At 57.1% G+C, this 84,408-nt stretch carries 69 protein-coding genes and 8 pseudogenes; 25 read left to right on the forward strand and 52 right to left on the reverse strand.

Annotation, left to right across the window (positions count from 1 at the left end):
- The 8 genes and pseudogenes from JJB74_RS34030 to JJB74_RS27985 form a co-directional block, all read right to left on the reverse strand.
- A pseudogene (locus JJB74_RS34030) lies at nt 1-127 on the reverse strand (transposase); the annotation flags it as partial.
- 73 nt (nt 128-200) lie between these two features.
- Entirely contained in the window at nt 201-1,679 is a 1,479-nt protein-coding gene (gene ltrA, locus JJB74_RS27950) for a group II intron reverse transcriptase/maturase (protein ID WP_200597736.1), read from the reverse strand.
- Between the two features lie 356 nt (nt 1,680-2,035).
- A pseudogene (locus JJB74_RS33520) lies at nt 2,036-2,308 on the reverse strand (transposase); the annotation flags it as partial.
- Between the two features lie 704 nt (nt 2,309-3,012).
- Nucleotides 3,013-4,163: pseudogene (locus JJB74_RS27960) on the reverse strand (ABC transporter substrate-binding protein).
- A 72-nt stretch (nt 4,164-4,235) separates the two neighbouring features.
- Complete coding sequence (locus JJB74_RS27965) at nt 4,236-5,897, reverse strand: FAD-dependent oxidoreductase (protein ID WP_234484931.1); 1,662 nt, start codon at nt 5,895-5,897, stop codon at nt 4,236-4,238.
- 188 nt (nt 5,898-6,085) lie between these two features.
- On the reverse strand, nt 6,086-7,096 hold the full coding sequence (locus tag JJB74_RS34035) for a Dabb family protein (RefSeq protein ID WP_325170191.1): 1,011 nt from the start codon (nt 7,094-7,096) through the stop codon (nt 6,086-6,088).
- On the reverse strand, nt 7,093-8,166 hold the full coding sequence (locus tag JJB74_RS27980; protein ID WP_200597740.1) for a maleylacetate reductase: 1,074 nt from the start codon (nt 8,164-8,166) through the stop codon (nt 7,093-7,095). The genes JJB74_RS34035 and JJB74_RS27980 overlap by 4 nt, the downstream gene beginning before the upstream one ends.
- Before the next feature lie 2 nt (nt 8,167-8,168).
- Nucleotides 8,169-9,035: an intradiol ring-cleavage dioxygenase gene (locus tag JJB74_RS27985; RefSeq protein WP_200597742.1), complete on the reverse strand. Its 867-nt coding sequence runs from the start codon at nt 9,033-9,035 to the stop codon at nt 8,169-8,171.
- A gap of 126 nt (nt 9,036-9,161) precedes the next feature.
- Here JJB74_RS27985 and JJB74_RS27990 point away from each other — a divergent pair, with 126 nt between their 5' ends.
- Nucleotides 9,162-10,076, forward strand: coding sequence for a LysR family transcriptional regulator (locus JJB74_RS27990; protein WP_200597744.1), 915 nt, complete (start codon nt 9,162-9,164; stop codon nt 10,074-10,076).
- A 464-nt stretch (nt 10,077-10,540) separates the two neighbouring features.
- Nucleotides 10,541-11,682, forward strand: a protein-coding gene (locus tag JJB74_RS27995) for an IS3 family transposase (protein WP_200597746.1) whose coding sequence is annotated in 2 segments (ribosomal slippage) — nt 10,541-10,793 and nt 10,793-11,682 — 1,143 coding nt in all. Because the reading frame shifts where the segments join, the coding sequence is not laid out codon by codon here.
- A gap of 27 nt (nt 11,683-11,709) precedes the next feature.
- Here the strand turns inward: JJB74_RS27995 and JJB74_RS34235 are convergent.
- The 5 genes and pseudogenes from JJB74_RS34235 to JJB74_RS28020 all read right to left on the reverse strand — a co-directional run.
- A pseudogene (locus JJB74_RS34235) lies at nt 11,710-11,880 on the reverse strand (hypothetical protein); the annotation flags it as partial.
- A gap of 146 nt (nt 11,881-12,026) precedes the next feature.
- Complete coding sequence (locus JJB74_RS34240; protein ID WP_200597748.1) at nt 12,027-12,137, reverse strand: SDR family NAD(P)-dependent oxidoreductase; 111 nt, start codon at nt 12,135-12,137, stop codon at nt 12,027-12,029.
- A gap of 21 nt (nt 12,138-12,158) precedes the next feature.
- The gene (locus JJB74_RS28010) at nt 12,159-12,617 is read right to left on the reverse strand and encodes a MarR family winged helix-turn-helix transcriptional regulator (protein WP_200597750.1); all 459 of its coding nucleotides are present in this window, start codon (nt 12,615-12,617) and stop codon (nt 12,159-12,161) included.
- A gap of 37 nt (nt 12,618-12,654) precedes the next feature.
- On the reverse strand, nt 12,655-13,824 hold the full coding sequence (locus JJB74_RS28015; RefSeq protein WP_200597752.1) for an ABC transporter substrate-binding protein: 1,170 nt from the start codon (nt 13,822-13,824) through the stop codon (nt 12,655-12,657).
- 70 nt (nt 13,825-13,894) lie between these two features.
- A complete protein-coding gene (locus tag JJB74_RS28020) occupies nt 13,895-15,511 on the reverse strand; it encodes a flavin-containing monooxygenase (RefSeq protein WP_200597753.1) in 1,617 nt (538 codons plus the stop codon).
- Between the two features lie 741 nt (nt 15,512-16,252).
- Between JJB74_RS28020 and JJB74_RS28025 the strand changes: the two are divergent.
- Nucleotides 16,253-16,471 (forward strand): annotated as a pseudogene (locus JJB74_RS28025) (transposase); the annotation flags it as partial.
- On the opposite strand, the gene JJB74_RS28030 reads toward JJB74_RS28025, so the two are convergent.
- From JJB74_RS28030 to JJB74_RS28040, 3 genes are all read right to left on the reverse strand, one after another.
- Nucleotides 16,457-16,594: a hypothetical protein gene (locus JJB74_RS28030; RefSeq protein ID WP_200597869.1), complete on the reverse strand. Its 138-nt coding sequence runs from the start codon at nt 16,592-16,594 to the stop codon at nt 16,457-16,459. The pseudogene JJB74_RS28025 and the gene JJB74_RS28030 overlap by 15 nt on opposite strands.
- A 169-nt stretch (nt 16,595-16,763) precedes the next feature.
- Nucleotides 16,764-18,143, reverse strand: coding sequence for a hypothetical protein (locus tag JJB74_RS28035; protein WP_200597755.1), 1,380 nt, complete (start codon nt 18,141-18,143; stop codon nt 16,764-16,766).
- A gap of 513 nt (nt 18,144-18,656) precedes the next feature.
- On the reverse strand, nt 18,657-19,205 hold the full coding sequence (locus tag JJB74_RS28040; RefSeq protein ID WP_200597757.1) for an H-NS histone family protein: 549 nt from the start codon (nt 19,203-19,205) through the stop codon (nt 18,657-18,659).
- 687 nt (nt 19,206-19,892) lie between these two features.
- Here JJB74_RS28040 and JJB74_RS28045 point away from each other — a divergent pair.
- Nucleotides 19,893-20,411, forward strand: a pseudogene (locus JJB74_RS28045) (integrase core domain-containing protein); the annotation flags it as partial.
- 71 nt (nt 20,412-20,482) lie between these two features.
- Here JJB74_RS28045 and JJB74_RS28050 read toward each other — a convergent pair.
- From JJB74_RS28050 to JJB74_RS28095, 10 genes are all read right to left on the reverse strand, one after another.
- Nucleotides 20,483-20,989: an acyl-CoA thioesterase gene (locus JJB74_RS28050; protein ID WP_200597759.1), complete on the reverse strand. Its 507-nt coding sequence runs from the start codon at nt 20,987-20,989 to the stop codon at nt 20,483-20,485.
- 578 nt (nt 20,990-21,567) lie between these two features.
- Entirely contained in the window at nt 21,568-22,386 is an 819-nt protein-coding gene (locus tag JJB74_RS28055) for an alpha/beta fold hydrolase (protein ID WP_200597761.1), read from the reverse strand.
- 87 nt (nt 22,387-22,473) lie between these two features.
- Nucleotides 22,474-24,024, reverse strand: a complete 1,551-nt coding sequence (locus JJB74_RS28060; protein ID WP_325170192.1) for a 3-hydroxyacyl-CoA dehydrogenase — start codon at nt 24,022-24,024, stop codon at nt 22,474-22,476.
- Entirely contained in the window at nt 24,015-24,821 is an 807-nt protein-coding gene (locus tag JJB74_RS28065) for an enoyl-CoA hydratase-related protein (RefSeq protein ID WP_200597855.1), read from the reverse strand. Before JJB74_RS28065 ends, JJB74_RS28060 begins: the two co-directional genes overlap by 10 nt.
- A 126-nt stretch (nt 24,822-24,947) precedes the next feature.
- The gene (locus JJB74_RS28070) at nt 24,948-25,388 is read right to left on the reverse strand and encodes a MaoC family dehydratase (RefSeq protein WP_200597763.1); all 441 of its coding nucleotides are present in this window, start codon (nt 25,386-25,388) and stop codon (nt 24,948-24,950) included.
- Nucleotides 25,385-26,188 (reverse strand): enoyl-CoA hydratase/isomerase family protein, encoded by an 804-nt coding sequence (locus JJB74_RS28075; RefSeq protein ID WP_200597765.1) that lies wholly within the window; start codon nt 26,186-26,188, stop codon nt 25,385-25,387. Before JJB74_RS28075 ends, JJB74_RS28070 begins: the two co-directional genes overlap by 4 nt.
- A 177-nt stretch (nt 26,189-26,365) precedes the next feature.
- Nucleotides 26,366-27,610 (reverse strand): benzoyl-CoA 2,3-epoxidase subunit BoxA, encoded by a 1,245-nt coding sequence (gene boxA, locus JJB74_RS28080; protein ID WP_200597767.1) that lies wholly within the window; start codon nt 27,608-27,610, stop codon nt 26,366-26,368.
- A gap of 69 nt (nt 27,611-27,679) precedes the next feature.
- Complete coding sequence (gene boxB / locus JJB74_RS28085) at nt 27,680-29,107, reverse strand: benzoyl-CoA 2,3-epoxidase subunit BoxB (protein WP_200597769.1); 1,428 nt, start codon at nt 29,105-29,107, stop codon at nt 27,680-27,682.
- A gap of 45 nt (nt 29,108-29,152) precedes the next feature.
- Nucleotides 29,153-30,808, reverse strand: a complete 1,656-nt coding sequence (gene boxC / locus JJB74_RS28090) for a 2,3-epoxybenzoyl-CoA dihydrolase (RefSeq protein WP_200597771.1) — start codon at nt 30,806-30,808, stop codon at nt 29,153-29,155.
- 187 nt (nt 30,809-30,995) lie between these two features.
- Nucleotides 30,996-31,877, reverse strand: coding sequence for a helix-turn-helix transcriptional regulator (locus JJB74_RS28095; protein ID WP_200597857.1), 882 nt, complete (start codon nt 31,875-31,877; stop codon nt 30,996-30,998).
- 175 nt (nt 31,878-32,052) lie between these two features.
- Between JJB74_RS28095 and JJB74_RS28100 the strand changes: the two genes are divergently transcribed.
- Genes JJB74_RS28100 through JJB74_RS28110 form a run of 3 tightly spaced genes read left to right on the forward strand, consistent with a single transcriptional unit; the run spans nt 32,053 to nt 35,713 of the window.
- Entirely contained in the window at nt 32,053-32,523 is a 471-nt protein-coding gene (locus JJB74_RS28100) for a DUF4863 family protein (RefSeq protein WP_200597772.1), read from the forward strand.
- 32 nt (nt 32,524-32,555) lie between these two features.
- On the forward strand, nt 32,556-34,118 hold the full coding sequence (locus tag JJB74_RS28105; RefSeq protein WP_200597774.1) for a 3,4-dehydroadipyl-CoA semialdehyde dehydrogenase: 1,563 nt from the start codon (nt 32,556-32,558) through the stop codon (nt 34,116-34,118).
- Nucleotides 34,119-34,147: 29 nt separating this feature from the next.
- Nucleotides 34,148-35,713 carry a benzoate-CoA ligase family protein gene (locus JJB74_RS28110; protein ID WP_200597776.1) on the forward strand — a complete coding sequence of 522 codons (1,566 nt, stop codon included), beginning with the start codon at nt 34,148-34,150 and terminating at the stop codon, nt 35,711-35,713.
- Between the two features lie 47 nt (nt 35,714-35,760).
- Here the strand turns inward: JJB74_RS28110 and JJB74_RS28115 are convergent, their stop codons facing one another.
- The 10 genes from JJB74_RS28115 to JJB74_RS28160 form a co-directional block, all read right to left on the reverse strand.
- Nucleotides 35,761-36,675, reverse strand: coding sequence for a LysR family transcriptional regulator (locus JJB74_RS28115; protein ID WP_200597778.1), 915 nt, complete (start codon nt 36,673-36,675; stop codon nt 35,761-35,763).
- A 282-nt stretch (nt 36,676-36,957) separates the two neighbouring features.
- Entirely contained in the window at nt 36,958-38,061 is a 1,104-nt protein-coding gene (locus JJB74_RS28120) for a porin (RefSeq protein WP_200597780.1), read from the reverse strand.
- A 259-nt stretch (nt 38,062-38,320) separates the two neighbouring features.
- Nucleotides 38,321-39,991, reverse strand: coding sequence for an electron transfer flavoprotein-ubiquinone oxidoreductase (locus JJB74_RS28125; protein WP_200597782.1), 1,671 nt, complete (start codon nt 39,989-39,991; stop codon nt 38,321-38,323).
- Nucleotides 39,992-40,114: 123 nt separating this feature from the next.
- Nucleotides 40,115-41,371 carry an MFS transporter gene (locus tag JJB74_RS28130; protein ID WP_200597784.1) on the reverse strand — a complete coding sequence of 419 codons (1,257 nt, stop codon included), beginning with the start codon at nt 41,369-41,371 and terminating at the stop codon, nt 40,115-40,117.
- 104 nt (nt 41,372-41,475) lie between these two features.
- Nucleotides 41,476-41,946: an acyl-CoA thioesterase gene (locus JJB74_RS33785; RefSeq protein WP_200597786.1), complete on the reverse strand. Its 471-nt coding sequence runs from the start codon at nt 41,944-41,946 to the stop codon at nt 41,476-41,478.
- A gap of 12 nt (nt 41,947-41,958) precedes the next feature.
- On the reverse strand, nt 41,959-42,900 hold the full coding sequence (locus tag JJB74_RS28140) for an electron transfer flavoprotein subunit alpha/FixB family protein (RefSeq protein WP_200597787.1): 942 nt from the start codon (nt 42,898-42,900) through the stop codon (nt 41,959-41,961).
- Nucleotides 42,901-43,143: 243 nt separating this feature from the next.
- Complete coding sequence (locus JJB74_RS28145; RefSeq protein WP_200597789.1) at nt 43,144-43,893, reverse strand: electron transfer flavoprotein subunit beta/FixA family protein; 750 nt, start codon at nt 43,891-43,893, stop codon at nt 43,144-43,146.
- A gap of 51 nt (nt 43,894-43,944) precedes the next feature.
- The gene (locus JJB74_RS28150; protein WP_200597791.1) at nt 43,945-45,594 is read right to left on the reverse strand and encodes a long-chain fatty acid--CoA ligase; all 1,650 of its coding nucleotides are present in this window, start codon (nt 45,592-45,594) and stop codon (nt 43,945-43,947) included.
- A 78-nt stretch (nt 45,595-45,672) separates the two neighbouring features.
- Nucleotides 45,673-46,818 (reverse strand): acyl-CoA dehydrogenase family protein, encoded by a 1,146-nt coding sequence (locus JJB74_RS28155; protein ID WP_200597793.1) that lies wholly within the window; start codon nt 46,816-46,818, stop codon nt 45,673-45,675.
- Between the two features lie 37 nt (nt 46,819-46,855).
- Nucleotides 46,856-47,935 carry an acyl-CoA dehydrogenase family protein gene (locus tag JJB74_RS28160; RefSeq protein ID WP_200597795.1) on the reverse strand — a complete coding sequence of 360 codons (1,080 nt, stop codon included), beginning with the start codon at nt 47,933-47,935 and terminating at the stop codon, nt 46,856-46,858.
- A 302-nt stretch (nt 47,936-48,237) separates the two neighbouring features.
- On the opposite strand from JJB74_RS28160, the gene JJB74_RS28165 reads away from it, so the two are divergent.
- Nucleotides 48,238-48,921, forward strand: a complete 684-nt coding sequence (locus JJB74_RS28165) for a TetR/AcrR family transcriptional regulator (protein ID WP_200597797.1) — start codon at nt 48,238-48,240, stop codon at nt 48,919-48,921.
- A gap of 74 nt (nt 48,922-48,995) precedes the next feature.
- On the opposite strand, the pseudogene JJB74_RS33530 reads toward JJB74_RS28165, so the two are convergent.
- The 3 genes and pseudogenes from JJB74_RS33530 to JJB74_RS34245 all read right to left on the reverse strand — a co-directional run.
- Nucleotides 48,996-49,157, reverse strand: a pseudogene (locus JJB74_RS33530) (IS5/IS1182 family transposase); the annotation flags it as partial.
- Nucleotides 49,158-49,610: 453 nt separating this feature from the next.
- Entirely contained in the window at nt 49,611-50,867 is a 1,257-nt protein-coding gene (locus JJB74_RS28170; protein ID WP_200597799.1) for an MFS transporter, read from the reverse strand.
- A gap of 557 nt (nt 50,868-51,424) precedes the next feature.
- A complete protein-coding gene (locus tag JJB74_RS34245) occupies nt 51,425-51,706 on the reverse strand; it encodes a hypothetical protein (RefSeq protein WP_407672437.1) in 282 nt (93 codons plus the stop codon).
- 525 nt (nt 51,707-52,231) lie between these two features.
- On the opposite strand from JJB74_RS34245, the gene JJB74_RS28175 reads away from it, so the two are divergent.
- The gene (locus JJB74_RS28175; protein WP_200597801.1) at nt 52,232-52,591 is read left to right on the forward strand and encodes a helix-turn-helix domain-containing protein; all 360 of its coding nucleotides are present in this window, start codon (nt 52,232-52,234) and stop codon (nt 52,589-52,591) included.
- A gap of 157 nt (nt 52,592-52,748) precedes the next feature.
- Here the strand turns inward: JJB74_RS28175 and JJB74_RS28180 are convergent, their stop codons facing one another.
- A complete protein-coding gene (locus tag JJB74_RS28180) occupies nt 52,749-53,534 on the reverse strand; it encodes an AraC family transcriptional regulator (RefSeq protein WP_200597803.1) in 786 nt (261 codons plus the stop codon).
- A gap of 134 nt (nt 53,535-53,668) precedes the next feature.
- Between JJB74_RS28180 and JJB74_RS28185 the strand changes: the two genes are divergently transcribed.
- On the forward strand, nt 53,669-54,832 hold the full coding sequence (locus tag JJB74_RS28185; RefSeq protein ID WP_234484935.1) for an MFS transporter: 1,164 nt from the start codon (nt 53,669-53,671) through the stop codon (nt 54,830-54,832).
- A 237-nt stretch (nt 54,833-55,069) separates the two neighbouring features.
- Here the strand turns inward: JJB74_RS28185 and JJB74_RS28190 are convergent, their stop codons facing one another.
- Nucleotides 55,070-56,035, reverse strand: a complete 966-nt coding sequence (locus JJB74_RS28190; protein ID WP_200597807.1) for a sensor domain-containing diguanylate cyclase — start codon at nt 56,033-56,035, stop codon at nt 55,070-55,072.
- A gap of 413 nt (nt 56,036-56,448) precedes the next feature.
- Nucleotides 56,449-57,063, reverse strand: coding sequence for a TMEM175 family protein (locus JJB74_RS28195; protein ID WP_200597809.1), 615 nt, complete (start codon nt 57,061-57,063; stop codon nt 56,449-56,451).
- 245 nt (nt 57,064-57,308) lie between these two features.
- Here JJB74_RS28195 and JJB74_RS28200 point away from each other — a divergent pair, with 245 nt between their 5' ends.
- The 10 genes from JJB74_RS28200 (at nt 57,309) to JJB74_RS28245 (ending at nt 64,959) form a co-directional block, all read left to right on the forward strand.
- A complete protein-coding gene (locus tag JJB74_RS28200; protein WP_200597811.1) occupies nt 57,309-58,196 on the forward strand; it encodes a LysR family transcriptional regulator in 888 nt (295 codons plus the stop codon).
- 116 nt (nt 58,197-58,312) lie between these two features.
- Nucleotides 58,313-59,515, forward strand: a complete 1,203-nt coding sequence (locus tag JJB74_RS28205; RefSeq protein WP_200597813.1) for an arabinose transporter — start codon at nt 58,313-58,315, stop codon at nt 59,513-59,515.
- 18 nt (nt 59,516-59,533) lie between these two features.
- Nucleotides 59,534-59,764 (forward strand): tautomerase family protein, encoded by a 231-nt coding sequence (locus JJB74_RS28210; RefSeq protein ID WP_200597815.1) that lies wholly within the window; start codon nt 59,534-59,536, stop codon nt 59,762-59,764.
- A gap of 29 nt (nt 59,765-59,793) precedes the next feature.
- Nucleotides 59,794-60,432 carry an NADPH-dependent F420 reductase gene (locus JJB74_RS28215; protein WP_200597817.1) on the forward strand — a complete coding sequence of 213 codons (639 nt, stop codon included), beginning with the start codon at nt 59,794-59,796 and terminating at the stop codon, nt 60,430-60,432.
- A gap of 67 nt (nt 60,433-60,499) precedes the next feature.
- Complete coding sequence (locus JJB74_RS28220) at nt 60,500-61,261, forward strand: glucose 1-dehydrogenase (RefSeq protein WP_200597859.1); 762 nt, start codon at nt 60,500-60,502, stop codon at nt 61,259-61,261.
- Nucleotides 61,262-61,349: 88 nt separating this feature from the next.
- Complete coding sequence (locus JJB74_RS28225; RefSeq protein ID WP_200597819.1) at nt 61,350-62,414, forward strand: NAD(P)-dependent alcohol dehydrogenase; 1,065 nt, start codon at nt 61,350-61,352, stop codon at nt 62,412-62,414.
- Nucleotides 62,415-62,453: 39 nt separating this feature from the next.
- A complete protein-coding gene (locus tag JJB74_RS28230) occupies nt 62,454-62,972 on the forward strand; it encodes a (R)-mandelonitrile lyase (protein ID WP_234484936.1) in 519 nt (172 codons plus the stop codon).
- Nucleotides 62,953-63,789 carry a carboxymuconolactone decarboxylase family protein gene (locus tag JJB74_RS28235; protein ID WP_407672435.1) on the forward strand — a complete coding sequence of 279 codons (837 nt, stop codon included), beginning with the start codon at nt 62,953-62,955 and terminating at the stop codon, nt 63,787-63,789. The genes JJB74_RS28230 and JJB74_RS28235 overlap by 20 nt, the downstream gene beginning before the upstream one ends.
- A gap of 56 nt (nt 63,790-63,845) precedes the next feature.
- Nucleotides 63,846-64,271 carry a (R)-mandelonitrile lyase gene (locus tag JJB74_RS28240; RefSeq protein WP_200597821.1) on the forward strand — a complete coding sequence of 142 codons (426 nt, stop codon included), beginning with the start codon at nt 63,846-63,848 and terminating at the stop codon, nt 64,269-64,271.
- A 334-nt stretch (nt 64,272-64,605) separates the two neighbouring features.
- Nucleotides 64,606-64,959, forward strand: coding sequence for a cyclophilin-like fold protein (locus tag JJB74_RS28245; protein WP_234484937.1), 354 nt, complete (start codon nt 64,606-64,608; stop codon nt 64,957-64,959).
- A gap of 268 nt (nt 64,960-65,227) precedes the next feature.
- Here the strand turns inward: JJB74_RS28245 and JJB74_RS28250 are convergent, their stop codons facing one another.
- From JJB74_RS28250 to JJB74_RS28270, 5 genes are all read right to left on the reverse strand, one after another.
- Nucleotides 65,228-65,497, reverse strand: a complete 270-nt coding sequence (locus JJB74_RS28250) for an FAD-binding oxidoreductase (RefSeq protein ID WP_200597823.1) — start codon at nt 65,495-65,497, stop codon at nt 65,228-65,230.
- 280 nt (nt 65,498-65,777) lie between these two features.
- Complete coding sequence (locus tag JJB74_RS28255; protein ID WP_200597825.1) at nt 65,778-67,463, reverse strand: long-chain-fatty-acid--CoA ligase; 1,686 nt, start codon at nt 67,461-67,463, stop codon at nt 65,778-65,780.
- Nucleotides 67,464-67,507: 44 nt separating this feature from the next.
- The gene (locus tag JJB74_RS28260) at nt 67,508-68,506 is read right to left on the reverse strand and encodes a Bug family tripartite tricarboxylate transporter substrate binding protein (protein WP_200597827.1); all 999 of its coding nucleotides are present in this window, start codon (nt 68,504-68,506) and stop codon (nt 67,508-67,510) included.
- 107 nt (nt 68,507-68,613) lie between these two features.
- Nucleotides 68,614-69,039 (reverse strand): Zn-ribbon domain-containing OB-fold protein, encoded by a 426-nt coding sequence (locus JJB74_RS28265; protein WP_200597829.1) that lies wholly within the window; start codon nt 69,037-69,039, stop codon nt 68,614-68,616.
- Entirely contained in the window at nt 69,036-70,208 is a 1,173-nt protein-coding gene (locus tag JJB74_RS28270; protein ID WP_200597831.1) for a thiolase family protein, read from the reverse strand. The genes JJB74_RS28265 and JJB74_RS28270 overlap by 4 nt, the downstream gene beginning before the upstream one ends.
- Between JJB74_RS28270 and JJB74_RS28275 the strand changes: the two genes are divergently transcribed.
- The 4 genes and pseudogenes from JJB74_RS28275 to JJB74_RS28290 all read left to right on the forward strand — a co-directional run.
- Nucleotides 70,197-71,282, forward strand: coding sequence for a LysR family transcriptional regulator (locus tag JJB74_RS28275; RefSeq protein ID WP_200597833.1), 1,086 nt, complete (start codon nt 70,197-70,199; stop codon nt 71,280-71,282). The two genes, JJB74_RS28270 and JJB74_RS28275, sit on opposite strands and share 12 nt — an antisense overlap.
- A gap of 115 nt (nt 71,283-71,397) precedes the next feature.
- Nucleotides 71,398-72,387 carry a ketopantoate reductase family protein gene (locus JJB74_RS28280; RefSeq protein ID WP_200597835.1) on the forward strand — a complete coding sequence of 330 codons (990 nt, stop codon included), beginning with the start codon at nt 71,398-71,400 and terminating at the stop codon, nt 72,385-72,387.
- A gap of 11 nt (nt 72,388-72,398) precedes the next feature.
- The gene (locus tag JJB74_RS28285; protein WP_200597837.1) at nt 72,399-73,232 is read left to right on the forward strand and encodes a class II aldolase/adducin family protein; all 834 of its coding nucleotides are present in this window, start codon (nt 72,399-72,401) and stop codon (nt 73,230-73,232) included.
- Nucleotides 73,233-73,296: 64 nt separating this feature from the next.
- Nucleotides 73,297-74,676: pseudogene (locus tag JJB74_RS28290) on the forward strand (IS1182 family transposase); the annotation flags it as partial.
- Between the two features lie 323 nt (nt 74,677-74,999).
- On the opposite strand, the gene JJB74_RS28295 reads toward JJB74_RS28290, so the two are convergent.
- The 5 genes from JJB74_RS28295 to JJB74_RS28315 form a co-directional block, all read right to left on the reverse strand.
- Nucleotides 75,000-76,637, reverse strand: coding sequence for an acyl-CoA synthetase (locus JJB74_RS28295; protein WP_200597839.1), 1,638 nt, complete (start codon nt 76,635-76,637; stop codon nt 75,000-75,002).
- Between the two features lie 374 nt (nt 76,638-77,011).
- The gene (locus JJB74_RS28300) at nt 77,012-78,472 is read right to left on the reverse strand and encodes an aldehyde dehydrogenase family protein (RefSeq protein WP_200597841.1); all 1,461 of its coding nucleotides are present in this window, start codon (nt 78,470-78,472) and stop codon (nt 77,012-77,014) included.
- A gap of 244 nt (nt 78,473-78,716) precedes the next feature.
- Nucleotides 78,717-79,838, reverse strand: coding sequence for an ABC transporter substrate-binding protein (locus JJB74_RS28305; RefSeq protein ID WP_234484941.1), 1,122 nt, complete (start codon nt 79,836-79,838; stop codon nt 78,717-78,719).
- A gap of 253 nt (nt 79,839-80,091) precedes the next feature.
- On the reverse strand, nt 80,092-80,850 hold the full coding sequence (locus JJB74_RS28310; RefSeq protein WP_200597843.1) for an SDR family NAD(P)-dependent oxidoreductase: 759 nt from the start codon (nt 80,848-80,850) through the stop codon (nt 80,092-80,094).
- A gap of 694 nt (nt 80,851-81,544) precedes the next feature.
- Nucleotides 81,545-82,495: a LysR family transcriptional regulator gene (locus JJB74_RS28315; protein ID WP_200597845.1), complete on the reverse strand. Its 951-nt coding sequence runs from the start codon at nt 82,493-82,495 to the stop codon at nt 81,545-81,547.
- 69 nt (nt 82,496-82,564) lie between these two features.
- Between JJB74_RS28315 and JJB74_RS28320 the strand changes: the two genes are divergently transcribed.
- Nucleotides 82,565-84,109, forward strand: a complete 1,545-nt coding sequence (locus JJB74_RS28320; RefSeq protein ID WP_200597847.1) for an acetolactate synthase large subunit — start codon at nt 82,565-82,567, stop codon at nt 84,107-84,109.
- The last annotated feature ends 299 nt before the right edge of the window (nt 84,110-84,408 follow it).

Genomic DNA, 84,408 nt, shown 5'->3' on the forward strand with positions numbered 1-84,408 from the left:
CCGCTTCGATACTTTGCGCCAGCAATTCTTCCACCCCGGCTTCGCCAATGCGCTTGCGCCAGCGCGACAGGCTGGACGGATCAATCGGCGGCTCGGTCTGCAGATAGGTTTCTCCCGTGAAGACCTGATCGCGGTAGGAACGCCGGTTACCCGGCACCCCCCGCACAGATCCCGGCGTGCGCAATTCACGCACCGGGCTCTTACCTTGGGTGTTTGACGGCAAAGCGACGCTCCGGCCAAGGATGAAGGATTTCCGCTCGCGGCAGCCACTCAGTGCCAAGTCGCTCCATGCGTTCCCACGTCATGCCGTCTTTCTGGCTTCGTCGCTGTAGCGTGCGTCGCCAGAGCTTCATAACGTTGTGACGGAAGGACTGTAGTGCATGGATATTCATCGGCACTGCATGGTAGGCAAAGTACCCTCGCACCACCTGAGCGAGCCATGTCCCTTGAACCGGGATGGGCTCGTGCATCCGCTTGCGCAGTTGCTCCTTGATGTCCCTGAGTTTCGCCCGCATACGATCTGCACGGCTTTTACGGCGCAACATGAACGTGCCGCGCCGTGACTTGCTGCAGACGTGGGTAAACCCCAGAAACGTAAAGGTCTCCGGTTTGCCAAGACCACGCTCTTGCCGCCGTTCAGCCGCATAGCGGCCAAACTCCAGCAATCGGGTCTTGTCCGGATGAAGTGTGAGTGCGAATTGCGCTAACCGCTCGCGCATCGCGTCCCAGAACCGCCGACCGTCCGCTTCGTACTGAAAGCCTACGACAACATCATCGGCGTACCGCACTATGATGACCTTGCCTTTGGCTTCCCGCCGACGCCAACGGTTTGCCCAGAGATCGAAGACGTAGTGCAGGTACACATTCGCGAGTAGTGGTGAAGCCACTGCCCCCTGGGGTGTACCCAGCTCACTGACGCTCAGTTCTCCGTCGTTCAGAACGCCCGCCTTGAGCCACTTCTGCACAAGGCGGATGATGCGTGTATCGCCGATCCGGTGCTCCATGAAGCGGACCAGCCATTCCTGGTTCACCGCGTCGAAAAAGCCCTGGATATCAGCGTCGAGAATCCAGTTCACAGGCGTAGTCGTGATCCCTGTTGCCAGAGCGTCGAGCGCATCGTGCTGACTGCGTCCAGGTCGAAATCCATACGAGAATCCGAGGAAGTCTGTCTCGTAGACTGCGTTGAGGATTTCCACGACAGCGCGCTGGACGATCTTATCTTCCAGCGCGGTTACGCCCAGCGGGCGCTGCTTGCCGTCAGCCTTCAGGATGAACCGTCGTCTGACCGGCAGCGCCCGGTATGCGCCACTGTGTATCCGAGTATGCAGGTCCCGGAGATGCCCTTCCAGGTTGCCTTCATAATCCGTCCACGTCTGTCCATCGACGCCTGGGGCTGCCTTACGCCGGAGCGCATAGAATGCCTGTTCCAGGAACTCGACAGTGACGTGGTGCAGCAGTGCGGTGAACCGTTCCTTCCTCCGTTGCTTTGCTGCTTGCCGTACGCGTTCCAGCTTCTGGGACACGCTTTCCCGGTTCTGCGCCCGGCGCGTGCGTTGCTGGTTCGCGTTTCCCTCGGTCCCCGCCCTTGGCTCTGCCCACTCCGCAGCCGGCATGCCGACCTTGTTCGCAGGCTTCTTCGCTACTATGGCGGAGTCTGACTTCTCTCGTCCGTACATCATCGGCTTCGGCTCCTCGCCTTCCCGATGCGGACCTGCCCATTACGGCGGCAGGCCAGCCGAGAGATCTCCCGGTTTCCGCGCAAGGCGCTTACATGCATGCCAGGGTCTTCGACCACGCCGGACCGCCGGGCGCTAGCGATAGCGCGCCCGTACGTATTGCCTTCCGCATACTGGAGTACGTCGGCATCCGGGAAATAAACCATTTCGTGGCTCCATGGCTGGCCTACATGCACCCCTACCGACGCTTCGCAGCCGCCCTCACGGACGACCACGCACGGCTCGGGGCCGATGTGGTTCGCTACACCTTCATCGCAGTGGACTTTCACCACCTGCACCTTGCCGGTCTCCCGGCGCACCCAATACGGGTTTTCGACCCAGCCCCACACCACTTCTTCATCAGACAGATCGAAGGTGTGCTGTAGATAAAGCAGGCCTGCAATCAGTCGGGGGCGCAACGGTGGACGACGATGTCTGGGCCCCATGGCCTCATGGGCAACACGCTCGATGGCATTCCAATCAATCAGCTTGGCCAGCACGATCAGAGGATGGCGCGCATTCAGGTGTTCCAGCAGGGGGAAGTCTTGCCGCTGTGATGCGCCTGGCGTTCCGGAATGATGACGCGGAGCCATGATGACCTCATCAGAATTTGCAGGAAACCGCGTATGACAAGCGTCGTTCCCTGCAAATTCCGCACGCCGATTTCATGTCTCAGCACGCATGGCCATTGGGTGAAAACAGTTTTTCAGCGCCGACTATCTAATGCGATACGAGCTAACCGGTACTTGAATTGAGCTTCTAGAGGCGCGTGCCTGAAAAACGGACAGCTGCAGCAGGCATTAAGGAGACGAAGAATCTTCTGGTATCACTGCATTTCGGACAACCGGACACCTACATCGTGCTTACAGTTTGGGTCGAGGGTGTGTAAAAACGCTCAGTCCCGCTGACGCCGATACGAGATATCAGGCAAGGGCGAAGACGGGACACTACATGTTGGGGCCTGCCGTCGTTATTTTTGTGTTTTGACACAGCCCCGGTCGAATGCGGTCTTTATACTTCGTCAGCAATCGGCTAGGAACAGTCATAGAGTGAATAAAAGTAAAGGGCCCTGTGAAAACGACAGCGCGCACATCTCTATGACGGAGTATCGTGTCCGCCTACATGAAGGCCTTTCTACTTCGGTGTGTCCCGCTTCATTTTTGCTGCGGTGAAAGGAGCAATTAAGAAAAGCAAAGCTTAGTTAATGGCGCGCAGTTTCGGGATGAAAGAGTCACCCAGACCGGCCCTGCCCCGGTCTTCATGAAGCAGCAAATAAGGCAGCCATGAAGTGCCCGCGTTACTTTCCGGGATCCTTTACGTCAGGAAACCTATCGAACTCAACGTTATATAGCTCATTGCCGACCTTTTCTACTTTGCGGATATAAACTGTTTGGATCACGTCACGGGTTGCCGGATCAATGCTGATCGGGCCGCGTGGGCTACTGATCTTCATGCCTTTAAGTATCGCCATCGCCTTGTCGCCGTCGATCTGACCATTCGTCTTTTTCACCACTTCATAAATGGCTTGCATGCCATCATAGGCGCCGACAGCCATGAAATTCGGGCGTCCCGCGTTCGGATTTGCCTGTGCAAAGGATGTAAGGAAGGCTTTGTTCTCCGGCGAGCCATGGGCGGCTGAATAATGAAAACTAGTAATGACTCCCAACGTAACGTCTCCCATCGCATCGAGGACGTGGTCATCCGTGAGATCGCCGGTGGCAATCACCTTGATGCCGCCGGCGGCAAGGCCGCGCTCATGATAGGCTTTCATAACGGCGACGCTCTGTTCCCCCGCCGGGATGAAGATAAAGATTGCGTCTGGCTTTGCATTTTTCACCCGCAACATGAACGGTGCGAAGTCAGGACTTTTCAGGGGCACCCTGATGGATTCCAGTACCTTCCCGCCACCAGCAGTGAAAGTGCTCTTGAACGCGGACTCGGAGTCGATGCCGGGACCAAAGTCGGAAACCAGCGTTACCACGCGCTTGATGCCGTTCTTCAGCGCCCAGGTCGCCATCGGCGCGGATACCTGCGGCAGCGTCATCGATACGCGCACGATGTAATTCGATTTCGTGGTGATAACCGAGGCTGCAGCGTTCATGATGATCATCGTGCAACGGCCAGAGCCTCCGGCGTCAGTCCGAAACCGGCGAGAAAATCCACTTTGTTGCGCACGACTAGTTCTTGCGCAAGACGCTTGGCGATTTCAGGCATGGGTCCGGTGGTGTCGCGGGTAATCACCTCGACCTTCTTGCCGGCAACCTTGTCGCTATGTTGTTTCATGTAAGCCTTGATGCCGCCTTCCATCTGCTTGCCATAGTCGGCGAAGGGACCGGAGAAGGGGGCGATCAGGCCTATCTTGATCGTTTCCTCTGCGAACGATGGAACCGCTGCGATGCCGAGGGCACCGAACAAGGCAACAGCACGGAAAATGCTCTTGAGCTTCATGGTTTTTTGTCTCCTTTTTTTGGGCTAACGTGTTTTTGCGACATTGCCGCATCTGCGGTTCAATGTGCTTTGTTATGCATCCCATCCGGTAAGCCTACGAAGGATGCCATCGGCGGCGTCTGCCGAACTGCCACGCCAGCCAACGATCTGATCCGGCCTGATTAGCGCCAGATCTGCCTCGTACAGATCGCGCGCCGCCTGCTGCGGTAGGTCGACGACCTTTAAGGACAGTCCCAGACGCTGTGCCGCTGCGCTGAAGGCGTCGGAAGAAGGGGGATGCGCCCCGAGGCACAGCAGCGTCCATTCGAACCCGAAGACGTCGTACAGCGAGCGCCCGTCTCCGATCCAAAGATGTGGTGGGCGGCCGCCGGGGCAGGCGGTTGGGATGTAGTTGTTGGCGGTGTCCGGCGGCGGCGCCGTGCCATCACCAACAATCGCGGGGGAGCCGTCGTAGCGGCCACCGAAGGTAATGCCCGGAATATTGAATTCCTTGCGCCCGTGGCTGGCGAGATACTCGCCCGCCTGCGCACGGGCGGTTTCGCCGGCAGGTGAATCGTCCTCGATCTCCGCTGCCGGCGCATAGTGCCCCAGTGAATCGGCGAAGCCACGCGCATAGCTGGTGTTGCGCACGGCAAGCGGTCGGCGTTCCAATTCGTAGCTGTCAAGCAGTTGAGGCGAAGCCTGCCCCTTGAGCACTGCGGCGAGCTTCCATGCCAGATTGACGGCATCCTCTACCGCCGTGTTGTAACCTAGGCCGCCGGTCGGCGTGAACAGATGCGCGGCATCTCCGCCAATGAAAATGCGCCCCTTGCGGAAGTGGTCCGCCACCAGGCAATGTCCGGCAGTCCAGCCGCCACGCGACAGAACATCGGCCGGGATCGGGGCACCGCATGCAGCCTGGAACATCGCACGGGCGTCATCTTCAGTGATGCGCTCTTCGTCTTCGTGAGCGCGAAGCTGTGTATGGAAGGCGAATTCTCCTCTGCCGTCGACGGCGGCCATGAACGCGCGCCGTTCTTGATTGAAGCTGACGTTCATCCACGCGGGCGCATGCGGCACCATCTCATAGAAAGCTGGCGCCCGCAGGTAGATGGCGTACATGCGCCCACCCATAAAATCGCGCCTGATTCCAGTTTCACCGGTATAGCGAAAGCCCAGATGTTGGCGTATCGCACTGCGCGCGCCATCGGCTCCGAGCAAGTACGCGCCGCGGAGGGTTTCGCACGGGCCGCCGTTAGACGGCTCGACGTCGATTTCGACATGGTCGTCCATGTCACGGCAGGCCACCATGCGCCAACCGTAGTTGACCGAGACGCCGGGGAGCTTTTCCGCTTGCCGTCGCAGCTCTGCCTCGACGAATTTCTGCGAAACGCGATGTGGCAGTTCTGCTGCGCTCCAGGCACCCGACAGTCCAGTCACTGCCTTCGTCGCCTCGCGCGCGGACGGAAGCTTGAAGCGGCCGAGTTCATGCCGTGCGAACCGCGTAAAGTAAGCGATATCGGTGGGAAAGTCAGGAGGCAGGCCCGCTTTGCGGATCTCCAAGGCGAAGCCGAGGCGCCGGAAGTGTTCCATCGTACGGGCCTGGGTGGCATTGGCCTGCGGATTAAAGGCCGTGCCGGGCTTTTCATCCACTATCGTAACGCTCACGCCACGCCGCCCCAGCTCGTTCGCCAGCATCAGGCCACAGGGCCCGCCGCCGACGACAAGAACATCGCTTTCACGCGGTAACATCATGTCCCCTCATTTGATCATCGAATTTGGCCGTGACGATGTCCGCTTCCGTCATGAAACCCGGTTTGCATGACACATGCCATGCCGGTGCCGGAGCGAAGTAGACTCATCAACTGTCCTCTTCTTTAGTTTTAGCTTTTATGCGGAACCGCCCGTGTGGCACCAAGGAGGCAAGTCGCCACTGCAAAGTTTTACAGCCCGCTTTCAACCGGTGTCTCATCGAATGCCGAGGCATCACCACTGAGCCATTTTTCTCCGCGACGGTACAGCGCCTGCACAACCGCTCCCGCCAACTCAGGCATGTCTCGTTTGATCTTGAATCCGAGGCGCGATTGTAAATAGGCGAGATGCCGGTAGCCGTTCGGGAACTGCTTCAATAGCTCCTGATCGAGCTGCAATTGCACGTCTGGATCAAGCGGGTCCATGCGGTCCTTTTCATAAATGGGTTGCCGACGGACGATGCGCCATTCCTCATTCCCATCGATATTGCGCAATTCGAAGAAGTCGTAGAAGCTGCCGGTGCACAAGACGTCGACCTGTACGCCGTCAACCTCAGCGCGCTGGCTGATGGTCATCTTTGTCTGAGCGATTGCGCGTTTTCCGCGCACGTCTACGCTGGTACCGCCCAAGAAATGGAGAATCGAAACGCCGTTTTCGAATCCCCTGCGGCTAACTTCGATGAATTTTGATGCAGGGCCTTGGAACCATGTGGCCGACATCCAGCCATCTTCATGCCAGACGGTGTGGAACCGCTCCCAAAATCCCGCATCGCGCCATACAGCCCAGTTCTGTACCACTTCCGCGATGCGCAGCTTGTGTTCGAATTCATTCATGGAGTTTTCCTTTTCGTCAAAAACCATCCCTTTGCGAGGTTCTTCGCAAATTGGCTCGCTGCCATCAAATGTGGGGTAATCGACTTGGTGACGTGCCGTGCGCAACCCTTCCAGCCTGCGCCTTATTGCGACGTGCTCGGGGTGGCTCGCGTAGGCGTCGAGCGACGCCTGGGAGGAAAATTCGCTATACAGTACGACATCGCAGGCATACTCAACACCACTGGCGTCGACTCCTACCTCGACATGGAGCAGTCCAGGGATCTTGCCGCGCAACCCTTCAAACAAAGCTTTGACCAGAGTCGCCACTTCCCGCTTCTTCTCAGCGGTCTCGCCCTGGAGATCCCACATCACAATGTGCCGTACTTTCATGGCGCTTCCGACGCAGCCGGCCGCCGTCCGTGGAACGCGTCGTCGAGCAGCCGTCGCAAGGCTGCCTTTTCCAAGGGCCGTGGATTTGCGTAAGCGTTTTGCATGGCGATTTCAACACAGCGGTCAATTTCACCTTCCGGCATGCCGATTTCTTTCAGCGACAGCGGGGCATTTAGAGCTTTAGCCAAGTCGTACACGGCCTGAGAGGCATTGGCGCCGCCCAGGGCCTTGGCAATGCGTTTCATCGCGTCCGGCGCTGCGGCGGCGTTGTAGGCCAGCGCATGCGGCAGCACCACCGTGTGCGTTTCTGCATGCGGCAGGTTGTAGGTTCCGCCGAGCGTATGGCAGAGCTTGTGGTGCAGGGCCATGCCAACGCTGCCAAGCACCGTACCGCAGAGCCACGCGCCGTACAGGCACTGGCTGCGCGCCTCCATATCCGATGGATTAGCGAGGACTGCTGGCAAGCCTTGTGCCAGTGCACGGATGCCTTCTTCCGCGAAGAGCGAGATGATGGGGTTGGCGTCCTGCGCATACAGGCCTTCGGCCGCATGGGCGATCGCATTGATGCCGCTGGTTGCCGATAGGGACGTCGGCAATCCCACGGTCAGCTCGGGATCGTAGATGACCGTCTTCGGCAATACACGCATGTCGCGCCCGGTCTTCTTCAGGCCGGCCTCGGTGATGCCGTAAATTGGCGTCATTTCGCTGCCAGCGTAGGTAGTCGGAATGGCCAGGATGGGCAGCGGCGATTCCAGGGCGATTGCCTTGCCGAGACCGGTGGTCGAGCCGCCGCCGATGGCGATGGCGCAATCGGCATTAACTTGGCGCGCGAGTTCGCGTGCTTGCCTTGCGGTTTCAATCGGGACGTGCATGACAGCACGATCGAAAATGCCGGCACAACGTTCGCCGATCATGGCCGCGACGTGATCGGCATCGGCCCGCTGTTCCGGCGTGGAGAGCACTATTGCACGGCCCGCGCCAAGTAGGTCGATCTCGCGGATCACATGACGCAGGCTTCCAGCGCCGAAGATGACCCGGCTAGCCGGGCTGCTGTAGATGAAGTCCTGCATGTTTAGCCTTGTACCGGGTTGAGAACGAAATCGAAATCGAGCGTGTAGAACGGTGTTTCCATGCGGGTGTCGTCGGGCGCTGCGCCCGGCTCATGCAGTACCCAGTCGGCAATGAGGGTAGAGCGCACGCCAAACACGGCATCGGAATCGAGATACTTGTCGCCGTTGCGGAATACATGGGTAATCAGGGTTGCGTAGCCATCCGCTTGGATCCTGAAGTGCAGGTGCGCCGGCCGCCAGGGATGGCGTCCCAGTGCCTGCAGCATGCGGCCCACAGGCCCGTCGTGCGGAATGGGATACGGATTGGCGACAATGGTGCGGAAGTAATATTCGCCGTTGGGTCCGCTATACAGGGTACCCCTCGCACGGTGCTCGTCAGACTCCGCATACTGGACATCGTAGAAACCGTCTTCGTCGGCTTGCCAAACTTCCAGCTTCGCATTCGGTACCGGCCTGCCGTCGATGCCACGAACAAAGCCGTGCACGAAGCAAGGCTCCCCCTTCGCACCATTGGATATGTCCGCACCAAGCGGGTATTCGGGCGAGCTCTCGACATGGAAGGGTCCAAACACGGTCGACTCAGTGCAGCCGGGCGGTTTCCGGTTTTGCTGTGCCGTTACCAGCATCGACAGGCCGAGAGTATCAGACAGCAGGATGAACTCCTGACGTATGTCGGTCGTGACGTGGCCGGTGTCAGTGAGAAATCTGATGCCGGCGAACCATTCCTCCTCAGTCAGCTTCACTTCGCGCGCAAATGCGTGCAGGTGCTGCACTAGGCTGGTGATGATTTCCCTTAGTCGCTCGTCGGACATGCCCGCATGGCGCGCGAGCACGGCTTGGGTAATGGTGTCTTCGTCCAAGTTACGCATGTCTCTTCCACGGTGGATCTAATCGGATTTTTTCTCTTTGGAAGACTATAAGTCGCGCATTTGTGGAAAGATATGTCAAAACTGAAAAAGTGTTTTCCGCTAAGTGGAAAAGAGGAGAGGTAAAGGGTGGATCGCTGGAGCCAATTCGAGCTTTTTGTACAAGTGGCAGAGCTGAGCAGCCTCTCAAAGGCGGCCGAAGCGCTTGACATATCGAACGCGGCGGCGAGCCGTGCCCTTGCCTCACTGGAGGAACGCCTCAATGCCCGCCTAGTGGAGCGGAATACGCGGCGCGTTTCACTGAGCGAGGCAGGGCAAGATTTCTACCGGCACTGCAAGGCAGTGTTAAACCAAATGAAGGAAGCGGAGGCGGCCATCAATGCCGTAACGCTCGCACCGACGGGAACCTTGCGGGTGACGTCTTCGCTGTCGTTTTGCATGAGACACATCGCGCCGCTCTTGCCTGAATTCAACAGGCGCTATCCCGATCTCACGTTAGAGATAGTTGCCGCCAACAGGTATTTCGACTTGCTCGACAGCGGTATCGATCTAGCGATCCGCACGCGGGAATACGAGTCGGACTCGGACATTACGGTACGTAAGCTGGCTTCCACCAGAAGAATTTTGGCTGCTTCGCCAGCCTACTTTGCGACGCATGGCAGACCTGAAACGCTGGAAGATTTGGTGCAGCATAAACTGCTGATCTATAGCTACGCAAATAATCCGTATGAATTGCGTTTCACCAAGGATGGCGATACACAGGTCGTTGTGGTGAAGAGTGTAATGCAATCCAATGACGGACAGATCATTCGTGCCGCCGCATTGGAAGGGTTGGGCATCTTGGTCCAACCGAACTACATCATTTATGACGACATCGTCGCTGGCCGTTTGGTGCCAGTTCTGAATGACTGGGACCTTCCAAGGCTGACGATCAATCTTGCCTATCAGAGCCGTAAACATTTGCCGGCCAAGGTGCGCGTCTTCATTGATTTTCTCGTTCAGCACTTCAACGAGATGGATTTCGAGCGAAGGTGGACGAAGTAAGGGAGTCTATTCAGCGTCGAGCTATTGTGCATATTTCGACGACTCTGCTAGGGACTTATCGTTACTTTGTTGACTCTTTAGAGTTTCGGGAACATATGGGCAAGAAGTACGACCGCCGCGTCAAGCTCTTGCCTGTGTCCCCTGCACCTGGCCAACTGATAGTGAGCTCAACAGGGTTTAGTACACATAGAAGATCTTATGAAACTGCAGCTTTGAAGCCGCAATACCATCGTTGCGGGGTGAGAATCCTAGTGCCATATAGCACCAAATCTCTTATGCCAAATTCTTCGGCATGCAGTAAATGTTTTGGGGGTTGAAATTCGAAAAGGAGCTAGCCCAAAGTTGGCCCTGGTTATATTCTGAAAATATAGTGGTTGGAGCGGCTGATCCTGTCCTAAGAAATCGTACCGATCCAAAGTAGAATTTTCCGGCGTGTTTTTCCCTGATGAGGCAGGAGGCATGCCATGAAGAAGAGCAAGTTTACGGAGCAGCAAATCGCGTTTGCGCTTAAGCAGGCGGAACTGGGTACCCCGGTCGAAGAAGTGTGCCGCAAGGTCGGCATCAGTGATGCCACGTTTTACAACTGGAAGAAGAAATACGGTGGTCCGACGCCATCCGGGATGCGTCGCTTGCGCCAGTTGGAAGAAGAGAACACCAAGCTCAAGAAGCTGGTAGCGGATCCGTCGTTGGATAAGGCGATGCTGCAGGACGTGCTGTCAAAAAAGCTTTGAAGCCTTCCCGCATGCGCAGCCTGATCGACGAACTGCGGGACCGTCATCGGGCCAGCCTGACACAAACCTGTGCGCTGTTTTGCGTGTCGCGCTCGGTGTATGGCTATCGGCTCGTGGCGCGGGATGCCTCGGCGCTGACGCTGCGCATTAGGGAGATTGCAGCCGCACGCGTGCATTACGGCTACAACCGCGTGCACATGATGCTGCGGCGGGAAGGCTGGCGAGATAACGTGAAGCGCGTCTATCGGCTCTACAAGCACGAAGGCTTGTCACTGCGTTTCAAGCGGCCCAAGCGCAATAAGGCGGCGCGATTGCGCCAGCCAAAGCAAACGGTGACGGCGATGAACCAGATCTGGAGCATGGACTTCGTGGCGGACGCATTGTTCGATGGGCGTCGCCTGCGGGCACTGACGGTGGTCGACAACTACACGCGCGAGAGCCTGGCCATTGGATTGGGCCAGAGCTTGAAAGGAGAAGACATGGTGCCCACGCTACGACGCATTAGCGCCCTGCGTGGGCTACCGGGCACGATCAAGGTCGATAACGGTTCCGAATTCGTTTCTAAGGCCATGGACAAATGGGCTTATGAGCATCACGTCGAACTCGACTTCAGCCGGCCCGGCAAGCTGACGGACAACGCCAAGGTGGAAAGCTTCAATGGGCGCTTCCGGCAGGAATGCCTGAATGCCCATTGGTTCATGTCGCTGGACGACGCCAGGCAGAAGATCGAGCAGTGGCGGCAGCACTATAATGAGACGCGTCCCCACTCCGCGCTGCAGTGGGCCACGCCCGCAGAATTCGCCCATCAGGCAAGGATGAAATCCTTGCCTGATGGGTCCATGGAGTCGGGAATTTCTATTGATGCCCGGTACTGATTCCGGGGGACGGTCAATTGAAGCGGTATTGGCAATTGATCCGCCCTGAGAGGCAATGACGGCCGGAATCTGGGCTCTCAGGCCGTAAAACACACCAGAGAGATTGATCGCCAACATCTGATCCCAGTCTTCAAGGGTGAACCCCGCAACGGGACGATAAATTTTGTCTGGCCCACTCTGATACCCGCGTTGTTGCAAGCGATATGAAGGCCGCCAAACGATTTTTGTGCTTGCGCCACAGCACGGTAATGATCTTCAGCAATTGCGGTGTCTAGTTTGTAAAGATCCGCGACTCCGCCTGCTATACGGATTAGCTCAACTGTCTCCTCGCCGCCGGGAACAAATCAGTCGGTGACCAGCACTTTAGATCCTTCACGAGCAAGCATTAATGCAATGGCCCTTCCTATGCCCAATGCCGCGCCTGTGACCAAAGCAACCTTGTTTGCCAATAGCATATCGTTTCCAGATTAGCTATTTCAGTCGTTTTTGTTTGGTGAGCTACCCACAGCGTCAACGGCTGGAAGATTGTTTAGGAGCCGATGCAGGAACTTGATCAATAACTCTCGTTCGGCTTGCGAGAACCCGCTGAGTAGTGCTTCTTCCCGAGCGAGCGCCGTTTCCAGAACAGCGGAATACATTTTTTTTCCTGCATCAGATGTCGCGTACTGTATTTTGCGTAACCCAAAAGGCCGCGATGTTACCAATCCCATGTTGTCGAGGTTAGTAAGGCTTCTGCTCACTGCGCCCTTATCTAGGCCGATCAACTGGCAGACTTCGGAAGCAGTCGACCAAGGATAAAGCTCTATGTAAGCGAGCACCCGCCAGTCAGTTACGCCAAGTTCGAACTTCTCGCGGTAGCGATGAGAGGCGCTGCTAGATAGCTTGTTGGAAACCCATACCAGGAGTGCTGGAACATAGCGATTTAGGTCAAGCATTGGTTCCGGAAGTCTGAAATTGATGAAGGGTCACATTCTATTGCCCTTCCTTGACATTGGTGAATGTATCAATGACGACGGGAACGTACTGGTTGCCCCTCTTCTCGATTTTGGCGACATACATATTCGCCACGGCATCCCTTGTTTCAGGGTCGATCGTCAAGTCACCACGCGGACTCTTGATCTTAATCCCTTTCATAGTTGCCATGACTTTTTCGGGATCGAGCTTACCGTCGAGCTTGCGAGCGACCTCGTAAATAACTGCCATACCATCGTACCCGCCGAGAGCAATAGCCCCTGGATTTTTCCCTGCGATTTTCAGGTATGCCGCTTTGTATTTCGCGTTTTCCTCATTATCCAGCGTATCGTAATACTGAATAGCATTCGTAATATGCACAGCGGTGTCGCCCATCGGTTTGATGTACTCTTCCGCAAGATCTGTCGTTGTCAGCAGTTTCATGCCAGTTTGCGGAAGGCCACGCTCGACAAAGTTCTTCATGAACGAAACCATGGGGTCGCCGGATGGCACAAACAAGAAGGCCGCATCGGCACCCGATTCTTTTAGGCGTTGAACATAAGGCGCGTAGTCTAGGTTTGCCAACGGCATCCGGGAGTTGCCAATAATTTTGCCGCCTAGGGATGTGAACGCTTTTTGAAAGGCGACTTCGCAATCAATCCCTGGAGCATAGTCTGAGACAACGGTATATACCTTACGCAGGCCGTTTTTGTACGCCCATTTCGCCATCGTAACGGAGGTTTGTGTATTGCTATACGAAACCCGTGTTAGGTAGGGTGACTTTGCAGTTAAGCCAGATGCTGCGGCAAGCATAACAATGGTCGGACGCTTTGCTTGGGTCGAAAGTGAAGCAACTGACAGGGCGTCTGGCGATAAGGCAAAACCGGCAAGAAAATCTACCCGTTCCCTGGTAACAAGTTCTTGCGCAAGCCGCTTCGCATTCTCGGGGGTGTTTGTAGTGTTATCACGGACAATGATTTCCACCTTTTTCCCTGCCACAGTGTCACCATAATTTGCCATGTATGCCTGCATCGAATGGTAAAACCCTTGACCATATAATGCGAACGTTCCTGACATAGGCGCAACGAGACCAATCTTTATGGCCTCCTGGGCAACTGCCGGCAGGCAGAAGAATGTAGCAAAGACGGACGTTGCCAAGATAAGTTTTAGTGTTTTTAATAGGTGTTTCATGATGTCTCCTTATATTTGTATGTTGGAATTTAGGGTGCATTAGTGAATCGATTAATTCCCTTTTCAACATTCAGGAAAAGACGAATCCGTCATAGTCTTTCTGCGCGACTTCTTCGATTATTTTGCGGTACGCCGGCACTCCTGCAACATAGGGCATGAAAATTCTCGGTTTGCCGGGGATATTTGCACCGACATACCAGGAATTTCCAACAGGATAAAGTGTACGGTTTGCAACCTCGTTGACATGATCCACCCACTTATCTTCAGCATTTCCGTCGGCTTCAACCCTGGCATAGCCACGTTCCCTGATTCGACTGATGCAGGCAGTTATCCAGTCTGCATGGGTTTCAATAGAGTGCACCATGTTACTTAGCACCGATGGGCTACCTGGTCCCGTGATGACGAACATGTTGGGGAAGCCGGATATCGCAAGCCCGAGATAAGTGCGCGGACCCTCCGCCCATTTGTCCTTTAATCGCTTGTCACCGATGCCACGTATATCAATCCGCATCAATGCCCCAGTCATTGCATCGAAGCCGGTCGCCAGAACAATCATGTCGAGCTCAAATTCACGTTCCTGCGTGCACAGACCGTGAGGCGTAATCTCCTTAATTGGGGATGCCTTGATATCAACCAACTCGACATTGGGTCGATTGAATGTCTCGTAATAATTCGTGTCGACACATAAGCGCTTGGTACCAAAGGGAAGATCAGGCTTCGGTATCAAGACCTCTGCTACTGCAGGATCTTGAACGATGTTTGTGATCTTCGAAGCAATGAACTCCGCTGCGTATTTATTTGCTGTTTTATCCCTAAGCAAATCTGAAAAGGCACGCAGCATGCGGAAACCGCCGCCTGCGCCACGCCAGCGAAACTCAAATTCGGCCTGACGTTCTTCACTGGAGACCTCAAGTGCCGAGACCTCGTTCGCACTCAGGTATTGGCCTGTAATGGCTTCTCGTCCCCTGGCTCTTCGCTCTTCATAGTGAGCCTTGACTTCCCTCGCGAGCTCTTTCGATACCGGCTCGTTTTGCGCGGGAACACTGTAATTGGCGGTGCGCTGAAATACTGTCAGGTGTGCTGCCTGTTCGGCAATGATGGGTACCATCTGTACTCCACTCGAGCCCGTGCCGATCACTCCAACTCTTTTCCCGGCAAAATGCACCGTTTCCTTTGGCCAAGCGTTACTGAAGTAAAGCTCGCCTTTGAAACTGTCGAGTCCATTAATGCTTGGTTTCTGTGGAATCGACAGACAACCGGTTGCCATAATGCAGAACGTAGATTCGAAAACTTCACCGCTCTCTGTCATCACGGTCCAGCAGTTAGTTGTTTCATTGAAGATGGCTTGCTGAACTCTAGTATTTAGCTGGATATCCTTGCGCAGATCAAAACGGTCCGCAACGTGGTTGATATAGCGAAGGATTTCTCCTTGTGGGGCATAGCGCTCCGACCACTCCCATTCCTGCTCAAGTTCCTTACTGAACGAATAAGAATAGTCAAAACTTTCGACATCGCATCGGGCACCGGGATAACAGTTCCAGAACCATGTTCCTCCGATGCCCTCACCCGCTTCTAGTACGCGAGCCGTAAGACCAATTTTTCGTAAGCAATATAACTGGTATAAGCCGGCGAATCCGGCCCCGACGATTACTGCATCGAACTTCTGTTTCGAATTGCTAGTAGCCATAGTCATCCTCGATCTCATATATTTTCTATTAGACAAGTCTAAAGCTCATCTTGCGCACTTACGAAGCCATGAAGTAGGTTGACTGCTCAACCTAATAACTCTCAGACTAATCACGCTTGGTTGATATGTCAACCTAAAAATCTATCTTTTATTGTGCTTCTGCGGGTTCGAAAAATTGATACCGTTGCTGTGAAGCACGCATAGCATCTGGGTATATAGATGGTAACGGTGCATTTCCTTGCGGCCAGTATGGTAGAAGCCCATATTCTTTACGCCTACTTGTATGCAAAGGGAGCAGTCAGCCGAAGCAGTTAAACCTTTACTTCTTCGTCGCGCAAAATCTTAAAGGGCCGGTCGTTTCAGGTTGCAAGAAGTCGGCTGTGCTGCAGCGTACGGATCGATTCGTTGAATGACTTTCCATCCATAGCCAATCTTTTTCTGGTCATAGCGAACGATTTGAGTGGAAGCGGCATGCCTTACGGCACCAAGAAGAATGAGTGGGGTTTGTAGATTCGGTTTTACAGAAGGAGTCGATGGCCTGCCCATTTTTCGGGTAGGGTAGATTGAGTTAGCTCGTGAGTGTCGGTTTGCACGCTCGGGCTGATAGCAGAGAATAGCGGGTTTCGGCGCTACCCAGTCACCTAGCGACAGTCCGCTATAAGCCATTTAGCTCTCGTCGCGGCTTTGTTGCGAGAATCAGGCAGCAAAGCACATCGGCCGCAGCTCGGGTAGGCTGGGCGCATGAAACCCGCCCCTAGCAAGTATCAAACCACGAACTGGAAGGTGTAGAAAGCGGCATTAAAGACGCGCGGCTCGCTGCTGATCTAGCTCGATTCGGCCATGAACTGGCACGGTCAGGCCAGCGGTAAGCGTGGACGAAATCCGACTTTCAGCGACGAAGCCATTAAATTCTGCCTGAGCATCAAGTGCCTGTTCAGCTTGCCGCTACGGCAGGCCATGTGCATGACCATTCTTCCGCATTAATCCTTTTTCCCATCCAACCTTTTGCAGCGTCGCGCTGACTTGCAACAGCAAGTCCCCGATATTAATGCGCTGCTGGCTTGCAGCAAGATCATGTTCCATAGCGGAGTCATTCCTTCGTACGCTATATGATATCTTTCACAAGAAGCTTACTGTCCCGTTGCTACCCGGGAACGAAGTCCATGGCGGCAAAGCCCATGGACGTCACGCCACATGGGCATGTTAACGATCCTCTCGCGAGTTTGGACAGCAGTTTGAACGGCATTCGCGTCTATGCCACACGCGGTGGCCATTTCGCTCGCTTCTTGCCATTGCCTTGCCGAGATATCTTGTCACCGCGCGGTCCGGCGGACCGTGGCCCAGTCTGCATGGAACTTGGATTGGCAAGCCAGGCATCGAGCTGCTCCCTGACGCGATCGACGCCGCCACGCAGCCAAACATAACGATACCCTAATGCCCGCTTGAGCAGCTCTTCAGTCACACGCGGCACTTCCTCCTTCAACCCAATGACGCGCTGGCAATTCTGGAATACCTCTGGACCATGAATGTCTTCCGCAGGCACGATAGAAAATCGGAGCTGCGGATACAGGAGTTGCAGATCTTCGTACTCGTGGTCGCGCGTCGCTACCAGGCCGATCATCGGCTTGAAGTCGCTGTTGGCTGAAGGCGGCAGCTTCGGATCGAACAGCGGCTGTACTTCCGCGGGAAAACTGTCCTCGTGATCCTCCGTCTCTATCGCATCGATCCGCCCTACTCTTGGATCATCGTTTGTCCTTCGGGACTGGCTATCGTTGCTTGGCCGCTGAGCGTTCCGCTGGGAGCGCACCTGCCCAAAGTGACGCGGCGCTCCTCTCTCTGCAGGTTGCAGCCGTGAAGTCAAATTGGAGAACACCTCTTGTCCCGAGAATGTCTGTACCAATGCTCGGGCGAATTCTTCACAAACCATTGCCACAAAAGGCCTAGCCAGCTCCGCCAGACTTGAGCCGGACTGTGACGCTCGCCTGGTCGACTGGTTGCCATGATCGTCTACGGAAGTGTAAGAATTGACATTCTCTCGAACGCGAGCTGACGTGTTGAGGGCATTGCTGCCGGACCGTGGCGCATCTTCTGCTCGTTGTCCCATCGCCTTCCACGATCGGGAAGCTTTGGCTTCCTGAATTCGGCGCACATCAGGTGCCCTGTTCTCCTCAGGCGTGTAGGCGTTCCCTACTTCATCGCTAACTTCTTTCGAAGCTGCCTGCCCTTCGGCAAACAGATCGCGGTTGGCAGTGTGGAACGAATGCGATTCCTCCACAGGCACATCGGACAAAGCTTGGCCCACGGCAGGCGTCGTGCCTCTGCCAGAGGCTTCTGTTGGCATGGGTGCGGCAGCAGGAAACAGATTCTCCTGTTGTCCCCTTTCGAACAATCCACGCAGTCGCGTACGAATCTGCTGAAATCCTTGGGCAATCGAGATTTGTTTTCGGCGCCGCTCTGCTGGCAAGATGTTCTGCGCTTCAAAGACGTCCTTCGCCTTGATGTCATTTACGCCCTCGGACGCCAGCGCGTGGGCCCCTTTCAACTGGTATAACTGGACAGCGATTTTGTTCCATTCGTCATCCGTCCACTTTATTGGGCTAGCATGGACTGATGTCGTAATATCCGTTGGCATGGCAAAGATTAAACCTATCTAAATGCTGATGAGCGTTGCGCTCAGAGCTTGGAATACAGCAGAGTGCATCCGCGCATTATAATTCCGCCATGGGATTTAATCTTCATCACCTCCTGTGCCAACCAATCGAATCACTGAAGTGCCTGCTTTTGACGCGGTCTTTGGTCCAAGAGCAAAAAGTTCTGCTGCGCCGCCTGCATGGACAACCAATTCGTGCCGATGACCTGCCGAAGGTCGACGCTAAACGGCATTCTGCAGTGCCGAAGCTTCGAAAAGACAAATAAAGCACTGGAGGGCCGTACTGTCCGGGGATGCCGTGCTTTGGTTGAATATACCCGTGTGTTCCGTATTCAATACGGCGATACGCTTGCCAGTCCTGAACTCTCATCATGGGCCGGGGTAGACAGCCTGGGTTTTCAAACCACATCAGCGATCGTTTTGTCGCTCCAGCGATCACCCGCTAGCCGTAGAAAGAAACATGGCGCCCTACCAGGATGGCAGCGCCATGACGGTTTAATGTACAGTGGACGATGTATTGCCTGCCTCGTGCTGAGTGGAGCTGGAGGAAATCAAATACTGTTCCGGCGCACCGGTAAACCATGCTGGGCGGCGTCCGCGGCCAGACCAGGTCTTATCGGAAAGCGGGTCTTTGTATTTCGCAGCAACCCTGCTCGTTTTCCTGCTTCTGGACATACCGGTGTTGGCCTTCTTTCCCTTCCCCGCCTTTGCTTCTTGTACCGATTCTGAACCAGCGTCGGATGTCTTATCCTCATGCACTCTGGCAGTCCGCTTCTTACCTGTGCTCGCCGTGACTGAACCCTCCTTGCGCTTGCGGCCCTTTTTCGCTATGCCGGTCGCTTCAGCAGCCATAAGCCTCGGCGCACCATTGCGACCGCCCTTGTACTCTTCGCTTAATGCCTTGCGCGAATTACCAACTGTATCGATTTGTTCGAGCGCTTTTTCCAAAACGTGCACTTGGTGTGCCCATAAATCAAGGACCTTCCGTGCATGATTTAGGTCAGCAAGTATCAAAGCGCGTGCCGACTGAAGATTACTAATCATCTTTGCTCCTTCCTTTAAAAGGCTATGTTCTCTACCATTCGTGCAGTTGTGACCACGATCGCATCAGTCGGGGACTAAAAAAGAAAGCGCTGCGAAACAGAGACCCACCTGAAACATTAGACCTATACTTCTTCCAACACGATAAAAATACTTCCATTTCTATGCGCGACGTCAATGCGCGTCGCCAAAACAAAAACACCTTACCGGTTACCCGGACGCAGCGAAGAGGTGTGACCGGCAAAGTTCCGCTACCCAACTGAATGGGCCTACACGACTTCTATCCGCTTCAGTCTGCAGTTAAAGTATTCAAAGCCGGCCTTCAAGTTGTCTTAACTCGCAAAGCCCTATCTCAGACGCCCGACCCCCTAGCCCCTCCATCACAACGATCTGAGTAATATTTTCCCTGCAAAGTATTGGCATGTTGATCAAGTCGCGAAAGTGATTCAGCCCAGAGTCCGGTATGTATCGCACTCGAACCAAAGGAACTGGAGCAGCACCCGTTGCGCACCGGTCTGTCGACCGTGGTGACGATTGACCTCATCAGACCGACGGACCCATGCTAGGAGCGCCGATGCCGGCAGCCGCGCTGTACAGCACCGCGGTGCTGGCACAGCCGCTCGAGGACGCGGCAGCTGCCGTGGACGCCATCATCTCTGCGAAAAGCATCAAAACTTGATTTGCCATAGAAGTGCGCCTAATGAAGCTTGGTCTATGGATCTCGTTATGGATGCCCTGTCAAATGGGCGGCGACTGAAATGTCTGACCATTGTTGACGACTTCACCAAGGAAGTCGTCGATATTGTGGTTGACTACGGCATCTCAGGGCTGAACGTGGTTCGTGCGCTGGAACAGGCAGCGCGTTTCCGGGGTAAAGCCAGGGCAGTACGCACTGAACAGGGGCCGGAATTCATCAGTCGTGCACTTGACCAGTGGGCGCATGCGCGTGGCGTTTGCTTGAAGCTGATTCAGGCCGGCAAGCCGACGCAAAATGCCTATATCGAGTCCTTTAATGGCAAGTTCCGTGATGAATGCCTCAATGAACACTGGCTCACTTCACTGGCTCAGGCGCGCGCCGTTATCGGGGCTTGGCGACACGACTGCAATCAGGCTCGGCCGCACAGTGCATTGAACTACCTCGCACCTGCGGAATTCGCCGCCATGTATCGAGCAATATCGGCCGCTCCTGCCACTCAGCAACTTGTTTGACGGACTTCGCTAGAACCGGATTGGCCCTGTAGAAGGAGGCAGGTCACGGCGTGGACATGATCAATTTCGATTCATTGCTCCACTGATGCTGCTATAAGCATCTCTTCATCCTGTTCCTTGCGTACCTTGGCCATCTGCTTTGCATGCTGTTCGAGGCGCTTGTCTTCCTCTGTTTCCGGCAGCCAGGACGGCACCGGCACGGTATCGCCACCGCCGTCGACTGCGACGAACACGATCAGGCAGCTGGTGGTGGTCTTGCGCCCACCGGTACGCGGATCGGTCGCGGACACATCGATGGTGATATGCATGCTCGAGGTACCGGTGTGGATGACCTTCGCATTCACCTCGACGATCTGCCCGATGAAGATTGGTTTGTGAAAGCGGATGCCACCGACGTAGACCGTAACGCAGTAATAGCCGCTCCAGCCAACCGCGCAGGCATAGCCGGCCTGGTCGATCCATTTCATTACTGCGCCGCCGTGAACCTTGCCTCCAAAGTTCACATCGGTGGGTTCGGCGAGAAAGCGCAGCGTGACTTCGCGCGGGCGTTGGCGGGATGGTTGTGCGTGACTGTTCATTAGGGTTTCCTGGAAGTGGTGAAGCGCTTTGATGGGAGAATGCTCAACATTTCCAATCTGCTAAGTATGGTCTAAATCGTGCGGGACCCGCATGCTCTGCAGGCCCGGATGGTTTAGAGGACGTTGCATATGGCTCGGCGTCTTCATTTTTCAAAGTCGCTGGGCTACTTTCGCCCTTCGTAGATTTTTCCTCGCACGTTACTCGAACGCCAATCTACGCTAGCTGACGCTCAATTTAGTCCACCCTCAAAGAGGGGCTGAGCCCAGTGGGTACGCGGGTAGAGGCAAGAACTCAGCCTGCCAAATTTTCAGGGTCCGGCGCTTGGCATACGCGGTTTCTTGCAGATGTTGATAAGGCCTTTCAGGGCTAGCAGGATAAATATTTTCATGAACAGGCCGTATATAAGCCTGCGAACCTCAGTTGACAATTCATACTGCCAAAGCTTGCATTTCTAGAGACGTCCATATAAGTGTCGAACTATAAGAGCAAGCACAAACAGATTGATCAGTGAAAGCGGGGAGACGGGACGCAGCGTGGGCTCTTGAGTATGATCCGGCAGGTATATGGGGTGACCCTTTTAATGCGCTGATTTGAGGAACCGAGACACCAGTGCCAGGACGTCTGCGTCGCGCTCACGATGAGGCACATGGTACGTGTCGTTCATCATTTCCATCTTGGATGGGCCACTGCACAGCTGCGTAATCATCTCGGGATGGACTGCCGAGCCGTATTCGTCATGCTCCCCGTGGATCGCCAGCACCGGACAGGTTACTCTAGGCAACACCGCCGCGAGAGTCCAGGAGGCAAACTGGGGATCAAGCCACGAATCCGTCCAGGCACGGAGTACCCATTCGGCCTTCTCCCCGTGGTATTTTCTCAGCCGCTCAAGCTGCCTGTCGTCTTTGAACTGCTCCTTCGCCTGCGCGATGCTTGTCAACGTCCGATCTTCCGCAAAGACCTGCGCCGACTCAGTGATTAATGCCTCGCAAGCTCCCGGATAGTCGGCGGCACAGTTGACCGCCATGCCTCCTCCAACGCTGTGGCCGAAAGCAACGAAACGCTGCAGCATGAATCGCTTCACAATGGCGGGAAAGTAGCTGCGCGACTCTTCGGCGACGAAGTCGACCGGCGGCATGTCTGCTCTTGGGTCGGATCTGCCGAATCCCAACCGGTCGTAGGCGATGACCTCCCGCCCTAGGAACCCGCTCAGCTTGGAGGGAAAGTCGCGCCACAAGTCGACGCAACCGAGCGAGTCATGAAACAGCACGATTGGCGCCCGAGCCTGCGACCGATCTACCTTCATCGCAGGAGTCCAGATGCGGGCAAAGATTTTTCCAAGCGGATGCTCGACCCAGACGTCGCTGCTGTCAACGTCCTCGGCATGGCGGTCTTTCATTCAGTGTTCCCTTTGCGTTACCTGTGTGGGCGATAAGACGCAACTGGCATTGCGGCCTTCGCGCCCCGTGGATTGATTGTGTCCGCGCTACACTTCGCGCGAAACCCAGTAGCGCTTCTGCAGCAATGGCGAAACCCTGTACCGCTCGCTTCTGTAAGCGTGATACAAGTTCTCCAGCATGGTCACGGTGTAGCCAATGCCGAAAGTCGAGAGCCATTCGAACGGCCCGGCCGGATAGTTCGTCCCTAGTTTCATCGCCGTGTCCGCATCACCTTCTTCGCAGACTCCCTGCTGGACGGCGTCGGCAGCTTCGTTGATAAGCATGGCGACTGTCCGGCCGACAATGAGGCCCGGCGCGTCATCGACCTCGACTGCCTGAAGGCCGCTGGCATCCAGCACATGCTTGACCATCGAGCGTTCCTTGTTGCCCACGCGAGAAGAAAACGCGACGGCGATGGCGGCGCCTTTCTTTAGCTGAAGTGGCCAGTCGATCACGCCGATGTTGCCGAAGCTCAGCGCCGCCGACAAGTGATCCGCCGTCCGGCCGTCGGTGACACGCAGGTGGACGGCGCCGATGCGCAACGCCGGCCAATCCTCGCCCTCAACTCGCTGATGCGGAATGCCGGCACCCGTGAACCAGTCAGCCAGCGCTTGTGCCGCCTTGCCCTTTCCAACAATGGACACGCCATCAGCACTATCTCTCAGTTCGCCTGCCGACGAAGAAGGTACGGTCTCAAACGACGGCACACCTTCATAGAAGCCCTTGCCGACCTTGCGGCCGAGGCGTCCGCCGTCCACCAGCGCTTTCTGCACAAGCGAAGGCACGTAGCGGCGATCGCCATAGTTCGCCTCGAACACCGACGTAGTGACGGAATAGTTGACATCGTGGCCGATTAGGTCCATCAGCTCACAAGGCCCCATGCGGAATCCCGCCCCGCGGAGCACTTGGTCAATCTGATATGGTGTCGCGGCGCGGTCCTGCAGTAAGGCCAACGCTTCCGCATAGTAAGGCCGCGCAATGCGGTTGACGATAAAGCCGGGCGTCGACTTCGCGTGCACCGGCGTCTTACCCCACAGCGCCGCCTTCTCGAAGATCAGGCGTGCCACGCCCGGAGCCGTCTCTGCACCTGAGACGACCTCCACCAGTTTCATCAGTGGCACTGGATTGAAGAAGTGCATGCCCACTACGCGCTCGGGATGGCGCATTCCATTGGCCAGCGCCGTGATGGAGATCGACGACGTGTTCGACGCCAGGATGGTGCCGTGTCCAACGATGTCCTCCAGCTCCCGCAGCAACTTCTGCTTGGGGTCGAGCTGCTCCAGGATGACCTCGACCACCAGCACCGCTTCCCGCATGTCGGTCAGCGCTTCGGCCGGCGCTATCCGAGATGCCAACGCGTCTCGCTCAGCCGCGTCCATGCGGCCCTTCTTCACAAGCGCCTCCAGCGCCTCCTCGATACGGCCTTTCGCCTGCTCAGCGGCACCCGGGCGGACATCGAGCAACAGCACCCGATGTCCGGCTGCGGCCGCCACTTGGGCAATGCCCGCCCCCATTGTGCCTGCGCCGATAACGCCAACGATTTGCTGTTCGAGTGGCAGGCTCTCAAGCAACCACTGCTTTTCTTGGTTCATTTCCATGACGGTTCCTTGATCCATGCTGCTGGGCGCTTTGCGAAGAACGCGGCGAACCCTTCTTTGGCTTCCGCCGTCGAACGCACCCGGGCGATCGTGTTGGCGGTCAGCTCGCGTGTCTCTCCGTCGATCTCCCCGACAGGGAGCTTGGCGAATAGCCTCTTGATTTCGGCGAGCGCCGTCGGGCCGTTCATTAAGAGCAGCTTGACGACGCTCTCCACGGCTCCATCGAGCTGCTCCATCGGCACCAGATCATGGACCAGCCCGATGTACTGGGCGCGGGCGGCATCGATGACTTCTGCCGTGAGCGCCAGGCGCAATGCGTAACGTTTGCCGACGGCATTGTTCAGGTAGGGGCCGATGACGGAGGGAAGGATGCCGAACTTCGCTTCGCTGACGGCGAACTTAGCCTCGGGCGACGCGACGACGATGTCACATGCGCAGCACAGGCCGACGCCGCCTCCATAGGCCGGCCCCTGGATCCTTCCTATAACCGGCTTCGGACATTCGTAGATCTCCTGCATCATCGCCGCGAAACGCCTGGCGTCTGCAAGATTTTCCTCGTTGGAATTGTTGCTTGCACGCTGCATCCAGTGCAGGTCCGCGCCGGCGCTGAATGCCCGGCCATCGGCCTTCAGGATGACGACACGCATTTGATTTTCCTGAGAAATCCGTTGGAACGCCGTGGTGAGCTCCTCGATCATGACCTCATCGAAGGCGTTCAGCTTCTCCTGGCGCGCTAGGCACACTGTTGCGACACCTCGTGCATCGACATTGATGTTGAGGGTTTTATAAGTCGTGATTTGCATTGCACGCATATTTCGATGAAGTGAAGATGATTCGTGGGAGTTGAGGACATTGCAAGCGCCCATCCATGCGATGACAAATGTCGTTTGCCTTACTGTAGATAAATCGTCCTACGGCGTTGTTCAAGCCGTGGTAACACGGAACATACTGGTCGCCTCCAGGTCCAGCACCTCGTCTCCATCCTGGTTACGCATCAGCCATTGCCAGCGCACCACGCCGAGCGTCGGCCGCGACACGGAGCTGCGGGAATCATTCACCACTATTTCCAGCGTCAATTCATCATCCGGGCGCACCGGGTGCGGCCAGCGCACGTAGGAAAGACCTGGCGACGCGAAGGACTCCGACCCTCTAAGAATTTCGCGCGACACCAGGCGCATGGCCAGCGCGCAGGTATGCCAGCCGCTGGCAATCAGGCCCTGGAACGGCCCTCGCTCGGCGGCCGCCGGGTCGGTGTGGAACCACTGGTCGTCATAACGCCTGGCGAAATCGATCACCTCTTGCTGTTCGACGCGCACCGGACCGAGCAGGAAACGCCTGCCCGGCTCGATGTCGGCGAACTTCAAGCGGCGCTCCCGAAGCGCGGCGCGCGCTTTTCGCGGATGGCGGCAAGGCCTTCGCGTGCATCGGCTTCGCCGAAGCCAATCATCTCGGCGGCCAGCGACGCTTCAAACGCCGGCCAGGCCGCATGCAGCCAGCCATTGAGCGCGCGCTTGGTGCCAGCGATTGCCGTAGCGCTGCCGGCGGCGAGGCGCTGCGCAATCTGCAGCGCGTCTTGCTGCAGCGTTTCAGCGTCGACCACGCGGCTCACCAAGCCGATGCGCTCGGCTTCTTCGCCGCTGACGGCATCGCACAACAGCAGGTAATACTTGGCCTTGGCCATGCCGCACAGCAGCGGCCAGATCAGCGCCGCATGGTCGCCGGCCGCCACGCCAAGCTTGGTGTGGCCGTCGATCAGCTTGGCATTGCGCGCGGCGACCGAGATGTCGGCCAAGAGCGCCACGGCAAGCCCTGCGCCCACCGCGGCGCCATGGATCGCCGACACGATCGGCTTGCCGCAGGCCAGCATGCCGGCGACGATGTCGCGGGCTTCGCGCATCACGCGCTGGCGTGCGCCTTCCGAATCGAGCATTTCCACGACCATGTCCATTGCGCCGCCCGCGCAGAACGCCTTGCCCTCGCTGCGCACCAACACCGCGCGCACATTGGCATCCTCGTCCAACCTGCGCCAGATGGTCGCCAATGCTCCATGGCCCCGTGCGTCCGTGACAGGCATGCCGCCTGCCGGGCCGAACACCACGTGCGCGATGCCTATTTCGTCAATGTCGACGCGAAAGTTGTCAGTGTCAACCGGAATGTTATTCATATCATGCTCCATTCGGACTCAGGCTGTTGGCCGGTCAAGAAGGCGCGCGGCCGCTTCGGTTCGTCGCCCTGCCTTCGCTTTCGAAGCTTGTGCAGCAGGGCAAAGCGAAAAGTTGCCATCGCCCTTCTCCTCATCGGAATCCCTACGCGAGCCAAACCAAAGAAATTTGACCAGGCCTTAATATGTCTCCACCTGGAAGCGGCCTTCGTTGACCATCTTCGGCCGTAGGGTCGCCCAGTCGATGCCGTGTGCATTGCAAATGTCCTGCATCGCATCGAGCACGCCCTCTTCCATGCCCTTCAGCCCGCAAATGTAGACATAGGTATCGCCCTTCAGCAGCTCGGCCACGGCCGCAGCGGCTTGGCGCATCTTGTCCTGCACATACGCGCGCGGTTCCTTCGGCATGCGCGAAAATGCCAGGTGCGTCTCCATCAGCTCGGCCGGCAGCTTGCGCAACGGGCCGAAGTACGGGAGCTCTTCCGGCGTTCTCGCGCCGAAAAACAGCATCAGCTTGCCCGGCACCGCTTGCCCTTTAACGAAGTGGCGGCGACGGAATTCCGTCATTGCACGCATTGGCGCCGAGCCGGTGCCAGTGCAGATCATCAGGATGTTGGAGCCCGGGTGATTCGGCATCAGGTAGTTCGCGCCGAAGGGGCCGGTCACCTGCACCGCGTCGCCCTTCTGCAGATCACACAGGTAGTTCGAGCCAACGCCCTTCACCGGATTGCCCTCATGGTCGGACACCACCCGCTTCACTGTCAGCGAGAGGTTGTTGTAGCCTTCGCGCTCGCCGTTGCGCGGGCTGGCGATCGAATACATGCGCAGGTAATGCGGCTTGCCATTCGCATCCACGCCGGGCGGGATGATGCCGATCGACTGGCCCTCCAGCACCGGGAACAGTTGCGTGCCGAAGTCGAGCACGATGTGGTGGATGTCGCTTGCGGTGTCGCTCGATGTGACGCGATAGTTGCCGGCCACGGTCGCCGTGATCGGCTCCTTCAGCGTGTACAAGTTCACGTAGGGATGCGCAGCTGACCACGGCGGGCACGCGGAAGAGCGCGATGCGCCGGCGTTTTCCTGCACCGCCTCGCGCTGAGCTTCTGCCGCGTTGCTGGCACCGACTGCATCTAGCACGCTTTGCTCGAATGCCTTCTCGGCTGGCAACTCGTCCCAGCTGTACTGCTCTTCGAGGCTGTAGGCTTCGACCTTCGGCATCGTGCGCCAGTGGTCGATGGCACCCGTCGGGCATGGCGAGATGCAGGCGCCGCAGGCATTGCAGACATCCGCCTTCACCACGTAGTTGCGGTCGTCATGCGTGATCGCATCGATCGGGCAAGTCTCTTCGCAGGTGTTGCAGCGAATGCAGATCTCGGGATCGATCAGATGCTGACGGATCAGGGTAATCGTTTCAGGAGCGTTCATGGCGGGGCCTGCTCTATTTTGCAAAAAAACGAGGTCACCGGCGTTTTGCGCCGGCGACCGTTGACTGACTTAGTTGAAACGCACGTATTCGAAGTCGATCGGTTGGCGGTTGATGCCCACCGGCGGCGGTGCGATCCAGTTCGCCATCTTGCCCGGCTCGACCACGCGGCCCATCAGCGAAGCCACGTAAGCGCGGTCTTCTTCGGACGGCAACCAGTTGCGCACATTGGCCTGCCATTCGGCTTCGGAAATCACGCGGCCGTCCGGAGAGATGCGCTGCCCGGCGAAGGTGCCGATGTGGCGGTTGAAGGCCTTGTGCGGCGTGGTCAGGCGGAAATTCACGCCAGCCTTCTCCAGCACTTTATTCCAGCGGCCGACGCCAGCGATCGAGTCGCGGATATAGTCGTCGCGTAGCACCTCGTTCAGCGCATTGAGCATGGGCACTTCGCGCTCGGTGAGCTTGCCATCGGCGATGTCGAGGATCTTGTACTGGTTGTTCTTCAGCAGATGATCGTCATCGCGCTTGGTCTCTTCATAGCGGCCTTTCAGGCCCGAGCTATAAAAAGCCGCGGCATTCGACGACTGGTCGGCGCCGAAAAGGTCGATGGTCACGGAAAAGTGGAAGTTCAGATAGCGCTGCACCGTCGGCAGATCGATCACGCCATGGCGGCGCACTTCTTCCGGATCCTCGATGCCGTGCTGCTTCATGATCTGCGCGGTGCGCTGCAGGACGCGCGAGATGCCCGATTCGCCGACGAACATGTGATGCGCTTCCTCGGTCAGCATGAAGCGGCAGGTGCGCGACAGCGGATCGAAGCCCGATTCGGCCAGCGCATTGAGCTGGAACTTGCCGTCGCGGTCGGTGAAGTAGGTAAACATGTAGAACGCCAGCCAGTCCGGGGTCGGTTCATTGAAGGCCTCCAGGATGCGTGGCTTATCTTGGTCGCCCGAATTTCGCTGCAACAGTGCCTCAGCTTCCTCGCGGCCGTCGCGACCGAAATGCTTGTGCAGCAGGTACACCATGGCCCACAGGTGGCGGCCCTCTTCCACATTGATCTGAAACAGATTGCGCAGGTCGTAGTTCGACGGCGCGGTCAGTCCCAGATGGCGTTGCTGCTCGACCGAGGCCGGCTCGGTGTCGCCTTGCGTGACGATCATGCGGCGCAGGTTGGCGCGGTGCTCGCCCGGTACTTCCTGCCAGGCAGCCTCACCCTTGTGCTCGCCGAAATTCACCTTGCGGCCGTTTTCCTGCTGCGCCAGGAAAATGCCCCAGCGATAGTCCGGCATTTTCACATGGCCGAAGTGAGCCCAGCCTTCCGGCGTGACATTGATGGCGGTACGTAGATAGACATCGAAATCGACCGAGCCCTCCGGGCCCATGTCGCGCCACCACTGCAGATAGTTCGGCTGCCAGTGCTCCAGCGCGCGCTGCAGCGTGCGGTCTTCCGAAAGGTTGACGTTGTTCGGTATCTTTTCGCTGTAATTGATTGTGCTCACAATAGTCCTCTGTGTGTTGACTGCTGTTGATGTCAGTGTTGTTCGTTACACGCGGTTCATGTCGAACTGTGCCTTGTCGCCGCTGCCGTAGACCTTGAGCGCGCCTTTTTCGCCGACAGCGTTCGGGCGGATGAAGATCCAGTTCTGCCAAGCCGAGAGGCGGCCGAAGATGCGGGTTTCCATGGTCTCCGGGCCATTGAAGCGCAGGTTCGCCTCCAGTCCGGTCAGCGCATCCGGCGACATGCTGGCGCGCTCTTCCACGGCGATGCGGATCTCGTCGGCCCAGTCGATGTCGTCCGGATTCGCGGTGATCAGGCCCAGCGCCATCGCTTCGTCGGCATCGAGCTTCTTGCCCATGGTCTCCCGCACGTTGGAAACATCGGCTTGGCCGTCATAGAAGCGGCGTGCCAGGCGGGATTGCGTCGTGATCATCGGCAGCAGGCCGAAATTCATTTCCGATACCGCGATCTTCGGTGCGGCTTCCGGGCTGTCCGGCAAGGCCAGCATGTAGCTGCGGTCAGCGGCCAGCGCCACTTCCAGCAGCGAGCCGGCAAAGCAGGAGCCTTCGTCGATCAGCGCGAACAGCGAGCGCGACGACACATCGAGGCGGGCGAAGGTGCGGCGCATCATGCCGATGGTCTGACGCACCAGCCAGTGGCCGCGGTTGGCCAGCAGGGTTTCATCCATGGCCAGCACCGCATCGGCATCGCCGACGGTCTTCAGCAGCCAGGTGCCGATCTCGGTTTCGTTGGTGCGCATGTGCAGGATCGCGTCGTCCAGCTCGCGCGCCATCTGCAACGGCCACCATTGCTCACCGGCTTCGACGATGGCTGCGACGCTGTTCGGCTGCTGGCCCTGCGGCGCGCGCACGGTGAAAGTCGCGGTACGGGAAACGCGGTCAATCGCGACGTTGACCTGGGTGTATTCAAGCCCGTTGTCCGACTGGGTCTTATTCAGCGGATTCAGTTTTACACCTTGCGCATCAGCCGGACGGTCGCTCTGCGCGGTGAGCTGCTGTGCGCGCTGCTGCACCGCGTCCTTGAACTGCGCCGGCTTGGCGATGGCATCGACCAGCTTCCAATCGACAGCACGCTGGCCGCGCACGCCTTCGGAGGTGGTGCAGAAGATGTCGGCATGGTCATGACGCACCTTCCTCTTGTCGGTCAGGCGGGTCAGGCCGCCAGTGCCGGGCAGCACGCCCAGCAGCGGCACTTCGGGCAGGCTGACCGCCGAGGAGCGGTCGTCTACCAGCAGGATTTCATCGCAAGCCGCAGCCAGCTCGTAGCCGCCGCCGGCGCAGGCGCCGTTGACCGCGGCCAGGAATTTCAGGCCTTCGTTGCGGCTGGAGTCTTCCAGGCCGTTGCGGGTCTCGTTGGTGAACTTGCAGAAGTTGACCTTCCAGGCGTGGGTCGACTTGCCCAGCATGAAGATGTTCGCGCCGGAACAGAAGATGCGGTCGCGGCTGGAAGTAATGACGACGGTCCTGACTTCCGGATGTTCGAAGCGGATGCGCTGCACCGCGTCGTGCAGTTCGATATCGACACCGAGGTCGTAGGAGTTCAGCTTGAGCTTGTAGCCCTCACGCAGGCCGCCCTCCTCATTGACGTTCATGGTCAGCGTGGCGACTGCGCCTTCGCAGGCCAGCGTCCAGTGCTTGTACTGTTCCGGGGAAGTTTGGTAATTCACTTGCTGGGTAGTCATGGTAGGCGTCCTTGAAGGAAATATGCTGCAGCGTCGTTACGGTGAAGGCACTATATTGCAGTCTGAAACAAGCGTCAAGCAGCGAAATGCATTTAACGGAAAAATATTTCGGGACGCCGATTTGACGGGCTGAGCAGCAAAGCAGAGCAAGCGGCGGCTCGGATGAGGTTCAGCCGCTTGCGCTGGGCTACGTGAGCACTTTCTCGCGCAGCTGTTCAGAGAGGCTTAGGAACGCAGCTTCCTGCGCCATCTCGCTGGTGTCCATGGCTAGATCGGCCTTGGAATAGAACTCTTCGCGGCTGGCGAGGATGTTCTTCAAGTCTTCCATTGCCTCGCGGTTTCCCTGCATCGGCCTTTTGTCCCCTTGGGCCAGCACCCGCGCCATATGCTCCTCGGGGGAAGCCTTCAGCCAGACCGTATAGCAGTGCGACAGCAACAAATTGAAAGTCGCTGGATCCGAGACGATGCCGCCCGGCGTGGCGACTATGGCGGTGGGCAGGCGTCGGATGACATCCTCTAGCGCCCGGTATTCATAGCGCCGATAGGCGTTTGCGCCGTACAGGGAATGGATCTCTGGAATGCTGCAGCCAGCGAGAATTTCAATCTCGCGGCTCAGTTCCACGAAGGGCAGCGCCCATGAAGCGGCCAGCATGCGGCCGATACTGGACTTGCCGGCCCCGCGCAGGCCGATCAACGCAATGCGCCGCCGCCTAGCTGCCTCGGACGTCGGTGTTTCGAACAATTCAGATAGCGCCACACGCGCCTGCTTTAACTCGGCATCCGTGCGGCTATGCAGGATTCCGCGAATCATGAGCCATTCTGGCGAGGAGGCCGTCTGATCGCCGGTCATTTCAGCCAGGCTGCAATTGAGCACCTGCGCCAGCTGGCGCAGAAACTGAATTGAAGCATTGCCGACGCCTGTTTCGACATTTGCCACATGGCGCTCGGAGACATCCGCCAGCGTTGCAAGGGCCTTGCGCGATATGCCGCGGCGCGCTCGCAGGGATTTCACCCGCTCGCCCAATTGGGACAGAAATGGGTCTTTGGTAGGTTCCGATAGGTCTGTCATGGGGATTCCCGCGTGTACACCGTGCAAACTAAAGGGTTGAAGGCTAAGGAATTATATTACGGATTCCGTGCTTGACGGTTGCATCATACTGCATATAGACTGATTTAAACATGCAGTATAAGACCGCGCCCAGCACAACCAAGAACGCACACCGCGTTGCACTAGGAAGATTTCCATGGATGTCCTTCAATTTGAACAACTGATTTCTAACCTTACTGTTTCGCTATCAGGCCAGCCGCTGGACGACTCCCTGGCCGCACGTCTGAATGCCGAGCACGGCCCCGGCAGCCCAACCTATGAAGCCATCTTCTCTGCCTGCCGCGAAGGTGTGCAGGATGGTTGGATGTGCAACCGCGAAGGCGGTGGTATCAAGTATGGCCGCGTGCTGAAGGCCGCCGATGCGACGCATGGCTTCTCGGTGGACGTTGTCGACATGCAGGACTTGGCGGGGCCGCATCATGTGCATCCGCAAGGTGAGATCGACCTCATCATGCCGCTCACTCCCGGCGCCCGCTTCGATGGCCATCCGGCCGGCTGGTGCGTTTACGGCCCAGGCAGCGCCCATCACCCGACCGTTACCGAAGGCCACGCCCTAGTGCTGTATCTCCTTCCCCAAGGCGCAATTCAGTTCACCAAAGCGGCCTGAATCCGCTCCCCAACCATTTAGGAAGCACTCCAATGAGCGTTTTTCTTCGCAATTATCTCGGCGGCCAATGGCAGCCAGAATCCCGTACCGCCCACGCCTTGGTAAATCCAGTAAGCGGTGAAGCACTCGCCTTTGCCGGAGGCCCTGCGGAAAACTTGGCAGCCGCCTATGAGTTTGCCCGCAATGCCGGCGGCAGCGCACTGCGCGCCATGAGCTATGGCCAGCGCGCCGCGATACTGGCTGACGTAATGAAGGTGCTGCAAGCCAACCGTGACACCTATTACGACATTTCGATCGCGAATTCCGGTACCACGAAGGCCGATTCCGCAGTCGATATCGAAGGGGCCCTCTACACCCTCGGCTATTACGCGAAGTTGGGCGCCACCCTCGGCGATGTGCATACCCTCGGCGATGGCACGTCGACCGTGTTGTCCAAAGACGGCCTGTTCCAGTCGCAGCATGTGTACGCGCCGGTGCGCGGCTTGGCGCTGTTCATCAACGCCTTCAACTTCCCGGCCTGGGGGCTGTGGGAGAAGGCCGCCCCGGCGCTGCTGTCCGGCGTTCCGGTGGTGATCAAGCCCGCCACGGTCACTGCCTGGCTCACGCATCGGATGGTCGAGGATGTCGTCAACGCCGGCGTGCTGCCTCCAGGAGCGCTGTCGATTGTTTGCGGCAGTTCCGCTGGCCTGCTTGATCCGCTACAGCCCTTTGATGTGCTCTCCTTCACCGGCTCCGCCGACACCGCCGCGAAGATTCGTTCCCATGACGCGGTCACGCGCCACTCGGTGCGCGTCAACATTGAGGCCGACAGCGTTAACAGCGCCCTGCTCGGCCCGGATGCCGTACCGGGTAGCGAAGCCTTCGATCTGTATGTGAAGGAACTGGTACGCGAGATGACGACCAAGAGCGGCCAGCGCTGCACCGCGATCCGCCGCGCGCTGGTGCCGGCCGCGCAGTTCGATGCGGTGGCCGAGGCCGTGGCAGCGAAGCTGTCGGGCATCACGGTCGGCAACCCGCGCAACGACACGGTCAGGATGGGCTCGCTGGTCAGCCGTGAGCAATACGACGCCGTGCACACGGGAATCGAGAAACTTGCAGGCGAAGCACAACTGCTGGTGGACGGACGCAATTCTGCGCTGGTCGACGCCGACCCGGCGCTGGCAGCTTGTGTCGCCCCGACACTGCTCGGCCTGCGTGACGGTGCATCGGGCACCACCGTGCACGAACACGAAGTGTTCGGCCCGGTGTCGACTTTGATTGGCTATCGCGATGCAGATGAAGCCGTCGCACTCGCGCATCGCGGCCAGGGATCCTTGGTCGCTTCAATTTTCAGCGCTGACCATGCGTGGCTGGCGCGGGCCGGAGCGGAGCTGGCAGGCTCGCATGGGCGTGTCAATTTGGTCAGCCCGGATGTGGGCAAGACGCAGACCGGCCACGGCAATGTGATGCCGCAGTCGATCCACGGCGGACCCGGACGCGCAGGCGGCGGCGAGGAGCTCGGTGGGCTACGTTCGCTTGGCTTCTATCACCGTCGCAGCGCACTGCAGGCATCAGCCACCACACTTGATGCCCTCGGTCCGCTCGGCAGCCTTTGAACCAGACAGGATAGATGCGAGGAGACAGCATGGAAACCGAAGTCAAGAGCCCGCCGGAACGCTTTAACTTCGCGAGGCACATTTTCGACGTCAACCGCTCCCGCCCGGACAAGACCGCGTATATCGACGACCGAGAAGCGATCAGCTATGCAGAACTGGAACTGCGCGCCCGCCGCTTCGCCGCGGGCCTGCTCGAACAGGGCCTGCGCCCCGAGGAGCGGGTGCTGCTGGTAATGCATGACACCGCTGACATGCCGGTCGCCATGCTTGGCGCCATGTTCGCGGGCATTGTGCCCGTGCCGGTCAACACGCTGCTGCCAATGGAAGACTATGCCTACATGCTTGCGCACAGCGGCGCGCGTGCTGTCGTCGTGTCGGCACCGCTGGCGGACTGTATCGGCCAGGCGCTGGCGCATTCCGGCAGTCGCGCGCGGATGATTGTCTCCAGTGACATCGATGCGCTGCCGGAAGGCGCGAAGAACTTTCACGCGCTGCTGCAAGCTAGCCCGCTGCCCGAGGACGGCAATGCCGACACCCATCGCAACGCCTTCGCTTTCTGGCTGTACTCTTCCGGATCCACTGGAAAGCCCAAGGGCACGGTGCATACCCATGCGAACCTCTACTGGACCGCGACGCTATACGGTCAGCCAGTGCTCGGCGTGCGCGAGGACGACGTGGTTTTCTCCGCGGCCAAACTATTCTTCGCTTATGGCCTGGGCAATGCATTCACCTTCCCGTTGTCTGTCGGTGCGACCACGGTGCTGATGGCCGAGCGGCCCACGCCACAGGCGGTGTTCCAGCGCCTGGTGCGCCACAAACCGACGGTATTCGCCGGCGTGCCGACGCTGTATGTGTCGATGCTGGCGTCCAACGATCTGCCAGCGCGCGCAGACACTGCGCTGCGCATCTGCGCGTCCGCCGGCGAAATGCTGCCGCGCGAAGTCGGGGAACGCTTCAAGTCGCATTTCGGCGCCGACATCCTCGACGGCATCGGCTCGACCGAGATGCTGCACATCTTCCTGTCCAACCGCAGCGGCGACATCCGCTACGGCACCACCGGCCGCCCGGTGGAGGGATATGACGTCGCGCTACGTGATGAGGAAGGCAAGACGGTACCGACCGGTGAAGTCGGCGACTTATACATTCGTGGACCGAGCGCGGCGTTAATGTACTGGACCAACCGTGAAAAGAGCCAAGCTACTTTCCAGGGTGAATGGCTGAAGAGCGGCGACAAGTATTTGAAGGACCGTGACGGTTATTACACTTATGCCGGCCGCAGCGACGACATGCTGAAAGTCAGCGGACAGTATGTGTCGCCAGTCGAGGTTGAATCAGCATTGGTGGAGCATCCGGCTGTGCTGGAATGTGCTGTTGTGGGCAGGCCTGATGCTGATGGACTGGTCAAGACCATGGCATATGTCGTGCTACGCAATAATCAACAAGGGGACGATGAATTGCGTGCAGAGCTGAAGAGCTTCGTTAAAAGTCGACTCACACCACACAAGTATCCGCGCGAATTCGTCTTTGTCCCGGATCTACCGAAGACCGCCACAGGTAAGATACAGCGCTTCAAGCTGCGGGCAATTGGACAATAATAGGAAACGTGCAAGGAGGATGCCCCTACTTGCACTCGAAAACTCCTCTAGTGAGTCGACCATGGGTCGCTTTCTGGCTTTGGAAAACACCGCATTATGAAGTCGATGAAGCTTGAAACCTTTGCAGGCACATGGCGGCGGCTGGGATAGACCATCGTAACCACTATTTTCCCGAAATCATATTCAGACAGAAGGCGCACCAGTCGACCTGTTTCAAGATCTTCGCGTAAGGCAAACGCTGGACGCATTATTATGCCCATCGCATTAACCGCACACTGGCGAAGCAGCTCGCCATTATTGGACACCATGTCACGTTTGATTGCGATACCAATCGTGCCCACCGGGCTATCGACGGACCATTGATGGCGTATTTTCTCGTAGGTGAAGTTCAAACATGCGTGGTGTGCGAGGTCTTGCGGAGTCTTTGGTTCGCCGTGACGGGCGATATATTCAGGGGATGCGCAAACCAATACGTCGGTTACGCCAAGTTGACGTGCGATCATTGTCGCGTCAAAACGTTGCGGAGATAAAAAGAACCCAACGTCAAATCCTTCATCGACGAGATTCGGCGTTCTCTCCGTGAGCGTCACATCTAACGCCACGTTAGGATAGGTCTCCTTGTAAGAAGAGAGTACAGGCGACAGCTGCGTTTCACCAAAACTGAGCTGTGCATAAACGCACAGTGTCCCAGTTGGTAGATTGGAATGTGCCATCGCAGCCGCATTCGCCTCTTCAAGGTCTTGCAAGATCTGTGTCACTCGCCTCAGATACACTTGCCCAGCCTCGGTAAGGGACAAACGCCGTGTCGTCCGGTTTAACAGACGAATAGCAAGATGATTTTCAAGGTCGCCGATATTTCGAGTAACGACGGCACCGGACATTTCCAGGTGGCGTGCCGCACGAGCAAAGCTTCCTTGTTCCGCGACAGCGGCAAACACTCTCATCGCTTGAAGCTGATCCATTGCCCTATCATCTTGTGCATTCCTCAACGCAGCGATGTGTTTGCTTGAAAGGCTTTATTGCTACCAACAGCTAAAACACACCCGCTTTAGATACAACTGGAACAAAAGTCTTTCCACCGATGAGCTGAAAACACAATCGCTCTACTCTCAGCTCATCGGCTTCACTACACCATCAAAATGACTGTCGAGCCAAACAGACACCTATTTCTTTGAAACTTCGTGGTATCAAGATTTTGATCGCCACGTCGTGTCGATTACGCCACCCGATCCCTTGTCTTCGCATCAGAACAGGTGATTGATACCGACCGAGACGCCCGTCTGATGACTTTGTCCGGCAGCCGAAGCTAAACCTAACTGGCTGCTGCCACCTGCAAGGAAGTTTCCGGCGGGAAGCCCAGCAGCGCCAACAGGAAGCGCCAAACCGTCCCGAAAGCGGGCATAGTCGATGTCTGCGTAAAGGTTGGTACGTTTCGACAACGCATAGGTCGTACCGGCAATCAGTAGCTGACGTTTGCCGTTGGTTCCCGTGTTGCTGATGTTGTCGACCTTCGTGTCGTAATATGCCGCAGTTACAGCGAATGCCGGGCTGAAGTCATAGCTGCCGCCAAACCAAGCATTTCTTTGTTGCGTGCTTCCCGAGACGAGATCCTGGTTTTCACGCTGGTAACCGCCTGCAATACGAGCGGGGCCAAACGTATAAGCACCGCCCAAGGTCCAAGTACGGTTTTCTTGAAAATTGGCGCTCGCGCCGGCAGCTGCAACATTCGGCTTGCGCAGTGCGTACGCTGCACCAACATTTATCGAACCGTTGAAGTAACTTACACCTACACCTTGCGCAGAGCTGTTACGCGCGCTACCAGTTTGCTCGCCCAAGGCCCACTCCGCACGCGCAGTAATTGGCCCGAAGGTACCGGTGTATTGGAGGTCATTATCATAGCGAATGCCCGCACTTGCTCCGCCGGTTAGCGGAATGATATTAGTGTATTTATAATTAAACGGATCGTAGCCGCCGATGGTTTTGAATACGGCAGTATATTGACGACCTAGATCCAGTGAGCCCCACTGGCTTCCGAGCCCGACTAGGGCAACTCGATTGAATAACTTGGCGCTATTGTCCAAAGCACCCGTGCCTGTATTGAAACCGCTCTCCAAATTGAAGTGTGCGTTCAGGCCCCCACCTAAATCTTCCACGCCCTTGAATCCAATGCGATTGGCGTTGTACGTACCGATCGAGCTCAGCGTAAGCTTAGTGTGACCGGCCGCATCCTGGTTGGTTTGATAGCGAACCCCTCCGTCAAATGCGCCATAAATTATCAAACTGGATTGTGCATATGCGGCGTCTCCAGTTACGAGTGCTATTGCCAGTGCGAGCAGCGACTTCTTCATCAGGTTGTCCCCTTGATTGCGGTTAAAAAATCGTTTATGTGTTTGCGCCTCTGGCCAGCGTCGAAGGCAATGGCGTTCCAGCCTTGTCCTACTGGACACGGTTTAGCCGCCTGCTAAATTAGTCGACGCCTTGTTGTTTCGGGATGCGTTAAGGGTCTTTAAACCTTTTCCGCCGTTGCTTAATTCATCACTCAATGTTCCTGATCGTTGACCTTGCAAAAGGGCAACGTTTATTAGGTGACAAACTTCATTTTCCGAGTTACATGTTCGGATAGTTCGGTCCGCCGCCGCCTTCCGGCGTGACCCAGACGATGTTCTGCGTCGGGTCCTTGATGTCGCAGGTCTTGCAGTGCACGCAGTTCTGCGCATTGATCTGCAGGCGGTCCTGGCCTTCGTCGCTCTTCACGTATTCATACACGCCCGCGGGGCAATAACGCTGTTCCGGGCCGGCATAGGTCGGCAGGTTGATTCGGGTCGGCACGCTCGCATCCTTCAGCGTCAGGTGCACCGGCTGGTCTTCGCCATGGTTGGTGTTCGAAATGAATACCGAAGACAGGCGGTCGAAGGTCAGCTTGCCATCCGGCTTCGGATAGGCGATCGGCTTGAAGTCGGATGCCGGGCGCAGGTATTCATGGTCGGCGCGCTTGTGATGCATGGTCCAGGGAGCGTTCCCCTTGAACAGCACCTGGTCGATGCCGACCATCAGCGTGCCCGACATCAGGCCCAAGCCCATGAAGGGCTTGAAATTGCGTGCCTTGTACAGCTCTTTATGCAGCCACGACTTCTCGAACAAGGCCGGATACGCGGTCAGTTCATCATGCTGCCGTCCGGCGCCGATCGCATCGAAGGCCGCTTCGGCAGCCAGCATGCCGGTCTTGATCGCCGCATGGCTGCCCTTGATGCGGCTCGCATTCAAGAAGCCCGCGTCGCAGCCGACCAGCGCGCCGCCCGGGAACACCAGCTTCGGCAGCGACTGCAGGCCGCCCGCGGTGATCGCGCGCGCGCCATATGAGATGCGCCGGCCGCCTTCGAAGAACTTGCGGATTTCCGGATGGGTCTTGTAGCGCTGGAATTCCTCGTACGGCGAAATGTACGGGTTTTCATAAGCCAGGCCGACGACATAGCCGACCGCGACCTGGTTGTTCTCGAGGTGGTACAGGAAGGAACCGCCGTAGGTGCTGTTGTCCAGCGGCCAGCCGGCGGTGTGAATTACCAGGCCGGGCTGATGCATCTTCGGATCGATTTCCCACAATTCCTTGATGCCGATGCCATACGCCTGCGGATCGCGGCCGACGTTCAGATCGTATTTCGCCATCAGCTGCTTGCCGAGGTGGCCGCGCGAGCCTTCGGCGAACAGCGTGTATTTTGCGTGCAACTCCATGCCGAGCTGGAACGCGTCGGTCGGATTGCCTTCGCGGTCCACGCCCATGTTGCCGGTGGCGACACCTTTCACCGAGCCGTCGTCGTTGTACAGGATCTCGGCGGCCGGGAAGCCGGGGAAGATTTCCACGCCGAGCGCCTCAGCCTGCTGGCCGAGCCAGCGGGTCACATTGCCCAGCGAGATCACGTAATTGCCGTGGTTCTGGAAGCAGGCGGGCAATGCCCAGCCCGGCGTCTTGCGGGCTTTGGTCTCGGTCAGGAACAGGAAGCGGTCTTCGGAGACGGGCGTATTGAGCGGCGCGCCTATTTCTTTCCAATTGGGGAAGAGCTCGTTGATCGCGATCGGGTCCATCACCGCGCCGGAGAGAATGTGGGCGCCGACTTCGCCGCCTTTTTCCAGCACGCAGACCGAGACTTCCTGACCACGCTCGGCCGCCAGCTGCTTGAGCCGGATGCCGGCCGACAGGCCTGCGGGCCCGCCGCCGACGATGACGACGTCATACTCCATAGCCTCGCGCGGGCCCTGATCACCGAAGTTTGGTTGTGTCATGTGTTCTTTACTTTCCTGGAAGAGCTGTTTAGTCAGCCGGTACAGGCGTACTTAGAAACTTCTGAAGGAAGCGAACGCCGCGTATGAGAAAGCGGCAACTGCACGTTCCGCTTCGCCCCTTGATTAAGCTCCCAGATTTTTGGCAGCTGGTTTCAATTTCACATTCCGATTCGGATGTGAAGGTGGGTAAATGTATGGCCCCAAGTTCAGTACGGCAGCAATGGCGACCACTATCAATGCAAACAGGATATACACCGCAGTCGCGTATGACTTCGTTAGATCGTAGGAGAGACTAAGTAAATAAGTTCCGCCCGCCGCACCCCACGCAAACGTGAACCATACGGCTCCCATCACGCGCCCAAATACGGGCGCGGGAAAATATCGACTCACAACGAAAGTAATAATGTCGCCTTCTGCCCCTAGACCGATGCCAAGTAATACTGCTCCGAATGTGACAACTGATAACGCCGGGGAATGCGTAATGAACCAGATGCCGGCCACGGCGCAGATGAAAACTATTGTCATGACATAGGGGGCAAAGATACGGTCCATGAGGTAGCCGGTGCCGAGCCGTGCAACCATTGAACTCGTACCCGCAACTGAGAGCACTCCAGCAGCAACGACCGCAGTAAATCCACGGTCCGTGAGGATCGATACCATTTGCGACATTACGCCGAAGGTTGAAAAGGAGATCAGACAAATCGCCAGCGCCAGTAACCAAAATTGCTTCCGTTTGCCAACAACCTGCCAAAGTGACTCCTTGACTTGCGAGACGGAAGACGTAGGCTGTGTCGTCTCATTGGACGACGCACGAATCAAGAAAATAAGACACAGAAGAGGTACAAGCCCGACAATTGTGCCCACACCAATATAGCCAGCACGCCAGCCATAGTGAAGAAGCAGATATTGGGCAATAATCGGCATGAGCATGCCACCGACTCCATTACCCGCATTAACTATGCCGAGCGCGAGCCCACGCTGCTGGTCGAATTGTTTACAAACCAAGACTGCATAGGGAATCATCGTACCCGCAGCTCCGCAGAAACCAATCACTGCGAACGTGGCCACAAACATCGGCAAGCTGAGCGACGCCATTCCTATCGTTGCGATTGCCGTGCCGAAGATCGCTATCAATATCCCTGTGGTGCGGCGCACCCCCCAACGATCAATCGCTGCGCCAATAAACAGAACACCAAATCCATTCGCAATCAGAAACGCTGTTAGCCCAAGGGATACTGAAGACCGTGGCCAGCCGTATTCATTTCCAATCGCTTTAGCGAATACGCCAAACATGAAAGTGGCGATGGAACTGGCGCCTACGATAGTCGCAATTGTGCCCGCTACGACGGTCCACCACCGATTGATAGATCGAGTATGCATTCTGTGTCTCCTGAGATTGTCCTGATATTTTCCTGATATCAACTTTGTGCCGAACTGGGGTGCTGCATTGCTGTTACGTGTTCATTTAAATGGACAGATTTAATCTATGAGGCTTGTAAAGCGAAGCTCGCAAATTGCTCGCGCTGTAACTGTGGAATAGGAACAGGCTTGCGGGAGGCACCGTCGATTAGTACGAGCGTGGCGGTGCTCGTAGCTATGCAGAGTTGGCCACTAAAGAGTCCTTGCACCAATTCAAATGAAGTCGTGCCTACCTTTAATACCGCTGTACCAATACGAACGGGATCGGGCCAGTGCAGTTCACGTAGAAAGTTGATGGTGAGACTGGCCGTAACAAATATTTGGTCGGCTACTTCAATGCCGGCCATGAAACGTGCGCGGCCAGTCTCCATGTACGCGCCAACCGCCAAGTGATTGACATGTCCAAGCTTATCGGTGTCTGACCAGCGCACAGTGTCGGTCGCCCAGGCTCGATAACTTTGCTCCTTAGCAAAGCGCACGAGCTGATCTCTAGCAGCCTCCGTTCCCCGAAAAACGCTTTCCCCTGTCTGCAACATAAGCCCCCCGGCTTACAGTTCCGACACGAAAGCCGGCACTTCGGAGAACAGGTCGCCTACCAGACCATAATCGGCAACTTGGAAGATTGGTGCTTCCGGATCCTTGTTGATCGCCACGATCGTCTTGGAATCCTTCATGCCGGCCAGGTGCTGGATCGCACCCGAGATGCCGACCGCGATGTACAGCTGCGGCGCCACGACCTTGCCGGTCTGACCGACCTGCCAGTCGTTCGGCACAAAGCCCGCGTCGACCGCCGCGCGCGAGGCGCCCATGGCCGCGCCGAGCTTATCCGCCAGCGGCTCGAGCACCTTGAAGGCTTCGCCGGAGCCCATGCCGCGGCCGCCGGAGACGATGATCTTCGCCGCGGTCAGTTCCGGACGATCCGACTTCGCCACTTCGCGCGACACGAAGCTGGACTTGCCGGCGTCGCCGACCGGGGTGATGTTCTCGACCTGCGCCGAGCCACCCTGCGCCAAGCCACCCTGCGCCGCGGCATCGAAGCCGGTGGTGCGCACGGTGATGACCTTCACCGGATCGGCCGACTGCACGGTGGCGATCGCATTGCCGGCGTAGATCGGACGCTCGAAGGTGTCCGGCGACACGACCTTGGTGATCTCGGAAATCTGCGCCACGTCCAGGCGGGCGGCCACGCGCGGCAGGATGTTCTTGCCGTAGGCGGTGGCCGGGGCAAGGATGTGGCTGTAATTGCCGGCCAGCGCGATCGCCTGCTCGGCGACGTTCTCGGCCAGGCCGTCGGCAAACTGGGCGCCGTCGGCGACCAGCACCCTGGCCACGCCAACGATCTTTGCCGCGGCTTCGGCCACCGCGCCGGCATTCTGGCCAGCGACCAGGATGTGGACGTCACCGCCGCATTGCGCGGCCGCGGTGACGGTGTTCAGCGTGCTGCCTTTCAGGTGGGCATTGTCGTGTTCTGCAATGACTAATGTGCTCATGGCGATCTCATTATGTTGTCCCCCCAATATTGGGAGAGTGCTGGCGAATTCCGCGGGTAATCTTTGAAGTCACTGGACTGCGTTGCTGTGACGTCAGACCCAGCCAAGTTGACGGCGGATCTCCTCACTGCTCGGAAGCGGTGCCGGACGCTGCCTGGGGGAGGCAAGCCAATTCCTGACCTGTTCCTTGCTGGGTTGCTTGATTTGATCCATTGCCGTACCTCCTTTACGTACTGCCCACCGCTAGATGACTTTTGCTTCGTTCTTGAGCCTGGACACCAGCTCGGCCACGTCCTTGACCATGATGCCGGCGCTGCGCTTCGGCGGCTCGGCGACCTTCAGCGTCTTCAGGCGCGGCGTCACATCCACGCCGAGGTCGGCCGGCTTGACGGTTTCCAGCGGCTTTTTCTTGGCCTTCATAATGTTCGGCAGCGTCACGTAGCGCGGCTCGTTCAGGCGCAGGTCGGTGGTGACGATAGCCGGCAGCGGCAGCGCCACGGTTTCCAGGCCGCCGTCGACTTCGCGGGTCACGGTCGCCTTGCCGTCTTCGATGACGACCTTGGAGGCGAAGGTGGCCTGGCCCCAGCCGAGCAACGCGGCCAGCATCTGGCCGGTCTGGTTGCTGTCGTCGTCAATGGCCTGCTTGCCGAGGATGATCAGCTGCGGCTGCTCTTTATCAGCCAGCGCCTTGAGCAGCTTGGCTACGGCCAGCGGCTGCAGTTCTTCGGTGGTTTCGACCAGGATGCCGCGGTCGGCGCCGATGGCCATCGCGGTGCGCAGAGTTTCCTGGCATTGGGTGACGCCAGCGGAGACGGCGACGATCTCGGTGGCCTTGCCGCCTTCCTTGAGCCTTACCGCTTCCTCGACGGCGATCTCGTCAAAGGGATTCATGCTCATTTTTACATTAGCGATATCGACGCCTGAGCCATCGGATTTGACTTGAACCTTGACGTTGTAATCCACTACACGTTTGACTGGAACCAAAATCTTCATGACAGTCTCTCTGATAAGAAAACGGGGGCTAACGAACGAGGAAGACAGGTGTTAGCGCGTAACCTCAGCGTCCTCTCTATTTTGTTGATTTCGCGCATAGCTCTCTCGCAAGGCGATTTTGTTAAGCTTTCCCGTTGCTGTCGTAGGCAGTTCATCAAGAAATTCGATGACATCAGGAAGCCAAAAGCGGGCCAGATGCGACTTCATGAAATCCAGTAACGTAGCGGCGTCAATTAACGCACCAGGCTTGCGCACAACCGCCAGCATTGGGCGCTCACTCCATTTTTCATGCGGAATCGCGAATGCAGCTGCCTGCAACACTTCGGGGTGCATCATCGCGATCTTCTCCAGTTCAACTGAGCTGATCCACTCCCCACCGGATTTGATAACATCTTTGGAACGATCTACCAACTGAATGTAGCCGTCCTTATCAATAGTCGCGATATCACCCGTGATAAGCCAACCGTCAGCATCCAATGCAGAATTGGGACCTTCATTCAGATAAGCAGATGCGGCCCATAGCCCTTTTACACGCAGATGCCCTGCTGTTTTTCCGTCGCGCGGTAACTCGTTTCCCGATTCGTCAACAATCCGCATCCGTGTTCCGAATACCGTCCGTCCCGATTTACCACGGTAACGGAGTTGCTCGGCAGCCGGGAACTGGTCGTGGCCGGGCTTGAGCGTGCCGCTGCTTCCATGAGGAACCTCCGTCATTCCCCACGATTGAGTCACTTCAAGGTCAAAATCGTCTTTCAGACCCTGGATTAGATGAGGTGGGAGCGGTGACCCGGCGCCAAAGGCTTCGCGCAGTGTTGAAAACCTTTTCTGATGTTTAGCGAGCCACTCAACCATAATCAACCAAATGGAAGGCACCCCTGCAGCTCGGGTAACACCCTCGCTCTCAATAAGCTCATAAAGGCTTTCAGGACGCATGTCTCGTCCAGGGAATACGAGCTTGGCACCAATCAGCGGACCGATGAAGGGGAAGCACCACGCATTGGCATGAAACATCGGCGCTAAGCCAAAGAGAACCTGCTGCTGTCCATTCGTGCCACCTGGCATATTGGCAGAGCTGCCGACTAATGCTTGCAAAACCACTGCCCGATGTGAATAGACGACCCCCTTTGGGTTCCCTGTCGTGCCGGACGTATAGCAAATAATGGCTGCTGTACGTTCATCAAATTGGGGCCATACAAACTCACTATCGCCTTCGCCAATCAGGCTTTCATAGCAGACAACATTGGGCAATGTGGTATCCGGCATTTCGCCCTCATTGGCCATGATGATGTATGACTTCACACTATGCAGCTTGGATGCAAACCTCTCCACTAATGGCAGTGTTTCGAGATCGACGAATATGCAGTCGTCTTTTGCATCGTTGATGACATACACCAGCTGTTCGTCAGACAGGCGAGGATTAACTGTATGGAAAGCAGCAGCGATGCCAGGGATTGCGTAGAAAAGCTCAAAATGACGTCGCGTGTTCCACGCCAAGCTCGCTATTTTGGAGTTAGGTCCGAATCCGCGCGAGCTCAGTGCGGAAGCCAGTTTTCTGGCCCGCGCTTCGGCCTGTGCGTAGGTGTAGCGCAGGATCTCTCCAGACAGTTCTCGTGTCACGATTTGCGTGTCACTGTGATTCTCAGCCGCGTATGCCAACAGATTCGGAATGAGCAATTGCTCATTCATCTCAAGACCGTTCATTCGTCTCCTCCTATCACTTTGCGCTTTTAAGATATCCGCCCTCCGCCCTGACATAAGCGTGCTGTAGGGCCATATCGTTTAGCGCAGTTCCTTTTGTGAGTAACCGAGCAAACTCCGCGCAATCATGAGACGCTGGACTTCTCCGGGGCCTTCGTAGATATCGGAAATACGTGCATCACGGAACCACTTCTCGGCAAGATGAGCTTCGCTGAGGGCGAAATTGCCAAGGATCTCCATGCATTCCTTAGTGATACGCCTTGCGGCCATGCCACCCATTGCTTTAGCCATGGATGCCTCGATTTTTACAGCGCTTCCTTGGTCTTCCAGCCATTTAGCGCGCAGCACACTTAGTCTGGCGGCCTCATATTCGGCTTCTAGCGCCGCCAGGCGGTCAGAGATCGCGTCTTGGCAACTTAAACCGCTCTGGTATTTCGGACTGATACCAATCTCCGCCAACTTCTCGAGAGTAAAATCGAGCATCGCACGCGAAGTACCGAGTCCAAACGCGGCTACGATCGGCCGGGAAAAGTTGAATACCTTGAAAACTGCCTTAAAGTCGGCCTTGACATGATTAAGGCTGGGAACACGGCAGTCTTGGAAAACGAGGCCTGCTGTGTCTTCAGCGCGAATGCCCATTTTCTTAACTTGCGGGCCTACGCTGAAACCAGGTGTGCCTTTTTCAACAAGGAACGAGGTATACCCTAATTGCCCATCGTCACGCTTATCCCGCGCGAATACCATGACGGCGTCTGCGTCTTCGGCAAAAGTAATGAAGATCTTTTCTCCATTGAGAATCCACTCATCCTTCGCCTTGTCATACACCGCTGTAGTCGTGATTCGGGAAGGATCCGAACCAGCACCTGGCTCCGTGATTCCAATCGCAATGCGGGCCTTTCCCCACTTTTCGATTTGTTCCGGCGTGCCAACGCTCTCAAGAACATAGTTACCGAGGCTGATTTTCGGCACCCGCAGCGGTACTACATCGCCACGAAAAAACTCCATATGCAACAGCGCTTCGACCATCGCCTTGCCACTAATCTGCCCTTCCATTTTCAGGCGTTCTTCGAAAGGATCCGGGCGCCCCACCGCTTCTTTCAGCTCTCGCGGCGGCACTATGTTTTCATTTTGATCATAGTAACGTGCATATTTGCGAGCCAGGGTTGCTTGCTCCCGTGCTTCGTTGATGAGTTTATTGTCGCCATCCGACAGTTCAAAATCGATCATTTGATTCTTCCTTTACCTTTGTAATGAATCAGCGGCATCAGACGCCGACCATGCCATCAAGCAACGAGAGGGTTCGCACGTTGCGATACCACATCTCCAAGGGGTATTCGCGCGTGAAGCCATGTCCACCCAGCATTTGCAAACCCTCATCGGCTACCCACATCGCGTGCGTGTTGGCATAAATCTGAGCAAGCCTGCATAGCCGTGCCGTGGAAGAGCCATGGTCAACCGACCGGGCAGCACGCCAGTGCATCCAGCGCATTGCTTCAGTTTTCATATGCATGTCAGCAATACGAAATGCGATCGTTTGTTTTTTGGCTAACGCTTCGCCATGTGCGATACGGTCCTTGGTGTACGGGATGACGTAATTAAGAATGCATGCGCTTACCCCAGTCAGGATCGCACTTAGTGCAGCTCGAGATGCATCCATCAACCGTTCTGCATCACAGCCCGCTCCTTCGCCCAGAATGTTTTGCTCAGGCACGATTACATCGTTGAAAGCAATCTCTCCGGCACGCAAACCTCTCAAACCGAGTGTCGCAGGGACGTTTCTACGTTCTACCCTGGCTGTCTCGGCATCGATAATGAAGGCTTGCGGGCGTCCGTCGAGTTCAGCTAGTACCAGAAAATGTTGGCATTGGTCCGCTAGCGGAACGAAACTCTTTACACCATTGATGCAATAACCCTCTGCGACTTTTCGGGCTTTAGTGGCGAGCTTGGCAGAACTAAAGGAAACGGATGGTTCCATCAGCAAAACAGCGGCGCCATGAAAGTCGTCGCCAGAAAGCAATGGCAGGTAATGCGCCTTTTGTGCTGGCGATCCCTGCTCTGCAATAGCCGTCACGAAGCCTAGCGGCGCTGCAACTGCGACTGCTGCACTTGCATCTCCGCAGGCAAGTTCTTCCAGCAGTAGGGCATTCATAATCGCAGTGTCCGAGACGCCTTCCTCGGCCCGAGCTTGCACGATCCCAAGCTCCCACAATTTAGCCAACACAGAGGATGGCAATGCAGATTGGTCGTCCGCGTGTTGTGCAGCAGGTGTCAAAACCTCGGCGGCGAATTCTCGGACGCTTGCCTGCGCTATAACTTGCTCTTCATTAAGCTCAAATGAAATCATGATTCCTGCCATCACTTTGGTTGGGACTCGAATCGCGAATATTCGCGTGCGTGAAGCAGACTATAGGAAGCCCTAAAACAGATGTCAAGAACATTTGTATAAAACACGCGTCAAGCACTCTGGGTGTACTATGGCCGTGTTCGCGCGGCTTTCGAGCTAGGGGTAAGCATTGAACAAATGCAAGCCAAAGTAAAATTCTGGAAAGCGTCTCGCGTGAAGAGCACTATGGTGATCACTATGGCGCAAGGTGTTACATACCATGCTGAGACTTTGGCTCCATTATTAATACTGCAACATAAGATATGACATCAGTCGACACAATCACCCGCATCAAGTTGGCTGCACAGCGCCTCTTTGCCCGATTAGGAGTAGAGGCGGTAACTGTTCGCGATATTGTTGCAGCAGCGCAGTTAAAAAATCCTGGATCATTGAATTACTACTTCCGTTCGAAGGAAGAGTTGATACGGCAGACTATCGTTGATGCGATGGGCGAGGCGAATGCCTTATGGGGTAAGCGGTTGGCAGTTATCGAAGCACACGGCGGTCCATCCTCGCTACGCGAGGTGGTCAGCGCTCTTGTGACATGGCCTCTTTCAAAGCCCGCCGATGGCAGCGTATCTCACACAGCCCGCTTCCTCACGATGGTTCTCCAGACGCGTACTCAAATGCTGCGTACGTTGACCCGGGAAATGCGTTACGGTGAATACGACCGTGCCCTTGCACATATGCGTGGCTTTTTACGTGAACTCCCCGAGGAAGTGGTCGACCAACGCTTAGTCTTTTTTTTCTGGTCTTTAACGGGGTTTTTAGCAGCGTACGAAGCCTTTATAGATTCGGGGTCGCAAGGAGAATCGATTTGGAGCCGCACCGATCCATTTGAAAATTTCATCGACTCTATGGTAGGACTGCTAAATGCTCCGGTAGGAAATCAGACTTTATCACAGGAGAGCAGCCACATGCTGTCAAAGAAAGCTTCGCTAACATAATTGTGTATAACAGTTCGGATCAGTCTTGTTGCACAAATATAATAATGGACGAGTGTACCCTTTTATGGGCGGACTTATTGCCTTATGACTGTAATCGGCGTGCCAAGGCGCGTAAAGCGATTCAGCACTGTGGGGCGCACTTGTAGTTCAGCGTCCTGACCGTCGAAGTCGCGCGCCTGAATACGCTCGCTACGGAGCCTGACGCCGCGAATTCTGATCTCGACCGAGCTACGTTGTTTATCCGCGATTTCAACAGCCGCTTGCAGAAATAGGCCGGTATAAAAGTCCTACCTTCACTACCTAAAGCAAAGGCAAGTACAGCAACCAGCCTTATGCGTTTAACCTAGAATCGGCTCCAATGCTTTGAATGCCCCCTACTCTACGTTCTACACTTGTTATTGGTCGAGTTGCTTTTACTTATGAATTTCCCTCATGAACCAGATGGCTAGTGTATTGGTGCATTTCACCGCCCCGGCAGTTCATATGGACGCCTATAGATCGGCGCCAATTGGATTGCGCTGCAGTATGTGATCTATGACTTCACGGGTCTTTGGCTCGGAATCCATATCGGGGCACAGGCCGGCAGCTGTCTTTACCAATAGCGCCGCGCGTATTGATACATCGGATAGGCTTCACTGTTGCGTAAATTAACCAAGGCCGTTGTACAAATCCATATTGTTACAGTCGCGCTACGTGCTCGACGGCCGGTTATCTGCAAGGGACATCGAACCGCGCGCAGACAAGAGACAAAGTACCCCAAGAGCAGGTCCTACTGCCAGAATAGCGAGTGCAGTTTCGAAAGAATGGGTGTGTGCGTACACATATCCAATTAGCAGCGGCGATACCACACTTCCTAATTGCCATGCTGCATTAGAGATTCCTGCTGCGGCACCTGCAGCATTATGTCCCGAAATCTGTGCGACTTGTGCAATCAGAAGCGGCGTATATCCATATGCCGCAGCCCCTAGAAAGGGCGCTATTGCGTAAAACTGTATCACGTTGGAACACTGACCGAAAACGATCAGCAGTGAGCTAAACATTCCGAGGCAACCTATCGACAACCAGCGCGCGGACCTAGGCCACAAGTCGGAAAGCCAACCAAGAAGTGGCTTCGCAATCACCGCCCGAAACCCGAACCAGACCGCGACAGCGCCCGCAACAACGGGCGAAATGCCGTACTCTTTCGTGATCAAAGCATTGCACCAAGCAGCGAAACCTACTGTTGCATAGACGCCACCAAGGCCACAGACACAGAAAAGCAGTAGCTGGCGGTTCCGAAACAGGACTTTAACGTCGTGTAGCTTTAGCCGCCGCATAACTACGGTCGCCGGTGAGTTGCGAAGTATTGAAAACGCAAGAACGCCCATCAATGACGTCATGATCCCTAAAAACTTGAATGCAAATCCCCATGATAATTTAAGCGCCACTGAAGGCACTATCGCGTTCGCAAACACCACTGCAATTGAACTTCCCGTGGCAGAAATTCCCATTGCCTTGCCTTTGTCTTTGCCAAACCAGGTGGCTAAGATTTTTACGCAGGCTGAATAATCAGCGCCAGCGCTCAAACCCATTATAAACTGGATGATGATCCCAGCCGTCAGGGAGTGAATGTAAATAAATAAAAACGTAAGGATTCCAGGCGGAAGCAACGTCAGCGTCAGCGTACAGCGTGCGCCGAGTACGTCGCTAATAACGCCTCCAGCAATATTAGCAACCACATAACCGACGTAAAACGCTGTAACGAAAGCCCCAAACATTGCTACCGAGATTCCCAATGTCTGGCCGACAGGCGACGCAATAGTGCTCCATGCAACGCGGTCGACACAACTAATCACGAAGGATAGCCAAGCGATGGCAAGCACTACCCATTTGAACCGATCTGAATTCGATTGGTCGGCGCCATGAGGTTTCCTCGAAGAACAATCATCCAAATTGTTGTACGCCATATTGTCTCCGTAAATAACTCTTATTAAAATTCGACCTTGAGACTTACTTGTCTTACGCTTCTGTGCCGTCGATTTTGCATTCTCCGGAGTCAATTCGCCAACCTGAGCTCCACAATGGCGATATGTGAAATGCCTAATACACTCGTCTTTTGCCCTGTTTTTATTCGGTGAACGCCCCAACGCTACGCCTAAGGAATAGTGACCACACAAACAAACGTCAGCATACCGACCAATAGCGATTAGATATATGACCCCATCAATAATGGCGTGCAACCGCTTCTAAGCGAACAGTTCGCCGACATGGAATTGAATTTTTATTTCAACTTTGAAGAAAAAGATCGCCGACTTTTTTAGGAAGGCGGTACTTAGAAACTCTTGTGACATGATCACACGCCATCAATTTTGCGTTACTGATATCCGCAACGATTTCAATGATGCATGCTCATTGATTCCAACTGGAATAAAGTCATAATGGTTGTGCAATACTTGTCACAGCACACATCTGTACAAATTTCTAGCACAACTGCATCTATCTCAAAATATTTCTGCTCATGTGGCTAACCAAGGCCAGCGGCAGATCCTCGAACATATTGATGGATTCCGCCGTGTCCTAAACTGCGAGAAATAATTCCTTTTTTCACGAGATAATTTAGGTGCGCCAATGACTCACCAATGGCAAGTCTTAGGGTCGGACCTGTATTAATTTCGCGACGAAACATAGTTTTAAACGTCTCTATAACACTTGCTGGCCTATCAAGTGCCTCCGTCAGCCTTTTCAATGACGCATCGTGACCGTTTCTGAGGCGTTCCAAACCTGAGTGCAATCCGGAAAAGCACATGTTGTGAGACGGAAGAACCAGCACATCTATTGAATTGATGTGGTGACTGGCGGGTTGACGCCGGATTTCAAGACGGTCGCAAACTTCCGCAAGGACAACGGCATCGGGATGCAACTACTGCGGGCATGTTGTCCGTGTTGTTAGGGGCCAATCGCAAATATGTATCAGCATGATGTCGAACTGATGGAATGCAAATTGCGCCAGCTTGCGCAGGTAAATGATGGCACTACATCGATTAATGCGCTAACTGACTTGTCGAGTGCAATGGAAAGTGGGACCGCCAGCCATTGATCTTCAACGCAAATCTCACTTTCTATGTCGCGGCCTAGTGCGCGCTATGCCAAGGAAAGTGAGACTTCTCGCGTGCCGTGCCATAGAAAATGAAATTATTCACACCGATGTCACCGGCCGCGGCGATGTCTCAGACGATCCCCCGTCTGCTGGACTTTTGCGCATCTTTCCACCTGCTTCAACTGGTGTAGGATGCCGACTTTTGTTGCGTCCAAAACCGGCTTACTGAAGGACATGCCGACATTGCGCCAAGATGCTACCTACATTTCTTTTCCTGAAATACTGAGTTCAGTATTGGAGAACTCTGCGTTGCCTGCCCTTGGCCCTTTTGAGCAGCGCATCCTTCGTACCGTGGCCCGTGCTGGTTACGATAAGTCTCGCTTGTCGGTAAGAGACTTAATGGCAATGCGCGAACTAGGCGCTGCAGCAACAATACATTCCAGACTTAAATCCATGCAAAAAAAAGGATGGATTAGCCTTGCCGATACTGAGGACGCTCGACGTAAGCAGGTTGTACTGACCGAACCCGCATTACGGATATTGGATGAAGTGGGCACACGCATAGAACAAACATCGAAGAATAAGTGCCTATAGCGACTGCCCACAACTCAAAGCGGCCATTGATGCGAACGGTCAGAATTGATCGTGGCGAGCTTGACTCATGCATCCATCCGCCCCTCGGCACCAATCTTCTCCAGCGTGTTGGTCAAGACGTGCAACCTGACCCGCACCGAAATGGATCATGTACTGCCTAGGGAAACGCCGATGCATCCACTTGCTGTGAACCGCTCCCTTGGGCCAGCATGGTGGTGGGTGCAACGCCCATCCAGCGCCGAAACATCTTCGTGAAAGCGGTGGGGCTGGAGTATCCCAACTCCAGCGCGACGTACGTCACGCTATGCCCTTTATCGAATAGCTCGAACGCCTTCATTAGTCGTGCCTGCATCTGCCAGCGTCCTAAACTCATGCCGGTTTCCTTCGGAAATAGCCGAATGATGCTGCGCTCGCTGAGGCCGACTTCCATGCCGAGTTGGCTGATCGAAGGAGAATCCGATAGATTGCCGAGGAGACGTTCGCACAGCCGCAGAAGCCGTGCGTCGCGCGGCATGCGCAGTCCCAATGGCTGCGGCCGAAGAAGAACCACCTCGTCGAGAATGAGCTGCATGATGCGCCCGTCCATGCCGCGTTCATCGTACAGCCTGGGAATGTGCATCGCGCGCAGGATGAGCTCCCGCAAAAGCGGCGAGACAAAGAGCACTTGGCATTCCTCGAAAGCGTGCTGCATCTGCGCCTGGTCGATATAGACAGTGCGCATTTCAACCTGCCCGCTCATGCGAATGGCATGCTCTACACCGGCAGGCACCCACAACGCGTGGCTGGAAGGCACGACCCACAGTCCCTCGCCTGCCTGGACCGTCATGACGCCTTGTACGCCGAAGATCAGCTGCGCACGTGCGTGATGATGCGGCGGAATGAAGGCGCCGGCAGGATAGGAACTCGCAAGTGCCGATACCGGACGCGCAATGGCCGTGGCCACGCGCGACGCCTCGCTGGCACGTTGGTCATGGGACACGGATGGCGGTTTTGGACGCATGGTTGGCGCATTAGAACAAGACAGCCAGAGCCCGTCAAACGATCATGGCGGCATACAACAGAAAACAGCGATCCAGCATGCATAACAAATCCACTCTCGTCCTGCTCAATGTCGGCCACGCCATTGACCACATGTTCCTGCTCATCTTCGCGACCGCAGCTACGACAATTGCAGCAGACTTCGGATTGACACGCTGGGAGGATCTGATGCCGTACAGCGCGGTCGCGTTTTTCCTTTTCGGCATCGGCTCGCTCCCGTCTGGGAAGTTGGGCGACCACTGGGGGCGGCGGACGTTGATGATTGTGTTCTTCTTCGGCATGGGTGCATCAGCAATCTTGGCGAGTTTGGCGCAGTCACCCTTGCAGCTTGCATGTGCATTGGCCCTGCTCGGGTGTTTCGCCTCCATCTATCATCCCGTTGGAATACCGATGCTGGTACAGGGCGCTGAACGGCCAGGCTGGACGATCGGTGTTAATGGCATGGTAGGAAATCTGGGTATTGCCCTGGCTGCCGTGCTGACCGGTTTGCTCGTCAAGCATTTTGGCTGGCGGCCGGCGTTTGCCGTACCGGGCGTTCTAAGCATTGTCTGCGGCGTAGCATTCACAATAGTCGCGAAGTCCGAGTCCACACCACCGGCCAAGCGGGCAGCGACCCAGTCGGAACTGCCGCGCGGGCTGCTGGCGCGCGTGTTTCTGGTCATGACGCTGGCAGCGACTAGCGGCAGCCTGCTCTTCAACTTTTCCACCAATGGCAATTACGAACTGCTGCATGAACGGTTTGCCGCAGTCACGCGCGACCCGGCAACGCTGGGCCTGCTGCTTGCGGCGATCTACACGGTTGCCTCGCTGGCTCAGCTTGTCGTTGGACGCCTCCTGGATCGTTATCCGCTGAAAAAGTTGTATCTGACCGTGCTGGCGATGCAGATCCCATTCCTTGCGATGGCGGCACATGCCGAAAGCTGGTGGCTGTATCTGCTGCAAGGCATGTTCATGATAGCGATCTTCGGCGCCATTCCCTTTACCGACGCCATGATCGTGCGTTATGTGGACGACCGCATGCGCTCCCGCGTCGCCGGCATGCGGCTGGCGGTGTCATTTGGAGCAAGTTCCTCCGCAGTATGGCTGCTGGGACCGTTGGTGAAGCAGGCGGGGTTTAGTGTGCTGCTGTGGATGATGGCCGGCATCGCGGCATTGACCTTCACTATCGTCACTTGGCTGCCCACCCAAGGGCATAACGCATAGTTTAGTCTTCCGCAGGGAATGCCTGCGTCTGCTTTTGGCCGGCAGGCCCCGTAGCGGTAACGTGCAAAATTGACCTTATGCAGGCCCCCTCGCCTCGAGCACTTCTGTCCAATCACGAATCAGGCGCTTACCCATACTGATCACTTTATTGCCTCGATAACCGAGCTTCTCGTAGAAGGCGATATGGCGGTATTGGTTGAACGAATCTGCAATTTTTCGCGACCAGTGTGCGCAGACTCATCTGTCCAAAAGCGCGCGCTTGCGTCGTATCTTTTCTTCATACATTCGCACCTCCGCCGCACGTAGCGTTTCTTTGAGTGACCTATGACTCAATCGCATTGCATAGCCTATAGAGGCGCGTACTTTAGCCTTTTCGAAGGCTTGTGCGAGCCGTTCCTTGAGCCCACCAGCTTCTTCTTTAGATAGACCGCGTATAAGGAGCGCGAATTCGTCTCCGCCTATACGGGCGAGCAAATCCGCATGCCGGAAATGGTCCTGTAGGACGGCGGCCGCCTTGCGTAGGTACTGGTCACCCGCTTCGTGACCGAATGTGTCATTTACCTGCTTAAGACCATCCAGGTCGATGAACATAACAATAGCGTTTTCGCCAAGAGCGTCCAGCGCGGTCTCCTCGGTATAAAGGGCTTCCTCCCACGCGTGGCGATTCGCCAAACCAGTTAGACGATCTGTTTCAGCTTGGTATCGAAGCTTCGCTTCCTTCTGGCGTGCCTGTTCAATGATTAGATGAGCGGAAATGAGCGTACTCATTGTGCGCGTAACGGTCTCCACCAGAAACTGCTGTTCTTTAGAGAAACTATCGCGAGGCTCGGGGTCAATAGCACAGAGAGTACCAAGCAACCCGCCATCGGAAGAGCGCAACGGCTGGCCGATGTAGCTGCCAATCTTGAGAACGTTATTGATATTTGCGTTGCGATACGCAGGGACGGCATGAGCGTCTGGCGCAAAGCAGGGTGCTCCCTCATTCACCATGCGAGTGCAGTAAGAGTCCGACCAGACATACACGTCACCGCGTTTAACCTTGTTCTCGCGGTCGCGAACATGAAGGACGTTCCAGTCATTTCCAGTGACGCGAGTAACCATCCACACACGCAACGGGATGTGCATTTCGAGACATCGGACGAGCATGCTTAGCCCTTCTTCCAGAGACTCAAAGGGTGCCGTTACTGGTTGGTTAGTTTTCATAACTTTTCACTACTGCAGATCAAATCGCGCGCAAAAAAATGACATTAGCTTAGAGCGCAGCTTTATGCCCACCAGGAAACAAAGAACTGTTCCCTAAAATGGCCGGATACTAAGCTTGAATATCACAGTTACTGACACAGTCATAGTCACACAAAGGTACTCGAAGCTGCAGTAGCTCTAATAACCGCCGTTGCCCGACTGCTGCTGAAGCGGAAAGACCGCACCCGACTACCCATTGCGGCCGCTCGGGTAAACCGCAAGAACGTCTGGTGAAACAGCCGAAGCCGACGGTGTCTTACCTGCGTGATCGCCCGACTGCCGCACAGGTTTGTGCTGACAGTTGTGGAGAAAACTGGGGCTATTCCCCATGACGTGCCTGGCGTCGAGATAGAACTTCGGACTTGCAATGGCGATCAGGTTGCGTCCCGCTTGGCGCTTTCTTCCAGTTCGATCCCTTCAGTGACCTTTCCCTCAATGCGCCGATCTGGGATCAACCACATTACGGACACTGCGATGTAGACAAGGAGCGCCATCCCAGCAGAAAACCACGACAGAACAACCCCGATGAGGTAAAGAGCAATCGACAACTTGCCCTTTCGGTCGTTACCGATTGCTTTGGCAAGAGTCGCGTTTTTCGGATGGTTGAAGACCAATGCATGTGCCAGTAATGCATACGCTACTGCGCACATGAGCAACACGAAGCCGTAGGCGGCTGTCGGCCCAGCTTCAAAGTGGTTTTCCCCCATCCACGCTGTAACGAAAGGTATTAGTGACAGCCAGAACAGCCAGTGGAGGTTGGCCCACAGGACTCCGCCACTAATTTCCTGCACAACATGGATGAGATGGTGATGGTTGTTCCAATAAATTCCGATGTACACGAAACTGAGTATGTAGCTCATGAAAACAGGCCACAGTGGCAACATTGCCCCGAAATCGGGACTGTGCGGGACTTTGAGTTCCAGCACCATGATTGTGATAAGGATGGCAATGACACCATCACTAAAGGCTTCTAACCGGTTCTTACCCACGCGTTTCGCTCTCCTGCGGTAGCCCAAACCTACACTCAATCTGTTCGTTTGTTATGCCAGTTGTTTAGGCACCATCTATATGGTTGCTTGTATCGGATCATACGTCTTGTTGAAACGAACCGGTCAGCAAGTGCGCGCTGAGGCACTGCACGTCCAGCTATGAATTTCTCTCATGAACTGTGTAGCTTCAGTGAATACACATCGTAGTACACTGATGAAGATATATGTGACCCAGAATTTGGCCGATGCCCCGCAGCGATTTCGATAACCTGCACGCCTTCATGTTCGTTGCCCGGGAGCGTAGCTTCACCCGGGCCGCCGCCCAACTCGGCGTGACACAATCTGCGCTCAGCCACACCATGCGCACGCTTGAGGCAAAACTTGGTGTAAGACTGTTAACCCGTACAACGCGCGGCGTGTCACCAACCGAAGCTGGAGAGCGCCTTTTCACGTCGCTTGAGTCTCATTTCGAGGGAATAGAAGCCTCCCTGTCGGCGCTCAATGAATTGCGGGAGAAGCCGGCAGGGACGATCCGCATCACGACCCATGATCACGCAGCCGATACAGTCCTGTGGCCACGATTAAAAAAAGTCCTGTTTGACTATCCCGAGGTAAAAGTCGAGATCAATATCAACTATGGTCTCGTCGACATCGTTGAACAGCGCTTCGACGCCGGTGTACGCTTCGGCGACCAGGTTGCCAGGGATATGATCGCGTTACGGATTTCTCCGGACGTACGCATGGCTGTGGTGGCGTCGCCCGCCTACTTCACCAGCCGGCCGATTCCCAAAGTGCCACAAGAGTTGACGGGACACAATTGCGTCAACATGCGTCTGCCGACATACAACTCCTTCTACGCATGGGAGTTCGTGAAGGGAGATCAGGAGCTTCAGGTCCAGGTCGATGGCCAGTGCAGTTTCAATACCACGCCACAGATTCTGCAGGCCGCCCTGGACGGGTATGGAGTAGCTTACGTGCCCGAAGACCTGATCATTGATCATGTTGCCGCCGGTCGCCTGCAACGTGTCCTTGACGACTGGTGTCCGACATTCCCCGGCTACCATCTCTATTACCCCAGCCGTCGTCAATCCTCGCCTGCATTCGCGCTAATCCTTGACACATTGCGCGTGTGAGAACACTCGCACCGAGCTATTCGTGAATTTTTTTCATAATGGTATTGAGGCGGCGTAGGATACTCTCATGAGGTAGCGACGTCTATATTGATGGCATTCGCAAAGCCAATGCCACCATGTCCACTTCAGGAACGACCCGCCCACTAACGACGACTCCGAGTTCGTTCGGCCTCACCATTCTTCCGGTACTGGCCTTTACGCTCATCGCCTTCATGGTAACGGGCATCGCGATGCCCGTCCTGGCGCTACATGTGCATGAAAGACTGGGCATGGGCACGGTAATGGTCGGGCTGGTTACCGGCGCGCAGTTCGGCATGGCCCTCGTATCACGGGTATGGGCCGGTTCGGTGTCGGATACCACCGGGGCCAAGCGCGCAGTCGTCATCGGCATGTTGTCAGCCGTTGGCGCGGGGCTTTTGTACTTGGTTTCCCTACGCTTTACCCAAACGCCCATGCTGTCCGCCGCGGTGTTGCTTGTCGGTCGCGCATTGCTCGGTGCAGCTGAAAGCTTTGTCATCACCGGAGCCTTGGGTTGGGGGCTGGTGCTCGCGGGGCCCAAGGACACGGGCAAGGCAATTGCCTGGATTGGCATGGCGATGTACGTCGCCTTCGCAATTGGCGCGCCTCTGGGCACTTTCCTGTATGGCCGCTTCGGGTTCGCCTCTATTGGTGTCGCGACGGCGTTCTTCCCGCTGCTGGGGCTTATCCTTGTGGCAAAGCTGCAGGGTATCGTTCCGCCAGCCAGACCCCGCCCGTCGTTCGTGAAGGTGATCGGCGCCGTTATCCTGCCGGGTGCCGGATTAGCACTCGCAAGTCTGGGTTTTGGTGCCATCACTACCTTCATTTCGCTGCTTTTTGCAAAAAACGGGTGGAGCGATGGATGGATGGCCTTCACTGGGTTCAGCGGCGCTTTTGTGATCGCACGCCTCTTCTTCGGTCATCTGCCGGATACGTTTGGCGGCGCTCGCGTAGCGCTTGTCAGCTTGGTGGTGGAAGCCGCGGGGCAAGCCATGATCTGGTCCGCGCCATCGCCATTACTCGCCATCGTCGGCGCGACACTCACGGGTTTCGGTTACTCCCTCGTGTACCCCGGATTCGGCATCGAGGCGGTGCGAAAGGTGGGTCCAGGTAATGGCGGCCTCGCGATGGGTGCATTCACCGCATTCCTTGACCTGGCACTCGGCATTTCCGGGCCGACACTGGGTTGGGTGGCCAGCGGCGCCGGCGTCCCGTCCATCTTCCTCGTAAGTGCCGTCATCGTGCTTTGTGCAACCGCCGTTGCCGGGCACCTGTTACGGATGCGGCGTAAAGCCATTTGATCAATTCCGGAGCATGTCATGCCACACATCATCGTGAAAATCGTGTCGGGCAAGTCGGAGCAACAAAAGTGTAGCTTGTCCCAGGCAATCACTAAGCGTGTCACCAACATTCTGGGCTACGGGAAAGACGCTGCTTCCGTCGCCTTCGAGGAAGTCGCAGCCAAAGACTGGATGGATCAAGTCTTCGAGCCGGAAATCCAGGGTAAACAGAAAACGCTCTACAAGAAGCCCGGATACGACTCGCTTTGAAGCGCCTTCAATCAGAGAAAGGAACAATCATGCGTATTGGAATACTGGGATCAGGCCTGATTGGCGCAAAGCTGGGAGTTCTCTTTGCACGCGTCGGTCATGACGTCACGTTCAGTTACTCGCGCAATGCGCGAAAGCTCGAGTCGTTGGCACGCGACGCCGGCCCCCGTGCGCGCGGCGGCACCCCGCATGACGCAGCCCGCAATGCCGACGTGGTTCTTCTTGCCGTGCACTGGTCGCAACTCAATGACGTCCTAGAGCAGGCAGGCAGCCTTGCCGGAAAAAATGTCATCACCTGCATGGTGCCTCTGAACGAAGCCAACACACAGTTGGTCGTGCCCAATACATCCTCGGGAGCCGAACGGCTTGCGGAAATTATTCCTGAAGCGAAAGTTGTCTGCGCCTTCAACACTGTGCCAAGCGAGGCGCTCTTCGGCGTTTTTGAGCGCCGCTCGATCACGCCGCGTCCGAGCCTCGTGTACTGCGGCGACGACGCCCAAAGCAAGGACATCACCGTCGAACTGATCCGGGATGTCGGCTTCGATCCAGTCGATGCCGGTCCGTTGCGAACGGCACGGTACATGGAACCGTTCGCCATGCTTGGTGCCCAGTTGGCCTATGGGGGAGCGGCAGGACCGGAGCTGACCTACCGTTTTGAATGGTTATAGCGCAAGTCAGCGCCGTGCGCAGACAGTCGATTCTGATCTTGGCAAGTGACAAAGAAAAGGAATGAACATGGAAAACACATTTGAAAACAAGGTCGCTCTGGTAACGGGGGCCGCTTCCGGCATGGGGCTCGCCACGGCAAAGGCATTTGCCGAAGCCGGCGCGGCGGTGGCGCTCGCGGACCGAAATCTGGAGGCGGTGCAGGCAGTTGCCGCGGAACTGGTCGCTGCCGGACACAAAGCCATCGCGATCGCATGCGACGTTGCGGACGAAGCGCAGGTGGCAGCGATGGTCGACCGTACCGTCTCGGAGTTCGGCCGTCTGGACGCAGCGTTCAACAATGCGGGCGTTCAGAGCCCGATTGCAGAAACTGCGGAAGCAGACGGCGTGGAATTCGACCGCGTCACCGCCATCAATCTGCGGGGTGTGTGGAGCTGCATGAAGTACGAGCTGCGTCAGATGCGAGAGCAAGGCAACGGCACGATAGTCAACTGTTCTTCGTTGGGTGGGCTGGTTGGCGTGGCCGGCCGTGCGGCCTACCACGCAGCCAAACATGGCGTTCTTGGACTGACCAAAAGCTCGGCCCTGGAATACGCTGCGCGCGGCATTCGTATCAATGCGGTTTGTCCGGGCATCATCGATACCCCAATGGTGTCGGGCATGCTGGCCAGCGAGCCCGCAGCAATGGACCTCCTGATGAAGGACCAGCCGATCGGACGCCTGGGACGTGCAGAGGAAGTGGCGTCTGCCGTCCTATGGCTCTGCAGCCCAGGCGCAAGCTTCGTCATCGGTCATGGCCTCGTCGTGGATGGGGGCTACACGATCCGCTGAACCGGCGGTCGCGGATGGCAATACCACTACGTGAGTGTGTCCGCTTCGGGCCGAGCCCGATTCTCCGATTTTTGAAAATGGAAATGATATGAAAACTGTTGGATATGCCGCACAGGCAGCAGGCGCAGCCCTGGCCCCCTATACCTTCGAACGTCGCGATTTGCGCCCGAACGACGTTGCCATGGAAATCCTGTATTGCGGCGTGTGCCACTCGGATTTGCACATGGTGCAGAACGACTGGGGCGGCAGCGTTTACCCACTCGTTCCGGGACATGAAATCGTTGGCCGCGTGACCGCTGTTGGCAACGAAGTGACTCGTTTCAAGGCAGGCGATGCGGTCGCTGTCGGCTGCATGGTGGACTCCTGCCAGCACTGCGATCAGTGTCACCATGGCGAAGAACAGTTCTGCCGCGAGGGTATGACGGCGACCTACGGTGGATTTGACAGGCTGACAAATGAAGTTACTCAAGGCGGCTATTCGAAACACGTCGTGGTGCGCGAGGAGTTCGTGCTCTCGGTTCCGGAGGGTCTTGACCTGTCGCGAGCGGCGCCGCTGCTCTGCGCAGGCATCACGACCTATTCTCCGCTGCGTAGCTGGAATGTTGGGCCGGGCAGCCGCGTGGCAGTGATCGGTCTCGGCGGCCTGGGGCATATGGCGGTCAAGCTGGCTGCTGGGATGGGGGCGATCGTCACCGTGATCGGCCGCCATGCTTCCAAAGCGCCGGACGCGATGGAGATGGGCGCGGAAAGCTTCCTGGCTTCCACGGATGAAGCGGCAATGTCACAGGCACAGTCAAGCTTCGATTTGATCATTGATACGGTACCCGTCAAGCACGACGTTACCCCTTACATGCCCCTGCTCGACATCGACGGCTCGCTGGTCATCGTCGGCCAGATTGGCCCGTTGGCAGAGCCTGTCACCGCGCCGCTCGTATTTGGCCGTCGGCGCGTGGCGGGCTCGCTGATTGGCGGCATCGCCGAGACTCAGGAGATGCTCGAGTTCTGCGCTCGCAAGAACATCCTTCCGGAATGCGAAATGATCCGGATGGACCAGATCGGAGAGGCGTTCGAGCGCATGGAGCGTTCCGATGTGCGGTATCGCTTCGTGATAAACATGGCCTCGCTCCCAGCACCGCAAGCTGAAGCCGCTTGATCACGCGGGCATTATCTAACTGAAAAGCAAGGATTCAAGATGAAACGCATAGCGACGATCGCACTTTCCTTCATATGGGCCACGTCGGCACTTGCGCAGACGGGTGGGGGCAAAGCGGATCCGGCCGTTCCAGCATCGCAAGCCAACGACAAAGCCTCGGACATGGTCATTGCCCGTGCCGGCAGTCAGGCACCCTACAAGGGACCGGCGCAGTATTTCACCGGCAGTGTCCGGGTGAATCCCCTGTTCGGCGCGCACACGCCATCGGCAACATCGGGCGGCGCCGTGACGTTCGAACCAGGCGCGCGCTCTGCTTGGCACACGCATCCGATGGGTCAAGTCCTGATCGTTACCGCTGGCGTAGGCTACGTACAGCAGTGGGGTGGGCCGGTCCAGGAAATTCACCCGGGCGACGTCATCTGGACGCCGCCGGGCGTCAAGCACTGGCATGGCGCGGCGCCGACAACGTCCGTCACCCACATCGCGATCCAGGATGCCGTCAACGGCAAGAACGTCGAATGGCTAGAAAAGGTCAGCGATGAACAATACGGCAAGTAAGCCGGCTGGTTTCAGGCAGGTGCACGGCGCCTTCCTGTCCATGCTGTGCGCATCCATGTTCTGTGTGCCGCTCAGTGCGTTCGCACAGTCGCGCTCACAAGTGCCTAGCGCCAAACCACCAGTCAAGGAGATTCAAATGGTTGCACCCGCATTAGAACACTACACCCAACAGCTACTGTTGAATGATGTCTGGAAGCGACCCGACCTTTCGCCACGAGATCGCAGCATTGTTACTGTCGCGGTCCTGGTCGCTAGGAACCAGCCGGCAGAGCTGGCGTATTATTTGAACCGCGCGCTCGACAATGGCGTAAAGCCGGGAGAACTTTCGGAGATCATCACGCATCTCGCCTTTTATTCTGGCTGGCCCAATGCGATGGCGGCCGTAAGCGCGGCACAAGTTGTGTTCGCCGAGCGCAAGATCGGCGCCGATCAGCTTCCACATGCCAAAGTCGATTTGCTTCCACTCGACAAGGAAGCGGAGGAAAAGCGTGCAACGTCGGTCGAGCAGAACTTCGGCAAGGTTGCGCCGGGCGTCGTGAAATACACGACCGAAGCGCTGTTCCGTGATCTCTGGCTGCGTCCGGGCCTGGCTCCGCGCGACCGAAGCATGGTGACGGTGAGCGCCCTAGTCGCAACGGGTCAGGTAGCCCAGATCAATTATCACCTCAACCGCGCGATGGACAATGGATTAACCGAGAAACAGGCGGGGGAGATGTTGACCCAGTTGGCTTTCTACGCGGGATGGCCGAACGTATTTTCGGCAATGCCGGTCTTCAAGGAGGTGTTTGCCAACCGTCCTGCGGCCGCAGGCAAATGAAGTGGAACCGGCCGCCAGCCGCGGTCGGCCTTTACATTGATTCGAAAGGAATGAACATGGAACTGAAACGAGCCGGGTCGCAAGCTTCGATGAAAGGCCCTGAGCAATACTTCACTGGGACCGTACGCATCGATCCGCTGAACGCACCCGCAGCGCCGGCGCGCGTGTCCTGCGCAAGCGTCACCTTCGAACCCGGTGCACGCTCCGCCTGGCATACCCACCCGCTGGGCCAGACCCTCATCGTGACCGCCGGATGCGGCTGGACGCAATGCGAAGGAGAGGCAAAGGTCGAGATTCGCGCTGGCGACGTAATCTGGTGTCCGCCCGGCCACAAGCACTGGCATGGAGCCACCGCGACGACTTCGATGACGCACATCGCCATCCAGGAGGCGCTCGACGGCGTGAACGTCGTGTGGATGGATAAGGTCAGCGATCAGGACTACATGAGCCCGTTGGGCGACTCGTCTTCCCACGAGCACTAAACCAAAAGGTATCGACGCTGGCACGCGCATCTCTCCCGCGCTAGGACGTTCCCGCAGAGCCGACTTAATTGATGAGTCGCATCGCTGGGGTGTATCCCGGTTGACGGCGGCAATTCGAGGCTACGTGGTCGGTGGCGTTCGTAAAAAGGAAGCACCCGTCTCTGTTACAGGCAAAGCTAGCGGTCGGAAAGCGACAAAAGCCACGATGCCAGTGAATCAGGCCTTTTCGAGAGAATCCGCGTGCACTGATGGCAAGTCCGGGTACTTCAGTCTCGAATTTGCTATCGCAGCCCGCCGTGCCCGGCTGCGTGGCTCCCTTTACGAAGGACACAGAATGCTGAAAATACAAATCGATGTCGAGGGGGCCGTCATCACGGCCACGCTCGACGATAACGCTACGTCCAGGGATTTCGTATCGCTGCTGCCACTAACGCTGACCCTTACCGACTACGCTGCCACTGAAAAGGTCAGCGATCTGCCCAGACGTCTGTCGACAGAGGGAGCACCTGTAGGTACGAAGGCTGTCATCGGTGACCTGACTTATTACGCCCCTTGGGGAAATCTCGCAATCTTCCATAAAGACTTCGATTATGCGGCTGGACTTGTCAAGTTTGGTCAACTCGATGCCGGTATCGAGATACTGCGACTCCCTGGCAACCGCAAGGCGACGATCAGTTCGGTAAATTAGACGGCAAGCGCCCTGGTAGTGCCCGAATCGTGAAGCGCTGGATCGAGCCTTTGCAGTCCTGCAGCGATCTTGCACAACGTCCGCTATAAATTAATGCAGTCGTTCGCAGTTCGCACTTGGAAGGCGGCTTCTGGCCGGCTGCTGCCGATGCCAAAGGACCGGGTTCGGCCCATAGCGGTCGGCGGGGTCATTTCTCCGAGCGTCTGCGGTACATCCAAAAGCGCACGTCAGCACTTCACGAGAGTGCCTATATCGAAACGAAAGCTCCTTAAACCAATTTCCCGGGAGTCATGATATACGGGGAGACAAGGGCGCGCTTTATCGCCGATTGCAGGCGAATTTTCGTATCCTTCTTGTACCGTTTAATTATGCCGAGTCCATGCTCCGCCGAAATCGATACGCCAAAACGGTGAACGCTGTCGTGGACTACGCAAGTGATCGCAGGCTGCTGCATAACGAATTCTGTATCCCGGACGTTTTTCGGCACCAACACGTTGCAATGGAGATTCCCGTCTCCCAAGTGGCCGAACACCAACATGCGGCATCCCGGAAATGCCTTAGAGCAAGCAGCACATCACAGGCGCTCGCTTTTCTGCAGCCGATGCATACGTGTTTGCGGTGCTGAACTGGACGAAGGTGCACAACATCGAATATCAGCAAATGGCCCGCATCGCACAGCGTCCGAAGGTACAGGAGGCGATGAAGGCGAAGGATTGTTGAAGTAAGGTTCGCGGCTTGGACCCTTCCTGTAGGACCGCCATGCGGCCCACGCTCTCCGGCACATGGCGGCTCCAGAGCCGGAAGTGCTCCGAAAGACCCTACGGCCCGGTTGGCGGCATCGTCCCCTCGGACCGGGCGTTTTCCGCTTCCTGCAGTTCCCGCCAGAGGATTTTTCCGACCGGTGACTTGGGTAACCGGTCCACGAATTCCACGATGCGCGGATACTTGTAGGCGGCCACGCGCTCCTTCATCCATGCAATAAGCGATTCTTCGGTCAGCTGGTCCCGCTCCGCATCGGCGCGCACTACCAGAGCTTTCACGGTTTCGCCACGGTAGGAGTCGGCAACGCCGATGACGCAGGCTTCTTTCACGCAGGGATGCTGGTACAGCACTGATTCGATCTCCGCCGGCCACACCTTGTAGCCCGACGCATTGATCATGCGCTTGGCGCGGTCAGTCATGAAGAAATAGCCTTCCTCGTCGACGATGCCGATATCGCCGGTCCGCAGGTAAGTTTGTCCTTCGATTTCAACGAACGCCGCCCTGGTTTCTTCCGGCCGGTTCCAGTACCCTTTGAACAATTGCGGCCCGCCGACCATGATCTCGCCGGCCTGGTTCGGTCCGAGAGGCTGCAGAGTGTCGGGGTCGGCGACGATCGCCCTGGTATCGAAGAAAGGCACGCCGAGGCATTGCCGCTTGGGGCGATCGATCGGATTGTTATGCGTGGTCGCGGCGGTCTCGGTCATGCCGTAGCCCTCAACGAACGTGATACCGAGAGCCTGTTCCAGCCGCGTCCACACTTCGGCTGGCATGGAAGCGCCGCCGGCGGTGATGCGCCGCAGGCAGGAAAGATCGTAGTCTTCCAGGCCGTCATGGGAAAGCAGATCGATGATCGCGGTCGGCGGTATCGCCGCATGCCCTACGCGTTCGCGCGAAATGAGCTGTATTGCCAGATCGCGGTCCCAGCGCGGCAGCACGACCGCCGTGCCGCCAACGAACACCGGAAGATGCACCGAATGGGCGAGCCCCGCCACATGGTACATGGGCGCGACCGCGAGAAAAGCGGTGCCGGGCGCGGTCCAGTGCCACAGCGCCAAGCCCGCCATGTTGTGCATGAAACTGGCATGCGTATGCATGCAGCCTTTGGGCTTTCCGGTCGAACCCGAGGTATAGGGTAGGCAGCACAGGTCGTCCGGACGCGCCCGCGCCAGGCCCGGCCGTTCGGCGGCCGCGATGATGTCGCTCCATGCGGCCGCACCGTCGAAGGCTTGGCGCGGCGCGGTCAGCCATTCAGGCAGGCGATAGTCATGCGCTGCGCACAGGTAATCCGAATACGTGGCCACGATCAGGGCGTCGAGCGCATGCGCCGCTGAGGCCGTCCGCAGTTCCTGCACCAGGTCTTGCGCGCACACCGCAACTCGGGCGCCGCTGTCGGCGAGATAATGCTCCACCTCGGCGGCGCGATTCATCGGATTAACCGGGACCGCGACGGCATCGGCGCGCAGGATGCCATAGTAGGCGATCAGCCATTGGGGGGAGTTCTGCAGATATAGCATGACCCTGTCGCCCGGGCACACGCCGGCACGCCGTGTCAGCCATCCGGCGAAGGCCTCCACCTCAGCAAGCATTTCCGCATAGTCAAGTCCGCTGCCGAAAAACCGGATTGCCGCGCGCCGCGGATAGCGCCGCGCCGACGTTTCTAGCACATCGCTAATGGCGGTTTCTGGCCGCGCGAGTTCGCGCGGCAGATGCCGGGGCCAGTAGCCTGATGCGGTCGCTGCCATTGCAATACCCCCTGCCTCGTAATGCTCCGTGCGCTGCAAGCCCATCAATTCACCGTGATGCTGGCCGCCTTGATGAGCGCCCTGGTGTCCTGGATTTCCTTCCTGACCGTGTTGCGCATCTCTTCGGGTGTGCCCGGCTCTGGCTCCGCGCCCGCCGCCAACAGCTGCTCCCGCACCTTCGGATCCTTCAGGACCGCGCTGACTTCGCTACCGACCCGGGCGACGATGTCAGGCGGCGTGGCGCCCGGCATCACTAGGCCGAACCAAGAAGCGAACTCAAAGCCGGGCACTCCGCCTTCGGCGATAGTCGGCAGCTCGGGCGCGACCGCGCTGCGCTTGGCCGTAGTCACTCCCAGCGCCTTCAGGTGCCCGGAGGCGATATACGGCTTGGCCGTGACCAGATCGAGGATGCCCGCTTGGATTTGTCCGGCGATCACGTCCACTGCCGCAGGACTGCTGCCCTTGTAGCCGATGTGCGTCATCTCGACCCCAGTCTTCTGCTTGAACAATTCCCCTGCCAGGTGCATGGCGGTTCCCGGGCCGGCGGTGCCGTAGCTCACCGCGCCCCGCTTGGATTTGGCGAATGCGATGAAATCCTGCACCGAATTAATGCCGAGCGAAGGATTGACGACGAGCACAATGGGATTGTTCACCACCTTTGTCACCAGCGCGAGGTCTTTCAGCGGATCGTACGGCAGCTTGGGCATCAGGGTGACATTCGCGGTCAGGGCGCCCGATACGCCGAATCCCATGGTGTGCCCGTCGGGAGTCGAATTCGCGACCGCTTCCACGCCCACCACTCCGCCGGCGCCGGCCCGGTTGTCCATCACCACCGGCTGCCCCAGCCGCTGCGACAGCGGCCGCGCAATGATGCGCGCGACGATGTCAGCCACGCCGCCCGGCGGAAAGCCGACGACGAAACGGATCGGCTTGTTCGGATATGCCGCGGCGGTTGCGGCGGAACCCGACTGCGCCATGGCAGACGGCGCGATGACGCCGAGGGCCGCGGCGGCAATCATCGAAATGAAATGTCTGCGCATCATGTGTCTCCTTTTATGTTTCGCACTTTTCTATGTCGTGCTTCATGTCGCGCTCGGATGCGGCGTGATTCGCCGTCAGGGGCCTTTCCTGGACGGGCAAGCGATGTCCGCTATTCCAGCTCGAACGCCGGATATCGGGCATCGTTCGACGGAGTATCCCATGACAGCTTCACGCGGGCGCCGATGCGCGCCCGCTCGGCATTCGCACCCAGGATGTTGCCTAGAATGCGTACCCCTTCGTCAAGTTCGATGAGGGCCAGCGCAAGCGGAAGCCGGCCGTCGGCGCCCAACCCTTGCGTGCGCAGCACGGTATGCGCATAGACAGTTCCGGCTCCGGACACTTCGCGCCATTCGAGCTGCCGGCTTCCGGTGTACAGGCTCAGCGGCCGGGGAAAATGCTGGAAGCGCCCGCTCTGCGGGCAGTATTGGAGAAGCAGCTTGCCTTCCCGCGTGCCGCGCCAGAACGGCTCGGTATCGACGAAGCCTCCCGGCGCTGGAACCGCGCGCTTATCCGGTTTGTCCGTGGCGTTGGTCATTGCGAAGCCTCCAGGATCATTGCCGCGCTGGTGGACCAGTTCCGGCCGTAGGGAATGACGCCGATGCCGGTGACCAGGGCGTTGCTCGGATCGGATACTTGGCGCGCGCCCGCCTGGCCGAAAAGCTGACGCACGGCCTCAGCCAGGTTCAATCCTCCGCCCGCCAACCCCGGTTGCCCAGCAGAAATCTGGCCGCCGCCGGTATTGAGGGGAAGCTTGCCGTCGAACGAAAGATCGGTGTCGAGGATGAAACGCGCCCCTTTGCCGGTCTCGCAAAAACCGAGCGCTTCGCATTGCATCTGGACCGCGATGGTGAAGTCGTCGTAGGGCTGGAACATCCGGATATCCGCCGGTTTCATCCCGGCCTTTTGAAACAGCCTTCCGCCGACATCGGAAAACCCGTTGCAGGTGATGTCGGGCAACGGATCGCGACCATTGAAATTGGTGAGCTCAGCGTACGCCAGCGGAACGGCGAATCCGGACAGGCCAAGGTTCTTCGCTTCCGAGCGGGAGGTAACAAGAAAAGCGTTCGCGCCGTCGCAGAACATCACGCTGTCGAGGATGCGCAGCGGGTCGGCGATCGTCCGTGAACCGAGATATTCGTCCATGGAAAGCGGCTTGCGCAGCTTAGGCAACGCATTGTCGTTGAGCACCGCATGATCGCGCTGGACCATCGCCACTTTCGCCAGCGCTTTCTCATCCAGTCCGTACTGATGGGCATAGCGGCTCATCAGCAGTCCGAAAGCCGCCGGCGGCCGGGCCGCAGCCTGCGGCTCCTGAAATTCCGGCCGCTGCGCGCCAAAGTCGGCGCGGTAGGCCGTGCTCGGCGCATCGGCCGACAGCACCACGGCGATTCTGCAATCGCCGTCGCGCACCGCAGCGATGGCGCGCATGATGCCGCTCAGCGCCGAGCATCCTCCGATGCCGCTCAGGTGCAGCCAGGTCGGCGTGATGCCGAGCGCCTCGCACATGTATGCGGCATAGAAAGGATTTGTTCCTTCGCTCAATGCCGCAGTGACCGACAGGCCGTCGATATCCTCGATGCGAATTCCGGTGGATTGCGCCAGCGCCGCGAGCGCCTCGCCCGCGAGGTCGTAGGCGCTGCGCCCCGTCTTGAAGCGATTCGGAATTTCCGCGTACCCCGCGATACCGAAGTCATGCTGCTTCATGCCTTGGCCCCTTTCGATGGAAGCACCCGGGAAGCCCGGAAGCTCGTGGATATCTCTCCGCGCGCATGCCTGATGCCGGCGGGTTCATTTGCTGATCGTATTTCACGTCCCGGCAAAAGTATAGAATCAAAAATGGAATTTTCCATTTCATTTTTGGGCATCAAAATGAAGAACCCGCTCGATCTAAACACACTGATGCTGTTTCACGAGGTCGTGAGAACCGGCAGCCTGGCTGGCGCCAGCCAGCGCCTGGGCATGCCCCGCTCCACCTTGAGTCGCAGACTCGGGCAGCTGGAAAAAGAGATGGGCGCCCTGCTGCTGAAGAAAAGCACGCGCAAGCTCGCCGCGACCGACATCGGCCTGTCCCTGTACGAGCATTGCGAACGCATCGCATCGGAAGCCGCGGAAGTCCGGGAAAAGGCTTCGCGCATGCAGACCGAGCTGCACGGCACGCTGCGGGTCGCGCTGCCGATCGAGTTCGGCACCGCGTGGCTAGGAAAAGCCGTGTCGGAGTTCGCTATCAGGCATCCGGACATGCATATCGAAATCGATGTCAGTGGGCGCGTCGTGGATCTGATCGACGAGTCGGTCGACATCGCCATCGCTTTCGGCCAGCCGAAGGAATCGCGCCTTGCCCAGCGACGCCTGGGTTCGATCAGCTCGGGAATCTATGCCAGTCCGGCCTATCTCGAGCGACGTGGCGCTCCGCAGGCGCTGGGCGATATCCTCGCGCACGACTGCGTCGTCACCGAGATCCAGCAGCGGGAAGGCGTATGGCTGGTCCGCAGCCAGAATACCCGTCGCAGCGTGCGCGTGAACGGACGCGTCCGCGTCAACAGCATCCGGCTGGCCCGCGAGCTGGTGATCGGCGGGACCGGACTCGGGCTGCTGCCGCACATGATGTGTGCGAACTACCTAGCGTCCTCCCGCCTGGTGCGCGTGCTTCCCTCCTGGAACAGCCCGACCTTGCCAGTAGTGGCGCTTTTCCTGTCGCGCCACAGGGTTCCGAAGAGAACGCGGGTTTTCCTCGACTTTGTGGCCGAGCAGCTCACCTTGCAACAGGCGCCGGCATAGCCCCGGGCCGCAGTGTCCAGGGAAACGGCCTGCGGTGTACCATGACGCTTCCCGGATCGGGCTCAGCTTTCGCGCCCCACCGGAATACGATGAACGCAATGCGGAGAATCAGCGCATGAAAGTTTGCATCTATGGCGCGGGCGCGATCGGCGGTTATCTTGGGGCGAGACTGCACGGCGGTGGGCATGACGTCACCCTGATCGCCCGGGGCGCGCACCTGGACGCGATACGGCGCAACGGGCTGACCTTGCGCACACCGCACGATACCCGAAGCGTGCAAATCCACGCGACCGACCGGCCCGCGCAGGCGGAGCCCCAGGAAGCAGTCTTCGTTACCGTCAAGGCAAGCGGACTGGAGCCGGTCGCGGCGTCGCTGGCGCCTCTTCTGACTCCGCGCACCCCGGTGGTCTTCATCGGCAACGGCCTGCCCTGGTGGTATTTCCTGGAGCGCCGGGACGAAGAAGTGAAGATTGCCGGGCTGTCGCCGGTCGCGGACGCGATGTTGCGCGTCGTGCGGCCAGAGAACGTGGTCGGCGGCGTCATGGGCATTCCGTGTTCGGTTCTGGAACCAGGCGTAGTGCAGGTGCAGGACGAATCGGCGAAGATGGGCGGACTGGTCCTTGGGGCCGCGAGCGCGCGCTCGAATCAGCAGGCCGCGGAGCTGGCGCGGCGCTTAAGCGAAAGCGGCGTTCCGGCGCGGGCGGTGGACGATATCCGGCCCGAGGTCTGGAAAAAACTCGCTGCCAACGTAGGAAGCGGACCGCTCAGCGTATTGACGCAGGCGCCACTGAATGTGCTTTTCCGGAACCCGTATTGCTGCCGGCTTCGCATGCTGGTGCAGCGCGAGATCATCGCCATAGCAGCCGCGATGGGCTGCCACATCGAATACGATGTCAAAAAATCGCTGCAGGCGGCCGCGTCGGTCCGCCACCTGCCGAGCATGCTGCAGGACCTTTTGGCAGGCAGACCGCTGGAGACCGGCGTTCTGCTCGACGCGCCGCTGAACCTGGCCAGGCACAAGGGCGTGCCGGCGCCGATCCTGGAAATGCTGGCGGAACTCACCAAGACCCGCGCGCTTGCGCGAAGCGATCAACCCCAACATTGAAAGGAAGCATCATGAGTTCGATTCCCCACTTGGCGGACCAAGTGCCCGGGTCTTCCGAGCGATCCTTACGTGGTCGGGTGCCAGACGAAGAATGGCGCACGCGGGTAGACCTCGCCGCATGCTATCGCCTGGTCGCCCAGTACGGCATGACCGATCTCATCTACAACCACATCACCGCCAAGGTGCCGGGAAGCAAGGACCATTTCCTTATCAATCCCTACGGCCTTCTCTACGAGGAGATCACCGCGTCGAGCCTGCTGAAGATCGACCTGGACGGAAACATCGTGGGGGAACGTGACGGCGGCTACGGCATCAACCATGCCGGCTACATCATCCATAGCGCCATCCATGCCGCCCGGCACGACGTCGGATGCATACTGCATACGCATACCCGCGCCGGCATCACGGTGGCCTCGATGAAATGCGGCCTCGCGCCGCTTACGCAGCCGGCCCTTCGCTTTTACGGCCGCGCCAGCTACCACGATTTCGAAGGGCCAGCCGTGGAGTTAGGCGAAAAGGAGCGCCTGGTCGCTGACCTGGGAATGAATAACGTCCTCATCCTGCGCAATCACGGGTTGCTCACTTGCGCGCCCACGATCGCGGAAGCGTTCCTTCTGATGCAGCGCCTGGAAACCGCTTGCAAAATCCAGGTCGACCTCATGTCGTCGAACGCGGAACTGGTGGAAATCCCGCCTGAAGTCAGAGAGAAATCCGCGAAGGTATTCTCCCCTCCCACGGTCGTCAAAGAGGGCGCCGAAGGCAAGCTCGGCGACTGGAACGGCATGCGCGAATGGAAGGCGCTGCTTCGTTCACTCGGCAGGCGCGATCCTTCGTACCGTGAGTAAACGTCGCCGCGCGAATCCACTCTGAAGGGTATGCCGCGCTCAACGGAGTCACGCCCCATGAGAGCTCGACGACTACGTGGCAAAACAGAATCCCGTCCGAGTAATCGACGTCTTTGTCGACGAATTGGATTTGGCCGCGTTGGGTTTTGAAGGAGTAGCGCCTGCCGACACGGGACGGCCTGCCTATCATCCTTCCGACCTGCTGAAAATCTACATATACAGCTACTTGAACCGCATTCAATCCAGCCGCCGCCTGGAATGCGAGGTCCAGCGCAATATTGAATTGATGTGGCTGACTGGCCGGTTGACTCCCAACTTCAAGACGATCGCAAACTTCCGCAAGGACAACGGCATCGGCATACGAAACGTCTGTCAGCAGTTCATCATGCTGTGCAGGAATCTGGACCTGTTCACCCATCAACTCATCGCCATCGATGGCAGCAAGTTCAAGGCCGTCAATAACCGCGACCGGAACTTCACCAGGGCGAAGATCCAGGCCCGCCTGAAGCAAATCGAGGAAAGTATCGAGCGTTACCTCAGCATGCTCGACACAGCGGATCGTACAGAGCCTGCAGAGGCACCTGCAAGGCGGCGCGACTACAGGACAAGATCACGCTTTTGAAGCGACAGATGCAGCACTTGAAGAAAGTGGAGGAACGTCTTCAGGACGCGCCGGATCAGCAGCTATCGCTGACCGATCCGGATGCTCGTTCCATGGCCACCAGCGGCCGCGGCACGGGGGATGGTTGGCTACAACGTGCAGATCGCTGTCGATACCGCCCATCACCTTATCTTTGCCCACGAAGTGACGAATGTCGGCAATGACCGGGCCCAGTTGGCGAAGATGTCCGAACAGGCACGAGAAGCCACGGGCATCAAGCAGCTAACGGTCGTTGCAGACCGAGGATACTTCAGTGGTGAGGAAGTCCTGGCCTGCGACCAGGCTGGCATCACTGCATACGTTTCCAAACCACTCACATCTGGCGCCAAGGCTAACGGCCGATTCGGCAAGCAAGACTTCGTGTATATGCCAAATCGAGATGAATACCGCTGTCCTGCCGGTTATTCAATGACTCGCCGCTTTGACACTGCTGGCAGTGGCCTAGTCTTGAATGTGTACGCAACACCAGCGTGTAGACGCTGCCTGCTCAAACCGCAGTGTACGACTGGTCCAGAGCGCCGTATCAGACGCTGGGAGCATGAAGCAGTCATTGACGCGATGCAGGAACGGCTCAGTAAGGCGCCTGAGCAAATGCGCTTGCGACGACAAACGGTGGAGCATCCGTTCGGCACACTCAAGGCGTGGATGGGTGCAACGCACTTTTTAACGAAGACGCTTGATCGAGTCAGCACCGAAATGAGCCTGCATGTGCTTGCTTACAACTTCAAACGGCTTCTGAATATCATGGGCAGCGAGCTGATGCGGAAAGTTGCTGCGGCCTGACCGGCCTTCGACAGCAAACCGCTCCTTGCGCCCCAGTAGACCAGTTCACTCTGCGGCCAGAGCTCTACCAATGCCGCATTGCTTCCTTTGCTTCTGTTTTTACACGGCCTAGACCCAGAGCAGCCGGTCGGCCGGACATGTCTATGGCCGGGTATCGCTATTGAGCGGACGTTGACCACACATGATTCTTTATTTTTCGAGCGACTTGCCGAACGCCAAAATCAACACCGCCTCGCGGAGCGCGCCGTTGCGATGGCGAACGGCAGAATCAGCAGCCAGAGGAGGAAGACTTGCGGCGTGTCATCGGCTTGTCTGATTAGCACTCATTCCAGCGCAGCGGTCGAATTCGCCTGCTGGCGCAGCGAAAATTTCTGGATCTTGCCGGTCGAGGTCTTGGGTATTTCGCCAAAGATCACGGCCTTCGGCACCTTGAATCCGGCAAGATGCGCCTTGCAATGCGCGATCAGTTCGTCGGCGCTGACGCTGCTGCCGGGGCGCGGCTCGATGAAAGCGCAGGGCACTTCGCCCCATATCGGGTCCGGTCGCGCGACGACTGCGGCAGCCAGCACCGCCGGATGCCGGTACAGCACGTCCTCGACCTCGATGCTCGAGATGTTCTCGCCGCCCGAGATGATGATGTCCTTGCTGCGGTCCTTGATCTTCACATAGCCATCCGGATGCATCACCGCGAGATCCCCGGTATGGAACCAGCCGCCAGCGAACGCGGCTTCGGTTGCTTCCGGGTTCTTCAGGTAGCCCTTCATCGTGATGTTCCCACGGAACATGATCTCGCCCATCGTCTCGCCGTCGGCCGGCACCGGCTGCATCGTAGCTGGGTCGAGTACCGCGACGGCTTCCTGCAAGTGGTAGCGCACGCCTTGTCTCGCATTCAGGCGCGCGCGCTCCCCAATGTCGACAGCGTCCCATTCCGAATGCTTCACGCATACCGCGGCCGGGCCGTACACCTCGGTCAGGCCGTAGACATGGGTAAGGTCAAAGCCCATCTTCTCCATGCCCTCAATCATCGCCGCCGGCGGCGCGGCGCCGGCAACCATCGCACTGACGCGCTGGCTGATTCCGGCCTTCATCGAATCGGGCGCATTCAGCAGCAGACTGTGCACGATCGGCGCGGCGCAGTAATGGGTGACATGATGCTCGCGCATCAGGTCGAACACGACAGCAGCCTCGATCTTGCGCAGGCAGACATTGACGCCTGCGCGCGCGGCAATGGTCCACGGGAAGCACCAACCATTGCAGTGGAACATCGGTAGCGTCCACAGGTAGACCGGGTGTTTCGGCATGTCCCATTCAAGAACGTTCGACACCGCGTTCATGTACGCGCCGCGGTGATGGTAGACCACGCCTTTCGGATCGCCGGTGGTGCCGGAGGTGTAGTTCAGGCAGATCGCCTGCCATTCGTCGGCAGGGCCTTGCCATGCGTAGCCAGGATCGCCGCCGGCGAGGAAGTCTTCATATTCGATCGAGCCAATACATTCGCCGGCGCCGGTGTATTCCGGGTCGTCGACATCGATGACGAGCGGTGCACGCGCGCACTGTGCGAGCGCTTCGCGCATCACGCCGGCATACTCGCGATCCACGATGACGACCTTCGCTTCGCCGTGTTCCAGCATGAAAGCGAGGGCGGTCGCATCGAGCCGCGTATTCAGCGTATTGAGCACCGCGCCGGACATTGGCACGCCGAAGTGCGCTTCGACCATTGGCGGCGTATTGGGCAGCATTACCGCCACCGTATCGCCGAGTCCGATTCCGCGTGCAGCCAGCGCGCTGGCCAGACGCCGGCAGCGAGCATAGGTGTCGGACCAGGTCCGCCGCAGCGCGCCATGCACGATCGCTGGCCTACCAGGGTAGACCGCCGCGGCGCGCTCAAGCAAGCTCAATGGGGTGACGGGCGTGTAGTTGGCGGGATTGCGGTCCAGCCCGGTATCGAAAATGTTCGCCATGGCGTTTAAGCTCCAGTAGGGGAATTCGTTTTCTTCTAACTGACTCGCTTCTGAGAGTGCCACTTTGAGCCAAGACAACACAAGGGATGAGTGTCGCGTGCGGCGCAAGCGCCGCCCCGGGGCGTGAGGTTCTCCTTGCATATTCCGGTTCTGAAAAACTCGACTCCATCGCGCGGCTTCATAGGTCAGGGGTGCTGCTTCCCGGTTGAACTTCGATGTGAAAGGGCTTTAGATTAAAATTTTTAGCGTCTCCTTAGCAAGCGCGCTTGCACACTACTCCAGAACTGCCCGCTTCAAAGCACAAAGCGGTCTTTCAATTGGCACCGGTGCCTATCTTGTTTTTTGAGAAGCCCCAAACGCCTGTCTTACCTAGCTCAAATCGTCGAGTCAGTCATAGAAGGAAGCACGAGTAATTGCGGCTCCATATGTCGCTTCAAACCCATCGCGCCATTGGCACGCCCCATACCGGACTCCTTGATTCCCCCGAAAGGAAGGTCAGGCGAAGTGCCTACATGGTGGTTCACCCAAGCCACACCGCTTTCCAACTGGCCAGCAATTTCCGCTCCTTTACGTATATCCGTCGTCCATACTGAGGCGCCGAGCCCAAAGCGCGTGTTGTTGGCACGAGCAATGACGTCTTCAATATCAGTAAAGCTCATAACCGGCAGTATGGGCCCGAACGGCTCTTCATCAACAAGGCGCGTGCCCTCCCTGATGTTGGCAACGATGATCGGCGCGATAAAATAACCCACTGTGTCCGGTGCTTGACTGCCAGCATAGATCCGCACGCCAGGCTGGCGAGCGGTGTCCTCCAGAATATCCAAGACACGTTGATACTGGGCTTTATTCTGAATGGGACCAAGAACTACATCACTCATCAAGCCATCACCGACTTTCACGCTTCGCGCTATGCGTACAAGTTCTTCAATCACGGCTTCGTAAATATCCTGGTGCACATAAAGTCGCTTAATGGCTTGGCAGACCTGCCCGGAATTCGCGAACGCTGCCTGAAACAGGCGCCCAGCCACAGCTTGCGGATCCACATCGCTCAAGACGATGGCCGCGTCATTCCCCCCTAGCTCAAGCGTCAATCTCTTCATATTGCCTGATGCAGAAGCCATGATCTTTTTTCCAGTCGCCACTGATCCGGTAAAGTTGATCTTGTCGATGCCGGGGTGCTCAACCATCCATTGACCCAGATCATTTCCGCCTGCAAGAATATTCATGACGCCATCCGGAAAAATGCTTAAGGCAATTTCGCCCAACCTTAGCGTGGTCAGCGGCGTGTACGGGGAAGGCTTCAAGATCATAGTGTTACCGGTGTACAGCGCGGCCGCGATCTTCGGTACAGCCATAATAATTGGTACATTCCATGGGGTAATTCCCCCAACGACGCCCAACGGTTTATAATGCAACTCAGCTTTTCCTGATGCTTCGCAGCGCAGTACTTCCGGCTCAATTTCTATGCCAACCAAATGCCTCGCAATAAATAGGGCGCGCTCGACTTCAGCCTTGGCGGCAACTAGCGGCTTTCCTTGCTCTTCCGTGAGCAATCTAGCCAAGCTATCGATGCGATCCTGAATACCATCGCAGAACCGCAGCACCTTATTGCGTCTTTCCTCATAGCTTTTTGCTTTCCACTGAGGGAACGCTCGCCGCGCCGCGCTGACTGCACGATCCAGTTGCTCTTTTGAAGCATCCGGACACTTGGCAAGCACTGTTTCCGAAGACGGATTAATGACATCAAACATGGTGGTGCTGGTTGCAAGACAGCCGTCAATCAGATGGGCGAATGCGCCATTATTCGAGGAGATGTCAGAGATGAGGTTCGTCATAGTTTCACTTCTTCCTATTTGGATGGCAGCTGCATATGTAGGGCGCGCCTTCTGCAGTGCACGTGAATGATGGCAATAGTACTTATAGAAGCACTAAGATTAGCCATCATGCCGTGGTGAGTTGCGCCGAAAGCAAAGCCGGGTGCGGATCCAGTTACGCCTAGCAGCATGAGCCCCTCGCTTCGATGCTTGTCGCATAAGGCAAGATTGTTCTTTAGGCTTATACAGCACAAGCAGCCTCCGATTATTTTCCGGGATCTTTCACATCTGGGAACTTATCGAACTCGACATTTGCAAGCTGCCCGTTGACCTTTTCTACTTTCCGAACGTAAATCGTCTGCACGATATCGCGGGTTTCCGGGTCAATCATGATTGCGCCACGAGGACTATTCAGCTTCATTCCCTTAAAAATCGCCATAGCCTTTTCGCCGTCAATTTTGCCGCCCAGCTTGCGCGAGACTTCGTAGATTGCTGCAATACCGTCGTAGCCGGCGGCCGCCATAAAATTGGGCAAACCCATTTTCGGGTTGACTTCTGCAAAAGTTTTCAGGAATAACTTGTTTTCTGGAGAATCGTGGAATGCGGAATAATGAAACGTGGTCACTGCACCCAGTATCGAGTCACCCATTGCAGGAAGCACTTGCTCGTCTGTCAGGTCGCCGGTCCCAAGGATCTTAATACCAGCCGTGTCCAAGCCTCGCTCGCGATAACTTTTCATAAAAGAGACGGTATGCTCGCCGCTCGGCACCCATAGAAATACCGCATCCGGCTTAGCATCCTTTAAGCGTTGAATGTATGGGGCCATCTCTGGGCTGCCTAATGGTACCCTCAGTGCTTCGACGATTTGCCCGCCCCCTTTCGAAAACGCAGCCTTGAAATAGGTTTCGGCATCAATCCCGGGGCCATAATCACCAACCAGCGTAACAACGCGCTTGAACCCATTCTTTGCAGCCCAAGTCCCCATTGGGGCCGCGTTTTGTGCAATCGTCATAGATGTGCGCGTAACAAAATTCGATTTTGTCGTAATATTAGACGCTGCTGCATTCATAATAACCATCGGCGTCTTGCTCTGCTGTGCGACTGGCGCCGCAGCCAGTCCATCGGGGGTAAACCCGAATCCCGCTAGAAAATTGACCTTCTCGCGCGTCACCAGTTCTTGTGCCAAGCGCCTAGAAAGATCGGGAGACGGGCCCATGGTATCCCTGGTGATAATTTCTACCTTTTTACCGACAATCTGCTCGCCATGTTGCTTCATGTAGGTCTTAATGCCTGCTTCCATTTGTTTGCCGTACTGCGCATAAGGTCCAGAGAATGGAGCGATCAGACCAATCTTGATTACTTCCTGTGCATGCGCGGCCATTGCCATGAACCCGAATATGCTCAGCGTTGCGGCGAGCTTGCCTAATAACTTCAAACCCATTTTGGTCTCCTTATTGTGATCGACCTTTTCCAGCATTTAAGTATTTCACTGATTACCTGTTGCATCATTATATTGGCGACAGTCATCAAATCTGATGATTAAACGGCGTCACAGCAAAGGTTGTGGCGTTTGTTTATCAGCAGTCTTATCAACAGACGTAATCGTTAAGCTTTGACGTTCCTGCTTGAATGGTCGCCGATCAGAGAAATACGGACCCACCGTCTACCGCCAATGTCTGGCCAGTGATAAAACCTGCGCCTTCGCTTGCCAGGAATGCGACTGCGCCGACCAAATCTTCGGGGACTTGATCACGCTGTATAGTGCGGCTAGTCTTGCGGGCAGTTTCAGGCATTATATTTTGCATGCCGTTTTGTAGCACGCCTTCGCTTAGCGTAAAGCCGGGCGCGATGGCGTTGACCGTGATGTTGTCACTCCCCAATTCCTTAGCCAATGACCGAGTAAATGCAATGACTGCGCCTTTGCTGCAGACGTAATGCAACATCATCGGTGTGCCCTTGATTGGCGTGGTCGAAGCAACGTTGATAATGCGTCCGCCGCCATTCTTACGCATGGTCGAAACAACAGCCTTGGCGCAAATGAATGGACCAAGCGTATTGACTTCCATAACGCGCATCCATTCCTCTTCACTGATTTGGTCAAATGGTTGCAGGGAAAGTGTCGTAAAGAGGCCGGCATTGTTTATCAGCACGTCAATGGTTCCAAATTCTGCACAAGCTTTTTCCACCATCGATTCGACATCGCTACTTTTGACAACATCGGTCGTGATGCCGATCGCCGATAAGCCTTGCTCGCGGATCCGTAGCGCCGCCTCTTCGGCACCTCGCAGATCTGCGATAACGACGCGATGGCCGGCACGCGCCAAATGTTCTGCAAATGCGTATCCAATGCCGCTTGCTCCGCCTGTAACAATCATCACTTTTGATTGAAAAACCATCATTTCTCCTCCTTATTTTTCACCCCAATTCTTCGGGTTTCCAATTGTTTCAACACAGGTGGAATAGCGCAGAAAATATTGCTATTTCCAATGACAGGTTCATATCCATCGAGATTCGCGAGGTGATGCTATCAAGAATAGACAACGCAAAAAATGCAGGAAAATTATAAAAATATACGACCGCCTTGGCGAAGGTTTTACCTCATTTGTTCGCGTAGCGAACACGCGCAATGGTGTTTCATCTAAGAAAAACAATGAAACCTTGGAGCGCTTACCTACGATGATGAGAGGGCGCGCTAAGTGACAGACAAAGACACCGTTGCATGCGTAGCAAAAGCATAGTGTTGGAGAGCGTGGGCATTGGGTCCGGATTTGCCAGTTGTTCCGTACCTTTGTAGCATAGATCGGCGAGACGGCTCTTCTTAAATAATCGTAAGACCTGTTTGGCTGATTCAATCGATTTCCCGATATTCGCGCACCTATAATCGCGATAGGTCACGCAGTCAGGAAAGCTGCATTACCTGCTATGCGACTCAAACATTGCTAGTGGTGAACTGAAAACCGTACCAGAGAGGGGAAAAGGTACGCGGCGCGCTACTGATTTCGCCCGACCCTAGGTTGAGCCGGCATGGTCGACGCGCAGCTAAGCATGCGCAGAATCGCCTGCAATAGCAATGCCATTTCTTTTTCCCGAGCGTCATAAGTTTTCATTTCCGAGCGCGAACAAGTCAACCAGTTGCCTGCGCATCCATACATTGGCGGGATTGTGCTGCGTGCGCTCATGCCAAAAGAGCCGGACTTCAAATGGGGGGAGCTTGATGGGCAGGAGGCAAACCTTGAGCGAGTTCGTCCTAGCCAGTTCATTGGCGACCCGCCGCGGTATGGTAGCAATCAAGTCGGTTCGCGCGACAGTCAGCGCGATCGCCATGATATTGGGCAGCCGCCCAATGATGCGCGCGCCCTTGTTGACCAACAGTTCTTCAACGACATGATGGCCGCCGCCAACGGAAGTGACCACAACGTGCGGCAGGCGCCAATAAGTGTGGGCTGTCAGTGCTTCGCCCGCTGGATGGCTGCGCCGCATCAAGATGACGTAGCGCTCTTCGAACAGTTTTTCTGAATGGATATGGCGCCCCTTTAGGTGCGGCAAGTGGCCTAGAGAAAAACTGATCCGGCCATCATCGAGTCTGCTGCGGATTTCCTCTAGGCTAAAGGGCGCAACATCGAGGCTGAGGCGCGGAGCAATCCGCTGCATCTGTTCCAGCAGGCTGGGAACAATGTTGATTTGCCCCATGTCAGTGATGTGCATTCGAAAGACTTCATCGCTCTGCGCCGGGTTGAAGCCGCTGCGCTGACTAACTGCCTGTTGGAATCCAGCCAGCGCATCGGCAATGGGACCGGCCACCTGCAAGGCATAGGGCGTAGGCTGCATCCCGCCAGCGGTATGAACGAACAAGGGATCACCCAGCAGTTCGCGCAGCCTTGCAAGCGCGTTGCTCATGGCGGGCTGCGTGATGCCGAAACGTTGCGCCGCGGCGGTGACGCTACGTGTCTCCAGCACCGCATGGAAGACAGCCAGCAAATTTAGGTCGACTCTGTAGATATTCATAGGCTGAATGCAGGAATAGAACAAATAAATTTGATCCATATGGTAGCCCACTCCTACCATCGCTTTGTTTGCGGAATGTCCCCGCGTCAAAAATAAAGGAAGCCTGTCATGAATGGAGCAGAAAGCCTGGTCCGCACCCTCCTGGCAAACGAGATCAATCTCTGTTTTGCCAATCCTGGCACATCGGAAATGCATTTCATCGCCGCCCTCGACAAGGTCAAGGGAATGCGCTGCGTACTTGGCTTGTTTGAGGGGGTAGTCACGGGGGCCGCTGACGGGTATTACCGGATGACCGGTAAGCCGGCGTCGACCCTACTGCACTTGGCGCCGGGCTTGGCTAATGGCTTATCCAACCTGCACAACGCCAGAAAGGCGCGCTCTGGCATCGTCAATATCGTCGGCCAGCATGCGACCTATCACCTGCAATACGATGCCCCGCTGTCCGGTGATATCGAAGGAGTTGCAATGCCGATGTCGCACTGGGTAAGGACCGCGACAAGTTCCCAGACGGTCGCAACGGACGGCGCTGCGGCAGTGCAAGTTGCTCACGGCACTCCTGGGAAGATTGCCACCTTGGTTCTTCCAGCAGATGTCTCCTGGGGAGCGGCACAGGAATCGACGCCGACCGTCCTGCACGCTTTGCCCCGCGAACTACAGGCCGATGGACTAGCTGCGATAGCACAGGCGCTGCGTGGCGGCAAAGGCACAGTGCTGCTGCTTGGCGGATTGGCCTTGCGCGGCAGGGCGCTGGAATGGGCGGGACGGATTGCGGCAAAGGTCGGATGCCGCCTCATGAGCGAAGGCCAAAACGCACGGCTCGAGCGCGGCGCCGGGCGAGTCAGCCTTGAGCGTCTACCCTATGACGTCCCCGGCGCCATCGCGGCACTGAAGGGGGTCGGGCGGGTCGTTCTGGCAGGCGCTCGAATGCCGGTCGCCTTCTTCGCTTATCCAGACCAGCCAAGCCTGCTGACGCCAGAAGCATGCGAAGTCCTCAGCTTGGCCGAACCAGACCAAGACATTGAGCAGGCGCTCGAAGCCCTTGCGCATGAACTCGGGGCTGCATCGGCATCCCCCGCCGTTTGCGAATTGCGCCGACCCGCACTGCCTTCGGGCCGAGTAACGCCGGAAGGCATTGCGGCAGTATTGGGCGCTCTAATGCCGGAACAGGCCATCGTAGTGGACGAATCAATCTCGATGGGACGCGGCTTTTTTCCACCGACCTCGGGCGCTGCACCGCACGATTGGATGAACAGCATGGGCGCATCGCTGGGCTATGCCCTGCCGGTCGCTATCGGCGCCGCTCTAGCTGCACCCGAGCGCAAGGTGCTAGCCTTGGTCGGCGACGGCAGCGCGATGTACACCTTGCAGGCGCTGTGGACCATGGCGCGCGAATCGCTTGACGTGACCATCGTGATCCTGGCAAATCGATCCTACAATATCCTGCGCAGTGAGCTCGCCAAGGTGGGCGCCGGCACTCCCGGCCCAACAGCACTTTCCATGCTGACCCTAGATACCCCTAACCTCGACTGGGTTGCTCTTGCCAAGGGCCACGGGGTGGCGGCAAGCCGTGCCCACAGTCTCGAAGAACTTGCGAGAGCGCTTGGACGTGCTTTGACAGACCATGGCCCGCGCTTGGTAGAACTAGTGATTTGAACAGGGGCGCCATGTTGGTTGGCACCGCATCCGGACCTCTTTCCCAAGCATCACGCATCGGCCTTGGCCGGGCCAACTAAAATTGGTCTGAAAAAAGAGGCGGCTGTTACTGACGCTTAGCAATAAATAAGTTGATGATTCTAGTCAGGCGTCAGCGGGCGGGGCTCACTATATAGTCGGCGCTGAAAAACTGTTTTCACCCAATGGCCATGCGTGCTGAGACATGAAATCGGCGTGCGGAATTTGCAGGGAACGACGCTTGTCATACGCGGTTTCCTGCAAATTCTGATGAGGTCATC

This window comes from Noviherbaspirillum pedocola (genome assembly GCF_016632335.1).
Classification (GTDB): Bacteria; Pseudomonadota; Gammaproteobacteria; order Burkholderiales; family Burkholderiaceae_D; genus Noviherbaspirillum_A; species Noviherbaspirillum_A pedocola.

What these genes read in the sequence shown, in the direction of transcription:
- ltrA (WP_200597736.1), bottom strand. Translation starts at nt 1,679, where the DNA reads ATGATGTACGGACGAGAGAAGTCAGACTCCGCCATAGTAGCGAAGAAG.
- JJB74_RS27965 (WP_234484931.1), bottom strand. Translation starts at nt 5,897, where the DNA reads ATGATGTTACCGCGTGAAAGCGATGTTCTTGTCGTCGGCGGCGGGCCC.
- JJB74_RS34035 (WP_325170191.1), bottom strand. Translation starts at nt 7,096, where the DNA reads ATGAAAGTACGGCACATTGTGATGTGGGATCTCCAGGGCGAGACCGCT.
- JJB74_RS27980 (WP_200597740.1), bottom strand. Translation starts at nt 8,166, where the DNA reads ATGCAGGACTTCATCTACAGCAGCCCGGCTAGCCGGGTCATCTTCGGC.
- JJB74_RS27985 (WP_200597742.1), bottom strand. Translation starts at nt 9,035, where the DNA reads ATGCGTAACTTGGACGAAGACACCATTACCCAAGCCGTGCTCGCGCGC.
- JJB74_RS34240 (WP_200597748.1), bottom strand. Translation starts at nt 12,137, where the DNA reads ATGCTATTGGCAAACAAGGTTGCTTTGGTCACAGGCGCGGCATTGGGC.
- JJB74_RS28010 (WP_200597750.1), bottom strand. Translation starts at nt 12,617, where the DNA reads ATGCTTGACCTAAATCGCTATGTTCCAGCACTCCTGGTATGGGTTTCC.
- JJB74_RS28015 (WP_200597752.1), bottom strand. Translation starts at nt 13,824, where the DNA reads ATGAAACACCTATTAAAAACACTAAAACTTATCTTGGCAACGTCCGTC.
- JJB74_RS28020 (WP_200597753.1), bottom strand. Translation starts at nt 15,511, where the DNA reads ATGGCTACTAGCAATTCGAAACAGAAGTTCGATGCAGTAATCGTCGGG.
- JJB74_RS28030 (WP_200597869.1), bottom strand. Translation starts at nt 16,594, where the DNA reads ATGGAACATGATCTTGCTGCAAGCCAGCAGCGCATTAATATCGGGGAC.
- JJB74_RS28035 (WP_200597755.1), bottom strand. Translation starts at nt 18,143, where the DNA reads ATGCCAACGGATATTACGACATCAGTCCATGCTAGCCCAATAAAGTGG.
- JJB74_RS28040 (WP_200597757.1), bottom strand. Translation starts at nt 19,205, where the DNA reads ATGATTAGTAATCTTCAGTCGGCACGCGCTTTGATACTTGCTGACCTA.
- JJB74_RS28050 (WP_200597759.1), bottom strand. Translation starts at nt 20,989, where the DNA reads ATGAACAGTCACGCACAACCATCCCGCCAACGCCCGCGCGAAGTCACG.
- JJB74_RS28055 (WP_200597761.1), bottom strand. Translation starts at nt 22,386, where the DNA reads ATGAAAGACCGCCATGCCGAGGACGTTGACAGCAGCGACGTCTGGGTC.
- JJB74_RS28060 (WP_325170192.1), bottom strand. Translation starts at nt 24,024, where the DNA reads ATGGAAATGAACCAAGAAAAGCAGTGGTTGCTTGAGAGCCTGCCACTC.
- JJB74_RS28075 (WP_200597765.1), bottom strand. Translation starts at nt 26,188, where the DNA reads ATGAATAACATTCCGGTTGACACTGACAACTTTCGCGTCGACATTGAC.
- boxA (WP_200597767.1), bottom strand. Translation starts at nt 27,610, where the DNA reads ATGAACGCTCCTGAAACGATTACCCTGATCCGTCAGCATCTGATCGAT.
- boxC (WP_200597771.1), bottom strand. Translation starts at nt 30,808, where the DNA reads ATGACTACCCAGCAAGTGAATTACCAAACTTCCCCGGAACAGTACAAG.
- JJB74_RS28095 (WP_200597857.1), bottom strand. Translation starts at nt 31,877, where the DNA reads ATGACAGACCTATCGGAACCTACCAAAGACCCATTTCTGTCCCAATTG.
- JJB74_RS28100 (WP_200597772.1), top strand. Translation starts at nt 32,053, where the DNA reads ATGGATGTCCTTCAATTTGAACAACTGATTTCTAACCTTACTGTTTCG.
- JJB74_RS28105 (WP_200597774.1), top strand. Translation starts at nt 32,556, where the DNA reads ATGAGCGTTTTTCTTCGCAATTATCTCGGCGGCCAATGGCAGCCAGAA.
- JJB74_RS28110 (WP_200597776.1), top strand. Translation starts at nt 34,148, where the DNA reads ATGGAAACCGAAGTCAAGAGCCCGCCGGAACGCTTTAACTTCGCGAGG.
- JJB74_RS28115 (WP_200597778.1), bottom strand. Translation starts at nt 36,675, where the DNA reads ATGGATCAGCTTCAAGCGATGAGAGTGTTTGCCGCTGTCGCGGAACAA.
- JJB74_RS28120 (WP_200597780.1), bottom strand. Translation starts at nt 38,061, where the DNA reads ATGAAGAAGTCGCTGCTCGCACTGGCAATAGCACTCGTAACTGGAGAC.
- JJB74_RS28125 (WP_200597782.1), bottom strand. Translation starts at nt 39,991, where the DNA reads ATGACACAACCAAACTTCGGTGATCAGGGCCCGCGCGAGGCTATGGAG.
- JJB74_RS28130 (WP_200597784.1), bottom strand. Translation starts at nt 41,371, where the DNA reads ATGCATACTCGATCTATCAATCGGTGGTGGACCGTCGTAGCGGGCACA.
- JJB74_RS33785 (WP_200597786.1), bottom strand. Translation starts at nt 41,946, where the DNA reads ATGTTGCAGACAGGGGAAAGCGTTTTTCGGGGAACGGAGGCTGCTAGA.
- JJB74_RS28140 (WP_200597787.1), bottom strand. Translation starts at nt 42,900, where the DNA reads ATGAGCACATTAGTCATTGCAGAACACGACAATGCCCACCTGAAAGGC.
- JJB74_RS28145 (WP_200597789.1), bottom strand. Translation starts at nt 43,893, where the DNA reads ATGAAGATTTTGGTTCCAGTCAAACGTGTAGTGGATTACAACGTCAAG.
- JJB74_RS28150 (WP_200597791.1), bottom strand. Translation starts at nt 45,594, where the DNA reads ATGAACGGTCTTGAGATGAATGAGCAATTGCTCATTCCGAATCTGTTG.
- JJB74_RS28155 (WP_200597793.1), bottom strand. Translation starts at nt 46,818, where the DNA reads ATGATCGATTTTGAACTGTCGGATGGCGACAATAAACTCATCAACGAA.
- JJB74_RS28160 (WP_200597795.1), bottom strand. Translation starts at nt 47,935, where the DNA reads ATGATTTCATTTGAGCTTAATGAAGAGCAAGTTATAGCGCAGGCAAGC.
- JJB74_RS28165 (WP_200597797.1), top strand. Translation starts at nt 48,238, where the DNA reads ATGACATCAGTCGACACAATCACCCGCATCAAGTTGGCTGCACAGCGC.
- JJB74_RS28170 (WP_200597799.1), bottom strand. Translation starts at nt 50,867, where the DNA reads ATGGCGTACAACAATTTGGATGATTGTTCTTCGAGGAAACCTCATGGC.
- JJB74_RS34245 (WP_407672437.1), bottom strand. Translation starts at nt 51,706, where the DNA reads ATGTGCTTTTCCGGATTGCACTCAGGTTTGGAACGCCTCAGAAACGGT.
- JJB74_RS28175 (WP_200597801.1), top strand. Translation starts at nt 52,232, where the DNA reads ATGCCGACATTGCGCCAAGATGCTACCTACATTTCTTTTCCTGAAATA.
- JJB74_RS28185 (WP_234484935.1), top strand. Translation starts at nt 53,669, where the DNA reads ATGCATAACAAATCCACTCTCGTCCTGCTCAATGTCGGCCACGCCATT.
- JJB74_RS28190 (WP_200597807.1), bottom strand. Translation starts at nt 56,035, where the DNA reads ATGAAAACTAACCAACCAGTAACGGCACCCTTTGAGTCTCTGGAAGAA.
- JJB74_RS28200 (WP_200597811.1), top strand. Translation starts at nt 57,309, where the DNA reads ATGCCCCGCAGCGATTTCGATAACCTGCACGCCTTCATGTTCGTTGCC.
- JJB74_RS28205 (WP_200597813.1), top strand. Translation starts at nt 58,313, where the DNA reads ATGTCCACTTCAGGAACGACCCGCCCACTAACGACGACTCCGAGTTCG.
- JJB74_RS28210 (WP_200597815.1), top strand. Translation starts at nt 59,534, where the DNA reads ATGCCACACATCATCGTGAAAATCGTGTCGGGCAAGTCGGAGCAACAA.
- JJB74_RS28215 (WP_200597817.1), top strand. Translation starts at nt 59,794, where the DNA reads ATGCGTATTGGAATACTGGGATCAGGCCTGATTGGCGCAAAGCTGGGA.
- JJB74_RS28220 (WP_200597859.1), top strand. Translation starts at nt 60,500, where the DNA reads ATGGAAAACACATTTGAAAACAAGGTCGCTCTGGTAACGGGGGCCGCT.
- JJB74_RS28225 (WP_200597819.1), top strand. Translation starts at nt 61,350, where the DNA reads ATGAAAACTGTTGGATATGCCGCACAGGCAGCAGGCGCAGCCCTGGCC.
- JJB74_RS28230 (WP_234484936.1), top strand. Translation starts at nt 62,454, where the DNA reads ATGAAACGCATAGCGACGATCGCACTTTCCTTCATATGGGCCACGTCG.
- JJB74_RS28235 (WP_407672435.1), top strand. Translation starts at nt 62,953, where the DNA reads ATGAACAATACGGCAAGTAAGCCGGCTGGTTTCAGGCAGGTGCACGGC.
- JJB74_RS28240 (WP_200597821.1), top strand. Translation starts at nt 63,846, where the DNA reads ATGGAACTGAAACGAGCCGGGTCGCAAGCTTCGATGAAAGGCCCTGAG.
- JJB74_RS28245 (WP_234484937.1), top strand. Translation starts at nt 64,606, where the DNA reads ATGCTGAAAATACAAATCGATGTCGAGGGGGCCGTCATCACGGCCACG.
- JJB74_RS28250 (WP_200597823.1), bottom strand. Translation starts at nt 65,497, where the DNA reads ATGTTGGTGTTCGGCCACTTGGGAGACGGGAATCTCCATTGCAACGTG.
- JJB74_RS28255 (WP_200597825.1), bottom strand. Translation starts at nt 67,463, where the DNA reads ATGGCAGCGACCGCATCAGGCTACTGGCCCCGGCATCTGCCGCGCGAA.
- JJB74_RS28260 (WP_200597827.1), bottom strand. Translation starts at nt 68,506, where the DNA reads ATGATGCGCAGACATTTCATTTCGATGATTGCCGCCGCGGCCCTCGGC.
- JJB74_RS28265 (WP_200597829.1), bottom strand. Translation starts at nt 69,039, where the DNA reads ATGACCAACGCCACGGACAAACCGGATAAGCGCGCGGTTCCAGCGCCG.
- JJB74_RS28275 (WP_200597833.1), top strand. Translation starts at nt 70,197, where the DNA reads ATGCTGCTTCATGCCTTGGCCCCTTTCGATGGAAGCACCCGGGAAGCC.
- JJB74_RS28270 (WP_200597831.1), bottom strand. Translation starts at nt 70,208, where the DNA reads ATGAAGCAGCATGACTTCGGTATCGCGGGGTACGCGGAAATTCCGAAT.
- JJB74_RS28280 (WP_200597835.1), top strand. Translation starts at nt 71,398, where the DNA reads ATGAAAGTTTGCATCTATGGCGCGGGCGCGATCGGCGGTTATCTTGGG.
- JJB74_RS28285 (WP_200597837.1), top strand. Translation starts at nt 72,399, where the DNA reads ATGAGTTCGATTCCCCACTTGGCGGACCAAGTGCCCGGGTCTTCCGAG.
- JJB74_RS28295 (WP_200597839.1), bottom strand. Translation starts at nt 76,637, where the DNA reads ATGGCGAACATTTTCGATACCGGGCTGGACCGCAATCCCGCCAACTAC.
- JJB74_RS28300 (WP_200597841.1), bottom strand. Translation starts at nt 78,472, where the DNA reads ATGACGAACCTCATCTCTGACATCTCCTCGAATAATGGCGCATTCGCC.
- JJB74_RS28305 (WP_234484941.1), bottom strand. Translation starts at nt 79,838, where the DNA reads ATGGCAATGGCCGCGCATGCACAGGAAGTAATCAAGATTGGTCTGATC.
- JJB74_RS28310 (WP_200597843.1), bottom strand. Translation starts at nt 80,850, where the DNA reads ATGATGGTTTTTCAATCAAAAGTGATGATTGTTACAGGCGGAGCAAGC.
- JJB74_RS28315 (WP_200597845.1), bottom strand. Translation starts at nt 82,495, where the DNA reads ATGGATCAAATTTATTTGTTCTATTCCTGCATTCAGCCTATGAATATC.
- JJB74_RS28320 (WP_200597847.1), top strand. Translation starts at nt 82,565, where the DNA reads ATGAATGGAGCAGAAAGCCTGGTCCGCACCCTCCTGGCAAACGAGATC.